This window comes from Peterkaempfera bronchialis (assembly GCF_003258605.2).
Taxonomy (GTDB): Bacteria; Actinomycetota; Actinomycetes; order Streptomycetales; family Streptomycetaceae; genus Peterkaempfera; species Peterkaempfera bronchialis.
In genome coordinates, this window is record NZ_CP031264.1 from 2,448,361 (window position 1) to 2,562,206 (window position 113,846).

102 protein-coding genes and 1 pseudogene (2 of these 103 only partly in view) are annotated in these 113,846 nt (G+C 72.0%); 52 read left to right on the plus strand and 51 right to left on the minus strand.

Annotated features, from left to right (window positions below):
- A protein-coding gene (locus C7M71_RS10660; RefSeq protein ID WP_111492159.1) for an LCP family protein crosses the window boundary here: on the plus strand, window positions 1-1,059 show its 3' portion. It extends 312 nt beyond the left edge of the window; the window shows 1,059 of its 1,371 coding nt (coding positions 313-1,371); its start codon lies beyond the left edge, outside the window; it ends in the stop codon at window positions 1,057-1,059.
- A gap of 338 nt (window positions 1,060-1,397) precedes the next feature.
- Here C7M71_RS10660 and C7M71_RS31615 read toward each other — a convergent pair whose 3' ends face one another.
- On the minus strand, window positions 1,398-1,685 hold the full coding sequence (locus C7M71_RS31615; RefSeq protein WP_229758651.1) for a hypothetical protein: 288 nt from the start codon (window positions 1,683-1,685) through the stop codon (window positions 1,398-1,400).
- Between the two features lie 102 nt (window positions 1,686-1,787).
- Between C7M71_RS31615 and C7M71_RS10665 the strand changes: the two genes are divergently transcribed.
- Both C7M71_RS10665 and C7M71_RS10670 read left to right on the plus strand, forming a co-directional pair.
- Window positions 1,788-3,161 carry an LCP family protein gene (locus C7M71_RS10665; RefSeq protein WP_229758652.1) on the plus strand — a complete coding sequence of 458 codons (1,374 nt, stop codon included), beginning with the start codon at window positions 1,788-1,790 and terminating at the stop codon, window positions 3,159-3,161.
- Window positions 3,162-3,387: 226 nt separating this feature from the next.
- Window positions 3,388-5,022, plus strand: coding sequence for an LCP family protein (locus C7M71_RS10670; RefSeq protein WP_111492157.1), 1,635 nt, complete (start codon window positions 3,388-3,390; stop codon window positions 5,020-5,022).
- A gap of 10 nt (window positions 5,023-5,032) precedes the next feature.
- Here C7M71_RS10670 and C7M71_RS10675 read toward each other — a convergent pair whose 3' ends face one another.
- Together C7M71_RS10675 and C7M71_RS10680 are read right to left on the minus strand one after the other, a co-directional pair.
- The gene (locus tag C7M71_RS10675) at window positions 5,033-5,671 is read right to left on the minus strand and encodes an acyltransferase (protein WP_111492156.1); all 639 of its coding nucleotides are present in this window, start codon (window positions 5,669-5,671) and stop codon (window positions 5,033-5,035) included.
- Window positions 5,672-5,748: 77 nt separating this feature from the next.
- Window positions 5,749-6,795: a glycosyltransferase family 2 protein gene (locus tag C7M71_RS10680; protein WP_111492155.1), complete on the minus strand. Its 1,047-nt coding sequence runs from the start codon at window positions 6,793-6,795 to the stop codon at window positions 5,749-5,751.
- A 356-nt stretch (window positions 6,796-7,151) separates the two neighbouring features.
- Here C7M71_RS10680 and C7M71_RS10685 point away from each other — a divergent pair, with 356 nt between their 5' ends.
- Entirely contained in the window at window positions 7,152-8,192 is a 1,041-nt protein-coding gene (locus tag C7M71_RS10685) for a hypothetical protein (RefSeq protein WP_111492162.1), read from the plus strand.
- Between the two features lie 162 nt (window positions 8,193-8,354).
- Here the strand turns inward: C7M71_RS10685 and C7M71_RS10690 are convergent, their stop codons facing one another.
- Both C7M71_RS10690 and C7M71_RS10695 read right to left on the minus strand, forming a co-directional pair.
- Complete coding sequence (locus C7M71_RS10690) at window positions 8,355-10,925, minus strand: ABC transporter permease (RefSeq protein ID WP_111492154.1); 2,571 nt, start codon at window positions 10,923-10,925, stop codon at window positions 8,355-8,357.
- 18 nt (window positions 10,926-10,943) lie between these two features.
- Window positions 10,944-11,777 (minus strand): ABC transporter ATP-binding protein, encoded by an 834-nt coding sequence (locus C7M71_RS10695; protein ID WP_407675885.1) that lies wholly within the window; start codon window positions 11,775-11,777, stop codon window positions 10,944-10,946.
- 380 nt (window positions 11,778-12,157) lie between these two features.
- Between C7M71_RS10695 and C7M71_RS10700 the strand changes: the two genes are divergently transcribed.
- Window positions 12,158-13,546, plus strand: a complete 1,389-nt coding sequence (locus C7M71_RS10700; RefSeq protein ID WP_114914314.1) for an LCP family protein — start codon at window positions 12,158-12,160, stop codon at window positions 13,544-13,546.
- Window positions 13,547-13,622: 76 nt separating this feature from the next.
- On the opposite strand, the gene C7M71_RS10705 is transcribed toward C7M71_RS10700, so the two are convergent.
- From C7M71_RS10705 to C7M71_RS10720, 4 genes are all read right to left on the minus strand, one after another.
- Window positions 13,623-15,878: a glycoside hydrolase family 3 N-terminal domain-containing protein gene (locus C7M71_RS10705; protein ID WP_265737650.1), complete on the minus strand. Its 2,256-nt coding sequence runs from the start codon at window positions 15,876-15,878 to the stop codon at window positions 13,623-13,625.
- 552 nt (window positions 15,879-16,430) lie between these two features.
- Window positions 16,431-17,138 carry a M24 family metallopeptidase gene (locus tag C7M71_RS10710; protein ID WP_111489576.1) on the minus strand — a complete coding sequence of 236 codons (708 nt, stop codon included), beginning with the start codon at window positions 17,136-17,138 and terminating at the stop codon, window positions 16,431-16,433.
- Between the two features lie 36 nt (window positions 17,139-17,174).
- Window positions 17,175-17,432 carry a pyridoxine 5'-phosphate oxidase C-terminal domain-containing protein gene (locus C7M71_RS10715; RefSeq protein WP_111489577.1) on the minus strand — a complete coding sequence of 86 codons (258 nt, stop codon included), beginning with the start codon at window positions 17,430-17,432 and terminating at the stop codon, window positions 17,175-17,177.
- A 64-nt stretch (window positions 17,433-17,496) separates the two neighbouring features.
- A complete protein-coding gene (locus tag C7M71_RS10720; protein WP_111489578.1) occupies window positions 17,497-18,654 on the minus strand; it encodes an acyl-CoA dehydrogenase family protein in 1,158 nt (385 codons plus the stop codon).
- Between the two features lie 143 nt (window positions 18,655-18,797).
- On the opposite strand from C7M71_RS10720, the gene C7M71_RS10725 reads away from it, so the two are divergent.
- Both C7M71_RS10725 and C7M71_RS10730 read left to right on the plus strand, forming a co-directional pair.
- Window positions 18,798-20,135: a UDP-glucose dehydrogenase family protein gene (locus C7M71_RS10725; RefSeq protein ID WP_111489611.1), complete on the plus strand. Its 1,338-nt coding sequence runs from the start codon at window positions 18,798-18,800 to the stop codon at window positions 20,133-20,135.
- Between the two features lie 35 nt (window positions 20,136-20,170).
- Window positions 20,171-20,590, plus strand: a complete 420-nt coding sequence (locus C7M71_RS10730) for a CoA-binding protein (RefSeq protein WP_111489579.1) — start codon at window positions 20,171-20,173, stop codon at window positions 20,588-20,590.
- Window positions 20,591-20,701: 111 nt separating this feature from the next.
- Here the strand turns inward: C7M71_RS10730 and C7M71_RS10735 are convergent, their stop codons facing one another.
- Window positions 20,702-22,465 (minus strand): glycosyl hydrolase family 18 protein, encoded by a 1,764-nt coding sequence (locus tag C7M71_RS10735; RefSeq protein ID WP_111489580.1) that lies wholly within the window; start codon window positions 22,463-22,465, stop codon window positions 20,702-20,704.
- A gap of 100 nt (window positions 22,466-22,565) precedes the next feature.
- Between C7M71_RS10735 and C7M71_RS10740 the strand changes: the two genes are divergently transcribed.
- From C7M71_RS10740 to C7M71_RS10750, 3 genes are all read left to right on the plus strand, one after another.
- Window positions 22,566-23,141 (plus strand): Uma2 family endonuclease, encoded by a 576-nt coding sequence (locus C7M71_RS10740; protein ID WP_265737651.1) that lies wholly within the window; start codon window positions 22,566-22,568, stop codon window positions 23,139-23,141.
- A gap of 52 nt (window positions 23,142-23,193) precedes the next feature.
- Entirely contained in the window at window positions 23,194-23,637 is a 444-nt protein-coding gene (locus C7M71_RS10745) for an RrF2 family transcriptional regulator (RefSeq protein WP_111489582.1), read from the plus strand.
- Between the two features lie 87 nt (window positions 23,638-23,724).
- Window positions 23,725-24,921, plus strand: a complete 1,197-nt coding sequence (locus C7M71_RS10750; protein ID WP_111489583.1) for a globin domain-containing protein — start codon at window positions 23,725-23,727, stop codon at window positions 24,919-24,921.
- Between the two features lie 89 nt (window positions 24,922-25,010).
- Here the strand turns inward: C7M71_RS10750 and C7M71_RS10755 are convergent, their stop codons facing one another.
- The 3 genes from C7M71_RS10755 to C7M71_RS10765 all read right to left on the minus strand — a co-directional run bounded on the left by C7M71_RS10755 (window position 25,011) and on the right by C7M71_RS10765 (window position 27,979).
- The gene (locus C7M71_RS10755; RefSeq protein ID WP_111489584.1) at window positions 25,011-26,216 is read right to left on the minus strand and encodes a dipeptidase; all 1,206 of its coding nucleotides are present in this window, start codon (window positions 26,214-26,216) and stop codon (window positions 25,011-25,013) included.
- Between the two features lie 5 nt (window positions 26,217-26,221).
- Entirely contained in the window at window positions 26,222-26,749 is a 528-nt protein-coding gene (purE, locus tag C7M71_RS10760) for a 5-(carboxyamino)imidazole ribonucleotide mutase (protein ID WP_111489585.1), read from the minus strand.
- Window positions 26,750-26,839: 90 nt separating this feature from the next.
- Entirely contained in the window at window positions 26,840-27,979 is a 1,140-nt protein-coding gene (locus tag C7M71_RS10765) for a 5-(carboxyamino)imidazole ribonucleotide synthase (protein WP_162824209.1), read from the minus strand.
- A gap of 147 nt (window positions 27,980-28,126) precedes the next feature.
- On the opposite strand from C7M71_RS10765, the gene C7M71_RS10770 reads away from it, so the two are divergent.
- Window positions 28,127-28,642 (plus strand): GtrA family protein, encoded by a 516-nt coding sequence (locus C7M71_RS10770; protein ID WP_229758653.1) that lies wholly within the window; start codon window positions 28,127-28,129, stop codon window positions 28,640-28,642.
- Between the two features lie 111 nt (window positions 28,643-28,753).
- On the opposite strand, the gene C7M71_RS10775 is transcribed toward C7M71_RS10770, so the two are convergent.
- Both C7M71_RS10775 and C7M71_RS10780 read right to left on the minus strand, forming a co-directional pair.
- Window positions 28,754-29,998, minus strand: a complete 1,245-nt coding sequence (locus C7M71_RS10775) for an ATP-binding protein (RefSeq protein WP_111489586.1) — start codon at window positions 29,996-29,998, stop codon at window positions 28,754-28,756.
- Window positions 29,999-30,006: 8 nt separating this feature from the next.
- Window positions 30,007-30,678 (minus strand): response regulator transcription factor, encoded by a 672-nt coding sequence (locus C7M71_RS10780; protein WP_111489587.1) that lies wholly within the window; start codon window positions 30,676-30,678, stop codon window positions 30,007-30,009.
- Between the two features lie 198 nt (window positions 30,679-30,876).
- Between C7M71_RS10780 and C7M71_RS10785 the strand changes: the two genes are divergently transcribed.
- Entirely contained in the window at window positions 30,877-32,379 is a 1,503-nt protein-coding gene (locus C7M71_RS10785; protein ID WP_111489588.1) for a peptide MFS transporter, read from the plus strand.
- A gap of 107 nt (window positions 32,380-32,486) precedes the next feature.
- Here the strand turns inward: C7M71_RS10785 and C7M71_RS10790 are convergent, their stop codons facing one another.
- Together C7M71_RS10790 and C7M71_RS10795 are read right to left on the minus strand one after the other, a co-directional pair.
- Entirely contained in the window at window positions 32,487-33,005 is a 519-nt protein-coding gene (locus C7M71_RS10790) for an ATP-binding protein (RefSeq protein WP_111489589.1), read from the minus strand.
- A 143-nt stretch (window positions 33,006-33,148) separates the two neighbouring features.
- The gene (locus C7M71_RS10795) at window positions 33,149-33,520 is read right to left on the minus strand and encodes an STAS domain-containing protein (protein ID WP_407675979.1); all 372 of its coding nucleotides are present in this window, start codon (window positions 33,518-33,520) and stop codon (window positions 33,149-33,151) included.
- A 219-nt stretch (window positions 33,521-33,739) separates the two neighbouring features.
- On the opposite strand from C7M71_RS10795, the gene C7M71_RS10800 reads away from it, so the two are divergent.
- A complete protein-coding gene (locus C7M71_RS10800) occupies window positions 33,740-34,669 on the plus strand; it encodes an RNA polymerase sigma factor SigF (RefSeq protein ID WP_111489591.1) in 930 nt (309 codons plus the stop codon).
- Between the two features lie 23 nt (window positions 34,670-34,692).
- Here the strand turns inward: C7M71_RS10800 and hutI are convergent, their stop codons facing one another.
- From hutI to hutU, 4 genes are read right to left on the minus strand one after another with little or no spacing between them, the layout of a single operon-like run.
- On the minus strand, window positions 34,693-35,862 hold the full coding sequence (hutI, locus tag C7M71_RS10805; RefSeq protein ID WP_111489592.1) for an imidazolonepropionase: 1,170 nt from the start codon (window positions 35,860-35,862) through the stop codon (window positions 34,693-34,695).
- 9 nt (window positions 35,863-35,871) lie between these two features.
- Entirely contained in the window at window positions 35,872-37,275 is a 1,404-nt protein-coding gene (locus tag C7M71_RS10810) for a formimidoylglutamate deiminase (protein ID WP_111489593.1), read from the minus strand.
- On the minus strand, window positions 37,266-38,462 hold the full coding sequence (locus C7M71_RS10815; RefSeq protein ID WP_111489614.1) for an allantoate amidohydrolase: 1,197 nt from the start codon (window positions 38,460-38,462) through the stop codon (window positions 37,266-37,268). Before C7M71_RS10815 ends, C7M71_RS10810 begins: the two co-directional genes overlap by 10 nt.
- Before the next feature lie 51 nt (window positions 38,463-38,513).
- The gene (gene hutU / locus C7M71_RS10820; RefSeq protein ID WP_111489594.1) at window positions 38,514-40,190 is read right to left on the minus strand and encodes a urocanate hydratase; all 1,677 of its coding nucleotides are present in this window, start codon (window positions 40,188-40,190) and stop codon (window positions 38,514-38,516) included.
- Between the two features lie 224 nt (window positions 40,191-40,414).
- On the opposite strand from hutU, the gene C7M71_RS10825 reads away from it, so the two are divergent.
- Window positions 40,415-41,626 (plus strand): beta-ketoacyl-[acyl-carrier-protein] synthase family protein, encoded by a 1,212-nt coding sequence (locus tag C7M71_RS10825; protein ID WP_111489595.1) that lies wholly within the window; start codon window positions 40,415-40,417, stop codon window positions 41,624-41,626.
- 171 nt (window positions 41,627-41,797) lie between these two features.
- On the opposite strand, the gene C7M71_RS32880 is transcribed toward C7M71_RS10825, so the two are convergent.
- The 3 genes from C7M71_RS32880 to C7M71_RS10840 form a co-directional block, all read right to left on the minus strand.
- Window positions 41,798-43,774: an amidohydrolase gene (locus C7M71_RS32880; protein ID WP_322975160.1), complete on the minus strand. Its 1,977-nt coding sequence runs from the start codon at window positions 43,772-43,774 to the stop codon at window positions 41,798-41,800.
- A gap of 147 nt (window positions 43,775-43,921) precedes the next feature.
- On the minus strand, window positions 43,922-44,143 hold the full coding sequence (locus C7M71_RS10835; protein WP_111489598.1) for a DUF397 domain-containing protein: 222 nt from the start codon (window positions 44,141-44,143) through the stop codon (window positions 43,922-43,924).
- A complete protein-coding gene (locus tag C7M71_RS10840) occupies window positions 44,140-45,006 on the minus strand; it encodes a helix-turn-helix domain-containing protein (protein WP_111489599.1) in 867 nt (288 codons plus the stop codon). The genes C7M71_RS10835 and C7M71_RS10840 overlap by 4 nt, the downstream gene beginning before the upstream one ends.
- A 284-nt stretch (window positions 45,007-45,290) precedes the next feature.
- Here C7M71_RS10840 and C7M71_RS10845 point away from each other — a divergent pair, with 284 nt between their 5' ends.
- From C7M71_RS10845 to C7M71_RS10860, 4 genes are all read left to right on the plus strand, one after another.
- Window positions 45,291-45,809 (plus strand): ATP-binding protein, encoded by a 519-nt coding sequence (locus C7M71_RS10845; protein WP_229758655.1) that lies wholly within the window; start codon window positions 45,291-45,293, stop codon window positions 45,807-45,809.
- A gap of 12 nt (window positions 45,810-45,821) precedes the next feature.
- On the plus strand, window positions 45,822-46,745 hold the full coding sequence (locus C7M71_RS10850) for a radical SAM/SPASM domain-containing protein (protein ID WP_111489601.1): 924 nt from the start codon (window positions 45,822-45,824) through the stop codon (window positions 46,743-46,745).
- On the plus strand, window positions 46,742-47,791 hold the full coding sequence (locus C7M71_RS10855) for a mevalonate kinase family protein (protein ID WP_111489602.1): 1,050 nt from the start codon (window positions 46,742-46,744) through the stop codon (window positions 47,789-47,791). Before C7M71_RS10850 ends, C7M71_RS10855 begins: the two co-directional genes overlap by 4 nt.
- Before the next feature lie 101 nt (window positions 47,792-47,892).
- Complete coding sequence (locus C7M71_RS10860; RefSeq protein WP_111489603.1) at window positions 47,893-49,242, plus strand: phosphomannomutase/phosphoglucomutase; 1,350 nt, start codon at window positions 47,893-47,895, stop codon at window positions 49,240-49,242.
- Between the two features lie 28 nt (window positions 49,243-49,270).
- Here the strand turns inward: C7M71_RS10860 and C7M71_RS10865 are convergent, their stop codons facing one another.
- Window positions 49,271-50,149 (minus strand): MurR/RpiR family transcriptional regulator, encoded by an 879-nt coding sequence (locus C7M71_RS10865; protein WP_111489604.1) that lies wholly within the window; start codon window positions 50,147-50,149, stop codon window positions 49,271-49,273.
- A 216-nt stretch (window positions 50,150-50,365) separates the two neighbouring features.
- Between C7M71_RS10865 and C7M71_RS10870 the strand changes: the two genes are divergently transcribed.
- Complete coding sequence (locus C7M71_RS10870; RefSeq protein ID WP_111489605.1) at window positions 50,366-50,767, plus strand: hypothetical protein; 402 nt, start codon at window positions 50,366-50,368, stop codon at window positions 50,765-50,767.
- Between the two features lie 53 nt (window positions 50,768-50,820).
- Here C7M71_RS10870 and hutH read toward each other — a convergent pair whose 3' ends face one another.
- Window positions 50,821-52,389 carry a histidine ammonia-lyase gene (hutH, locus tag C7M71_RS10875; RefSeq protein ID WP_111489606.1) on the minus strand — a complete coding sequence of 523 codons (1,569 nt, stop codon included), beginning with the start codon at window positions 52,387-52,389 and terminating at the stop codon, window positions 50,821-50,823.
- Window positions 52,390-52,481: 92 nt separating this feature from the next.
- On the opposite strand from hutH, the gene fdhD reads away from it, so the two are divergent.
- Window positions 52,482-53,318 (plus strand): formate dehydrogenase accessory sulfurtransferase FdhD, encoded by an 837-nt coding sequence (gene fdhD, locus C7M71_RS10880; protein WP_111489607.1) that lies wholly within the window; start codon window positions 52,482-52,484, stop codon window positions 53,316-53,318.
- A gap of 624 nt (window positions 53,319-53,942) precedes the next feature.
- On the opposite strand, the pseudogene C7M71_RS31630 reads toward fdhD, so the two are convergent.
- From C7M71_RS31630 to C7M71_RS10895, 3 genes and pseudogenes are all read right to left on the minus strand, one after another.
- A pseudogene (locus tag C7M71_RS31630) lies at window positions 53,943-55,070 on the minus strand (diguanylate cyclase domain-containing protein); the annotation flags it as partial.
- A 213-nt stretch (window positions 55,071-55,283) separates the two neighbouring features.
- Window positions 55,284-56,450 carry an adenylate/guanylate cyclase domain-containing protein gene (locus tag C7M71_RS10890; RefSeq protein WP_111489608.1) on the minus strand — a complete coding sequence of 389 codons (1,167 nt, stop codon included), beginning with the start codon at window positions 56,448-56,450 and terminating at the stop codon, window positions 55,284-55,286.
- Between the two features lie 219 nt (window positions 56,451-56,669).
- On the minus strand, window positions 56,670-57,539 hold the full coding sequence (locus C7M71_RS10895) for a biotin--[acetyl-CoA-carboxylase] ligase (protein ID WP_111489616.1): 870 nt from the start codon (window positions 57,537-57,539) through the stop codon (window positions 56,670-56,672).
- 272 nt (window positions 57,540-57,811) lie between these two features.
- On the opposite strand from C7M71_RS10895, the gene C7M71_RS10900 reads away from it, so the two are divergent.
- Complete coding sequence (locus tag C7M71_RS10900; RefSeq protein ID WP_111489609.1) at window positions 57,812-59,407, plus strand: acyl-CoA carboxylase subunit beta; 1,596 nt, start codon at window positions 57,812-57,814, stop codon at window positions 59,405-59,407.
- Between the two features lie 68 nt (window positions 59,408-59,475).
- A complete protein-coding gene (locus tag C7M71_RS10905) occupies window positions 59,476-59,697 on the plus strand; it encodes an acyl-CoA carboxylase epsilon subunit (protein ID WP_114914315.1) in 222 nt (73 codons plus the stop codon).
- Window positions 59,698-59,716: 19 nt separating this feature from the next.
- On the opposite strand, the gene C7M71_RS10910 is transcribed toward C7M71_RS10905, so the two are convergent.
- On the minus strand, window positions 59,717-60,136 hold the full coding sequence (locus tag C7M71_RS10910) for a PIN domain-containing protein (RefSeq protein ID WP_111494727.1): 420 nt from the start codon (window positions 60,134-60,136) through the stop codon (window positions 59,717-59,719).
- Window positions 60,133-60,351: a type II toxin-antitoxin system VapB family antitoxin gene (locus tag C7M71_RS10915; RefSeq protein WP_111494729.1), complete on the minus strand. Its 219-nt coding sequence runs from the start codon at window positions 60,349-60,351 to the stop codon at window positions 60,133-60,135. Before C7M71_RS10915 ends, C7M71_RS10910 begins: the two co-directional genes overlap by 4 nt.
- Before the next feature lie 108 nt (window positions 60,352-60,459).
- Here C7M71_RS10915 and mmpB point away from each other — a divergent pair, with 108 nt between their 5' ends.
- The 5 genes from mmpB (at window position 60,460) to C7M71_RS10935 (ending at window position 72,297) form a co-directional block, all read left to right on the plus strand.
- Complete coding sequence (mmpB, locus tag C7M71_RS32580) at window positions 60,460-60,585, plus strand: morphogenic membrane protein MmpB (RefSeq protein ID WP_265737652.1); 126 nt, start codon at window positions 60,460-60,462, stop codon at window positions 60,583-60,585.
- A gap of 26 nt (window positions 60,586-60,611) precedes the next feature.
- Window positions 60,612-61,229, plus strand: a complete 618-nt coding sequence (locus C7M71_RS10920) for a Maf family protein (protein ID WP_111494731.1) — start codon at window positions 60,612-60,614, stop codon at window positions 61,227-61,229.
- Window positions 61,230-61,558: 329 nt separating this feature from the next.
- Window positions 61,559-63,331, plus strand: coding sequence for an acetyl/propionyl/methylcrotonyl-CoA carboxylase subunit alpha (locus tag C7M71_RS10925; protein ID WP_111494733.1), 1,773 nt, complete (start codon window positions 61,559-61,561; stop codon window positions 63,329-63,331).
- Between the two features lie 490 nt (window positions 63,332-63,821).
- Entirely contained in the window at window positions 63,822-71,696 is a 7,875-nt protein-coding gene (locus C7M71_RS10930) for a DNRLRE domain-containing protein (protein ID WP_162824210.1), read from the plus strand.
- A gap of 142 nt (window positions 71,697-71,838) precedes the next feature.
- Window positions 71,839-72,297 (plus strand): hypothetical protein, encoded by a 459-nt coding sequence (locus C7M71_RS10935; protein WP_111492354.1) that lies wholly within the window; start codon window positions 71,839-71,841, stop codon window positions 72,295-72,297.
- Between the two features lie 6 nt (window positions 72,298-72,303).
- Here the strand turns inward: C7M71_RS10935 and C7M71_RS10940 are convergent, their stop codons facing one another.
- The 8 genes from C7M71_RS10940 to C7M71_RS10975 form a co-directional block, all read right to left on the minus strand.
- Window positions 72,304-73,155 (minus strand): ABC transporter ATP-binding protein, encoded by an 852-nt coding sequence (locus C7M71_RS10940; RefSeq protein ID WP_111492353.1) that lies wholly within the window; start codon window positions 73,153-73,155, stop codon window positions 72,304-72,306.
- Complete coding sequence (locus C7M71_RS10945) at window positions 73,152-73,988, minus strand: ATP-binding cassette domain-containing protein (RefSeq protein WP_111492352.1); 837 nt, start codon at window positions 73,986-73,988, stop codon at window positions 73,152-73,154. Before C7M71_RS10945 ends, C7M71_RS10940 begins: the two co-directional genes overlap by 4 nt.
- A complete protein-coding gene (locus C7M71_RS10950) occupies window positions 73,985-74,827 on the minus strand; it encodes an ABC transporter permease (RefSeq protein WP_111492351.1) in 843 nt (280 codons plus the stop codon). The genes C7M71_RS10945 and C7M71_RS10950 overlap by 4 nt, the downstream gene beginning before the upstream one ends.
- Window positions 74,824-75,789, minus strand: coding sequence for an ABC transporter permease (locus C7M71_RS10955; RefSeq protein ID WP_111492350.1), 966 nt, complete (start codon window positions 75,787-75,789; stop codon window positions 74,824-74,826). The genes C7M71_RS10950 and C7M71_RS10955 overlap by 4 nt, the downstream gene beginning before the upstream one ends.
- A gap of 79 nt (window positions 75,790-75,868) precedes the next feature.
- The gene (locus tag C7M71_RS10960) at window positions 75,869-77,389 is read right to left on the minus strand and encodes an ABC transporter substrate-binding protein (RefSeq protein WP_111492349.1); all 1,521 of its coding nucleotides are present in this window, start codon (window positions 77,387-77,389) and stop codon (window positions 75,869-75,871) included.
- 75 nt (window positions 77,390-77,464) lie between these two features.
- Window positions 77,465-78,196, minus strand: a complete 732-nt coding sequence (locus C7M71_RS10965; RefSeq protein WP_111492348.1) for a DUF1684 domain-containing protein — start codon at window positions 78,194-78,196, stop codon at window positions 77,465-77,467.
- Window positions 78,197-78,757: 561 nt separating this feature from the next.
- A complete protein-coding gene (locus tag C7M71_RS10970; protein ID WP_229759101.1) occupies window positions 78,758-79,744 on the minus strand; it encodes a DeoR/GlpR family DNA-binding transcription regulator in 987 nt (328 codons plus the stop codon).
- 179 nt (window positions 79,745-79,923) lie between these two features.
- Window positions 79,924-81,372, minus strand: a complete 1,449-nt coding sequence (locus C7M71_RS10975) for an NAD(P)H-quinone dehydrogenase (protein WP_229758656.1) — start codon at window positions 81,370-81,372, stop codon at window positions 79,924-79,926.
- Window positions 81,373-81,463: 91 nt separating this feature from the next.
- Between C7M71_RS10975 and C7M71_RS10980 the strand changes: the two genes are divergently transcribed.
- The 3 genes from C7M71_RS10980 (at window position 81,464) to C7M71_RS10990 (ending at window position 84,702) form a co-directional block, all read left to right on the plus strand.
- Complete coding sequence (locus C7M71_RS10980; RefSeq protein WP_111491000.1) at window positions 81,464-81,901, plus strand: gamma-glutamylcyclotransferase; 438 nt, start codon at window positions 81,464-81,466, stop codon at window positions 81,899-81,901.
- A 136-nt stretch (window positions 81,902-82,037) separates the two neighbouring features.
- Window positions 82,038-82,856, plus strand: coding sequence for a purine-nucleoside phosphorylase (locus C7M71_RS10985; protein ID WP_111490999.1), 819 nt, complete (start codon window positions 82,038-82,040; stop codon window positions 82,854-82,856).
- A gap of 118 nt (window positions 82,857-82,974) precedes the next feature.
- Window positions 82,975-84,702, plus strand: a complete 1,728-nt coding sequence (locus C7M71_RS10990; RefSeq protein ID WP_111490998.1) for a phospho-sugar mutase — start codon at window positions 82,975-82,977, stop codon at window positions 84,700-84,702.
- 52 nt (window positions 84,703-84,754) lie between these two features.
- Here C7M71_RS10990 and C7M71_RS10995 read toward each other — a convergent pair whose 3' ends face one another.
- Window positions 84,755-85,579 (minus strand): MerR family transcriptional regulator, encoded by an 825-nt coding sequence (locus C7M71_RS10995; protein WP_111490997.1) that lies wholly within the window; start codon window positions 85,577-85,579, stop codon window positions 84,755-84,757.
- 61 nt (window positions 85,580-85,640) lie between these two features.
- Window positions 85,641-86,516 (minus strand): PH domain-containing protein, encoded by an 876-nt coding sequence (locus tag C7M71_RS11000; protein WP_322975161.1) that lies wholly within the window; start codon window positions 86,514-86,516, stop codon window positions 85,641-85,643.
- A 118-nt stretch (window positions 86,517-86,634) separates the two neighbouring features.
- Here C7M71_RS11000 and deoC point away from each other — a divergent pair, with 118 nt between their 5' ends.
- From deoC to C7M71_RS11015, 3 genes are read left to right on the plus strand one after another with little or no spacing between them, the layout of a single operon-like run.
- Window positions 86,635-87,621, plus strand: a complete 987-nt coding sequence (deoC, locus tag C7M71_RS11005; RefSeq protein ID WP_111490996.1) for a deoxyribose-phosphate aldolase — start codon at window positions 86,635-86,637, stop codon at window positions 87,619-87,621.
- A 5-nt stretch (window positions 87,622-87,626) separates the two neighbouring features.
- Window positions 87,627-89,174, plus strand: a complete 1,548-nt coding sequence (locus tag C7M71_RS11010; RefSeq protein ID WP_111490995.1) for an aldehyde dehydrogenase family protein — start codon at window positions 87,627-87,629, stop codon at window positions 89,172-89,174.
- Window positions 89,167-90,084, plus strand: coding sequence for an aldehyde dehydrogenase family protein (locus C7M71_RS11015; protein ID WP_111490994.1), 918 nt, complete (start codon window positions 89,167-89,169; stop codon window positions 90,082-90,084). Before C7M71_RS11010 ends, C7M71_RS11015 begins: the two co-directional genes overlap by 8 nt.
- Window positions 90,085-90,167: 83 nt before the next feature.
- On the opposite strand, the gene C7M71_RS11020 is transcribed toward C7M71_RS11015, so the two are convergent.
- Window positions 90,168-90,341, minus strand: a complete 174-nt coding sequence (locus tag C7M71_RS11020; RefSeq protein ID WP_111490993.1) for a CsbD family protein — start codon at window positions 90,339-90,341, stop codon at window positions 90,168-90,170.
- Window positions 90,342-90,594: 253 nt separating this feature from the next.
- Between C7M71_RS11020 and C7M71_RS31030 the strand changes: the two genes are divergently transcribed.
- The 11 genes from C7M71_RS31030 (at window position 90,595) to C7M71_RS11070 (ending at window position 96,672) form a co-directional block, all read left to right on the plus strand.
- Complete coding sequence (locus tag C7M71_RS31030; RefSeq protein WP_175607666.1) at window positions 90,595-91,185, plus strand: hypothetical protein; 591 nt, start codon at window positions 90,595-90,597, stop codon at window positions 91,183-91,185.
- A gap of 3 nt (window positions 91,186-91,188) precedes the next feature.
- On the plus strand, window positions 91,189-92,247 hold the full coding sequence (locus tag C7M71_RS31035; protein ID WP_175607667.1) for an SRPBCC family protein: 1,059 nt from the start codon (window positions 91,189-91,191) through the stop codon (window positions 92,245-92,247).
- A gap of 5 nt (window positions 92,248-92,252) precedes the next feature.
- Window positions 92,253-92,705: a gas vesicle protein GvpJ gene (gene gvpJ, locus C7M71_RS11030; RefSeq protein WP_111490992.1), complete on the plus strand. Its 453-nt coding sequence runs from the start codon at window positions 92,253-92,255 to the stop codon at window positions 92,703-92,705.
- Window positions 92,702-93,535 (plus strand): GvpL/GvpF family gas vesicle protein, encoded by an 834-nt coding sequence (locus tag C7M71_RS11035; RefSeq protein WP_111490991.1) that lies wholly within the window; start codon window positions 92,702-92,704, stop codon window positions 93,533-93,535. The genes gvpJ and C7M71_RS11035 overlap by 4 nt, the downstream gene beginning before the upstream one ends.
- Before the next feature lie 2 nt (window positions 93,536-93,537).
- Window positions 93,538-93,810, plus strand: a complete 273-nt coding sequence (locus C7M71_RS11040) for a gas vesicle protein GvpG (RefSeq protein WP_111490990.1) — start codon at window positions 93,538-93,540, stop codon at window positions 93,808-93,810.
- A complete protein-coding gene (locus C7M71_RS11045) occupies window positions 93,791-94,165 on the plus strand; it encodes a gas vesicle protein GvpO (RefSeq protein WP_229758657.1) in 375 nt (124 codons plus the stop codon). Before C7M71_RS11040 ends, C7M71_RS11045 begins: the two co-directional genes overlap by 20 nt.
- A gap of 1 nt (window position 94,166) precedes the next feature.
- Window positions 94,167-94,628 (plus strand): gas vesicle protein, encoded by a 462-nt coding sequence (locus C7M71_RS11050; protein WP_111490989.1) that lies wholly within the window; start codon window positions 94,167-94,169, stop codon window positions 94,626-94,628.
- Window positions 94,625-95,413 carry a GvpL/GvpF family gas vesicle protein gene (locus C7M71_RS11055; RefSeq protein WP_111490988.1) on the plus strand — a complete coding sequence of 263 codons (789 nt, stop codon included), beginning with the start codon at window positions 94,625-94,627 and terminating at the stop codon, window positions 95,411-95,413. The genes C7M71_RS11050 and C7M71_RS11055 overlap by 4 nt, the downstream gene beginning before the upstream one ends.
- A complete protein-coding gene (locus C7M71_RS11060) occupies window positions 95,410-95,646 on the plus strand; it encodes a gas vesicle protein (RefSeq protein WP_111490987.1) in 237 nt (78 codons plus the stop codon). Before C7M71_RS11055 ends, C7M71_RS11060 begins: the two co-directional genes overlap by 4 nt.
- Window positions 95,643-95,951, plus strand: a complete 309-nt coding sequence (locus tag C7M71_RS11065; RefSeq protein ID WP_111490986.1) for a gas vesicle protein K — start codon at window positions 95,643-95,645, stop codon at window positions 95,949-95,951. The genes C7M71_RS11060 and C7M71_RS11065 overlap by 4 nt, the downstream gene beginning before the upstream one ends.
- A gap of 79 nt (window positions 95,952-96,030) precedes the next feature.
- Complete coding sequence (locus tag C7M71_RS11070; RefSeq protein ID WP_111490985.1) at window positions 96,031-96,672, plus strand: ATP-binding protein; 642 nt, start codon at window positions 96,031-96,033, stop codon at window positions 96,670-96,672.
- A gap of 196 nt (window positions 96,673-96,868) precedes the next feature.
- On the opposite strand, the gene C7M71_RS11075 is transcribed toward C7M71_RS11070, so the two are convergent.
- On the minus strand, window positions 96,869-97,786 hold the full coding sequence (locus C7M71_RS11075; RefSeq protein WP_111490984.1) for a SigE family RNA polymerase sigma factor: 918 nt from the start codon (window positions 97,784-97,786) through the stop codon (window positions 96,869-96,871).
- Between the two features lie 388 nt (window positions 97,787-98,174).
- Here C7M71_RS11075 and C7M71_RS11080 point away from each other — a divergent pair, with 388 nt between their 5' ends.
- The 5 genes from C7M71_RS11080 (at window position 98,175) to C7M71_RS11105 (ending at window position 102,675) form a co-directional block, all read left to right on the plus strand.
- On the plus strand, window positions 98,175-98,852 hold the full coding sequence (locus C7M71_RS11080; protein ID WP_111491002.1) for a response regulator transcription factor: 678 nt from the start codon (window positions 98,175-98,177) through the stop codon (window positions 98,850-98,852).
- Between the two features lie 52 nt (window positions 98,853-98,904).
- Window positions 98,905-100,614: an ATP-binding protein gene (locus C7M71_RS11085; RefSeq protein WP_407675886.1), complete on the plus strand. Its 1,710-nt coding sequence runs from the start codon at window positions 98,905-98,907 to the stop codon at window positions 100,612-100,614.
- Complete coding sequence (locus C7M71_RS11090) at window positions 100,611-100,925, plus strand: hypothetical protein (RefSeq protein ID WP_111490983.1); 315 nt, start codon at window positions 100,611-100,613, stop codon at window positions 100,923-100,925. The genes C7M71_RS11085 and C7M71_RS11090 overlap by 4 nt, the downstream gene beginning before the upstream one ends.
- A gap of 157 nt (window positions 100,926-101,082) precedes the next feature.
- Window positions 101,083-101,667, plus strand: a complete 585-nt coding sequence (locus C7M71_RS11095; protein WP_162824212.1) for a VanZ family protein — start codon at window positions 101,083-101,085, stop codon at window positions 101,665-101,667.
- Between the two features lie 825 nt (window positions 101,668-102,492).
- Window positions 102,493-102,675, plus strand: coding sequence for a PspC domain-containing protein (locus C7M71_RS11105; RefSeq protein WP_111493471.1), 183 nt, complete (start codon window positions 102,493-102,495; stop codon window positions 102,673-102,675).
- A gap of 73 nt (window positions 102,676-102,748) precedes the next feature.
- On the opposite strand, the gene C7M71_RS11110 is transcribed toward C7M71_RS11105, so the two are convergent.
- The 5 genes from C7M71_RS11110 to C7M71_RS11125 form a co-directional block, all read right to left on the minus strand.
- A complete protein-coding gene (locus C7M71_RS11110; protein WP_111493469.1) occupies window positions 102,749-103,210 on the minus strand; it encodes a hypothetical protein in 462 nt (153 codons plus the stop codon).
- Between the two features lie 161 nt (window positions 103,211-103,371).
- The gene (locus C7M71_RS11115; protein WP_111493467.1) at window positions 103,372-104,520 is read right to left on the minus strand and encodes an adenosine deaminase; all 1,149 of its coding nucleotides are present in this window, start codon (window positions 104,518-104,520) and stop codon (window positions 103,372-103,374) included.
- A 105-nt stretch (window positions 104,521-104,625) separates the two neighbouring features.
- Window positions 104,626-104,844 (minus strand): hypothetical protein, encoded by a 219-nt coding sequence (locus C7M71_RS31640; protein ID WP_229758658.1) that lies wholly within the window; start codon window positions 104,842-104,844, stop codon window positions 104,626-104,628.
- Entirely contained in the window at window positions 104,802-105,416 is a 615-nt protein-coding gene (locus tag C7M71_RS11120; protein WP_229758659.1) for a metallophosphoesterase, read from the minus strand. The genes C7M71_RS31640 and C7M71_RS11120 overlap by 43 nt, the downstream gene beginning before the upstream one ends.
- A gap of 85 nt (window positions 105,417-105,501) precedes the next feature.
- Window positions 105,502-106,470 (minus strand): LysR family transcriptional regulator, encoded by a 969-nt coding sequence (locus C7M71_RS11125; RefSeq protein ID WP_111493465.1) that lies wholly within the window; start codon window positions 106,468-106,470, stop codon window positions 105,502-105,504.
- Between the two features lie 63 nt (window positions 106,471-106,533).
- Here C7M71_RS11125 and C7M71_RS11130 point away from each other — a divergent pair, with 63 nt between their 5' ends.
- The 3 genes from C7M71_RS11130 (at window position 106,534) to C7M71_RS11140 (ending at window position 110,721) form a co-directional block, all read left to right on the plus strand.
- Entirely contained in the window at window positions 106,534-107,823 is a 1,290-nt protein-coding gene (locus tag C7M71_RS11130) for an MFS transporter (protein WP_111493463.1), read from the plus strand.
- A gap of 247 nt (window positions 107,824-108,070) precedes the next feature.
- On the plus strand, window positions 108,071-109,258 hold the full coding sequence (locus C7M71_RS11135; protein ID WP_111493461.1) for a GH12 family glycosyl hydrolase domain-containing protein: 1,188 nt from the start codon (window positions 108,071-108,073) through the stop codon (window positions 109,256-109,258).
- A gap of 959 nt (window positions 109,259-110,217) precedes the next feature.
- Window positions 110,218-110,721 carry a hypothetical protein gene (locus tag C7M71_RS11140; RefSeq protein ID WP_111493459.1) on the plus strand — a complete coding sequence of 168 codons (504 nt, stop codon included), beginning with the start codon at window positions 110,218-110,220 and terminating at the stop codon, window positions 110,719-110,721.
- 89 nt (window positions 110,722-110,810) lie between these two features.
- On the opposite strand, the gene C7M71_RS11145 is transcribed toward C7M71_RS11140, so the two are convergent.
- The 3 genes from C7M71_RS11145 to C7M71_RS11155 all read right to left on the minus strand — a co-directional run.
- Window positions 110,811-112,088, minus strand: coding sequence for a thymidine phosphorylase (locus tag C7M71_RS11145; RefSeq protein ID WP_114914319.1), 1,278 nt, complete (start codon window positions 112,086-112,088; stop codon window positions 110,811-110,813).
- A gap of 172 nt (window positions 112,089-112,260) precedes the next feature.
- Complete coding sequence (locus tag C7M71_RS11150; RefSeq protein WP_111491478.1) at window positions 112,261-112,665, minus strand: cytidine deaminase; 405 nt, start codon at window positions 112,663-112,665, stop codon at window positions 112,261-112,263.
- Window positions 112,662-113,846, minus strand: partial view of an ABC transporter permease gene (locus C7M71_RS11155; protein WP_229758660.1) — the 3' portion only. It continues 114 nt past the right edge of the window; 1,185 of the gene's 1,299 nt are visible here — the last part of the coding sequence; its start codon lies beyond the right edge, outside the window; the stop codon is at window positions 112,662-112,664. The genes C7M71_RS11150 and C7M71_RS11155 overlap by 4 nt, the downstream gene beginning before the upstream one ends.

The window sequence follows — 113,846 nt, forward strand, 5'->3', positions numbered from 1 at the left end:
TGGGCGTACCACCGGCTGGACGGCAATATCCACACCGACGCCGCCACCGGCCGGATCCTCCAGCAGGAGGAGTCCGCCCGACCGCAGCGCAACCCCGACCCCAAGACCTACAACGCCGAGAACATCCTGCTCATCGGCAGCGACGACCGCAGCGGCAGCAACGCCCAGTACGGCCCGGCGGGCGGGCAGCGCTCGGACACCACGATCCTGCTGCACCTCTCGGCCGACCGGCAGCGCGCCGTCGCGGTCTCCATCCCGCGCGACGCCATGGTCCAGGTGCCCGCCTGCGAGCGGGCCGACGGCTCACACACCCGTCCGCAGCTCGTCCAGTTCAACTGGGCCTTCGAGTTCGGCGGCGCCGCCTGCACCATCCGCACCGTGGAGGACCTGACCGGCATCCGCGTGGACCACCATCTGATCGTCGACTTCTCCGGCTTCAAGAAGATGGTGGACGCGGTCGGCGGCGTGGATGTCTGCCTGGACCAGGATGTGCACGACAAGGACGCCAGGCTGGACCTGACCGCCGGCCCGCACCGGCTGAGCGGTGAGCAGGCGCTGGGCTTCGTCCGGGTGCGGGAGACGCTCGGCGACGGCAGCGACACCGAGCGGATGGGACGGCAGCAGGAGTTCCTCGGGTCGCTGGTCAAGAAGGTGCAGTCGGACGGGGTGCTGCTCAACCCGGCCAAGCTGTGGCCGCTGCTGGACTCGGCGACCTCGGCGATCACCGCCGACCCCGGGCTCAGCTCGCTGAGCGACCTCTACGGCCTGGCGGAGAGCCTGCGCTCGATGCCGACCGAGAATGTGGCCTTTCTGACCGCGCCCCGCGAGCCCTACCCGGCGGACCACAACCGGGACCAGCTGGTGCAGCCGCAGGCCGGCCTGCTCTTCAAGGCGCTGGAGGAGGACCGGCCGGTACAGGTGCTGTCCGACTCCGTCACCACCGCGGGGGACGGTGGGGGCACGGCTTCCCCCTCGCCCTTTGCGACCGGCTCCGCCTCCGATGAGGCACCGATCTTCCATGGTCGAACAGCCGACCAGGAAATCTGTGGCAAGAGATGACCACGGTCTCTTAAAATCACCGACGCTCTGCACCGATATGCCCGATCTGTCGGACGCGGAATTTGTCACGCGGCTGCCGACCGGTTCAACTAGGCAGCTAGTGTGTGCCCGGTCAACCCGGCGGCAGTACACCCGGCAGTACACCCGGCAGTACACCCGGCACTACACGAAGACCACAGGACTGACTCGCGCAGGGGGAGCGCGGACCGGCATGGCGGAGGGGTTAGAACCGTGAACGCTGGAGACGGCCGTACGCACGGCGCCTCAGGCAGCGGCCCCGGTTGGCCGGAAGGCGAGGACCCGGCGGACCAGTGGGTCCTCGACCCTGCCACCGGCAGCTACCGGCTGAACCTGGACGGCGGCGCCGGTGCGCCCAAGGCCGCCGTGCCCGCCCAGGGGCGCCCCGCCGACGGCCGCCCGGCCTCCCGCACCAGCCAGTCGGCCGCCACCGGCCAGACCTCCCAGACCTCCCAGATCTCCCAGATCTCCCAGACCGGCCAGACCGGACGGACCGCCCGGGTCGGCGACACCCAGACCACCGCCGCCATCCCCGCGCAGAGCCGGGGCCGGGCGGCCAACCGCCGGGCGCGCGACGGGCAGCCCGGTGCCGCCGAGACCCCCGACACCCCGAGACCGGCGGCCGGGCCGCCCGCCGCAAGGCGAGCCGGACCCCCACCCGGGGCCGCCGCGCGCTCAAGTGGACGGCCGGCGTCGGCGGCTTCGTCCTGGTGGCCGGCTGCGCCGGCGGCATCTACGCGTACCAGCACCTCAACGGCAACATCACCGGGGTCGACGTCAACCTCGGCGACGAGGCCCACCGCCCCAAGGCCGCCACCAAGGCCGTCAACATCCTGATCATCGGCACCGACAGCCGTGAGGGCCTGGGCAAGAAGTACGGGGACGAGGGCAGCGTCGGCCATGCCGACACCACCTTCCTCTTCCATGTCTCGGCGGACCGCACCAATGCCACCGCCGTCTCCATCCCCCGCGACCTGTTGGTGGACATCCCCGAGTGCAAGACCGGGGACAAGGTGATCCCGGGCACGGACAGGGCGATGTTCAACACCAGCCTCGGCCAGGACGGCCGCGACCCGGGCTGCACCTGGAAGACCGTCGAGAAGCTGACCGGCGTCCGAGTCGACCACTTCGTGGAGGTCAACTTCGAAGCGGTGAAGACCCTCTCCACCGCCGTCGGCGGTGTCGAGGTCTGCGCCGCCAAAGACCTGGTCGACCCCAAGTCGCATCTGAACATGAAGGCCGGGCACCATGTGATCAAGGGCGATGAGGCGCTCGCCTTCGTCCGGACCCGGCATGCGGTCGGCTTCGGCGGCGACCTCACCCGCATCCCGCTCCAGCAGCAGTTCATCAGCGGCCTGATCCGCAAGGTGAAGAGCGACGGCACGCTCACCGACCCCACCAAGGTGTGGAACCTCGCCGACGCCGCCACCAAGGCGCTCACCGTCGACCAGTCCATCGCCGGCGTACTGAAGCTGAAGGACCTGGCGCAGGACCTCAGCGCGGTGGACACCAAGCACATCACCTTCACCACGGTCCCGGTGATCGACGACACGGAGGACAAGAACCGCCTGGCGCTGAAGCAGCCCGACGCCTCCCAGCTCTTCCAGATGGTCGCCGCCGACAGGTCGCTGACCAAGGTCAAGAAGAAGGGCACCGCCTCCGCCTCCGCGTCGGCCGCCGCCTCCCCCGCCGCCACGACCAAGGCCGCGCCGGCCGACGTCCGGGTCACGGTGAAGAACGGCAGCGGCGTCACCGGCCAGGCCCAGGCGACCGTGGAGTGGATGCAGAACACCAAGGGCTACCTCCGCAGCAGCAACGGCTTCAACGCCCCCTCGACCGAGAAGACCACGCTGTACTACGCGCCCGACCACGCCGACCAGGCCCGCACCCTGGCCGAGGCCATGGGCCTGCCCGCCACACAGATGAAGGCCACCACCGAGTACGGCACCGGGGAGAAGGACCCGATGCTGCTGATCCTGGGCAAGGACTTCACCGCGCCCGGCATCTCGCTCACCGCCCCCACCGTCGCGCCGTCCGACCTCCAGCGCGTCCAGGCCGACGACACCAATCTCTGCGCGAAGTGACGCACAGTCAGTGATGGTTCGAATGCATTCCGCATTCGATTGCGATGGCGTCCGCGAAATTATCCGGCGAAAAGGTTGTACAGAGCCGACTGTGATCTGAATCACGGTCGGCTATTTCCCGATTCACCACCCGGAACCTGTGCGCGAATGGCCTTCGAAAGGTAGGTTACGGAATGATAGCGGCTCCGGCCGCCCGTTTCCTCCCCGGAGAAGGTGAACCGTCCCCATGGCCACCCACGACCGCCCCGCCCCGGCGGGCGGCACACCCACCGACTCCGGTGCGGCCCCGCCGGCGCAGGACGCCGCCGCCATCCCCGGCCAGCGTTCCCACCGGGCCGCCGGGAGCAGCCGGAGCAGCCGCCGCAAGCCCAAGTCCGGGATCAAGCGCTATCTGAAGCCGATATCCATAGGCGCCGGCGCCTGCGTACTTCTCACCGCCGTCTCCGGCTGGCTTTACTACGAACACCTCAACAGCAATATCGAGACATCGAAGAAAAATCTCAGTGACGCCAAGGGGAAGCGCACCGCTCCCAATGCGTTCGGGCAGGTCCCGCTGAACATCCTGCTGCTGGGCTCGGACAGCCGGGCCACCGAGCGGGCCCGGAAACTCGGCGGCGGAAAGAACCTCAAGGACAGTCCGCCGCTGGCCGATGTGCAGATGCTGCTCCATGTGTCGGCCGACCGCAGCAATGCCTCGCTGATCAGCATCCCCCGCGACACCATGGTGGACATTCCCGAGTGCCGCGACGAGTCGGGCAAGGACTATCCGGCCATCCCCTACCGGCGCATCAACGAGTCGCTGGCGCACGGCGGACCGGGCTGCACCCTGGGGACCTGGACCGAGGTCACCAAGCTCGACATCGACCACTTCATGGTGATCGACTTCGGCGGAGTGGTGGACATGGCCCAGGCCGTGGGCGGGGTCACGGTCTGCGTCAACATGAACATGTACGACCGCAAGACCAAGATCGGCGGCACCGGGCTCAAGCTTCCCAAGGGGGAGAGCAAGCTCAACGCCGAGCAGTCGCTGCTCTGGCTGCGTACCCGCGATGCCTGGGGCAGCGACCTCAACCGCACCAAGGCGCAGCGGATGTACCTCAACTCGCTGATCCGGAAGCTGAAGGACGAGGGGACCCTCACCAACCCGGGCAGGCTGATGGACCTTGCGGAGGCGGCCACCAATGCGCTCAAGGTGGACGACGGCCTCAACACGGTGAAGAAGCTCTACGACCTGGGCACCGAGCTGCGCAAGGTCCCCGCGAACCGCATCACCACGCTGACCGTCCCGTTCCTTCAGGACCCGCAGAACAAGAACACCGTGGTCATCAACAAGCCCGATGCCGACAAGATCTGGCAGATGCTGCTCGCCGATGTGCCGCTGGACAAGAACGGCGGCAAGAAGAAGGCCGCACCCTCCGCATCGGCGACCGCCCCCGCGAGCACCCCGGCGGTCGACAGGTCCACGGTCGCGGTGACCGTGCGGAACGGCACCACGGTGCAGAAGCGCGCCGCAACGCTCGCCACCGAACTGGTGGGCCTCGGGTTCACCCAGGCTGCCGTGGGGACGCCCGGAAACGCTGACGCCCAGTCGGAGACGACGCTGACCTTCGGCGCCTCCCACCAGGCGGAGGCCCAGGCGGTCGCCGCCGCCCTGAAGCTGCCCGCCAGTGCTCTCAAGGAGTCCCCCTCGGGGGGCGCGCCGGCGCTGGTGATCGGCGACGACTGGACGGACGGCAGCACCTTCCCGGTGCGGGAGACGCCCAAGGCCGGCGACCTGCCCTCCAGCGTCGAGGTCAAGCACGCCTCCGACAAGAGCGACTGCATGCAGGTGGTCCCGCAGGGGACCACCTACACCTGGTGACGGGTCGGCGTCAGACCTGAGTGAGCACGCCGTCCCGCTCGACATACTCCTCGGCCGTGCGGGGGCAGCGCCACCGCACGGCACCGTCCCCGCCGTGCCCGTCCCCGCCGTGCCCGTCCTCGGGCTGCCGCTCCAGGGGCTCTCCGGCCCGGCCGACCCATTTGAGGCGGCGGGCCGGCACCCCGGCGACCAGGGCGAAGTCGGGTACATCGCGGTGGACCACGGCCCCGGCGGCGACCAGCGCCCAGCGGCCGACCGTCACCCCGGCGACCAGCACCGCGCGGGCACCCACCGAGCAACCCTGACGGAGCGTCACCCCGCGTGCGTCCCAGTCGTCGCCGCGCTTCAGCTTCCCGTCCGGGTCGACCGCGCGGGGGTAGAGGTCATTGGTGAGCACCGCCGCCGGGCCGACGAAGACCCCGTCCTCCAGGACGGCGGGCTCGTACACCAGGGCGTGGTTCTGGAGCTTGACGCGGTCGCCGAGGCGCACGCCCGGCCCGACATAGGCGCCCCGGCCGATGATGCAGTCCCGGCCCACCACGGCCGCCTCGCGCACCTGGGCCAGGTGCCAGACCACGGTGCCCTCGCCCACCTCGGCGCGCTCGTCGACATCCGCGCTCGGCTGGATACGCGCTCCGCTGTGCGCCATCGGCCGCCCCTTCCGATACCCGTGCCCACCTGTGGTGGCGCGAGCGTACCGAGCGGGGGCGGCCGATGCGGGGAGGTTCAGCGTCCGGCGAGGTTCCCGCCGACAGCGCCCGGCTCCGGGGCCTTGCTAGCGATCACCCGGCGGGCCAGCGAGCGCGGCGAGGTCAGGAAGCCCCAGCCCCAGGACATGTGCATGGTGGCCAGCGCCACCGGCAGCTGCGCCCGGGCCTTCAGCGACAGCCCCCGGCCCTCCTTGAGCGAGCCCAGCAGGATCGCCGCGGCGTAGCCGCCGGGAACCGCCAGGAACGCCGGGTGCAGCGCCGCGCCCAGCACCAGGCCGCCGACCACGCCCAGCAGCGCGGCGGGCGGGGCGAGGTAGCGCAGATTGACCGAGCCCCGGTGGTAGCGGGTGACCACCCGCCGCCAGCGGCCGTAGTCCTTGTACTGCTTGGCGAGCGCCCGTATGGACGGCCTCGGCCGGTACGAGACCCGCAGCTCGGGGGTGAACCAGATCAGCCCGCCGCTCTGCCGGATGCGGTAGTTGAGCTCCCAGTCCTGGGCGCGGATGAACTCCTCGTTGTAGCCGCCCAGCTTCTCCAGCACCTCGCGGCGGAAGACGCCCAGGTAGACGGTGTCGGCCGGGGCCGCCTCGCCGCCGGTGTGGAAGGCCGCGTTGCCGACCCCTATCCGGGAGGTCATGGCCGCGGCGACGGCCTCCTCCCACGCGGTCTCGCCCTCGGCGTGCATGATCCCGCCGACGTTGGCCGCGTCCCGCTCGGCCAGCAGCCGTACCGCTGTGGCGATGTAACCGGGGGTCAGCATCCCGTGGCCGTCGACCCGCACCACGACGGGGTTGCGGGAACCCCGGATGGCGGCGTTCAGGGCGGCCGGGGTGCGGCCGGTCGGATTGGGGACCGTGTGCACCCGGGGGTCCTCGGCGACCAGTTCGGCGGCGATCTCGTCGGTCCGGTCGGTGGACGGGCCGAGCGCGATCACCACCTCCAGCCCCCCGGCGTACTCCTGCTCCAGGATGTGCCGGACGGCAGTCCGCAGGTGTCGTTCCTCGTTGAGCACCGGCATGATCACGGAGACCGCCGGCAGCTCCTCGGCAGTGTTGGCGCTCATCGCGCCCACCGTACAGGTGCGGAGCGACCCCCCGCTCCGCCGGATGCCGGAGCCGCCCATCCAATGTCAAGCAAAACCGGAACCATTCACCCGAAAGGGCGCAAGGGCGCCAAGGAGGGCGGGTACTGCCCGCCGGCACCGGCGCCCCGGCAACCACCTGCCCCTGACGCGGCATGCGGATCCACCCGACCCGGGCCGTGGCAGCCCGGTGGGTCACCCAGCACGCCGCCGGTGACCCGCACTTCGCCGGGGCGTTCATCAGCGGCTCGGCCGCCTGGCTCCCCGGCGACGCCGAACTGCCCGCCCCCAGCCACCGACTGCGACCATGGACACTCCGGCGACCGGGGAGGCATCCCATGCAGATCCACGAAGCCCGAGCCACGGCAGCCCGGTGGGTCGCCCAGCACGCCGCCCGCGACCCGCACTTCGCCGGGGCGTTCATCAGCGGCTCGGCCGCCTGGCTCCCCGGCGACGCCGAACTGCCCGCCACCTCCGACGTGGATGTGCTGCTCGTCACCACCGCCCCGCAGCCGCCGCCCAAACCGGGCAAGGTGCGGTACGGCGGCATCCTGATCGAGGCCAGCCCGCTGCCCTGGGCGGAGGTCTGCTCGCCGGAAGCGGTGCTCTCCTCCTACTACCTGGCCGGGAGCTTCCGCACGGACACCGTGCTGGCCGACCCCACCGGCCACCTGGCCCGACTGCACACAGCGGCGGCCGGGGAGTACGCGAGAAGGCCCTGGGTCCGCCGCCGCTGCCGGCACGCCGAACGCCGGATCACCGACGGGCTCGCCGCCCTGGACGAGGCGCGACCACTGCCCGGCCAGGTGATGGCATGGATCTTCCCGACCGGAGTCACCACCCATGTGCTGCTGACCGCAGGGCTGCGCAACCCCACCGTCCGCCTGCGCTACGCGGCGGCCCGCACCCTGCTGCTGGAGTACGACCGCCCGGACATCCATGAGGAACTGCTGCGCCTGCTCGGCTGCGAGCACCTCTCCGCCGAGCGGGTCGCAGACCATCTGCGGGCCATGGCCGAGGTCTTCGACACCGCCGCCGCCCTGGCCCGGACACCCTTCCCCTTCTCCTCCGACCTCACCCCCGAGGCACGCCCGATCGCCGTGGACGGCAGCCGGGAGCTGATCGGCCGGGGCCTCCACCGCGAGGCCGTCTTCTGGATCGCCGTGACCTACGCCCGCTGCCTGACCGTCCTCGAAGCCGACGCCCCGCCGGAGGTGCGGGCCGCCCACACCCCGGGCTTCACCGGGCTCCTCGCCGACCTCGGGATCGCCTCCCCCGCCGATCTGCGCCGCCGCGCCCAAGAGGTGCGCGGCTATCTGCCGCGCCTGCGCGAGACCGCCGAGCACATCCTGACGGCCAACCCCGCCGCCATGGACTGACGCCCCGTCAATCGAGCCACAGGGCGGCGGAGAACGGGCGCGGCCCCGGCGCACCTGCTGTGCGCCGGGGCCGTCCCCGTTCCCCCGTTCCCCCGTTCCCTCCCCCGTCACCCGTCCCCGTGCCCGCCGGGTCGGGCCGTCCCCCGGCCCGGCGGGTGCGGGTCAGTCGGTGGCGATGGCCGCCAGGATGTTCATCCGCGAGGCGCGGAAGGCCGGGCCGAGCGCCGCCAGCAGGCCGACGATCGCGGCGCCGACGAAGACGGCCACGATGGTGCCGGTGGGGATGGTGAGCTCGTTGAGGCCCTGGGACTTCAGGACCTGCTGGGCCGCCGTGCCCCAGGCCAGGCCCAGGCCGGTACCCAGCAGCGCGCCGAAGACCGCGATCACCACCGACTCCAGCCGGATCATGCGCCGCAGCTGACGCCGGGAGAGGCCGATGGCCCGCAGCAGGCCGATCTCCCGGGTGCGCTCCACCACCGACAGGGCCAGGGTGTTGATCACGCCCAGCACCGCGACGACGATGGCCAGGCCCAGCAGGCCGTAGACCATGTAGAGCAGCTGGTCCACCTGCTTCTGGATCAGCGCCTTGTAGTCCGCCTGGTTCTTCACCTGCACCTGCGGGTAGTCGGCGAGCGACTTCTGGAGGGCCGCGTACGCCTGGTCGGCGTCCGTGCCGGAGGCCGCGCCGGCGAACACCAGGACATCCAGCGGCAGCCGGTCGGCGGGCAGCGCCCGCTCGGCGGTGGCCAGTCCGACGTACTTGGCGCCCTGGTAGAGCTGGCTGTCGTCGGCGGTGATCGCGGCGACCGCCAGAGTCTCCGTGGAGCCGTTGTCAAAGGCGACCTTGAGCGGGTCGCCGACCTTGAGGTGGTGGGTGTCGGCGAACCCCTTGTCGACCGAGATGCCCTGCTTCAGCGCCGCGTCGAAGTCACCGGAGACGGCCGGGACCCGCACATCCTGGGCGTAGCCGGGGCTGACGGCGTTGACCGCGCTGTCCTCCGTCTTGGCGTCCGGGGTGGTGATCCGGACGCCGATCTGCTTCTGCCGGGTGACATGGTCCAGGCCGGGGGTGCCGCTGATCGCCTTGGTGATCTGCGGGGTGAGCCCGCCGTTGTTGGACATCACGATGTAGTCGGCGCCCACGGACTTGTCGATCTGGCTGCTCGCCGAGGAGACCATCGAGGAGGTCACCACCGCAGCGCCGGTCACCAGCGCCAGGCCGATCATCAGCGCGGCAGCGGTGGCCCCGGTACGGCGCGGGTTGCGCAGCGCATTGCGCTGGGCGAGCCGCCCGGACGGGCCGAAGAGCGACGGCAGCGCCGCGCCCAGCACCCGTACCACCACACCGGCCAGCAACGGGCCGATCACCACAAAGCCGATCAGGGTGAGCAGCACGCCGAGGCCCAGCAGTGAGCCGCCGGTGCTCCCGCTGCTCGACGCCGCTCCGCCGAGCAGGGCCGCCGCGCCGATGCCGGTGAGCAGCAGGCCGACGGTGGCGCGAAGGCGGTTGGTGGCGCCCTCGCTGGGGGTGCCGTGGTCGCGCAGTGCGGCCATCGGCGAGACCCTGCCGGCCCGGCGGGCCGGCAGCCAGGCGGCGAGCACGGTGATCACGATGCCGACCGCGTACGAGGCGATCGGCACGGACGCCTTGACGGTCAGGTCGGAGGAGTCGAGGTGCATCCCCACCGCGCCCATCAGCTTGATCAGGCCCACCGCGAGCCCGAACCCGGCGGCCAGGCCCAGGGTGGAGCCGAGCACGCCGAGGATCAGCGCCTCCACCAGCACCGAGTTGTTGACCTGGGAGCGGCTGCCGCCGATGGCCCGCAGCAGGCCGATCTCCCGGGTGCGCTGGGCGACCAGCATGGAGAAGGTGTTGATGATCAGGAAGCCGCCGACCAGCAGCGAGATCCCGGCGAAGCCGAGCATGGCGTACTTCATGAAGTCCATGAAGCCGCCCATCTCCGACTCGGAGTCGGCGGCCGACTCGGCGGCCGTCTTCACGTCGTAGTCGCCGCTGAGCTTGGCCGCCACGGCCGCCTTGAGCTGGTCGTTGGTGCGGCTGCCGTCGCCGTAGGCCACCACGGAGGTGAAGACGCCGGTGCGGCCAAGCAGTTCGCGCTGCGCGGTCGGGGTGTCGAAGAAGACCAGGGCCGCGCCGGGGTTGGTGGCGGTGAAGGTGGCGATCCCGGAGATGGTGGCGCGGTAGTCGCCGACGGCGGTGATGATCCGCAGCTGGTCGCCGGTCTTCAGCTTGGCCTTGTCGGCGGTGTCCGCGTCCAGCAGCACCTGGTCGGGGCCCTGCGGCGCCTTGCCGTCGGTGATCTTCAGGGCGCTGTTGGGCGTCTCGTACCAGTTGTTGGCGATGGTCGGGGCGCCGCTGGTCGGGCCGACGGCCTTGTTGGTGGTCGGGTCGACGATGGTGGCGTTCTGCACCGACACCTCGCCGGTGGCGGTCTTCACGCCGGACTCGGCGGCGACCTGCTGGACCAGCGAGGCCGGCAGGGTGAGTGCCTGGGCGCCGCCGCGCTGCTGGTTGTCGCCGTGCTGCTGCTTGGGGCTGACGGTGACATCGGCCGCGGTGGAGGCGAAGAGCTTGTCGAAGGTGGCGGTGGCGGTGTCGGTGAAGACCAGGGTGCCGGAGACAAAGGCCACCGAGAGCACCACCGCGACCAGCGAGAGTGCCATCCGGCCCTTGTGGGCGAAGAAGCTGCGGAGAGAGGTCTTGAGCATCATGGCTGCGGTCCGTCCCGGTCAGCCGGCGCGGCGGCTGTCGAGGCCGGCGCTCCGGGAGTCGCCGGAGAAGCGCAGCATGCGCTCCAGCACGGCGTCGGCGGTCGGGGTGGACATGTCGTCCACGATCCGGCCGTCGGCCAGGAAGAGCACGCGGTCGGCATAGCCGGCGGCGACCGGGTCGTGGGTGACCATGACGATGGTCTGGCCCAGCTCGTCCACGCTGCGGCGCAGGAAGTTGAGCACCTCGGCACCGGAGCGGGAGTCCAGGTTGCCGGTGGGCTCGTCACCGAAGATGATCTCCGGCTTGGCGGCCAGGGCGCGGGCCACCGCCACCCGCTGCTGCTGACCGCCGGAGAGCTGGGTGGGCCGGTGCTTCAGCCGGTCGGCGAGGCCGACGGTCTCCACCACCTGGTCCAGCCACGCCTGGTCGGGCTTGCGCCCGGCGATGTCCATCGGCAGCGTGATGTTCTCCAGCGCGTTGAGCGTCGGCAGCAGGTTGAACGCCTGGAAGATGAAGCCGATCTTGTCCCGGCGCAACCTGGTGAGCTGCTTGTCCTTGAGGCCGGTGATCTCCGTGTCGCCGATCCATATCTGCCCGGAGGTGACCGAGTCCAGGCCGGCGAGGCAGTGCATCAAGGTGGACTTGCCCGAGCCCGAGGGGCCCATGATGGCGGTGAACCGCCCCCGGGCGATGTCCACGTCGACCTGGTCAAGCGCCATCACCCGGGTCTCACCGGTGCCGTACGCCTTGGTCACCTGCCGCGCGCCGGCCGCGGTCGCCGACGCGCCGCCGGCCTCTCCCCCGGCCGTGGCTGCCACGGGGGACCCGAAGGGGGCTGCTGCCGTCGTCACTGGTCTCTCCTTGATTCTGGGCCTGCTCGGAACGCCACCAGCCTGCGGGAGACGCAGCGCGCGCGACATGGTGCGCAGGGGCCTCTTCGACCGGGGGCTTTCCCCACCTGCTCCGGTGGGGCGGCGAGGTACTACGACGGTACGGGCGCGCGGCGGCGGGCGAGTCCTCCGGCGGGAGTATTCCGACCATCGGCGCTTGTCCGGGGTCCGCGGCCGCATCCCCTAGGGGCCCGGGCCCGGGGTCTCGGGGTCGCCGCGGCCACCCTGCGGAAGCCGGCCGCCGACGGCCGGGGCACCGCGCCGTCCCGCGCCTGCATCAACTCTGCTACAGCAGGGATCCCGGCTGCTGCGCACGCCCCCGGATGGGGCATCCTTCCCGCATGAACTCGTGGCAGGACGGCCGCTACGGCGGCGGCGCGCAGCAGGGCCAGGGCGGCGGCGGATACGGGGGCGGAGGCGGTGACGCCGAACCGACCCGGTCGATGCCGCACGTCCAGCGGCCCGGCCGCTCCGGCGCCCCGTACGGCGGCCGGCGCCCCGGCCCGCCGCCGCAGGCGCCCGCCACCACCTCGCGCGGCGGGTACGGCCCCGCCGCCACCCCCGCCGAGCCGCCGCTGCCGCCGGGCCTCAGCCCGCGCGGCCCCGGGGCCGGTCGGCCCGGCGGCTACGGGGCGACCGTGCCGCAGCAGTCGTCCGGCCCGGGCGGTCCCGGTGGGCCCGGCGGCCCGGGCGGCCCCGGTTACGGCGGACCGCCGCCGGGCCCGGCCCGGCCCTCCCGCTGGCCGCGCCGCCGCAAGGTCAAGGTGACCCTGCTGTCGCTGCTCTGCGCGCTGCTGGTGGTCACCGTCGGCACCTACTTCTGGGCGGACTCCAAGCTGCGCCGGGAGAACGTGCTCCAGGACTACCCGGGCCGACCCGCCGAGGGCAAGGGCACCAACTGGCTGATCGTCGGCTCCGACAGCCGCGAGGGCATGACCAAGCAGGACGCCAAGGACCTGCACACCGGGCTGGGCGCACCCGGCAAGCGCACCGACTCGATGATGGTGCTGCACATCGGGGACCACGGGAACACCATGATGAGCATCCCGCGCGACTCCTGGGTGACCGTCCCCGCGCACCCGGACAGCGACAAGCCGAGCAGCACCATCCCGGCCCGCAAGCACAAGATCAACGCGGCCTTCGCCTTCGGCGGCGCCCCGCTGCTCGTGAAGACGGTGGAGTCGGCGACCGGACTGCGCATCGACCACTACGCGGAGATCGGCTTCGCCGGCTTCCGCGACCTGGTCGACTCACTGGGCGGCGTCGACATGTGCCTGGACAAGGCCATGAAGGACAGCAAGTCCGGGGCCGACTTCAAGGCCGGGTGCCAGCACTTCAACGGCACCGACTCGCTGAAGTATGTGCGGTCCCGCTATGTGGACGGCACCGGCGACCTCGGCCGGATGAAGCGGCAGCGGCAGTTCCTGGCCGCCATCGCCGACGAGGCCGCCTCCCCCGGCACCATCGCCAACCCGTTCACCCTCTACCCGACGATCAGTTCGGGACTGGGCACCCTGGTCGTCGACGACGACTGCGGGCTGACCGACCTGACCTCGATGTTCTTTGCCATGAAGGGCGTGAGCGGCGGCAGCGGCAAGACCATCACGGTGCCGATCTCCAACCCCGGCCTGCCCACCTCCGAGGGTTCCTCGGTGGCCTGGGACGACGCCAAGGCCAAGGAGGTCTTCGACGCGCTGCGCAATGACACGGCCGTGCCGGATGTGAAGTGACCGGCTCCGCCGTCCGCCCGGGGCGTTCCCGGGCGGACGGCGGGGCGGGTTTCATTTCAGGGACGGGGGACGGGGGTCAGGAGCCGGTGCAGGTGACGGCGGGCGGGGTGGCCGAGCCGTTGGCGGTGAAGCCGAACGAGGTGGTGGCGCCGGGGGCCAGCGCGCCGTTGTAGGCGGTGTTGGCCACGGAGACCGTGCCGCCGCTCTGGGTGAGGGTGCCGTTCCACAGGTTGGTGACCGTCTGGCCTGCGGCGGTCCACCGCACCGTCCAGCCCTTGAGAGCGGTGGTGCCGGTGTTCTTCACGGTGACCTCGGCCTGGAAGCCGTCGGACCAGGAGCTGGTCACGGTGTACTGCGCGGTGCAGGCCACCCCTGTGGACGGGGAGGTCGGGGTGGGCGTGGGCGTGGGGGTCGAGGTGGTCGGGGTCGGCGTGGGGGTCGGGGTCGAGGTGGAGTAGCTGAGCCCGTACCCGTAGGCGAAGAGCGGAGTCTTGCCGTCACCCTGGTTGATCGGCTGCTGGGAGGCGCTCTGCATCCAGCTCATCGGCAGCTTGCCGGTCGGGTTGTAGTCGCCGTAGAGCACATCGGCGACGCCCTGCCCCTCGGTCCCCGGCAGCCAGGCCGCCACCAGCGCCTTCCAGTCGGGCAGTTGGGCGGCGATGTCCAGCGGACGCCCGGAGACCAGCACCACGACCACCGGGACACCGCTGGCCTTCAGCTTGGCAAGGGTGTTGAGGTCCGCCTGGTCCAGCCCCAGCGAGCCGGGCCGGTCGCCCTGGCCCTCGGCGTACGGGGTCTCGCCGATCACCGCGACGGCCGCGCTGTAGCTGCTGTCGATGCCGCTGCCGTCGCGGCTGTAGGTGACCTTGGAGGGGTCGGAGGCGGTCGCGCGGATGCCCTGGAGGATCGTGGTGCCAGGGGTGATGTTGCCGCTCGCGCCCTGCCAGCTGATGGTCCAGCCGCCGCTCTGGTTGCCGATGTCGTCGGCCGACTTGCCGGCCACGAACACCTTGCCGGACTTCGCCAGCGGCAGCACCCGGCCGTCGTTCTTGAGCAGCACCTGGGACTCCCGCACGGCCTGGCGGCCCAGCGCCCGGTGGGCGGCGGAGCCGACGGTGGAGGTGTAGGAGCGGTCGGTCAGCGGGCGCTCGAAGAGGCCGAGTTCGAACTTCTTGGTGAGGATGCGGCGGTTGGCGTCGTCGATCCGGGACATCGGGATGTGCCCGTTCTGCACCTCGCCACGGAGCAGGCTGATGAACGTCTTGTAGTCATTGGGGACCATCACCATGTCGATGCCCGCATTGACGGACGTGGTGATCTCGTCGGCGGTGAAGCCGGTGCGCCCGTCGAGCTGGTCGATGGCCGCCCAGTCGGAGACCACAAAGCCCTTGAAGCCCAGTTCACCCTTGAGGACATCGGTGAGCAGGTACTTGTTGCCGTGCATCTTGACGCCGTTCCAACTGCTGAAGGACGCCATCACCGAGCCCACGCCCCGGTCCACCGCCGCCTTGAAGGGCGGCAGGTGGATGGCGCGCAGTTCGGCCTCCGACAGCTCGGTGTTGCCCTGGTCGGTGCCGTTGGTGGTGCCGCCGTCGCCCATGTAGTGCTTGGCGGTCGCCAGGACCGAGGCGGGTCCGCCCAGGGTCGCGCCCTGGAGGCCGGTGATCTCCGTCGTCATGGCGGAGGGGATCTCCGGGGTCTCGCCGAAGGACTCATAGGTACGGCCCCAGCGGTCGTTGCGGGCGACGCAGAGACAGGGCGCGAAGTCCCAGTCCACGCCCGTACCGGAGACCTCCTCGGCGACCGCGCGCCCGATCTGCTGCACCAGAGCGGGATCGCGGGTCGCGCCGAGGCCGATGTTGTGGGGGTAGATGGTCGCGCCGTAGACGTTGTTGTCCCCGTGGACGGCATCGATGCCGTAGATCATCGGGATGGCCAGCGGAGTGGTCAGCGCGGTGCGCTGGAAGCTGTCGTACATGTCCGCCCAGGACTGCGCGGTGTTGGGGCTCGGGGCGGAGCCTCCGCCGGAGAGCACCGATCCGATCCGGTAGGTCGCCAGATCGGACTGCGGGGTGAGCGCGGCCCGCTCGGCCTGGGTCATCTGGCCGATCTTGTCGTCCAGGGTCATCCGGGACATCAGGTCGTTGACCCGGGTCGCGACCGGCAGTGACGCGTCCTGGTACGGCAGTGCCGCCGCTGCGGCCTGGATCGGCGCGGCGGCGGGGGCAAGAGCGGGGGCGGGGGCGGCCTGGGTGGCGTTGCCGACCGAGGAGAGGATGGCGAGGGCGGCGCCGACCACGGCTGCCGTCCGGTAGAGCGAGGTTCGCTGCACTGCGGGACCTCCGATGACTGCCCCGAGGCGGTCGGGGCGGACGGGGCGCGTCGGCCGGGGGCAGCCGCCGCGATGGCGCGCGCCCTTCCCGGGCGCGCGAGTACATGTCCAGCCCTCCGGGAGGGCTGGGAAGTGCTGCGGGGTGAGCGGCCGAGCGGATTGGTGGGAGCGCTTCCACGAAGAGGCACTGCCGTCTTCGCGACGAGACCGCACAGACCGGGCAGTCCTCCAGGCGGCGGAAAGAGACACAGCAATCGACGCCGGGACATATCAAGCCAGCACATCTCCCAGGCGTCAAGGCTTCCTGTCAAGTTGGCCGAACCGCCACCCGGGCGCCACCGAGGCCGCGTACCACCCCCTTGACAGCGGGTGAAGCCGTGCCCTTTTTGGGAGCGCTCCCATAAATTGCCCGCGCTGCGCCCCGCCGCTCGTCTACGCTGGCGGGCCTGAGCACGGCGGGAAGCGGTGCTCACCGTGCGGCAGGAGATCACCCACCTGCCAGGGCGCACAGGGCGCACAGGGCGCACAGGGCGAACCCCGGTACGGCTGCGGTCACGCAAGGTCAAGCAGCTGCTCGTAGAAGCCGCCGAAGCCGCGTTCCCGGTCGACCAGGTGCAGTTCCAGGATCCAGTGGCAGACCCGGCCGGCGCGGTCGGTGCGGCGCAGCGGGGTGTGGTTCTCGGGGGTGATGTAGGACTCGGCCTTGGCGCCGTCGTTGGTCTCGTGGGGGAACTCGCCGACGAGGTGGCCGGTGTGCCAGATGCCGATGGTCCAGCCGGCTTCGGTGGCGAGCCGTTCGACCTCGGCGTAGAGCTGGGCGCCGGTGATGTCGGGGTCGGCGGCGAAGAAGGCGCGGCCGGCGTCGAAGATGCGCGGGAGGTCGTGCTGGAGGCGGTGCTTGCCGGGGTCGTCGCCGAAGACATAGGTGCGGCCGAAGTCGGCTTCGTACTCCTCGAAGATGGGGCCGAAGTCGGCGAAGGCGATGTCGTCGGGGGCGATGACGCGGTCGGGCGGGTTCTCCTTGTACGGCGCGAGGGTGTTGGGGCCGGAGCGGATGATGCGCTTGTGCCAGTGCTTGGTGGTGCCGAACATCTCGTTGGCCAGGTCGCGGATCCGGTCGCTGACCTCCCGCTCGCCGGCGCCGGGGGCGACCAGGCCGCGCGCCTCGACCTCGGCGAACAGGGCTACCGCTTTCTCCTGTGCCGCCACCAGGCCCTCGGCCCGCTGGGTTTCACGCTCGTGGGATGCCTCGACTGCCATGTCGGACGACCTCTCCTTCGGGTGATGATGCCGGGGTCAGGACCAGAGCGAGTGGCGCTGCCATGCCTCGCCCTCGCGCTCATACCGTAGGCGGGTGTGCACCCGGCTCTTCGCGGCCTGGAAGAACTCGACCGGCTCCGACAGCCAGGCGACAGACAACTCCACGGGCTCGGTCGGCGTGGCAGCCGGGTCGAACTCCGCCGGCGGCCCGGAGAACACGTCCAGCCCGCGCAGCCACGTCCGTACCCCGGATCCGCTCCTGACGCCGGCCACCGCCCGTCCCCTCTCCGCCATGAGAGCAATATACGGATGGCGATACGGATCGCGGGCCGCCCTGTCCCGGCGGGGTGTGCACCGCCTAGGGGAGGTTCCTGGCCATGACGATGCGCTGGACCTGGTTGGTGCCCTCGTAGATCTGCGTAATTTTGGCGTCGCGCATCATGCGCTCCAGCGGGTAGTCGCGGGTGTAGCCGTAGCCGCCGAGGAGTTGGACCGCGTCGGTGGTGATCTCCATGGCGGCGTCGGAGGCGAAGCACTTGGCGGCGGCGCCGAAGAAGGTGAGGTCGGCGTCGAGGCGCTGGGACTTGGCGGCGGCGGCATAGGTGAGCTGGCGGGCCGCCTCCAGCTTCATGGCCATGTCGGCCAGCATGAACTGGATGCCCTGGAACTCGGCGATGGCCTTGCCGAACTGCTTGCGCTCCTTGACGTAGCCCTTGGCGTAGTCCAGGGCGCCCTGGGCGATGCCGAGGGCCTGGGCGGCGATGGTGATGCGGGTGTGGTCGAGGGTCTTCATCGCGGTGGCGAAGCCGGTGCCCTCGGCGCCGATCATGCGGTCGGCGGGGATGCGGACGTTGTCCAGGTAGACCTCGCGGGTCGGGGAGCCCTTGATGCCGAGCTTCTTCTCCGGGGCGCCGAAGGAGACGCCCTGGTCGTCCTTCTCCACCACGAAGGCGGAGATGCCCTTGGAGCGCAGCGTGGGGTCGGTGACGGCCATCACCGTGTAGTACTCGGAGACGCCGGCGTTGGTGATCCAGCGCTTGACGCCGTTCAGCACCCAGAAGTCGCCGTCCCGCACCGCGCGGGTCTTCATCCCGGCCGCGTCGGAGCCCGCCTCCGGCTCGGAGAGGCAGTAGGAGAACATGCCCTTGCCCCGGGCGAGCGCGCCCAGGTACGTGGCCTTGAGCTGCTCGGAGCCGGCCAGCTGCACCGGCAGCGAGCCCAGCTTGTTGACCGCCGGGATGAGCGACGAGGAGGCGCACACCCGGGCGATCTCCTCGATGACGATCACGGTTGCCAGCGCGTCCGCGCCGGAGCCGCCGTATGCCTCCGGGACGTGCACCGCGTGCAGGTCGTTGGCGAGCAGGGCGTCCAGTGCCTCCTGGGGGAAGCGGGCCTCCTCGTCCACCTCGGCCGCGTACGGGGCGATCTTAGCCTCGGCGAGCGACCGCACGGCGTCGCGGAGCATCTGGTGCTCCTCGGAGATGCGGAAAAGGTCGAAGTCTTCGCTGCCGGCCACGGGTCCCCTCCGGTTAACTACCGTTAAGTACGCACTGATTCTACGGCTCCGGGCGGCCTTTGCAGGACGTGACGTGCACGACAGGTGGAACGGGCGGATACCATCGCCGGGTCGCAGTCGGGGACGACGGAGGGATGGAGCCCGTGGCACTGAGGATCACAGTGATCGGCACCGGCTACCTGGGCGCCACCCACGCCGCCTGCATGGCGGAGCTCGGCTTCGAGGTGCTGGGGCTGGACATCGACCCGGACAAGATCGCCATGCTGACCGCCGGCCGGGTCCCGATGTATGAGCCGGGGTTGGCGGAACTGCTGGTCAAGCATGTCCCCGGGCATGAGGGCTCGTCCGGGCGGCTGCGCTTCACCACGTCCTGGGAGGAGGTCGCCGAGTTCGGCGACGTCCACTTCATCTGTGTGAACACCCCGCAGAAGGCCGGCGAGTTCGCCGCCGACATGAGCCATGTGGACGCCGCGCTGACTGCGCTGGCCCCGCATCTGTCCCGTCCGGCGCTGGTGGTCGGCAAGTCCACGGTGCCGGTGGGCAGCGCGGCCCGGCTGGCGGAGCGGCTGGCGGCGCTGGCCCCGGCCGGCGAGCAGGTGGAGCTGGCGTGGAACCCGGAGTTCCTGCGCGAGGGGTTCGCCGTCGGGGACACCCTGCACCCGGACCGGCTGGTGGTGGGGGTGCGCAGCGAGCGGGCCGAGGAGCTGCTGCGCGAGGTGTATGCGACGCCGGTGGCGCAGGGCGTGCCGTTCGTGGTGACCGACTTCGCCACCGCCGAGCTGGTGAAGGCGGCGGCCAACTCCTTCCTGGCGACCAAGATCTCCTTCATCAACGCCATGGCGGAGGTCTGCGAGACCGCCGGTGCCGATGTGGTGCAGCTCAGCAAGGCGCTCTCGTACGACGAGCGGATCGGCGGCAAGTTCCTCAACGCCGGGCTGGGCTTCGGCGGCGGCTGCCTGCCCAAGGACATCCGGGCCTTTATGGCGCGGGCCGGGGAGCTGGGCGCCGACCAGGCGCTGACCTTTCTGCGCGAGGTGGACTCGATCAATATGCGGCGCCGCTCCCGGATGGTGGAGCTGGCCCGCGAGCAGTGCGGCGGCGGGTTCCTGGGACGGCGGGTGGCGGTGCTCGGTGCGGCGTTCAAGCCGAACTCGGACGACATCCGCGACTCGCCCGCGCTCAATGTCGCCGGGCAGATCCAGCTCCAGGGCGCGCAGGTGACGGTGTACGACCCCAAGGCCATGGACAACGCCCGCAAGATGTTCCCGGCGCTGGCCTATGCCGACTCGGCGCTGGAGGCGGCGCAGGGTGCCCATGTGGTGCTGCATCTGACGGAGTGGCAGGAGTTCCGGGAGATGGACCCGGAGGCGCTGGGTTCGGTGGTCAGCGAGCGGCGCATCCTGGACGGCCGCAATGTGCTGGACCCGGTGGCCTGGCGGGCGGCGGGCTGGACCTACCGGGCGCTGGGCCGCCCGAGCTGAGGAATCACGCCGGGGGCCGGGTGGTTGGACGGTCCATGGCGAACTTCGGCGACGACGCGACCGTACGCGAGATCCTCACCGGCACCGGCGATGTCTGGGCGGTGGTGGGCCTCTCCGGCAACACCGGGCGGGCCGCCTACGGGGTGGCCCGGGTGCTCCAGCGGTTCGGCAAGAAGGTGGTGCCGGTGCACCCCAAGGCCGAGACCGTGCACGGCGAGCGGGGCTACCGCTCGCTGGCGGAGGTGCCGTTCCCGGTGGATGTGGTGGATGTCTTCGTCAACTCCGAGCTGGCCGGGGCGGTCGCCGACGAGGCGGTGGCGGTGGGCGCCCGGGCGGTCTGGTTCCAGCTGGGCGTGGTGGACGAGGCGGCGTACGCACGGGTGCGGGGGGCCGGGCTGCCGATGGTGATGGACCGCTGCCCGGCGATCGAGATCCCCCGGCTGGGCCTGGGCTGACCCCGCGCCGGACATAGCTCTGCCCCCGACATGACTCTGCCCCGGACATGGCTCCGCGCCGTCCGGGGGTCGGTGCCCGCCGGACGGCGCGGAGGATCGGTGGGGGCGGGGTCAGCAGGCGCCGAGGTCCTGCCAGACACCCCACTCCCCGGTGGTGCCGGGCTCCTCGCCCTGCGTCCACCACTTGGCGTTCCACTTGTGGCCCTTGTAGGAGACCGTGTTACCGCCGACGTAGATCGCGGACCTGTCCCAGGCCGGAGCGGTGCAGGTGCCGCCGGTCGGGCCGGAGGTGGGCGTCGGGGTACCCGGGCCGGTGGGGCTGACGGTGGGGGTGGCCGTCGGCGTGGGCGTACCCGGGGTGGTCGGGGTCGCGGTGGGCGTCGGCACCGAGCAGCCGGCGGCGGAGCCGTTGGTGGCGTTCACGATCTTGTTGAAGAGCGTGGCCTTGGTGTCCAGGTCGAGCAGCGAGTACATCATCGCGCCGCCGAGCCCGTGGCAGTGCGCATAGTCGGCCTTGGCCTGGATGGACTGGTCGCCGAGGCCGGTCCAGAACTCGGTGCCGTTGTAGAAGTAGTTGGACTGGGTGGCGGCGTCGTAGAAGGTGGTCGACGCGTTGTCGACGATGCCGGTCAGCTCCTTGTAGTAGGCGATGCCGGCGGTGGCGCTGAGGCTGCGGGCGGCGGCGGCGCCGGTCGCCTTCTGGTAGAGGCCGTGGCTGCTGCCGGCCTGGACGCCGGTCCAGCCCCGGTAGTACAGCGGGTAGCCCATGGTGATCTTGGAGGCGGGGAAGCCGCCGGCGATGCCATAGGCGGAGTTGCCCTGGGTCCACGCCTTGATGGCGTTGTCGGTGCTGTACTTCTCGGTGCCCGGGGCGATCGGCGTGGACGGGTCGCTCGGCGACTGGTACGTCGGGTCCTGGTGGTTGGTCGGGCCGGTGGAGTCCCAGGCGCCGTGCATGTCGTACGTCATGATGTTCGCGTAGTCGAGGTACTGGCCGACCTTGTCGGTCTCGATCTGCGCGATCTTGTCCTGACCGGCCGGGAGGGCGGCGGTCAGCAGCATTTTGCGGTTGTTGGCGGTGCCGAACGCGTCCAGCTGGGAGCGGAACTCGGCGAGCAGCGCGGTGAAGTTCTTCTTGTCGTTGGTGCTGTAGTGGTTGCCCGTGTGGCCGTTGGGCGAGCCGGGGTACTCCCAGTCGAGGTCGAAGCCGTCGAAGATGCCGGCCCCGGTGCCGGCGCCGCCGTAGCCGCCGTCGACCGGCAGGTTGCCCTTGATGAACATGTCGATGCAGGACGAGACCAGCTTCTTCCGGCTGGCGTCGGTGGCCGCCGCGTCGGAGAAGTACTTGGAGTACGTCCAGCCGCCGATCGAGGCGACGATCCGCAGCTTGGGGTACTTGGCCTTGAGCTTCTTCAGCTGGTTGAAGTTGCCCACGATCGGCTGGTTCCAGGTGTCGCCGACGCCGTCCACGCTGATGTCGGCGCCGAAGGACTTCTGGTAGTCGGCGAAGGCGTCGCCCGCGCCGTCGCCGGCGTTGGGGTTGGACTCATTGCTGGAGTCGGACGCCTTGGTCGCCTCGAAACAGGTGAGGTTGGTGGGGTGGATGTTCTCGAAGGAGTAGTTGAGGATGTCGAGCTTGCCGGCGATGCCCCGGGTGTCCAGGTCCTTCGGGTAGAAGGCGTTGCCGTAGACGCTCCACTGGTCGTAGTAGGCGATCTTCACACCGCCGCTGCTCGCGGCGGGCGCGGCGGCGAGGGCGGTGGACGCTGCGTCGGCCTGGCCGGCGCCCACGAACGCGGTGAGCGCTCCGGCGGCGAGGGCCAGCACGGAGAGCGCCGCGGCAAGCGGTCTTCCGGTCTTGCGGGTGGCGTGCACGGTGGATGAACCTCCGGTGGGGGATCGGGAGCCGTGCCCGTCGGCACCCGGAACGCGGTTGGATATGGGATACCGAAGATGTAGGTGCGCGGTCAATGGTATGGACCAATTGCGGAGTAGACCACTGGTCGATGGAGAGCGCTCCCACCGCGCCCACACCAGCGATGCGACCCACTGGACCACTTCGACGCCGAGCGCTCCCGCGCCCGGTTGGGCCCATCAGGCGTTCTCCCGCGCCTTGGCCAACCAGCTGGACGAGGCCGTCTGCGCCGCGAAGGCGCCCTTCCAGGTGGCCGAAGCGGTCAATGTCCGCAGCGAGGGCAGGCTCTTCGTACCGGACATCGTGATCGCCGACGACTCGGCTGTCGACTGGAGCACCACGGTCGTACCGGTGGAGGCGGTGCTGCTCCTGGTGGAGATCGTCTGCCCGTTCAACAAGCCGCAGGACCGCGTGTTCAAGCCGGCCTTGTACGCGCAGGCGAACGTCCCTGCCTATTGGCGCGTCGAGCTGGAGCCGAGTCCGCATGTGATCGTTCACGAGCTCTCGGGTAACGCCTACCAGGAGGTCGGGATCCTCAAGGGACAGCAGACCGCGACGGTGGCCGGAGCATTCACCGCCGAGTTGGACCTCGACCGGGTGCGGGCGCGATTTCGGCCGACCGATGCCTGTGACTGAGGGCACAAGCCTTGAATGCGCACGGGAGATGCGTATTTGCTAGCCTCATGGCGTGCGGTTGACGAAGTTCACCGACCTGGCGCTGCGTACCGTGATGCGCCTGGCGGTCGCGGAGCAGGGCGAGCCCCTGACCACCAAGGAGGTGGCCGAGGCGGTGGCCGCGCCGTATACGCATACGGCCAAGGCCGTGGCCCGGTTGCAGCACCTGGGGGTGCTGGAGGCGAGGCGGGGCCGGGGTGGCGGGCTGGAGCTGACCGGCTTCGGGCAGCGGGCCTCGGTGGGCTGGCTGGTACGCGCCCTGGAGGGTGACGAGGAGGTCGTCGCCTGCGAGGGCGAGACCCCCTGCCCGCTGCGTGGTGCCTGCCGGCTCCGGGGTGCCCTGCGCACCGCCCAGCAGTCCTTCTATGCCGCACTGGACGAGCTCACCGTGCAGGACCTGGTCGCCTCGCCGACCGGGCCGGTGCTCGTCGGCCTCACCGCCAGACCCTCCGGCTGATCCGCTCCACCCTCGCGCCGACCGCACCCGTCGGCCGATCCGTCCTGCCCTAAAACTAGTAGATCATCTACCAGTAAAGGAGTCCCTGTGCTCTCCACCGAGTCCGCCCCCGTCGTCCGCGCCACCCTCCCCGCGGTCGGCGCCGCCATCGACGAGATCGCCGCGCTCTTCTACCGCAGGCTCTTCGCCGCCCACCCCGAGCTGCTGCGCGACCTCTTCAACCGCGGCAACCAGGCCAACGGCGAGCAGCGCAAGGCCCTGGCGGGCTCCATAGCCGCCTTCGCCGGCCTGCTGCTGGAACGCCCCGACGAGCGCCCGGACGCGCTGCTCTCCCGGATCGCCCACAAGCACGCCTCGCTGGGCATCACCTCGGAGCAGTACAAGGTCGTCCACACCCACCTCTTCGCCGCCATCGCCGAGGTGCTCGGCGACGCCGTGACGCCCGAGGTGGCCGCCGCCTGGGACGAGGTCTACTGGCTGATGGCCAATGCGCTGATCGCCCTGGAAGCCGCCCTCTACCAGCAGGCCGGCACTCCCGAGGGCGAGGTCTGGCGGCGGATGCGGGTGGCCGAGCGCCGCCAGGAGACGCCCGACACCATCTCCCTGCTGCTGCGCCCCGAGGACGGCTCGCCCGCCGGGTCGTTCCGCCCCGGCCAGTACGTCAGCGTCCGGGTGGAACTGCCGGACGGCGCGCGGCAGATCCGCCAGTACAGCCTCTCCGCCGCGCCCGGCCGCCCCGACTGGCGGATCACGGTGAAGCGGGTGCGGGACGCGGACAGGCCCGAGGGCGAGGTCTCCGGCCGGCTGCATGAGCAGGTGCGGGCCGGTGATCCGCTGCTGGTGTCGGCGCCCTTCGGCGACCTGGTGCTGCCCGACGGCGACGGACCGCTGCTGCTGGCCTCCGCCGGGATCGGCTCCACCCCCATGCTGGCGATGCTGGGCCACCTCGCCGCCACCGGCTCGACCCGCCGGGTGGCCGTGGTGCACGCCGACCGCTCCCCCGCCGACCACGCCCACCTGGCGGAGCTGCTCCAGCTGGTCGCGGCACTGCCCGGCGCCACCCTGCGGCGCTGGTACGAGGAGCCGGGCGAGGCCGCGCCGGAGGCCGAGGCCGGGCTGGTGGACGTGGACGCGCTGGAGCTGCCCGAGGGTGTGACGGCCTATCTGTGCGGGCCGCTGCCGTATCTGCGGGCGATGCGCGGCGGCCTGCTGCGGCGCGGGGTGCCCGCCTCGGCGGTGCACTACGAGGTGTTCGGCCCGGACCTCTGGCTGGGCCAGGAGTAGCCGGTCCAGGAGTAGCCGGTCCAGAAGTAGGCAGAGCGCGGTCGGCCGGGGCCGGTGTCAGTGGCTCCGGCCCCGGCCGACCGCCGGGCTCAGCCGTCGAGCTGGTCGATGGTGGCGATGGACGGGCCGCGCAGCGCCTGCTCGGCCCGGGCGGCCTCCTCGGCGGCGCGGAGCACCCGGACCGCGTTCTGCCAGGTCAGCTTGGACAGGTCGGCCTCGGACCAGCCGCGCCGCAGCAGTTCGGCCAGCAGGTTGGGGTAGCCGGAGACATCCTCCAGGCCGACCGGGGTGAAGGCGGTGCCGTCGTAGTCGCCGCCGATGCCGATGTGGTCGACCCCGGCGATCTCGCGCATCCGGTCCAGGTGGTCGGCGACCGTGGCGGGGGTGGCGACGGGACGCGGGTCGGCCGCCTCGAAGGCGCGCTGGCACTCCATCGCGGCCGGGGTGGTGTCCAGCGGGTGGAAGCCGTGCTCGGCCATGTTGGCGTCGGCGCGCTGCGTCCAGGCGATGGCCTCGGGCAGGATGAACTTCGGTACGAAGGTCACCATGGCGAGGCCGCCGTTGGCGGGCAGCTGCGCCAGCACGTCGTCGGGGATGTTGCGCGGGTGGTCGCAGACGCCCCGGGACGAGGAGTGCGAGAAGACCACCGGGGCCCGGCTGACCCGCAGCGCATGCCGCATGGTGTCGGCGGAGACATGGGAGAGGTCGACCAGCATGCCGAGCCGGTTCATCTCCCGGACGACCTCCTCGCCGAAGGCGGTGAGGCCGCCGGCGGCGGGGGTGTCGGTGGCGGAGTCGGCCCACGGCACATTGTCGTTGTGAGTGAGCGTCATATACCGCACGCCGAGGGCGTACAGGGCGCGCAGGGTGGCCAGCGAGCAGTCGATGCTGTGGCCGCCCTCGGCGCCCATCAGGGAGGCGATCCGGCCTTCGGCGCGGGCGGTCTCCATGTCGTCGGCGGTGAGTGCGAGCCGCAGGTCGCCGGGGTGGCGGTCGACCAGCCGGTGCACCACGTCGATCTGCTCCAGGGTGGCGCTGACCGCGTGCTCCCCGGCGAGGTCGCTGCGTACGTACACCGACCAGAACTGGGCGCCCACCCCGCCGGCCCGCAGCCGGGCCAGGTCGGTGTGCAGCCGGTGGCTCTGGTCCTCGGCGATGTCGCAGGCGTCCAGGTCGTAGCGGACCTGCTCGCGCAGCGCCCACGGCAGGTCGTTGTGGCCGTCGACCACCGGGGCGTCGGCGAGCACGGCACGGGCGCGGGCCAGCAGCTCGGGCGTCGGGGCCTGGTACGCCACGGCGGTCAGCCCGCGAAGCCGAAGGAGGACGAGCCGGCGACCTTGGCGCGCAGCTTCTTGCCCTTCTCGGTGGCCTGGCTGTTCAGCTCCGCCTGGAAGTCGGTCATCCGCTCGGCCAGCTCGGTGTCGAAGGCGGCGAGCATCCGGACGGCGAGCAGCCCGGCGTTGCGGGCCCCGGCGACGGAGACGGTGGCCACCGGCACCCCGGCCGGCATCTGGACGATGGAGAGCAGGCTGTCCATGCCGTCGAGGTACTTCAGCGGCACGGGCACGCCGATGACCGGCAGCGGGGTGACCGAGGCGAGCATGCCGGGCAGGTGGGCGGCGCCGCCGGCCCCGGCGATGATGGCCTTGAGGCCGCGCCGGTGGGCGTTCTCGCCGTAGGCGACCATCTCGCGCGGCATGCGGTGGGCGGAGACCACGTCGACCTCGTAGGGGACCTCGAACTCGTCGAGGGCCTTGGCGGCGGCCTCCATCACCGGCCAGTCGGAGTCCGATCCCATGACGATGCCGACGACGGGCTGGTCGCTCATTCGGTGCCTCTCACTGTGGTCCACTCGCTGTCGTTCACTCGGGGTCGGTCACTCGGGGCCGGTCACTCGGGGTCGGTCACTCGGTGATGGTCACTCGGTGATGGTTCCGCGCAGATAGCCGGCGGCGTGGCGGGCGCGCTCGCGCACCTCGTCCAGGTCGTCGCCGAAGACGGTGACGTGGCCCACCTTACGGCCGGGCTTCACGTCCTTGCCGTACATGTGGATGCGCAGGCCGGGGTCCCGGGCCATGCAGTGCAGGAAGGCGCCGTACATGTCCGGGTAGTCGCCGCCGAGGACATTGACCATCACGGTCCACCGGGCGCGCGGGCGGGGGTCGCCCAGCGGGAGGTCGAGCACGGCCCGCAGGTGGTTCTCGAACTGCGAGGTGACGGCGCCGTCGATGGACCAGTGGCCGGAGTTGTGCGGGCGCATGGCCAGCTCATTGACCAGGATGCGGCCGTCGCGGGTCTGGAAGAGCTCCACGGCGAGGTGGCCGGTGATGTCCAGCTCGCCCGCGATGCGCAGGGCGAGGGCCTGGGCCTCGGCGGCGAGGTCACCGGGCAGGTCGGGGGCGGGTGCGGTCACCTCATGGCAGACGCCGTGCTGCTGGACGGACTCCACCACCGGGTAGGCGACGGCCTGGCCGCTGGGCGAGCGGACCACATTGGCGGCCAGTTCGCGGACGAAGTCGACCTTCTCCTCGGCCAGCACCGCCACCCCGGCGCGGAACGGCTCGGCGGCCTCCTCGGCGGAGGAGACCACCCAGACGCCCTTGCCGTCGTAGCCGCCGCGCACGGTCTTCAGGACGACCGGGAATCCCGCGCCCTCGGCGGCGAAGGCGGCCACGTCGGCGGGGTCGGCGACCAGGCGGTGGCGGGGGCAGGGCACCCCGATGGAGTCCAGGGTCGACCGCATCACGCCCTTGTCCTGGGCGTTCACCAGGGCGTCGGGGCCGGGCCGGACGGCGATGCCCTCGGCCTGGAGGGCGCGCAGATGCTCGGTGGGGACGTGCTCATGGTCGAAGGTGACCACGTCGCAGCCTCGGGCGAAGTCCCGCAGCGTCTCCAGATCGCGGTAGTCGCCGACGACGACGTCGCCCACCACCTGGGACGCGGAGTCCTGCGGGGTGTCCGCGAGGAGTTTGAACCTGAGGCCCAGCGGGATACCCGCCTGGTGGGCCATTCTGGCGAGCTGGCCGCCACCGATCATGCCGACTACCGGGAAAGTCACCCCTCCAGGATATCCGCGCCGGTGGGCGGGGGGATGCGGCGGTCCCCCGCTTGTCATCGGTTCGTCCGCGATCCGGGTGGAGCCCCGGAGATGGGGGCACGCGGATACCATGACGTCATCGACGACCCCACTGGAGACGGTTCCGGTATGACGACTGCGACTCCCGCGCGGCGCGACCTGCGCGCCCGCCTGCGCGGCCTTATGCACGAGGTCATGAAGTTCGGCACGGTCGGCGTGTTCGGCGTCGTGGTGAACTTCGCCGTGTTCAACCTGTGCCGCCACGGGTTCCACTGGGCCCCGGTGCGGTCAGGGGTGCTCTCGACGCTGGTGGCGATCGGCATCAACTACATCGGCTACCGGTTCTGGGTGTACCGGGACCGCGACGCGGCCACCCGGTCCCGGGAGATCACCCTCTTCCTGATCTTCAGCGGCGTCGGCATGGTGATCGAGAACGGCACCCTGTGGATCTCCCACTACACCCTGGGCTTCGAGTCCGGGCTGGCCGACAACCTCGCCAAGAACGTGATCGGTCTGGGCCTGGGGACGCTCTTCCGCTTTGTCTCGTTCCGCACCTGGGTCTTCAAGGCGATGCCGGAGATGGCGGGGCAGCAGTCGCGCGATGCGATAGGACAGCCGGAGATGGCGCTGGCGGAGAAGAGCTGAGCGGAGCCGCTACCGCTCCTCGACCGGCCGGCCGAGGCACCTTCTATCGCTCCTCGACCGGCCGGCCGAGGCACCTCCTATCGCTCCTCGACCGGCCGGCCGAGGCACCTTCTATCGCTCCTCGACCGGCCGGCCGAGGAAGAGCGCGAAGACCGGCGGTCGCTGTGACAGCAGTTCCAGCCGGCCGCCGTCCGCCTCCGCGAGGTCGCGGGCGACGGCCAGGCCGATCCCGGTGGAGTTGCGGCCGCTGACCGTGCGCTCGAAGACCCGGGCGCCCAGCTCCGGCGGCACGCCGGGGCCCTGGTCCTCCACCTCGACCACCGCCGAGGAGCCCCTGATCCGGGTGGAGACCACCACGGTGCCGTCCCCGTGCATCAGCGAGTTCTCGATCAGGGTGGCCAGCACCTGGGCGACCGCGCCGGGCGTGCCCACCGCCTCCAGGCCGTGCAGCCCCTCGATCACCAGGTGCCGTCCGGCGCCGCGCAGGGCCGGGCGCCACTCCTCGGCCTGCTGCTTGACCACCTCGTCCAGGTCGAAGATCACAGCCGAGCCGGTGCGCGGGTCGCGCTGGTTGGTGAGCAGCCGCTGCACCACGTCGGTGAGCCGCTCCACCTGCCCCAGGGCGATGGCCGCCTCCTCCTTGACGGTCTCCGGGTCCTCGGTGGCGATGATCTCCTCCAGCCGCATGGAGAGCGCGGTGAGCGGGGTGCGCAGCTGGTGGGAGGCGTCGGCGGCGAGGCGGCGTTCGGCGGTGAGCATCCGGGCGATCCGCTCGGCGCTGGAGTCCAGCACCTCGGCGACCCGGTCGAGTTCGGGGGCGCCGTAGCGGCGGTCGCGGGGGCGGGGGTCGCCGGAGCCCAGCCGCTCGGCGGTCTCGGCGAGGTCGTTGAGCGGGCGGGCGAGCCGGTTGGCCTGCCAGACGGCGAGCGCCACCGCCGCCTGGACGGCGAGCAGGGCCACCACGCCCAGCATCAGCAGCATGGTGCCGATCTCATGGTCGACGTCCTGCCGGGAGTGGTCGACCAACACGCTCTCGCCCCGGCCGCCGGTCTCGACGGCCCGCAGCGGGCTGCCGCCGGTGGGCGGGGTGCCGATCCGGATGACCTCCCGGCCGGGGAGGCGCACCTCGGCGTACAGGCCGTCGGTGACCTGGCCCCGGAGCACCGAGCCGTTGACGGGCTCACCGGCGGCGATGCGGTTCTCGACGATGCCGAGCAGCCGTACCGCCTCGGCGCCGGCCTGGTCCTGGGCCGCGCTCTCGATGGTGCGCTTCTCGAAGAGCGCCAGCGGGACGCAGAACACCACCACCATCACCAGGACGACGCCCAGCAGGGAGTTGATCATCCGGCGCTTCACGCTGCCGGTCAGCCCTTCTCGAAGCGGAAGCCCACGCCTCGCACGGTGGTGATGTAGCGGGGGTTGCCCGCGTCGTCGCCGAGCTTCTTGCGCAGCCAGGAGATGTGCATGTCCAGGGTCTTGGTGGAGGTCCACCAGGTGGTGTCCCAGACCTGCCGCATGATCTGCTCGCGGGTGACCACCCGGCCGGCGTCGCGCACCAGGACCCGCAGCAGCTCGAACTCCTTGGCGGAGAGCTGGAGTTCCTCCTCGCCCAGCCAGGCGCGGTGCGACTCCACGTCGATCTTCACACCATGGGCGCCGGTGGTGAGGTCCACGGTGCCGCGCCGCAGCAGGGCGCGGACCCGGGCCAGCAGCTCGGCCAGCCGGAAGGGCTTGGTGACGTAGTCGTCGGCGCCGGCGTCGAGGCCGACGACGGTGTCCACCTCGTCGGCGCGGGCGGTGAGGACGAGTACGGGGAAGCCCTTGCCGTCGGCGCGCAGCCGGCGGCACACCTCCAGGCCGTCCATCTCGGGCAGGCCGAGGTCGAGCACGAGGAGGTCGACGTCCTCTTCGAGCCCGGTCTCCAGCGCGGACGGGCCGTCCTCACGCACCAGTACCTCGTAGCCCTCACGGCGGAGCGCTCGGGCCAGCGGCTCCGAGATGGCGGTGTCGTCCTCGGCGAGCAGAACTCGGGTCATGGAGCGATCGTAGTCCGAGGGAGGGTCGCCGCTCAGGAGTGTCGGCAGGTGCCCGCCGCTGCGGGGCTGCTGTGAAGCGAGACACAGGGTTTACGTCCGTTATCGCCCGATAAGGCGCCGTACAGTGGGGATGTCCCCGATGTCATGTACTGCGGCACCCGCGTGCCCGGCGCAGCCACCCAAGGAACGACTTCACCTATGGCGTCCATCCAGACGCAACCGGCCACTCCGCCGGTCCCGGGCCGCAGCACGACCTTCCTGGGCCATCCGCGCGGCCTGGCCACCCTGTTCATGACGGAGCTGTGGGAGCGTTTCAGCTTCTACGGCATGCGGGCCCTGCTGGTGCTCTACCTGGTGGCGCCGACCGCCAAGGGCGGGCTGGGCTTCGACCTGGCCACCGCGACCGCCGTCTACAGCGTCTACAACGCCATGGTCTATCTGCTGGCGCTGCCCGGCGGCTGGGCCGCCGACCGGCTCTGGGGGGCGCGTCGCGCGGTGGCCATCGCCGGGGCGGTCATCATGACGGGCCACTTCCTGCTGGCGGTACCGGCGACCGCGTCGTTCTTCGCGGGCCTGGTCCTGATCGCCGCCGGTTCCGGGCTGCTGAAGTCCAATATCTCGACCATGGTCGGCCACCTCTACGACGGCCCGGAGGACCCGCGCCGCGACGGCGGCTTCACGATCTTCTACATGGGCATCAACCTGGGCGCCTTTGTGGCGCCGCTGGCCATCGGCACGGTCGGCGAGAAGGTCGACTGGCACCTGGGCTTCGCGATGGCCGGGGTCGGCATGGCGCTCGGCCTGACCCAGTACCTGCTGGGCAGCCGCCATCTGAGCGCGCGCAGCAGCGTGGTGCCCGCGCCGCTGACCGCCCCGGAGCGGACCGTGCTGCTGCGCAAGGCCGGCTTCTGGGCGCTGCTCGCGGTGGTCTTCTACGGGGTGGTGGCGCTGTCCGGCCGCTTCACCCTCGCCTGGGCGATGTGGCCGCTGACCGTGGCCGGTCTGGCGATCCCGGCGTACTACCTGCTGCGCATCAAGCGGGACCGGGACCTGAGCGCGGCCGAGCAGTCCAGGATGACCGGCTACATCTGGTTCTTCCTGGCGGCGGCGGCCTTCTGGATGATCTACGACCAGTCGGGCTCCACGCTCAACCTCTTCGCCGAGAACAACACCTCGTCGACGGTCTTCGGCCTCGGCTTCCCGGCCAGCTGGTTCCAGTCGCTCAACCCGCTGCTGATCATGGCGCTGGCGCCGCTCTTCGCCTGGCTCTGGGTGGCGCTGGCCCGCCGGGCGAAGGAGCCCGGCACCACGGTGAAGTTCTCCTACGGCCTGCTGCTGATCGGGGCCTCGTTCCTGGTGATGATGCTGGCGCAGGCGGCCGCCTCGGACGGCACCAGGGTGAGCCCGCTCTGGCTGGCCGTGGTCTATCTGATCCAGACGGTCGGCGAACTCTGCCTCTCCCCGGTGGGCCTCTCGGTGACCACCAAGCTGGCGCCGCGCAAGTACGCCAGCCAGATGATGGGCGTCTGGTTCCTCGCCGTCACCGCCGGTGACTGCGTCACCGCGCTGGTGCAGCTGGCCGGTGCCGACATCGAGAGCCGGTCGTACTTCGCCTTCCAGGGCGGGCTGGCGCTGCTGGCCGGGGTGGCGGTGGCGCTCTACCGGCGCCGGGTGGCCGGGCTGATGGACGGCGTGCACTAGGACGGCGTCTACTGAGGCTGCGTGTACTGAGGCTGCGTGCGACTGAGGCGGGGCACGGCAGGGGCCGGTACGGGCGTCCGTACCGGCCCCTGCCGCAGCCAGCTGCCTCAGGAGCGGGCCCAGGGGGCGTCCAGCTCCACCCAGACGGTCTTGCCGTGCCCGGCGGAGCCGTCGCGGTCGGCGGGCGGGCGGCCCGCCACCCCCCAGTCGCGGCTCAGCCGGCCCACGATGTGCAGGCCATGGCCGCCGGGCTTGCCGCGCTCATGGGGTTTGCGGGGCTCGGGGGGGACCGGGTTGGCGTCGGCCACCTCGATCCGCAGGGTGTCGTCGGTGCAGTGCAGCAGCAGCTCCTGCGGGCCGCCGGCGTGCAGGCAGGCATTGGTCACCAGTTCCGAGACCACCAGCAGCACATCCTCGGCGACCGCCAGCTCCTCGTCGTCCTCGGCGGGCAGCCACCGCCAGTCCTCCAGCGCCCCCCGGGTGAAGTCGCGGCTCCGGGCGACCACGCCCCTGGTCCCGGCCAGGGCCAGCCGCCGCACCTGCCCGCCCGGTGGCAGGACCACCCGCCTGCCACGGTCGCCGGGGGTGCGGGGATCCTCCGGCACCCGAGGCCGGATGGTGCTCATGCCGCCCCTCCGTTCCCATGCGTCCCGCACCGTGCGGGCGGCCGTGCGACCGTGCCCGCCACTGATGCCGCACACGCCCGCCCGACCCCCACCGGTCGGGTTCTGCTGGCACTCCTGCCCGCACTTTGCCGACGGATGCACATCTACCGATCCGCCAGCGCCTCGTCGAGGGAGCCATGCACCTGGAAGACCGTCTCGGCCCCTGTGATCTCGAACACTCGCGCCACGGCCGGGCGCATGGCCGCCAGATGGACGGCACCGCCCGTCTGCTGGGCCCGCAGCCGGGCCGCCAGCAGCACATTGAGACCGGTCGAGTCGCAGAACAGCAGCTCCGAGCAGTCGACCACCAGCCGGTCTACCCCCCGGTCGAGAGCGCTCTCCAGCGGCTCCCGGAGCAGAGCGGCGGTGTCGTGGTCCAGCTCCCCCGCCGGGGCGACGACCACACTGCCGCCGACGGAGCGCACCGCCACGCTGAGCCGCTCGCCGGCCGCGCCGGCCGCATCTCCCGACGTCAGGCCCACAGCATCGCCTCCCGGACCTTGCGAACCGGACATACCGGCTGATCCACGGTCCATCAATGACCTCCCGGCGCCATCATCCCCCATCTCCCCGGGCGATGAACTCGGCTTGCATCCTTGCAGAGAGTCGGGGTAGGCAGGAATGAGAGGTGTCCGTACACGGAGGTGGCATGGCAGCCAACCATGCGCATCCCACCCGAGGGAGGAGCATCACTCATGGCAGCCCAGCTCGACGCCACGCGGCAGATCGACGCGTCGTCGGAGACGGCGCGTACCGCAGTCCTGGAGCGGCTGGAGGCGACCGCTGAGGTCCTGGAAGCGCCGGGCCGCCGCCCGGCATCGCTGGAGGACCTACCGGAGATCCCGCCCACGGACCAGGTCGGCCCGCTGGATGCCCGAGCGCTCTCCAAGGTCCTCTTCCGCCGGCTGGAGACCCTGGAGGAGGGCACGGCGGAGCACGCCTATGTGCGGAACACCCTCATTGAGCTCAACCTGGCGCTGGTGAAGTTCGCGGCCTCCCGGTTCCGCTCCCGCAGCGAGCCGATGGAGGACATCGTCCAGGTCGGCACGATCGGCCTGATCAAGGCGATCGACCGGTTCGAGATGGACCGGGGCGTGGAGTTCCCGACCTTCGCGATGCCCACCATCATCGGCGAGATCAAGCGGTTCTTCCGCGACACCAGCTGGGCGGTGCGGGTGCCGCGCCGCCTCCAGGAGCTGCGGCTGGACCTCGCCAAGGCCACCGACGAGCTGGCCCAGCAGCTGGACCGCGCCCCCACCGTCGCCGAGCTGGCCCGCAAGCTGGACATCCCCGAGGACGAGGTCATCGAGGGCATGGCGGTGAGCAACGCCTACACCGCCAGCTCGCTGGACGCCCAGCCCGAGGAGGACGAGACCGAGGGCGCGCTGGCCGACCGGATCGGCTACGAGGACCACGGCATGGAGGGCATCGAGTACCGGGAGTCCCTCAAGCCGCTGATCGCCGAGCTGCCGGAGCGCGACCGGAAGATCCTCTCGCTGCGCTTCGTCGGCAATATGACCCAGTCGGAGATCGGCGCCGAGCTGGGCATATCCCAGATGCATGTCTCGCGGCTGCTGTCCCGGACGCTGACCCGGCTGCGGGCCGGGCTGCTCGTGGAGGAGTGACCCCGCCCGCCCGAGGCGACCGGTCAGACCTCGCGCACACCGCCGCGCCAGACGGCGGACACCAGCGGCACCCCGGGCCGGTAGGCGAGGTGGACGTGCGAGGGCGCGTCCAGCAGCACCAGGTCGGCGCGGGCACCGGGGGCGATCCGCCCGACATCGGTACGGCGCAGCGCGCGGGCGCCGCCGGCGGTGGCGGCGTGCACGGCCTCGTCCGGGGTCATGCCCATCTCGCGGACCGCGACGGCGATGCAGAACGGCATCGAGGTGGTGAAGCTCGACCCCGGGTTGCAGTCGGTGGAGAGGGCGACGGTCGCACCGGCGTCCAGCAGCCGCCGGGCGTCCGGGTAGGCGGCGCGGGTGGAGAACTCGGCGCCGGGCAGCAGGGTCGCGACCGTGGCGGAGGAGGCCAGGGCGGCCACGTCGGCGTCGTCCAGGTGGGTGCAGTGGTCGGCGGAGGCGGCGCCCAGCTCCACGGCGAGCCGCACGCCGGGGCCGTGGCCCAGCTGGTTGGCGTGCAGCCTGGGGGTGAGGCCGCGGGCGGCTCCGGCGGTGAGCACGGCGCGCGCCTGGTCGGCGTCGAAGGCGCCGCGCTCGCAGAAGGCGTCCACCCAGCGGGCGTGCGGGGCGCAGGCGTCCAGCATGGGGCCGGTGACCAGGTCCACATAGCCGGCCGGGTCGTCGGCGTACTCGGGGGCGACCACATGGGCGCCGAGGTAGGTGGTCTCGGGGGTGTGCCGGGCCGCGATCCGCAGGGCGCGGGCCTCGTCCTCGACGGTGAGGCCGTAGCCGGACTTGCACTCCAGCACGGTGGTGCCCTGGAGCAGGGCCTCGCGGACCAGCCGGGCGACGTTGGCGTCCAGGGCGGCGTCGGTGGCGGCGCGGGTGGCGGCCACGGTGGTGCGGATGCCGCCCGCGCGGTACGGCTGTCCTGACATCCGGGCGTTGAACTCGGCGGTGCGGTCGCCGGCGAAGACCAGATGGGCGTGGGAGTCCACAAAGCCGGGCAGCGCCGCCCGGCCGCCCGCGTCGTGGGCGGTGTCGGCGGCGGGGGCCCGCGAGGCGGGGCCGACCCAGGCGATCCGGTCGCCGTCCAGGACGACGGCCGCTTCGGCGAGCAGCCCGAGCGGGCCGCTGCCCTGCGCCTCGTCATTGGTGACCAGGCTGGAGATGCCGGTGATCAGGGTGGTGGTCATGGCTCGCTCTCAGTCGCGCAGGGCGGCGATGGACGTCCGCAGCGCCTCGGGGACGTCGGGGATCAGCTGGTGGACGCCGTCGCGGACGATATGCCGCCCGCCGACCACCACTTGGCGGACGTCGGCGGCGGTCGCGGCGTAGACGGCGGTCTCGGCGCCGAGGCGGGGTTCGGGTCCTGCGGTGCGGACCGTGTCCAGGGCGACGGCGGTGAAGTCGGCGAGCGCGCCGGGCTCCAGCCGTCCGGCGGTGTCCCAGCCGAGGGAGGCATGGCCGTCCTCGGTGGCCGCGCGGAGCAGCACGGCGGCGGTCCAGTGGCCGCGTCGGCGGGTGCGCAGCCGCTCGTCCAGCTCCAGGGCGCGGGCCTCCTCGAAGGGGTCGATCACGGCGTGGCTATCGCTGCCCAGGGTGATGCGGCTGCCCTCGGCGGCCAGTCGGCGGGCCGGGCCGATGCCGTCGGCGAGGTCGCGTTCGGTGGTGGGGCACATGCAGACGGCGGTGGCGGAGCGGCCGATCAGCCGGATGTCCTCGGGGTCGAGGTGGGTGGCGTGCACGGCGCTGGTACGCGGTCCGAGCACGCCGTGGTCGGCGAGCAGCCGGGTGGGGGTGACCCCGTGGGCGGCCTGGCAGGCGTCGTTCTCGGCGGTCTGCTCGGAGAGGTGGACATGCAGCGGGGTACGGCGCTGCTCGGCCCAGGCGGCGACGGTGGCCAGCTGGTCGGCGGGGACGGCGCGGACGGAGTGGACGGCGGCGCCGATCCGGGCGTGCGGGCGGTCCCCCAACAGGGCGGCGCGGGCCGCCCAGGTGTCGGCGTCGCCGTCGCTGAAGCGGCGCTGGTGGGGTTCGGGGGCGGTGCCGAACCCGGCGGAGAGGTAGCAGGTGTCCAGCAGGGTGATCCGGATGCCGGCCCGGGCGGCGGCCTCGATCAGCGCCTCGCCCATGGCGTTGGGGTCGGTGTAGGGGGTGCCGTCCGGGTTGTGGTGGACATAGTGGAACTCGCCGACGCAGGTGATCCCGGCGAGGGCCATCTCGCCGTAGACGGCGGTGGCCAGGGCCAGGTAGAGGTCCGGGTCGAGCTTGGCGGCGTAGTCGTACATGACGTCCCGCCAGGTCCAGAAGGAGCCCGTGCCGGGGGCTGATCCGCTGCCGCCGCCTTGGCCGGTGGTGCCGCCGCCCTGGCCGGTGGCGCGCAGCGCGCGGTGGAAGGCGTGCGAGTGGGCGTTGGCCAGGCCGGGCAGCAGCAGCCCGCCGAGGCGGACGGCGTCGGCCGGGCAGGGGCCGCTGTCGGGGGTGACGGCGGTGATCCGGCCGTCACCGCCGACCCGCAGCAGCACCTGCCGTTCGACGGCGGGTGCGGGCCCGCCCGGTCGGCGCAGCCAGGCGTACTCGGCCCAGTAGGCGGTGGTCACCGGCACGCCAGCTCCTCCAGGACGTCGGCCAGGGCGGCTGCCCCGGCGAGGCAGTCGGACTCCTCGGCGGCCTCGTGGGGGGAGTGCGAGACGCCGGTGGGGTTCCGTACGAAGAGCATGGCGGTGGGCACGGCGGCGGAGAGGATGCCCGCGTCGTGTCCGGCGCCGGTGGGCAGTACGGGCACCCGGCGGCCGGTGGTCGCGCCGATCACCTCGGCGAGGCGGTCGCGCAGCGGGCCGTCGAAGTCGACCACGGGCGTGTACGACTCCCGGGCCACCGCGACCCGTACCCCGTCGCGGGCGGCGTGCTCCTCGGCGGCGCGGCGGATCTCGGCCACGGTGGCCCCGAGGGTGGGTTCGTCGGCGGCGCGGGAGTCCAGCCAGCCTCGGACCAGGGAGGCGATGGCGTTGGTGCCGTTGGGCTCCACGGCGACCCTGCCGAAGGTGGCCAGCGAGCCGTGCAGCCGGGCCTGTTCGCGGGCGGCGAGCACGGTGGCGGCGTAGGTCAGCATGGGGTCGCGGCGGTCGGCCAGCCGGGTGGTGCCGGCGTGGTTGGCCTCGCCGTGGAAGTCGAACCGCCAGCGGCCGTGCGGCCAGATCGCGGAGGCGACGCCGACCGGTTCGCCGCCGAGGGCGCGGCCCTGCTCGACATGGAGTTCGACGAAGGCGCCGATCCGGGCCAGCCGGTCGGCGTCATGGCCGAGGGCGTGCGGGTCATGGCCGGCGCGTTCCATGGCGTCGCCGAGCCGTACCCCGTCGGCGTCGGTGAGCGCGCGGGCCTGGTCGGGTGCCAGTACGCCGGCGGTCAGCCGGGAGCCGACGCAGGCGACGCCGAACCGGGCGCCCTCCTCGTCGCCGAAGTTGACCACGGCGAGCGGCTTCACCGGGCGGGCGCCGCGCTCCCGCAGGGCGTCCACGGCGGCGAAGGAGGAGACCACGCCCAGCGGGCCGTCGTAGGCGCCGCCGTCGGGCACCGAGTCCAGGTGGGAGCCGGTGACCACGGCGTCCCCGGCCTCGGGGTCGCCCCACCAGGCCCACTGGTTGCCGTTGCGGTCCACCTCGCAGGCCAGGCCCCGGGAGCGGGCCTGCTCCGCGAACCAGGCGCGGCACTCGGCGTCGGCGCTGTTCCAGGCGTGGCGGCGGTAGCCGCCGGTGGCGCCGTACCGGCCGACGGGCAGCAGCTCGCGCCACATCCGCCGGTAGCCGTCACCGCCGTCCCCGAGCCGCTCTTCGACGGACGGCACTCAGCTCTCCCCGCCCTCGCGCATGGGGATGCGCACCCCGCGCTCGTCGGCGACCTCGGCGGCGCGGTCGTAACCGGCGTCGACATGGCGGATGACGCCCATGCCCGGGTCGTTGGTGAGGACGCGGCGGATCTTCTCCCCGGCCAGCGGGGTGCCGTCGGCGACGGTGACCTGCCCGGCGTGCAGCGAGCGGCCGATGCCGACGCCGCCGCCGTGGTGGATCGACACCCAGGAGGCGCCGGAGGCCACATTGACCATGGCGTTGAGCAGCGGCCAGTCGGCGATGGCGTCGGAGCCGTCCAGCATGGCCTCGGTCTCCCGGTAGGGGGAGGCGACGGAGCCGCAGTCCAGGTGGTCGCGGCCGATGACGATGGGCGCGGAGAGCTCGCCGCTCGCCACCATGTCGTTGAACCGCTCGCCTGCCCGGTCGCGCTCGCCGTAGCCGAGCCAGCAGATCCGGGCGGGCAGGCCCTGGAAGTGGACCCGCTCCCCGGCCAGCCGGATCCAGCGGGCCAGCGACTCGTTCTCCGGGAAGAGGTCCAGGACGGCCCTGTCGGTCTTGGCGATGTCGGCGGGGTCGCCGGAGAGCGCGGCCCAGCGGAACGGGCCCTTGCCCTCGCAGAAGAGCGGCCGGATGTAGGCGGGGACGAAGCCGGGGAAGTCGAAGGCGCGGCCGTATCCGGCGAGTCGGGCCTCGCCCCGGATGGAGTTGCCGTAGTCGAAGACCTCGGCGCCCTTGTCCTGGAAGCCGACCATGGCCTCGACGTGCCTGGCCATCGACTCCCGGGCCCGCTGGGTGAACTCGGCGGGCTTGGCCGCCGCGTACGCGGCCATGTCGGCGAAGTCCACGCCGGTGGGCAGATAGGCCAGCGGGTCGTGGGCGCTGGTCTGGTCGGTGACGATGTCGATGGGGGCGTCCATCGCCAGCAGCTGCGGGACCAGGTCGGCGGCGTTGCCGAGCAGGCCGATGGAGAGCGGTCGCCGCTGGTCGCGGGCGTCCACGGCCAGTTCCAGGGCGTGCTTGAGGCTGGTCGCCTCCACGTCCAGGTAGCGGTGCTCGATGCGGCGGGCGATGCGGCTGGGGTCGCAGTCGATACAGATCGCGACGCCGCCGTTCATGGTGACGGCGAGCGGCTGGGCGCCGCCCATGCCGCCGAGGCCGGCGGTGAGGGTGACCGTGCCGGCGAGGGTGCCGCCGAACCGCTTCTCGGCGACGGCGGCGAAGGTCTCATAGGTGCCCTGGAGGATGCCCTGGGTGCCGATGTAGATCCACGACCCGGCGGTCATCTGCCCGTACATGGTGAGGCCCAGCTGCTCCAGCCGCCGGAACTCCTCCCAGTTGGCCCAGTCGCCGACCAGGTTGGAGTTGGCGATCAGCACCCTGGGCGCCCACTCGTGGGTCTGCATCACACCGACCGGGCGGCCGGACTGCACCAGCAGGGTCTCGTCCTGCCTGAGGGTCTGCAGGGTGCGCACGATGGCGTCGTACGAGCGCCAGTCGCGGGCCGCCTTGCCGGTGCCGCCGTAGACGACCAGCTTGTCCGGGTGCTCGGCCACCTCGGGGTCGAGGTTGTTCATGAGCATCCGCAGCGCGGCCTCCTGCTGCCAGCCCTGCGTGCTGAGCGCGGTGCCGCGCGCCGCCCTGACCTCGCGCGGACCGCTCTGCTGCTGCGTCATGCGCCTCGGCCTCCCTGGTCGTGATGGATGGAGTCATTCAGCTGTATGCAAGGTGAATATATCCAAACACCGGAGCCCCGGCCAGAGCATCCGCCGACACCCGAGCCCCATAGGAGGACTCGCACAAAGCTGCACCGGGGAAGTCCGTCGGATACCCCGAATGAAAAGGGCACCTTGATCTGACACCGTGAGATCAGTTGTAGGACTGACACAAAGGAGTCGGGATGGCAGCGGATGTGGTGGTGACCGGTCTCGGGGCCACGACCCCCCTGGGCGGCGATGTGGCCTCGACCTGGTCCGCCCTGCTGGCCGGGGAGTCCGGGGTCACCGCGATCGAGGAGGAGTGGGCCCGGGAGCTGCCGGTCCGGATCGCTGCCCGGCTGCGGGTGGAGCCGAGCGCGGTACTGGACCGGGTGCAGGCCCGCCGGATGGACCGCTGCGAGCAGATCGCCCTGGTCGCCGCCCGCGAGGCATGGGCCGACGCGGGGCGGCCGGAGGTGGAGCCGGAGCGGCTGGCCGTGGTGGTCGGCACCGGCACCGGCGGCGCGCTGAGCCTGCTGGCCCAGGACGACATCCTGGAGTCCTCCGGCGTACGCCGGGTCTCCCCGCACACCGTGCCCATGCTGATGGCCAACGGCCCCGCCGCCTGGGTCTCCATCGAACTCGGCGCGCGGGGCGGTGCGCACACCCCCGTGAGCGCCTGCGCCTCCGGCGCCGAGGCCATCGCCATGGGCCTGGACCTGATCCGGCTCGGCCGCGCCGACGTGGTCGTGGCGGGCGGGGCGGAGGCATGCATCCACCCGCTGCCGATCGCCGGGTTCGCCCAGGCCAAGGCGCACTCCACCCGCAATGACGCGCCGCAGCGGGCGTCCCGCCCGTTCGACACCGGCCGGGACGGCTTTGTGATCGGCGAGGGCGCCGCGCTGCTGGTCCTGGAGCGGGCCGAGTTCGCCGCCGCCCGCGCGGCCCGGGTGCACGCGGTACTGGCCGGAGCGGGCGTCACCTCCGACGCCCACCACATCACCGCCGCCCACCAGGACGGCCAGGTCCGCGCCATGCGGCTGGCCCTGGCCGCCGCCGGGCTCGGCCCGCTGGACATCCAGCACATCCATGCGCACGCCACCTCCACCCCGCTGGGCGACCTGGTCGAGGCCCACTCGATCACCGAGGCGGTGGGCAGCCACCCGGTGGTCACCGCCACCAAGTCGATGACCGGCCACCTCTTCGGCGCGGCCGGTGCGGTCGGCGCCCTGGCGGCGCTGCTCGCCGTCCGCGACGGCACCGTCCCGCCCACCGCCAACCTCACCGACCCGGACCCCGGGATCAAGCTGGACATCGTCAGCGGCGGCCCCCGCACGGCCCGGCCACGGGCCGCGCTCAGCAACGCCTTCGGCTTCGGCGGCCACAACGCCTCCCTGGTCTTCACCGCCGCCTGACCCTGTCGCCCCCGCCCCCGGCCGGGGAATCCGGCTGCACCCGGCGTGGACGGACCCTGCTCCGCCACGATGCGGCCCACCGGGCCGGCGGAGCCGTGGCTGAGCAGCACGGCCTGACCGAGGACCGGCCTCGATGTCCTCCGGCCACGCCGACCACGGGGGCGGCCGGGCTCAGGCGAGCCAGGCGAGGGCGGCCACCGCCATGGCCTGGGTACCGGTGGCCAGGGTCGGCCCCGGGACGGGCGAGAAGTGCGGGGAGTGGTTGACCGGGATGTCCTGGTCGATCCGGTCGGCCCGCTGGGCGGCGTGCCAGGTCTCCGGGTCGGTGCAGCCGACGCCCCAGTAGACGGCCGGGGCGCCGACCGAGGTGGCCAGGACGCTGAAGTCCTCGCTGGCGGCCTGCGGGGGCAGCGGGACGAGCGCATCGCCGAAGTGGTCGCGGAAGGCCGGCTCCAGCCGAGCGGTGGCCGCCGAGTCGTTGACGGTGAGCGGGAAGGAGCCAAGGGACTCGAACTCCGGGTCCTTCGGGGAACCCGAGGCGGCGCACTCGGCGCGCACGATCCGCTCCACGGCGGCCAGCACCCGGGCGCGGGTCGCGGCGCTGTATGTACGCAGGCTGAGCCCGAGCACGGCGCGGTCCGGGATGACGTTCTCCCGGGTGCCCGCCTGGAGCGAGCCGACGGTGAGCACCGCCGTCTCCGCCGGGTCCACCTCCCGGGCGACCACGCCCTGCAACCGGACCACGGTCATCGCCGCCAGCACCACCGGATCGACGGTGCTCTGCGGCCGGGAGCCGTGGCCGCCCCGCCCGTGCAGGGTGATCCGCAGGCTGTCGGCGGCCGACAGCACCGGCCCGCTGCGGAGCGCCACCGTACCGGCCGGCATCGGCAGCACATGCTGGCCGAGCACCACGTCCGGCACCGGCACCCGGTCGTAGAGGCCGCCGTCGACCATCGCCTGCGCCCCGGTGCCGGTCTCCTCGGCGGGCTGGAAGGCGACCGTCAGCGTGCCGCGCCACCGGTCGGGCCGGGCGGCGAGCAGCCGGGCCGCGCCGAGCAGGCAGGCGACATGGGCGTCATGCCCGCAGGCGTGCATCACCGGCGGGTCGGTGACGGTGGAGGCGTACGGCAGCCCGGTCTCCTCGCGGACCGGCAGGGCGTCCATGTCGGCCCGCAGCAGCACACTCGGCCCGTCACCGCCGGTGAGCACCCCGGCGACACCGGTGCCGCCGAGGTGCTCGTAGACGGTGAAGCCCCACTGCCGCAGCCGCCCGGCGACCAGCGCGGCGGTGCGGGTCTCCCGGCCGGAGAGTTCCGGGTGGGCGTGCAGGTCGCGGTAGACGTCCTCCAGGTCGGGGAGGTGCCCCGGCACATCGGCGAGGACGGCGGCTGCGGCCTTCGAGGTGCTGGCGGTCATCGGATGCGGTCCCTCCGGCGGGTACGGCCCCCTTCGGCACCCGTACCCGGGCAGGTGCCGCTGCACCCTCCGCCGCGCCCGGACCTCATCGCAGCGGGCCGTCAGCGCCAAACCAGCAGTGCCAAACCAGCAGCGCCAGACCGTCAGCGCCGACCCGTCAGCGCCGGACCGCCGCGCGGCCGGGTCGCACCACCGGCCGGACCGCCCCCGCCGCCGGACCGGTGCTGGACCACGGCCCGGCCCCCGGCGGCGCCCCAGCAGCCAGCCGGCGTCGGTACGGGCCCAGAGCAGCGTCTCGTGCGCCCGTTCCCAGCGGGCGAGGCGCCATACGGAGAGCAGCAGCCCCACCCCGAGCCCGGCGGCGGCCAGCCCGGCCGCCGGCCCGGCGGCGAAGCCCGTACCGGCCAGCAGCACCATGCCGCCCAGCGTCCAGAGCCCCTTGCCGAACAGATACCGCCGCCGGGTCAGCCGGGCCGGCTCCACCGTCACCGAGAAGGGCGCCCGCTGCGCGGCGGCGGCCTGCTGCCGCCACCAGCCTCGCCGATGCACCACCCCGTACACCGCCCCGGCGAGGAAGAGCCCCACCCCCACCAGTGCGGAGGTCGTCCGGGACACCGGCTGCCCGGGCAGCAGCACCCCGACCCCCGCTCCCACCGCCCCGGCCCAGACCAGCGACCACCCGGTCGCCGCCCGCACCACCGTCACCCTGGCCAGCGCATACGTCCCGCGCACAACCGCCTCCCGCACACCGATCGGCAGCATCGACGTCGGCCGTGAGGTTACCCCTGCTTGATGAGAATGTGCAGGGTCCCCGTAACAAGACGAGCGGCTGGCTTCCCCGTGCCCGGGCGAGAGGAAGCCAGCCGCTCTCGGCTCTGGTCAGAACTCTCCGGCTACCACGCCCTGGCGGAACGCTGTCCATTCCGCAGCGTCGAACCGCAGGGGCTCGCGGTCAGGGTTCTTGGAGTCGCGCACCGCCACCCCGCCGCCAGGGAGGTCGGTGACCTCAACGCAGTTGTTCTCCGCACCGCTGGCCGAGGACTTGCGCCAGGTGGCGGCGGAGAGGTCGTGGGAGTACAGCTCCGCCTTGGCTTCGTTCACTTGCGGTGGCCTTCTTCCGTATCCGTGATGCGTACGAGTGAGTCCTCCACCGACAGGGCCGTAGCACGGATGCGCTCGACCGCGCCCGCGAAGGGTGACGCGCCATCGCCCTCAACGTAGGTGGCTCCGCTGAGGTTCTCCAGAAGCACGACGTCCGGGGTGGGGCCGGGGAAGCTGACGAGGCTGAAGCCGCCCAGAAGGCCGGGATGTGCGGTGGAGTCCAGCGGCATGATCTGGATGGTGATGTTGGGCATCTCGGCCACATCCAGCAGACGCCGCAGTTGGTCGCGCATGGTGGTCGGCCGGACAGCAAACCGCTGGTGGAGGGCGGCTTCGTGGATGATCGCCCAATACTCCAGGGGCTGGCCGACCCGGGTCAGCACTGCCTGACGGGCCTGCCGCACCTCGGCCAGAGCTGCAACCTCGTCAGGGGTTCGGGACAGGGTCACGCCAGCGATGGTCTCACGCGCATAAGCGGCGGTCTGCAACAGCCCTGGGATGACCAACGGCGACCACTCGCAGATCCGCTCGGCGTCGGACTCCAGCGAGATGTAGTCCGCGTAAGCCGGTGCCACGACACCGCTGTAGGTCTGCCACCAGCCCTTCTTGCCCGCGTCCTTGGCGAGGTTCTCAATCGCGGCGAACACCTCGGGGTCAGAGACGCCGTATGCCTTGAGCAGCGCAGTGACCTCGGACGGGCGGATCTGCTGGGTGGCGTTCTCGATCTTCGACAGCTTGGGGGCCTTCCATCTCATCGTCGCGGCGGCGTCATCAAGCGTCATACCAGCCTCGTTCCGCAACTTCCTGAGGACGCTGCCCAAGCGTCGGCGCCGGATCGTCGGAACCAAGGGTGAGTTCGGCATATGCGAAGTCTGGCACCCCCCAAGGGTGGAAGTGGAGCCCGCATCTCGACTCGATTCACTAGATCGGGTCGAAACCTTGCGCCCAGACATGGAAAAGGTCCACCATCGGGGGCAACTCGCTAACTGCCAGTCAGAATATTGCTGCTTGGCGTGACACGAAGCCGTGCTGCCCGGGACCGCCGGGCAGCAGAGGGGAGGAAGCCATGCTCGTTGCGGCAAGAGAGACCACCGCGATCAGACCTGGTCTCTACTTGGTTCGCAGGCCCGGAGGGTTCGCCGCCCATATGACAGCCTCCGCACTCCACCTGCGGTTCGTCCGGGACCTGGCGGGCAAGACGCTGCGCACGCTCGGGGTGGAGACCGAGACGATCGAGGACGTGCGGTTGGTCGCCTCTGAACTGGTCGGCAATTCGGTCAGGGCCTGCGGGGATCACGTGCCCTTGGTCATCGAGGTGGATGCCGGGCCGTCCGGAGTGACGGTGAGGGTCCACGATCCGGACGCGAAGCCCCTCCCCCGACGTCCCGGAACGTCCCTGGACGACGACCAGGCCGAATCCGGTCGCGGCCTCGGGTTGGTGGACCTTCTGGCGCCCGGCTGGGAGGTCATCCACACCCCGGTCGGCAAGCAGATCTCCTGCCGCCTGACAACAGAGAAGCAGTCTGCGATCACTCAGCCGGTCCCGGACGGGTCGCCGATTCGAAGTGAATCCGAACGGAAGAGCCGGAACCACGCGGCTGGTCGGCTCCGCCAACCGCCGACGCCGGCCTCACCTCCGATCAACTCGATCAACCCGACTTCCTGAGAGAGGACCGCTGTGACCGAACCGACCCTTCCCGCAAAGGCATTACTGCCTCTCGTACCTTCACAGGGATCACCGGCACAACCTGCGGACGGCAGCCCGCTGGCGGGGATCCGGTATGTCGAGGTCGAGACCTCCCGTTACTGCAACCGCACGTGTTCCTGGTGCCCCAACGGTCACACAGACGCCCGCAGGATCCAGCAGTTGATGGACTGGCAGGTGTTCACGAAGATCACCGCAGAACTCGGGGCAGCCCACTTCGAGGGGTTCTTCGCCTTCCACAACTACAACGAGCCACTGGCCAACCCCCGCCTGCGGGAGGAGATCGCCCAGGTCCACCTGGACGCCCCCGGCGCCAAGCCTGCGATCTACACCAACGGTGACCTGTTCAACCGCGACATCCTGGAGCAGATGCGCGAGGACGGGGTGAAGTACCTGCGGATCACCCGCTATCCGCACCGCTCGGCTGTGCTGCCCACCTATGAGGCCCTGCGTCGGTGGCTGGCGAGGACAAAGCTGGACACCCCGGACCTCCTCTGGAAGTTCACCGAAGTTCGCCAGGGCTTGGCCGCGACGTGGACCGACCAGGCAGGCGGACTGAAGGTCGAGGTCATCCGCCCCTCGATCGAGACCTACAACGACCGAGGCGGAACCGCTGCGGTGTTGCAGGTCGCTCCGGCACGCACGGCGCCGTGCCAGATGACAGCCACCTCGCTGAGCGTCGACTACCGGGGCCAGGTGAAGATGTGCTGCAACGTGGTGCCCGAAGGCGCTCAGCACCACGAGTACGTCGTCGGAACGGTCGCCGAGCACTCCCTCGCCGAGCTGTGGCACCACCCGGTGATGGCCGACTGGCGTGGGCGCCATGCCCGCTCCGACTGGTCGCGCTCGCCCGCCTGCAAGACCTGCGTGCAGGCCCTCCCGGAGACCCGCCGATGAGTACGGCCACCGTCTCCCGTGCGGTGACCGCCTCGGCGCCCGGCCGCCTGTGTCTGGCCGGGGAATCACTGGACTGGATGACCGGCGGCTCTTCGGTCGTCGCCGCCATGCCGCTGCGGACCCGGGTGACCGCCTGGCGGGCACACGGTTCCACCGCGCTGACGCTGACCTCCGGCTCACCGCTGTTCCGCACGCGCCTGATCCCCGCAGCCCTCGCGGCAAACGGCTGCTACGCGGGCGACGCGCTGGATCACATGCAGGCCGCCGCCCGAGTCGCCCTGCGGCAACGGGATCTGATCGCCGGGACGGTACTGACCGCCGCGAGCGACCTGCCTGCGGGGGCCGGGCTGTCCTCCAGCGCCGCCCTCACTCTGGCGGTGGTCATGGCCCTGGACGGCCTCAACGGCTTCCCCCTGGACCTTGAGGCGGTCTGCGAACGGGCCCGCCAAGCAGAGGCCGGGGAGCTCAGCTCCGGTGCGGGCTGGATGGACTTCCTGGCCTGCGCGCACGGCGGCGTCAACCGGGTGAACGCCGGAGCGGTTCCCTCTGTCGAGCGGATCGCACCGACCCTGGGCATCCCGGTGGTGGTCATCGATACCTTGCAACGACGTACCACTGCGGCGGTCCTGGCCTCCAAACGCGAACGCTTCCAGGCTCAGGAACCCGGAATGGTCGTCTACTCCCGCGAAGCGGGAGCACTGGTCGACGCCATCACCGCCGTCCTGTCAAGCCAAGCGGTGGATCACTGGGAGGTGGGCCGCCTGCTCAACGCCGGTCAAGAGCTGCTGCGGGACAAGGTCCGCTGTTCAACCGATCTGATCGACACCTGTGTCCAGCGGGTGCTCTCTGCCGGGGCGCTCGGCGCCAAACTGTCCGGCTCCGGCCACGGCGGTTGCCTGTTCGCGCTGGTTCCCGACGACGCGCTGACAGCTGTTCTGAAGTCCGTCGCAAACCTGCCGGTCCATGCACTGGCTCTGCCTGCTTCCGAACCGCATGGGCTCCTCTCGACACTCCCGCTGCCCCGCTCCCGCACGACCCCCGCATGACCGGTGGTGGCCGCCTCGGCGCCGGGCCGACCTCCGGTGGCGAGGCGGCCACCACCGGTAACCTCTCCCTGCATGTCCCGTGAACTCCTGGAAGGCACCAGATGCCCGACTACTCCCGCCTGGTCAAGGCATACGACATCCGCGGAGAAGTGCCTGCGCAGTTGAACACCGACCTCGCGGCCAAGGCCGGTGCGCTGTTCATCCGGCTCACCGGCGCGACACGGATCCTCATCGCCCGTGACATGCGCTCCACCTCGCCCGCACTCGCCGAGGCGTTCGCAGCGGGAGCCAACCGTGCCGGAGCAGACGTCATCGACGCGGGGCTCGGCTCCACCGACTACCTGTATTTCGCCAGCGGCAAGCTGGACCTCCCCGGGGCGATGATCACGGCCAGCCACAACCCGGCGAAGGACAACGGCATCAAGCTCTGCCAGGCCGGGGCTGCTCCCATCGGCGAGGACACCGGCCTGGGCCGGATCCGGGCCTGGCTGGAGGCCGACGACATCCCCGCGCCGGCGGTCGAGCCCGGCACCACCGCCCCGCAGGATCTGCTGTCGGACTATGCAGCCCATCTGAACTCGCTGGTCGACCTCACCGGCAACCGGCTCCTCAATGTCGTCGCGGACGCCGGCAACGGCATGGCGGGACACACCGTCCCCGCCGTCTTCGCCGACCTGCCCATCGACCTGGTGCCGATGTACTTCGAGCTGGACGGCACCTTCCCCAACCACGAGGCCAACCCCCTGGAGCCCAAGAACCTCCTGGCTCTTCAGGCCAAGGTCCGTGAGACCGGCGCCGACATCGGACTCGCCTTCGACGGGGATGCCGACCGGTGCTTCTTCATCGACGAGCGCGGTGAGGCCGTCTCCCCCTCGGCGATCGTCGGTCTGGTGGCCGCCCGTGAGCTGGCCAAGGCGCCCGGTTCGGCGATCGTCCACAACGTCATCACCTCTGCCGCCGCAGCCGAGATCGTCCGCGAGCACGGCGGTACCCCCATCCGGTCCCGCGTCGGCCATTCGTTCATGAAGGCGCTCATGGCCGAGCACAACGCGGTCTTCGGCGGCGAGCACTCGGGCCACTACTACTTCCGCGACTTCTGGCGGGCGGACACCGGCATGCTCACTGCTCTGCATGTCCTCGCCGCCCTCGGTGAACAGGACCGACCGCTGTCCCAACTCGTCGCCGACTATTCCCGCTACGCCGCCTCCGGGGAGATCAACTCCGAGGTTGCCGACGTACCCGGCAAGCTGGACGAGGTGGCCGACGCCTACGGGAGTCTCGACGGAGTGACCTGCGACCGGCTCGACGGCCTCACCGTCGACCTCGGCAACGGCTGCTGGTTCAACCTCCGTCCTTCCAACACCGAGCCTCTTCTCCGGCTCAACGTCGAAGCCCCTGACCAGGCCGCCGTGGACGCGCTGCGCGACGAAGTCCTCGCCCTGGTCCGCTGACGGCAGGAGCGCTTCGGCGCGGAGGTGATCAGTCGAGGAAGAGGCCGCGGGCGGTGGCGGTCTGTTCGAAGGCCTCCAGGCGGGATTCGGCGTCGGGGAGTTCGTCGCACATGGCCTGGAGCAGCACCCGGCCGAGCATCATCGGGGCGCAGGCGGTGTCGAAGACCAGGCTGCTGCCGACGGCGGCGGGGAGGAGCAGGTCGGACATGCGGGCGACCGGGGCGAAGGCGCTGTCGGCGACGGTGACCACGGTGAGGGCGCAGTCGCGGGCGACCGCGAGGGCGTCCATCAGCTCGCGGGGGTAGCGGGGCAGCGCAAAGCACATCAGCACCGAGGCGCCCGCCGCCGCGACCTGCTCGATCCGGTCGGCGAGCATGGAGCCGCCCTCGTCGAAGAGGCGTACGTCGGGGTGGACCTTGGCGGCGAAGTAGGCGAAGCCCCGGGCCTGGGCGGAGGCGGCGCGCAGGCCGAGCACCGGGAGCGGGCGGGAGGCGGCGAGCAGCCGGGCGGCGCGGGCGACCGGTTCGGGGTCGGCGAGCAGGTCGGCAAGGTGGTGGAGGTTCTCGATCTCGGCGAGTACGGCGCGCTGCTGCTCATTGCGGACCGCGTCGCCGGGCGACTCGGCGGCCGTGGAGCCGCCGGGGGCGGGCTCGGCCAGGCCGAGGTCGCGCAGTTGCTTGCGCAGCCCGGGGTAGCCGTCGTAGCCCAGGGCGACCGCGAAGCGGGTGACGGAGGGCTGGCTGACCCCGGCGAGTTCGGCGACCTCCACGCTGGAGAGGAACGGTGCCTCGGCGGCGTGCTGGACCAGGGCGTGGGCGATGCGGCGCTGGGTGGGGGTGAGCCGGTTGCCCTCGAAGAGGCGCAGCAGACGGGCGGAGGGGCCGAGCGCCTCGTCAGCGGTGGTCATGGGTCTCCTCGGTGCGGGCTCTGATTCAGCCACAGTTGACTGTGCATGACGCCATTCAGCGGGGCAAGCCGTTTCTCATCTTCCGGACCGCCGCCCGCGCCGCGCCGCCGGACGGCGGGATGCGGCTCCGCCGGACCCGGAGTTCTCCCTGAGACACCCCCCAATCGCCCCCGAAGGGGGTCGACGGGCCGTCGGAGATGGTCCACCCTGGCGGCTATGGAGCCATCCCGCACCGATCTACACAAGGATCTCGAAGCCGCCGTGCAGACCCGCAAGGAACTGGGGCCGGAGTACGAGGCGGAGATCGTCGACTCGTTCCTGGCCCGGATCGACGCCCAGCTGGACGCCCGGGTGGAGCGCCGGGTCGCGGAGCGGCTGACCGAGTCGGGGCGGGCGCCGCGCCGCCCGGAGCGGTCGTTCGCGCCACGGCTGCCGATCATCTCGCTGGCCCTCGCCATCCCGCTCTCCGGGGTCGGCGCGGGCGTGTCGGGGCTGCCGGGCCTGCTGGTGGTGTGGACCGGGATCGTGGGCGTCAACATCGCGGCCTCCCTGGGGGAGTGGCGGGAACGGCGCGAGGAGCGGGAGGCGCGGCGGCGGCGCCGGGACGGCTGGGACTGAGCTTCCCGAGCCGGGGCCCGGCGCCGGCCGCCGCCGCCGAGTCAGGAGAGCAGTCAGGAGAGCGGTCCGGTGACGGCTTCGACGGCCTCGATCAGCCCGCCGCTCGCCACCAGGGCGGCTGCGGCGTCCAGGTCGGGGGCGAGGAAGCGGTCCGGGCCGACACCGCCGACGCCTGCGGCGCGGACGGCGGCCAGCGCCGCAGCGGTGGCGGGGGCCAGCGGGTCGGTGTCGCGGGAGGTGTAGGAGTCGCGGCGGATCTCCAGGGCGCGGGCGGCGGCGGTGAGCTCCACGGCGAGGACGCGGCTCAGGTTCTGTACGGCGGAGCGCAGCTTGCGGGCGGCGGACCAGCCCATGGAGACATGGTCCTCCTGCATGGCCGAGGAGGGGATGGAGTCCACCGAGGCGGGCACCGCGAGCCGCTTGTTCTCGCTGACCAGGGCGGCCTGGGTGTACTGGGCGATCATCAGCCCGGAGTCCACGCCGGGGTCGTCGGCGAGGAACGGCGGCAGCCCGTGGGAGCGGTTCTTGTCCAGCAGCCGGTCGGTGCGGCGCTCGGCGATGGAGCCGAGGTCGGCGGCGGCGATGGCCAGGAAGTCCAGCACGTAGCCGACCGGGGCGCCGTGGAAGTTGCCGTTGGACTCCACCCGGCCGTCGGGCAGCACCACGGGGTTGTCGACGGCGGCGGCCAGTTCGCGGTCGGCGACCAGCCGGGCGTGGGCGAGGGTGTCGCGGCCGGCGCCGGCGACCTGCGGGGCGCAGCGGAGCGAGTAGGCGTCCTGGACGCGGGGGGCGTCGTCCTGGTGGTGGCCGGTGAGGCCGGACCCGGCGAGTACGGCGAGCATATTGGCGGCGCTGGCGGTCTGGCCGGGGTGCGGGCGGATGGCGTGCAGCTCGGGGGCGAGGACCTTCTCGGTGCCGAGCAGCGCCTCCAGGGACATGGCGGCGGTGATGTCGGCGGTGGTGTAGAGGCGGGCCAGGTCGGCGCAGGCCATCACCAGCATGCCGAGCATGCCGTCGGTGCCGTTGATGAGGGCCAGGCCCTCCTTCTCGTGCAGCTCGACGGGGGTGATGCCGGCCTCGGCGAGGAGTTCGGTGGCGGGGCGTACGGTGCCGTCCGGGCCGTAGGCCTCGCCCTCGCCCATCAGGACCAGGGCGCAGTGGGAGAGCGGTGCCAGGTCGCCGGAGCAGCCGAGCGAGCCGTACTCGCGGACGACGGGGGTGATGTCGGCGTTGAGCAGGGCGGCCATGGTCCGGGCGATCAGCGGGCGGACGCCGGTGCGGCCGGAGGCCAGCGTCTTCAGCCGCAGGAACATCAGCGCGCGGACCACCTCGCGCTCCACCTGGGGGCCCATGCCGGCGGCGTGCGAGCGGACCAGCGAGCGCTGGAGCTGGGCGCGGAGCTCGGGGCTGATGTGGCGGACGGCGAGGGCGCCGAAGCCGGTGGAGACGCCGTAGACGGGGCGGGGTTCGGCGGCGAGGGCGTCGATGCGGGCGCGGGAGGCGGCCATCTCCGCCAGGGCGTCGGCGGAGAGTTCGACGCGGGCGCCGCCTCGGGCTACCGCGAGGACGTCTGCCGCGCTGACATTAGCCTTGCCGAGCGAGACCACACTGTGCTCATCCATAACGGCGTGCATATCCATATGCACATTCTCAACAGGTGAATGGCAGTATGACAACCCGGATGGAACGCCGGGATCAGGGAAGGGTCTGCGGCATGGGACGGGCGACCGAGCGGCGGCGGGTGGTACGGCTGCGGGACGGGCTGAGCACGGTACGGCCGGACTCACTGGCGGCCGAGGAGCCGCTGGAGATCCGGGTGGGCGGGCAGCCGCTCACCGTGACCATGCGCACCCCCGGGCATGACTTCGACCTGGTCGCGGGCTTCCTGGTGGCGGAGGGGCTGGTGCACTCCGGCGAGCAGCTGGCCGCCCTGCGGTACTGCGCGGGGACGGACGCGGACGGCGTCAACACCTACAACGTGGTGGACGCGACGGTGCGCGGCGCGGTCGAGCTGCCGGTCTCGATGCACCGCACTCTGCTCACCTCCAGCGCCTGCGGCATCTGCGGCCGGGACACCGTGGACGCCGTACGCACCCGCTCCCGCTGGGACGTGGCCGGTGACCCGGTACGGCTGGACCCGGAGGTGCTCTACGCCCTGCCGGACCGGCTGCGGGCGGCCCAGAAGGCGTTCGACACCACGGGCGGCCTGCACGCCGCCGGGCTCTTCACCGCCGACGGCGAGCTGCTCTGCGCCCGGGAGGACGTCGGGCGGCACAACGCCGTGGACAAGGTGGTGGGCTGGGCGCTGCGGGAGGGGCGGGTGCCGCTGGCCGGGCAGGTGCTGATGGTCAGCGGACGGGCCTCCTTCGAGCTGACCCAGAAGGCCGCCATGGCGGGCATACCGGCGCTGGCCGCCGTCTCCGCCCCGTCCGGCCTGGCCGTGGACCTGGCCGCCGAACTCGGCCTCACCCTGGTCGGCTTCCTGCGGGGCCGCTCGGCCAATCTGTACAGCGGCGCCCACCGGATCACCGGCGTCCCCGCGCTCTCCTGACGCCCCGCCACCCGGCCGACCGCCACCCGGCCGTGGCGGCGCCGCTCACTCCGGCGGCGAGGCCGGCCCCGACGCCGCCACCGCCACCAGCGCCCGCAGCACCGGCGCCAGGCCGGTCAGCGGCAGCGTGGACTCATCGGCGAAGATCTCGACCAGCCACCCCCCGGCCGGGTTGGTGGCCCCCGCCGCGACCATCCCCCGGTAGCCGCCGACCACCAGCATGGCCTCCTCGGCCGGCTCATTGCCCGGGTTCCCGGTACGCAGCACAAAGGCGTCGCCCCGCACCGCGCGCTCGGTCAGCGGATAGGACCGCAGGTCGAAGACGGCGTCCGGGGCCTCGTTCATGGCGCGCTGCGCCTGCGCCCCGGCGGTGGCCGGGCCCCGGGTCATCCGGTGCACCGAGTAGCGCACGGTGCGCATCCGCCGGGAGCCCGGCGGCACATAGGAGACCCACCAGGCGACGGCGTCCAGCATCCGGGAGGTGGTCTCGGCGACCGCGACCAGCCTGCCGGTGGTGTCGGCGGGGTGGGCGACCCGCATCGGCCGCCCGTCGGCGGCGTGGCCGGCGTCCAGGGTGGAGAGGACGGCGGCGAGCAGCTGGCCCGGGTCGGCGCTGTGCAGGGCGCCCCGGAAGCGGCGGCGGTCGCCCCGGCGTCCGCCGCGCCCGCCCCGGGCGCGGCCCATGGGCTCGGCCGAGTCGGCGAGCTGCACCACGGCGTCGGGGGACCGTCCGCGTCCGGCCACCACGGGTTTGGCGGCGCGGGCGGCCTTGGCCCGGTACTGGGCGGCGTCGGCCAGCCGGAAGAGCCGGTCGGAGGTGGTGACCGGGCCGATGGGGTCGCCGGTGGAGGCGATGCCGCAGGCGACGCCCTCGCCGTCGCCCAGCTCCAGGGCCCGTACGCAGAGGTCCTCCGCGATATGCACCACCTCGTCGGCGCTCTGACCCTCCGCCAGCAGGCAGAACTCATCGCCGCCGAGCCGGGCCGCCATGCTGCCGGGCAGCATGGCGCCGCAGAGCGACAGCAGCCCGGCGAAACGTTCCAGCAGGCGGTCTCCCACCTCATGGCCGTGTACGTCGTTGATCCGCTTCAGCCCATTGACATCGCAGACCACCAGGGAGACCACCGCCCCGGTGCGGCGGTGCGCCTCCAGCGCCGCATCCAACCGCCCGTCCACGGCCCGCCGGTTGGCCAGCCCGGTGAGCGGGTCGGTGAAGGCCAGCCGCCGCAGGTCCTCCAGCCGCTCGGTCTGGGCGAGCCCCGCCGAGATCTGCGCCGCCACCACGGTCGCGAAGTCGGTGTCGGCCGCGCTGAAGACCGGGCTGTCGTCGGCGCGGGCCAGATACAGCTCGCCCCACGCCCGGCCGTGCAGCACAATCGGCGCCACCAGGCAGCAGGCCCGGCCCCGCCGCCGCAGCCCGGCAACCCGCTCCCGGCAGAAGGTGGCGCTCTGCGCGGGCACGCCCGCCGACGCCTCGGCGGCATCGTCCTCGGCGGTCTGCACCCACGCCCGGGGCAGTCGGCGCTGCGCGTCCAGAAAGCTGACGATCTCGGGGAAGTCGGCGATCGGATACGACTCGTCCTCGGGCAGCTGCTCCTCCCCCGGGGCCAGCACGCCATGGTTGACCAGCACCCGCAGCCGACCCGACTCGCGGTCCCAGACCGAGACGGCCGCCATCGCGGCGCCCAGCGCCCGGCAGGCCCGGCCGGCCGCAGCCTGCACCGCCTCCAGCGGGGACTGGGCCGCAGCCATCGCCTGGGCGAGCTCGACCACGGCGCGCAGCCTCGCGTCCGGATCCGTCACCGCCGGGGCGTCCTCCGCCCGCTGCGCCTTGCCGCCCACGATCTCCCTCTCCTCCCGCCAGTGAGATCAACATTATGGTGGCTTTGCCACCATATGCCCGATCGGTGGCGCTGAGTACGGCCGTACGGCGCCGCGCTTCCGGGCTCCGGGGCGGCGGCCGGTTCAGCCGTGTTCGAGGCGGCGGGCGAGCAGCCAGGGCTCGACCAGGCCGAGGCCCCGGACCGGGCGGCGCCACATGGGCTGGAGATGGAAGCGGTACTCCGGCGCGGCCTCCGCCTGGCCGGACCCGCCGGGGGCGGTCGGGGCCGCAGCGGCCTCGGCGCCGCCCTCGCCGGGCGGCGCGGTCGGCGGCACCACCCGCTCCCGCTCCAGCGCCGCCGCGAACTCGCCGTCGATCAGCACCGCGTCCTTGGGCGCGATGGAGGTGAGGCGGCTGGCCAGATTGACCGTGGTGCCGAAGACGTCGCCCATCCGGGAGGTGACGGTGCCGAAGGCCATGCCGACCCGCAGCGCGGGCATGGAGTCGTCCTTGGTCAGGGTCTCCACCAGGGCCAGGCCGATCTCGGCGGCGACGGCGGGGTCGTCGGAGACATACAGGATCTCGTCGCCCAGCGTCTTGATCAGCCGGCCGCCGTGCCCGGCGACCAGATCGGCGCAGGTGGACTCGAAGGTCTCGACCAGCTCGCCCAGCTCCTCCTCCTCCAGCCGCCGGGAGAGCCGGGTGAAGCCGACCAGGTCGGCGAAGCCGACCGCGAGCCGGCCGCTGGTGATCTCGGCGTCGTCGGCGGCCTGGACGACCCGGCCGGTGACGGCGGCGAGCTGCCGCCGCCACACATAGACCAGGAACTCCTCCAGCTCCGGGAGGAGCAGCTGCACCAGCGGATAGGCCACATCGGCCCGGGACAGGCCCGGTTCGAGCGACTGGGTCAGGTTCTCCAGGAAGGTGTCCATCTGCCACTCGGCGAGCCGGGCGGTGGTCTGCCCGGTGGAGCGGGCCACCTGGATCGCCATCGACTCGCTGAGCAGCCCGGCCTCCACCATGCCCGCCAGCCGCCGCAGCGCGATCACATCGGCGTCGGTGAGGGCGCGGGACTGCCCGATGTCCGGGAAGCCCATGGCCCGCCAGAAGCGGCTGGCCAGCTCCATGGGGACGCCTGCGGTACGCGCCGCCTGGTACGGGGTGTACTTGCGCGGGGCGTCGAGGATCAGCTGCTCCAGCTTGAGCGAGACCGTGGACTCGTCGTCCTGCTGCTGGTGCTGGAGACCCGCCGGGTCGGCGGGGTCATGGTCGGGCAGCCGCTCCTGCGAGATGCCGTCGTCGTCTGTCACCGTTCCATCCCCGTGCGGTCGCCGCACTTCTCCGCCGTCGAACCGGACGTCGACGAGCCCGACGCCGGCGAACCCGACGGCATCGAACCGAATCCCGGGCCGTGGCCTGCCGCAGTGGCTTGCCTCACACCGCCGTCCTGTGGAATGTTCGCACGGAATCGACCGGTCCGGGACATCCGGTCGGGATGCGGACCTCGGCTTCCATGGATCGGACGCCGCTCACCGCTCATCCGCTTGCGGTCGTACGTGCACGACATCCCCGGCGCCCACCGGATGATCGGCCCCGTCGGCGGTGCGGACGACCAGCCGGCCGTCGCCGTCCACCGCCACCGCGCGGCCCAGCAGCTCGCGGTCGCCGGGCAGCAGCACCCGGACCGGTCGGCCCACGGTGGTGCAGCGGGCCGTGTACGCGGGCAGCAGCCCGCTGGCGTCCGGGTCGCCGCCGACCCGCCGCCACTCCCCGTACAGCTCGGCGATCTCGCGCAGCAGCGCCCGCAGCAGGGTGTCGCGGTCGGTGACGGCCGCCCCGGCCAGCGCGAGCGAGGCGGCGGTGGGCACCGGAAGCTCCTCCTGGCGCAGCGAGACATTGAGGCCCATGCCGCAGACCACGGCCGCACCGGCCAGTTCGGTGAGGATGCCGCCGAGCTTGCGCTCGCTGCCGTCGACGGTGACCAGCAGGTCGTTGGGCCATTTGAGACCCACCTCGACCTCGGCGATCCGGCTGAGCGCCGCCGCAGCGGCGACGCCGACCAGCAGCGGCAGCCAGCCGTACCGGGCGGGCGGCACCTCGGGGCCGGGGCGCAGCAGCAGGGAGACGAAGAGGCCGGAGCGGGCGGGGGCGGACCAGCGGCGGTCCAGTCGGCCGCGCGCGGCGCTCTGCACCTCGGCGACCAGGACCGCGCCCTCGGCGTCCCCGGCCCGGGCGCGGGCGGCCAGGTCGCTGTTGGTGGAGCCGGTCTCGGCGACCACCTCCAGCGAGGTCCAGACCCCGCCGGGCACCACCAGGGCGCGGCGCAGCCGGGCCGCGTCCAGCGGGGGCCGTTCGAGGTCGGTCCAGGGGGAGGGGCCGTCCCCCGTGAACCCTCGCAGTCCGCTGATGCGGCGGCGCCCGCCGCCCGGTTCCTCGGTCACCCCGCCAGCCTATGCGGGCGGGCGGGGTGCTGCTTGATCGCGTCCCCTGGGGGCACATATCGAGCGTCGGCGCACTGTGGTGCTCGCCATAATGACAACGCCTCGGTGATGACTACGCTACGCAGTGGTAATCCTCCGGGTCGTCCCGGTCGGCACGGCAGCGGCCAGGGGCCGGCCCCAGAGCACCCACCCTCACCAGCTCACGGCGACTACCAAGGGAGAAGCGCGGGATGGCCGAAGCGGAGACCGCCGGAACCACGGCAGACATCCACACCACCGCCGGAAAGATCGCGGACCTGAGGCGGCGGGTCGACGAGGCGGTGCACTCCGGCTCGGCCCGCGCCGTGGAGAAGCAGCACGCCAAGGGCAAGACCACCGCCCGCGAGCGGGTGGCGCAGCTGCTGGACGAGGACTCCTTCGTGGAGTTCGACGAGTTCGCCCGGCACCGCTCGACCAACTTCGGCCAGCAGCGGAACCGCCCGTACGGCGACGGCGTGGTGACCGGCTACGGCACGGTCGACGGCCGTCCGGTGGCGGTCTTCGCGCAGGACTTCACCGTCTTCGGCGGCTCGCTGGGCGAGGTCTTCGGCGAGAAGATCGTCAAGGTGATGGACTTCGCGCTGAAGACCGGCTGCCCGGTCATCGGCATCAATGACTCGGGCGGCGCGCGGATCCAGGAGGGCGTGGCGTCGCTGGGCCTGTACGGCGAGATCTTCCGCCGCAATGTGCATGCCTCCGGCGTGGTCCCGCAGATCTCGCTGATCATGGGCCCCTGCGCGGGCGGCGCGGTCTACTCCCCCGCGATCACCGACTTCGTGGTGATGGCCGACCAGACCTCGCACATGTTCATCACCGGCCCGGACGTCATCAAGACGGTCACCGGCGAGGACGTGGGCTTCGAGGAGCTGGGCGGCGCCCGCACCCACAACACCAAGTCGGGCGTGGCGCACCACATGGCGGCGGACGAGAAGGAGGCCATCGAGTACGTCAAGGCGCTGCTCTCCTACCTGCCGTCGAACAACCTGGAGGACCCGCCGGTCTACCCGGAGGAGGCCGACCTGGCCACCTCGGCGGCGGACCTGGAGCTGGACGCGATCGTCCCGGACTCCGCCAACCAGCCGTACGACATGCACAAGGTCATCGAGCATGTGCTGGACGACGGCGAGTTCCTGGAGACCCAGGGGCTCTTCGCGCCCAACATCGTCACCGGCTTCGGCCGGGTCGAGGGGCGCGCGGTGGGCGTGGTCGCCAACCAGCCGATGCAGTACGCGGGCTGCCTGGACATCGACGCCAGCGAGAAGGCGGCGCGCTTCGTCCGCACCTGCGACGCCTTCAACATCCCGGTGCTGACCTTTGTCGACGTCCCCGGGTTCCTGCCCGGCACCGGCCAGGAGTGGGACGGCATCATCCGGCGCGGCGCCAAGCTGATCTACGCCTACGCCGAGGCCACGGTGCCGCTGGTCACGCTGATCACCCGCAAGGCGTTCGGCGGCGCGTACGACGTCATGGGGTCCAAGCACCTGGGCGCCGACATCAACCTGGCGTGGCCGACCGCGCAGATCGCCGTGATGGGCGCGCAGGGCGCGGTCAACATCCTGCACCGCCGGGAGATCTCCGAGGCGGAGGACCAGGAGGCCAAGCGGGCCGAGCTGATCGCCGACTACGAGGACACCCTGCTCAACCCGTATGTCGCCGCCGAGCGCGGCTACATCGACGCGGTGATCCTGCCGTCGGAGACCCGGCAGCACCTGGTCCGGGCGCTGCGGGCGCTGCGCAACAAGCGCGAGACGCTGCCGCCCAAGAAGCACGGCAACATCCCGCTCTGAGCCGTCCGGCGTCGCCCGCCGGGCCTCCCGGCGGGCGACGCGCCCTCCACCCCACCCAGGAGCGCACCATGCCCCCCATCAAGGTGCTGCACGGGCAGCCCACCCCCGAGGAGCTGGCCGCCGTCATGGCGGTGGTCTCGGCCCGGGCCGCTGCGGCGACCGCGGCAGCGGCCGCAGCGGCCCGGACCGCCGGCGGCCCGGTCTCCACCTGGGCCGACCACGCCTCCGCCCTGCGCCGCATGCCCCGCCCCGGCCCCCACACCTGGCGCACCTCCACCTGGGCCCACTGACCCGCCCCCAGCACCCCGATCACCCCCCGGGCACCCGCCGCACGGACCGCTCGGCCAGATCATCCAGCGAGCGCGCCGCCGTCACGAGGTCATTGTGGTCATGCAGCACGGTGAGCCCCGCGTGCGCCGCGGTGGCGCTGATCAGCAGGTCCACCACGGAGAGCGCGCGGTGTCCGCCGGAGCGGGTCAACCGGTACTGCGCCGCCTCGATCCAACGCCAGGCGCTCTTGGGCACCGGCACGTCGTCATAGAGCGCTTCGAACATGCGGGTCATGTCCTCGTACTCCGCGCTGGTGCGGGCGGAGGCCCTGAACTCCGTGCGCTGCGGATGGCAGGAGCCGACGACCCCCTCGCTGATCACCTCCGCCCAGGCCGCACGGATGTCCTTGTCCCGCTGGATCCGCCACAGGGCCGAGGAGTCGATGAGGTAGCGGATCACATGGGGCCCTTCGCCGCGCCGTGGGCCCGCTCCCACGCCTCGTAGTCCCAGTCCTGCGCGAGTTCGGCATAGCGCTCCAGGGCGTCTATCCGCTGGTGCCGAGCGGCGTACTCGCGAAGCGCCAGGTTGACGGTCTCCTTCTTGGTCCTGGCGCCCGACAGCCGCATGGCCGCCGCCAGCGCGTCGTCGTCCAGGTCGAGCGTCGTCATACTCATCACGAACTCCTCTGTTGACGGACAACAAGGACCGCCAACATCATATGGGGACCGATCTGAGTACGCGTACTCAGGCGCGGGGGGCGCGGCGGGCGCACCATCGGGAGGGTGCTCTGGTCAGACCCCCGAGACGAGCCGTCGCCCGAAGGGCGGCGGGCGCTGGAGATGCTGCGCCGGGCCGGCGTCTTCATCGCCGGCTTCGCGCTGCTGGCCCTGGTCCTGCTGATGAGGTGACGGCGGGCTCTTCTACGCTGGTCGCCATGAGCGACCGCCGCACCCTTGTCCTGGCCTCCGCCTCCCCCGCCCGCCTGGGCCTGCTCCGCCAGGCCGGGCTCGACCCGCAGGTGATCGTCAGCGGGGTGGACGAGGACGCCCTGACCGCCGCCACCCCCGGGGGGCTGGCGCTGCTGCTGGCCGAGGCCAAGGCCGCCGCCGTCGCCGACCGGCTGGCCGCCGAGCCCGGCGGGTACGAGAACCCGCTGATCGTCGGCTGCGACTCGGTGCTGGACCTGGACGGCGTGGCGCTCGGCAAGCCCGCCGACGCGGCCGAGGCCACCGCCCGCTGGCGGGCCATGCGCGGGCGGGAGGGCGTGCTCCGTACGGGGCACTGCGTGATCGACACCGCCAGCGGCGCCCGCTCGGCCGCCACCGCCTCCACCTCGGTCCGCTTCGGCACCCCGGACGACGCGGAGATCGCCGCGTATGTCGCCTCCGGCGAGCCGCTGCACGTCGCCGGGGCGTTCACCCTGGACGGGCGCTCGGCGCCGTTCCTGGACGGCATCGAGGGCGACCACGGCAATGTGATCGGGCTGTCGCTGCCGCTGCTGCGCCGGCTGCTGGCCGACGTGGGCGTGCGGATCACCGACCTCTGGGTCTAGGCGGTCCGCCATCTGGCCGACCGTCAGGGCGGCGGGCTTCCCTCCGGTGTGTCGCGGGGCACGTTACTGACCGGTCGTCCAACGGCTCAGGAGCCCTGCACACTTGCTCCGCTCCGTCCACGTGGCGAAGACCACTGCGCCGCTCCAGCAGGGTCCCAGCGACGCGCAGGGTGGCGGCGTACCGTGGTGATCAGGGCATTGTCACGGACATCGCAGCTCCGGTGACCGCTCGGGATGACTCTCCGTGTGGGAAAGCTCACCACCGGGGGTGACTCGATAGTACGGACCGCCGGTCCATAAACTCACCTAGGTTCAAGAAGGGAGCCATCGTGCGCAAGGTGCTCATCGCCAACCGCGGAGAAATCGCAGTCCGCGTCGCCCGGGCATGCTCTGACGCCGGGATCGCCAGCGTCGCCGTCTACGCCGACCCGGACCGGGATGCGCTGCACGTCCGCGCGGCCGACGAGGCCTATGCGCTGGGCGGCGACACCCCCGCCACCAGCTACCTGGACATCGCCAAGGTCCTCAAGGCAGCCGCCGACTCCGGCGCCGACGCCATCCACCCTGGCTACGGCTTTCTCTCCGAGAACGCCGAGTTCGCCCAGGCCGTCCTCGACGCCGGGCTGATCTGGATCGGCCCGCCCCCGCAGGCCATCCGCGACCTGGGCGACAAGGTCGCCGCCCGGCATATCGCCCAGCGGGCCGGCGCCCCCCTGGTGGCCGGCACCGCCGACCCGGTCTCCGGCGCCGAGGAGGTCGTCGCCTTCGCCAAGGAGCACGGGCTGCCGATCGCCATCAAGGCCGCCTTCGGCGGCGGCGGACGCGGCCTGAAGGTCGCCCGCACCCTGGAGGAGATCCCCGAGCTGTACGACTCCGCCGTCCGCGAGGCGGTCGCCGCCTTCGGCCGCGGCGAGTGCTTCGTGGAGCGCTACCTCGACCGGCCCCGCCACGTCGAGACCCAGTGCCTGGCCGACCAGCACGGCAACGTCGTGGTGGTCTCCACCCGCGACTGCTCGCTCCAGCGCCGCCACCAGAAGCTGGTCGAGGAGGCCCCCGCGCCGTTCCTCTCGCACGACCAGAACGCCGAGCTGTACCGCGCCTCCAAGGCCATCCTCAAGGAGGCCGGCTACCAGGGCGCCGGTACCTGTGAGTTCCTGGTCGGCCAGGACGGCACCATCTCCTTCCTTGAGGTCAACACCCGCCTCCAGGTGGAGCACCCGGTGACCGAGGAGGTCTCCGGCATCGACCTGGTCCGCGAGATGTTCCGGATCGCCGACGGCGAGGAGCTCGGCTACAGCGACCCCGAGCTGCGCGGCCACTCCTTCGAGTTCCGCATCAACGGCGAGGACCCCGGCCGGGGCTTCCTCCCCGCCCCCGGCACCGTCACCGCCTGGGCCCCGCCCACCGGCCCCGGCGTCCGGCTGGACTCCGGCGTCGAGGCCGGCTCGGTCATCGGCCCCGCCTGGGACTCGCTGCTCGCCAAACTGGTCGTCACCGGCGCCACCCGCAGGCAGGCCCTGGAGCGGGCCCGCCGCGCCCTGGCGGAGTTCCAGGTCGAGGGCATGGCCACCGCCATCCCGTTCCACCGCGCGGCCGTCACCGACCCGGCCTTCGCCCCCGAGGTGCACGGCCACACCGGCCCGTTCTCCGTCCACACCCGCTGGATCGAGACCGAGTTCGACAACACCATCCCGCCGTTCGGTGGCGCCGCCGCCGACGGTGAGGAGCCCGAGGGCCGCGAGACCGTGGTGGTCGAGGTCGGCGGCAAGCGCATCGAGGTGTCGCTGCCGTCCTCGCTGGGCGTCTCCGCCGCCGCTCCGGCCGCCGCCGGCACCGCCAAGGCCAAGCGCCGCGCCGGTGCCAAGAAGGCCGGCTCGGCCGTCTCCGGCGACTCCCTCGCCTCCCCGATGCAGGGAACCATCGTCAAGGTCGCCGTGGAGGACGGCCAGGAGGTCCAGGAGGGCGATCTGATCGTCGTCCTGGAGGCCATGAAGATGGAGCAGCCGCTCAACGCCCACAAGGCCGGCACCATCACCGCCCTCGCCGCCGAGGTCGGCGCCAGCATCACCAGCGGCGCCGTCATCTGCGAGATCAAGGACTGACCGACCCGCCTCCAGAATCCCGCCACTGCGCCCCGCCGGTCCTCCGGCGGGGCGCAGTGCCGTCCCGTTCCTGCGGGATCGCCTTGCCGCGCCATCGTCCGCCTTCTCCCGGCCCGGTCTTCGGGAAGCCGAGGCACCCTGATCGACGCTCACGGCCGCTGCCACTGCGACCGGATCCGGTTCCCGGGGTCGCTGGCAGGCGTGGTGCGACTGCGGTATAGGGCGAGTGCCGCGTGCCCCTGGACGACGAGGACCAATCCGGGACTCTTCCCCCCGCCCCGATTGGCTCGTCATGGGGATTCCCCAGGTCAGAAGGGGAGCCAGGCCGTCTGTGCCGGTGCACAGCCACCAGAAACGCAGCGAGTTCCGGCCAGTTTGATCGTGTCCATGCCGTGATCGACTTTGTCTTTCGACGGTTGGTAGAACAGGTGACCTGTGCCGGGCCTTTGCCAAGGCCATACACGGCCTACACCTCAGCGGGGGAATCACCTTGACGAAGCATCGGTTTCTGTCGTCAGCCGTCGGCGGGCTGGCCGCACCACGTCGTCTCGCGAGCGTGGCGGTGGTCACCTCGCTGGCGCTCCTGATCGGGCTCGGCGAGCCGATCGAACCGTCGTCGGCGAAGGCGACCGCCGCCCCGTCCGAATCCGCCCCCGCCAAGACGGCACCTGCCGAGGCTCCGGATGCGGCATCGGCGCTGCTGGCGGCGCGGTTGCAGGACCGACGCATCGAGATCACGGGTGAGCGGACGGATTCGACCACGAGTTGGGCGAATCCGGACGGGACCACCACGGTGGAGTCGTACACCGGGCCGATCCGGGTACTGGACGAGCACGGCACCTGGCGGCCGGTGGACACCACCCTGGTGGAGGCCGACGGGACGGTGCAGCCCGCGATGGCCGCGGCCGACATGTCCTTCTCCGGCGGCGGCGGCAAGGACGGGACCCTCGCCCAACTGACCCGTGGCAAGCACACCCTGGGACTGGGCTGGGAGGGCAGGCTTCCCCAGCCGACCCTGGACGGACCCACCGCGACCTACCCGAACGCGGTCCCCGGCGGGGACCTGGTCGTCACCGCCCTCAAGGAGGGCTTCTCCCACTCCGTCGTCCTCCGCAAGCGCCCCGACGGCCCCGTCGAGTACCGCCTGCCCGTCACCGCCACCGGCCTGCGTCTGAGGGAGACCTCGGACAAGCGCCTGAGCTGGGAGGACAGCAACGGCAAGGCCACGGCCACGGCACCGGCCCCGATGATGTGGGACTCCTCCACCGACAAGGTGTCGGGTGACCCCAAGCACCTGGCGCCCATCGACGTCACCATCGAAGCGAGCAAGGACGGCAAGGGCCAGGTCCTGGTCCTCAAGCCCGACCCGACGTTCCTCGCCGACCCCGACCTCACCTACCCGGTCACCATCGACCCCACCGACTCCCTCATGGGCGCCGCCACCGACACCTGGCTCCAGTACGACGACTACCAGACCTCACAACGCGCCTCCACCGAACTCAAAGCCGGCACCTACGACGGCACCCACAAGGCCCGCTCCTTCCTGAAGTTCACCGTCACCAAGTACACGGGCAAGCACGTCCTCGACGCCAAGCTGCGCCTGTACTCGTACTACTCCTCGACCTGCGACACCAAGAACTCGGGCGTCGAGGTGCGGCGGATCACCGCCGACTGGGACCCCGCCGCGATCACCTGGTCCAAGCAGCCCGCCACCACCGCCACCGGTGCCACGGTCATCAAGGACGCCAAGGGCTACAACGCCAGCTCCTGCCCCGGCGGCTTCAACACCTGGGACCTGACCGCCATCACCCAGGCCTGGGCCGACGGCCAGCCCAACTACGGCGTGCGCCTGGCCGCCGTCAGCGAGACCGACGTCCTCACCTGGCGCCGCTACCACTCCGCCAACTACGTCGACGGCTCCCACGACCCCAACTCCGAACCGTCCCTGACCGTCACCTACAACACCAAGCCCGGCGTGGTCACCCCGCTGAGCCCGCTGGACGGGACGTTCACCAACGCCACCAAGCCGACGATCAGCGGCAAGTCGGTGGATGCCGACGGCAACACCGTCCAGCTCACCTTCGAGATCTGGAAGTCCGACGGCACGGCCGCGCTGATGTCCGGCAAGTCGGCGTTCGTGGCGTCAGGTGCGACTGCCTCCTGGGTGCCCTCGACCGCCCTGACCGAAGGCGCGTACAAGTGGCGTGCCACGGTGACCGACGGAACCGACGCCAACGGCACCTGGTCGGCCTGGCAGAACTTCACCGTCGACATCACCAAGCCGGGGGCACCGTTCGTCACCTCGGCCGACTACCCCTCGGACGGGCTGTGGCACGGAGGCTCCGGCCAGGCCGGCAAGTTCTCCTTCACCCCGGCGTCGGGGACCTCGGATCTGGCGGCCTATGTCTACTCCCTGGATGCCGCAGCACCGGAGACGGTCTCCGCGACCGGTGGCGCCACGGTGTCGATCACCCCGTCTGCGGACGGCCACCGCTCGCTGAAGGTGCAGGCCAAGGACAAGGCCGGCAACCTGTCCAACGCCACCGTCTACGAGTTCCTGGTGGGGCGGGGCGCCATCTCCTCGCCGCAGGACGGAGCATCCAGCGCCCGCCGGGTCAAGCTCCAGGTGGATGCGCAGGCGCAGTACACCCGGGTGACCTACCAGTGGCGGCGCGGCCCGGGCGCGGCCCAGTACGACGTGCCGCTGGCGAACCTCACCAAGGCCGACAACACCCCGGTGACCGACGTCAAGGCGCGGTTGTCGGATCTGGGCGGCCACGCCAACTGGTCGGTGCTGGAGACCCTGGGCCAGATCGGCGGCATCGTCGAGGTCCGTGCGGTGCTCTACACCAACAGCGACGCCGACCCGTCCTACGCCACCGAGTGGCGCAGGTTCACGGTGGACCCGAACGCCGACGGCGCGGCCTCGGACGACATGGGCCCCGGTTCGGTGAACCTGCTCACCGGCGACTACTCGGTCAGCGTGGCCGACGCTGACGAGTTCGGCCTGGCCAGCACCCGGGTGGCGTCCTCCCGGGGCACCGACCGAGGCTGGCAGGCACAGGGCGAGCGACTCACCGCCAACCAGCAGCAGGTCTCCACCAACACGGCCGGCTTTGTGGCCAGCAATGCGACGATCTCCCGGGACACCACGCTCGGGCAGGACGGTTCGACCGATTCCCTGAAGGTCGTCCCTGCGGCCAGTGGCACCACCAGCGCCACCAGCGCACGGTTGGACAGCAATCCCGACAGCTGCCTGGAGAGCCTGTGCCAGGGCATGAAGCCCGGTCACACCTACCGGGCCAGCGCCTGGGCGTATGTCCCGGCGGCCACCGGTCTCAGCCCGGACGACAGCCGTGGCCTGCGGATCGTCGCCTCCGCCGGTACGTCCGGAGCCCTCAAGGAGACGAAGTCGCGGGCGGTTCCCTACACCGACGCGTGGGCCGAGCTGACCGTTGACTTCACTCTCCCCGCCGATGCGACGATCGCCCATGTCCGGCTGTGGAACGGCTTCGCCGCAGGTTCGGGCAAGGCGGTCTACTTCGACCATCTCTCGCTGCGGGAGCTGGTCGCGCCGTTCGGCAAGGAGTGGGCCGGCGGTGCCGAGGGCGGCCCGACGGACAACGACTATGTGGCGTTGGCCTTCCCCGGCAAGGACGTCGCGGTCATCGTCGCGGACGACGACACCACGCTGAGCTTCGCCAAGGGCTCCGGCAACACCTTCACGCCCGAGCCCGGGGCCGAAGGCCTGACGCTGGCCCTGAAGACGGATGCCACGCCCAACTACTACGCCCTGTCGGACATCGACGGCACCGTCACCACCTTCAAGCAGCAGTCCGGCTCGGACCTCTACATGGTCAGCACCGTCTCCGGGACGGACGCCGACTCCACGGTCCAGTACACCTACGACGTCTCCGACGGCCGCACCCTCGTCAAGCGGGTGATCGGACAGGTCGAGGCAGGGGTGGACGACGCGGGGCAGTGCAAGGGGGCCACCCCGGCACGCGGCTGCGAGGTGCTGGAGTACCTGTACGCCACCACGACCACCGCGACCGCCACCACCCCGGGTGACTACACCGACCGGGTCAAGACCGTCCGCGTCTGGTCCTGGGACCCGGACGCGACGGCCGAGACGGCCGTCGAGGTCGCCTCCTACCGCTACGACGGCTCCGGCCGTCTGGTGGAGGTGTGGGATCCGCGCAAGGCCGGCGCCTCCGACAGCACCGCCCCGCTGAAGACCACCTACGGCTACGACAGCGCGGGCCGCCTCACCGGTGTCAACCTCGCGGGCGAGCTGCCCTGGAGCTTCGACTACGGCAAGGCCGGCGCCGACCAGGACCCGGGCCGCCTGCTGAAGGTCCGCCGCGCCGCCCTGGTGCCCGGTACCAGGGACCAGGTCAGCGGTGAGACCGCGTCCACCGTCGTCTACGAGGTGCCGCTGACCCGCGCGGCCGGCGGCCCGTACGACCTGGGCGGCGCCACCGTCGGCACCTGGGCGCAGACCGACGCACCCACCGACGCCACCGCGGTCTTCGACGTGGAGGACGACCCGGGGACCAGCACCGCGACCTCGGTAAAGCCCGGCAGGGACGGCTACAAGCCCGCCACGGTCCACTACCTCGACGCCTCCGGGCAGGAGGTCAACACCGCCACCTGGTCCCCGACCGGGCTCGGCGACATCAGCACCACCGAGTACGACCAGTTCGGCAACGCGGTCCGGTCGCTCGACGCCTCCGGTCGTCTGCTGGCCCTCGGTGCCGGGCCGGACGCCGAGGCGTACGCCGCAGAGCTGGGCCTGCCGGAGGATTCGGCCGCGCGCGCCGCGCTGCTGGACTCCCGCACCGTCTACAGCAGCGATGGCGTGGACGTCCTGGAGGAGCTGGGCCCGTCCTTCCGGGCCAACCTCTCGGAGGCGGTGGCCGGGCAGAGCAGCCCGACCAAGGTCACCGCCGAAGGCGAGGGCCTCGTCCAGCTCGGCTCCACCGCCCCCCTGAAGGTGGAGAACAACGGCTGCTGCGCGGTCACCTGGTCCGGCACCGGGCAGATCCTGCTCCAGGGGACGAAGTCCGGTGACAACGCCACTTTCCGGATCAGCGTGCCGGAGGAGGGCGACTACCGGCTCACCTCCACCCTGACCAAGGCCAAGGACTACGGCATCGCCCAGCTGTCCATCGACGGCCAGAACATCGGTGGCACCTTCGACGGCTACAGCGCGACCACCGCGACCGCCGCCTTCAACCCCGCCACGCCGATCAGCCTCCAGCGCGGCGACCACGAGCTGACGGTCACCGTCGTCGGCAGGAACGCAGCGGCGGTCTCGCCGTACTACCAGGCCGGGATCGATGTCGTCGCCCTGACCAAGACCACCGCCAACCCGGCCCTTCCTGCCGGTACCTCGGTGGTGGTCCGTGACCACACCGTTCACGCGTACGACGAGGGCAAGCCGGACGGCGCGGCCTACCACCTGGAGACCACCACCTACGACGGTGCCCGCCTCGCGGGCTACCCGACGGATGTGGAGGTGCGGGTCACCAAGACCGGCTACGGCACCCCCATCGGCGGTACCTCCGGCTGGGTGCTGCGGACCGCGACCTCGGTGACCACCGACGCGGCCAGCGGCGGGGCGAACCTGACCGCCAGCCTGAAGTACGACGCGGCGGGCCGGGTGGTCGAGTCCCGCAGGCCGGGCTCCAACGGCGCGGACACCGGCACGGTCAAGACCGTCTTCTACACCGCCGGCAGCAACCCGGACGACGCCGCCTGCGGAAACCGCCCCGAATGGGCGGGCAACCCCTGCGCCACCCTGCCCGGCGGCGCGGTCACCGGGGCGGACTCCGCCCGCATGCCCACCACACTGCCCGTCAAGCGGATCACCCGGTACTCGCGCCACGGCGACGTGGAGGAGACCACCGAGACCAACGCGGGCAAGACCCGCAAGACGGTCACCGCCTACGACGCGACCGACCGGGTGCTCTCCACCCAGATCACCTCCGACCAGGGCCAGGCCCTGCCCCCGGTGACCACCGAGTACGACCCGGCCACCGGCAACGCCGTGAAGACCACCGCGGGCGGCAAGACCATCAGCCGGGTCTTCGACGCGCTGGACCGGCTGCTGTCCTACACCGACGCCGACGGCTCCACCACCACCACGCAGTTCGACAAGTTCGGCAAGCCGGTCAAGGTCACCGACAACACCGGATCCACCACCTACACCTACGACCGCGCCGCCGAGCCCCGGGGCTTCGTCACCTCGGTCACCGACAGCGTCGCGGGCACCTTCGGCGCCCACTACGGCGCCGACGGCCAGCTCACCGAGCTGACCTACCCGGGCGGCATCAAGCGCACCGACACCTTCAACGCGGCCGGTGCGGCCACCGACCGCACCTACATCCGCACCTCCGACGACGCCGTGGTCTTCGGCGAGCACCTGGAGCTGACCACCCAGGGCGCCATCGGCTCCGACAGTTCGTCGGTCTCGGACAAGGAGTTCACCTACGACCGGCTCGGCCGGCTGACCCAGGCCCGGCAGACCACGGCCGCCGACGGCTGCACCACCCGCAGGTACGGCTACGACGAGGCCGGGCGCAGCATCGCCGGCCGGATGGACCGCACCTCCAAGATCACCTACCCGGCCACGGCGGACGGCGCCTGCGCCACCGCGAACGGCGTCACCGAGAACCACTCCTACGACAGCGCGGACCGGCTGCTGGACGCCGGCTACACCTACGACGCCTTCGGCCGCACCACCGCCACCGGCACCGGCTCGGCCAACACCTACTGGGCCAACGACCTGGTCGCCACCCAGACCGTCGGGAGCACCCGGCAGTCCTGGACCGTCGACCCCGCCCACCGCTTCGCCGCCTTCACCACCGAGGCCAAGCAGGCGGACGGCTCCTGGGCGAACGCCTCCAGCAAGCTCAACCACTACGGCGACGACTCCGACGAGCCCCGCTGGATCATCGAGGACACCACCCAGGGCACCCTCACCCGCAACGTCACCGGCCCCGACGGCGACCTGACCGCCACCACCTCGGCCACCGGCGACATCCAGCTCCAGTTCACCGACCTGCACGGCGACGTCGTCATCACCGCCGACCCCGCCCTGGAGACCCCGCAGGTCCTCACCTTCGACGAGTTCGGCATCCCCACGGCGGGCCAGGGCACCACCCGCTACGGCTGGCTCGGCGGCAAGCAGCGCTCCGCCGAAGCCCTCGACGGCGTCATCCTGATGGGCGTCCGGCTCTACAGCCCGGCCCTGGGCCGCTTCCTCCAGACCGACCCGGAGCCGGGCGGCAACGCCAACGCGTACGACTACTGCACCGGCGACCCGGTCAACTGCACCGACCTGGACGGCAACTGGGGCTTCCACTTCAAGAAGGTCTTCTCCCGGGTCGCCAAGGTCGCCGAGTACGCCTCCTACATCCCGGGCCCGATCGGCAACGTCGCCTCCGCCGTCTCCGCGGTCTCCTACGCGGCCACCGGCAACTGGCGCAAGGCCGCGGAGATGAGTGTCGGCATCGCCCTCGGCGCCGCCGGCAAGGTCGCCGTCAAGGCGTTCAAGGCCGCCAACACCATCCGCAAGGCCAGCCGGGTCCAACGCTTCGCCTCCCGGGCCAGGACCGTCGTCCGGCGGAGCGGCTGCAACTCCTTCGCGCCCGACACGCCTGTCCTGATGGCCGACGGCAGCTATCTGTCCATCGCCGACGTCCAGGTCGGCGACTACGTGACCGCCACCGACCCGGTGACCGGCGCCACCTACGCCGAACCCGTCCTCGACGTCATCACCGGTTACGGCACCAAGCACCTCATCGAGATCGACACCGACCTCGACCCCACCACCCCGCCGCTTGAGGCCACCGCCAACCACCCCATCTGGGTCACCGGCCGGGGCTGGACCGACGCCGTCGATGTCCGGCCCGGGGACCGGTTGCTCTCACCCCTGAGCGGCGCCGTGGTGGTCACCGGGGTCCGCGACCGGGGAATGGTCTCCGACCAGCTCGTCGTCAACCTCAACGTCGGTGATGTCCACACCTACGTCGTCGCCGTCGGCGACGAGGACATCCTCGTCCACAATCGCAACGCTCAGTGCCGGATCGACCTCAAGCATGTCCTGGCGGGACATGGCTCGACGAGTCGGGTGGCAGGCAAGAGCCGTTTCCGCTCGCGGAATATCGCCGAGGTCCGCCACCTGATACGGACGACGATCAAGAAGGGGAAGAGCCGCCCCAACACCGACGGGCGTGAGGGGCGCATCTACGAGCACGAATTCGGCCGACGGGTCGGGAGGAACACGAAGGGGAAGCCGACCAAGCGCGTCCGGGTGGTGGTGACCAACGGCCGCGTCAGGACGGCGCATCCGTACTGATGATCCGCTGGCCCGTGCGGCGTCTGGGCTCTCCAGGCGCCGCACGGGCCAGCTGCGGTACGGAAGGCGGCCTGGATCCCGATCGCTCTAGGATTGGATTGCCTCGGCAGAGCGCGCGGAACGGCGAGAAAGGGGACCTGACGTGATAGAGCTTGGCTATCGGGTCGAGCGGATCGGTGAGGGTGCCGACACGCCGGCCCTTTGCGAGAGTCTGGCGACTGCCAGTCTCTACGAGTTGACGTGTGAGATGTTCTGGGGAGACCTCGAATGGAGGGTCGAGGGGGCTGATTTCAGCGGGCCCGGACCTGTGCTCGATGCAGCCTGGGCGATGTTCAATATGCCGCAGCATCTCAAGAGCCATAACAAGAGAAGGTATTCGGCGGCGGAGGGCGCCGGGGAATACTTCTTCACCAGGTCCGGAGACGTCGTCCGCATCCGCGAGGAAGACGGCCCCGTCGGAACGGTCTCCTATCAGGAGTTCTCCGATGCGACGGCGAAGTTTCTGAACGAACTCCTCGTCGACCTCTGCGGGCGGTACCCGGATCTGGCGCGGAACCCCGTGGTCATCGACATCCGCAGCCGAGTCGCCGCCCGGCTCTGACCCGGGTCAGTCCTCCGGTGCGGCCGGGAGGCGGGGCACGCTGGCGATGAGCCGCTGGGTGTAGGGGTGGCCGGGGGCGCCCAGGACGGCGGCGGTGTCGCCCTGTTCCACGACGCGGCCGTGCTCCAGCACCACCGTGTGCTCACAGAGCGCCGCCACCACCGACAGGTCGTGCGAGACCATGGCGATGGTCAGGCCCATGGTCTCCTTGAGCTCGGTCAGCAGGTCGACGATCCGGACCCGGGTGGTCACATCCAGGGCGCTGACCGGCTCGTCCGCCAGCAGCAGCCGGGGGCGGCAGACGGTGGCCCGGGCGATGGCGATGCGCTGCCGCTGGCCGCCGGAGAACTCATGCGGGTAGCGGCTCACGGCATCCGCCGGGAGGCCGACGGCCTCCAGGGCCTCGGCGACCCGGGGGTCGCCGGCGCCGGAGGCGGTGAGGCCGAGGGAGCGCAGCGGCTCGGAGACGATGGCGCCGACCCGCTGCCGGGGGTCCAGCGAGGAGTACGGGTCCTGGAAGACGCACTGCACGCTGCGCCGCAGCCGCCGCAGCTGCTCGCGGTCACGGAGCTTCAGTTCGTCCCCGTCGAAGCGGATCCGGCCGCTGGTGGGCCGGGTGAGGCCGAGCAGCAGGCGGAGCAGGGTGGTCTTGCCCGCGCCCGACTCGCCGACCAGGGCGACGCTGCGGCCGGCCGTGATGTCGACGGTGACGCCGTGCAGCACGGGGGTGGCGGCTCCTCGGTAGGCGAAGCCGACGCCGTCCGCCGCCAGGATGGGGCCCGCCGCCAGGATGGGGCCCGCTGCCGGGGTGGCGCCTGCTGCCGGGGTGGGGCCCGCTGCCGGGATGGGGGAGGTCATCGGATGGTCCGCTCCAGCGCGCTTTCGAGATGGCGGGCGCTTGCCACCAGGTTCCGGGTGTACGGGTGCCGGGGGGCGTGCAGGATCTGGTCCACGCCCCCGGACTCCACCGCCTCGCCGTCCTTGAGCACCACCACGCGGTCGGTCACGCCCGAGACCACGGCCAGGTCGTGGCTGACGAAGAGCAGCGCCATGCCGCGCTCCGAGACCAGTCCGTCCAGCAGGGCGAGCACCTCCGACTGGACCGTCACATCCAGCGCGGTAGTGGGCTCGTCGGCGATCAGCAGCGCCGGTTCGCAGGCCAGCGCCATGGCGATGGCGACCCGCTGACGCTGGCCGCCGGAGATCTCATGCGGGTGCGCGCGGGCCACCCGCTCCGGCAGCCGTACCTGGTCGAGGGCGTCGCCGACCGCGCGGCGCAGCGCCGCTCCGCGCAGCCCCTGCCGGCGGCGCAGCGGTTCGGCGATCTGGCGGCCGACCCGCATCAGCGGGTCCAGCGCGGTGAGGGGTTCCTGGAAGACCACGGCGGCGGCCCGACCGCGCAGCCCGACCAGCTGCTTCTCGGTCGCGCCGACGACCTCGGTACGGGGCAGCCCCGGCACGTCCAGCACCACGGAGCCGGAGGCCGTCATCCCGGGCGGCAGCAGGCCCATGACGGCGAGTGCGGTGAGCGACTTGCCGGAGCCGGACTCGCCGATCAGGCCGAGCCTGGTCCCGGGGTCGATGGAGAACGAGAGATCCGAGACCAGGGTGCGGCCGTCGTGGGTACGGCCGTCGCGGGTGCGGCCGTCGTGGGTGCTGATGGTCAGGCCGGTGACGTCGAGCAGGCTCATGAGCTTCTCCGCCGGGTGGGGTCCATCGTGTCGCGCAGCCCGTCGGCGACCAGGTTGACGCCGATGACCAGCACGACCAGCAGTACGCCGGGGGCGATGGCTCCGAGCGGAGCCGTGAGCACGGTCGCCTGGGCCTCCTGGAGCATCCGCCCCCAGGACGCGTTCGGCGGCGGGGCGCCGAGGCCCAGGTAGGACAGGGATGCCTCGGCGAGGACGGCCAGGCCGAACTGGAGGGCGAGGTTGACCGAGAGGGTGGCCCAGATGTTGGGCAGCACATGTCCGGTGACGACCCGTGGCCAGGAGGTGCCGGAGGTGCGGGCCGCCGTGATGTAGTCCTGGGCCAGGACCTGCTTGACCAGCACCCGGGTCAGCCGGGCCACGACGGCGGTCATGGCCAGCCCGATGGCGATCACGGCCGAGCCCAGCGACGCGGACCGGGCGGCCACCACCAGCATCGCCAGCAGCAGCGTGGGGAAGGCGATCAGGATGTCCAGCAGGGCCGCGACGACATCGTCCAGCCACCGGGTGGCGAACCCTGCGGCCAGGCCCAGCGAGATGCCGAGCAGCGCGCCGATGGCGACCGCGCCGACGCCGGACGTCAGCGCGATCCGGGCGCCGATCATCAGCTGGGTCAGCAGGTCGCGGCCGAGTTTGTCGGTGCCGAGCAGATGGGACAGCCCCGGCTGGGCCAGCCGGCCGCCCGAGGTGTCGTCCGGGGAGAAGGGCACCCAGACCAGGGAGAGCAGCCCCACGGCGACGATCAGCCCGACGAGTACACAGCCGATGGTCAGCGGCACGGAGCGGCGGCGCCGCGCGCCCTGGGCGGTGGTCGGCGTCATCGCGCACCGCCGGAGAGCCGGCCGCGCAGCCGGGGGTCGATGAGCCGCTGGGCCAGGTCGGCGAGGAAGCCGATGATCAGCACGGCGAAGGTGGAGACGAAGAGCACGCCCTGGAGGGTGGGGTAGTCGTGCTGGGCCACCGCCTGGGAGAGCATGCTGCCGAGCCCCGGCAGGGCGAAGACGGTCTCCACCACGACCGCGCCCAGCAGGGTGGAGGCCAGCTCGATGCCGAGGATGGAGATCACCGGGACGGCGCCGTTGCGCAGCCCGTGCCGCCACATCGCCCCGGTGAAGGTGGCGCCGAGGGCGCGGGCGGTGCGCAGGTAGTCGCTGCCGAGGACGTCCAGGGTCGCGGACCGGACGTACCGGATCAGCGAGGCGGACATCACCAGGGCCACCGTGATCACGGGCAGCGCCAGTGAGGAGAGCGCTTCGCCGGGGTCCGACCAGTTGTCCTGCGGGAAGCCGCCGGCCGGCAGCCACCCCATACGGAGCGAGAAGACCGTGATCAGGATCATGCCGACCCAGAAGACCGGGACCGCGATGCCCAGCTGGGAGACCCCGTTGAGGAGCGAGCCGTACCAGGTGTGCGAGCGGTGCGCCGCCAGGAAGCCGACCGGGAGGGCGACCACCAGGGCCAGCAGAAAGGAGAGCAGGGTCAGCGGCACCGTGACATTGAGCCGGGTGACGATCTCCGGGCCGACCGGGAGCGAGGAGACAAAGGAGTTGCCGAGCCGGAAGGTGGCCAGCTGGTGCAGCCAGCCGATGAACTGCTCCGGCAGCGGGCGGTCCGAACCGATCTGGTGCCGGGCGGCGGCTATCTGCTCCGGGCTTGCCCCGACCGACAGCAGTGCGTTGGCGGGGTCACCGGGGAGCAGTCGCAGCAGCAGGAAGAGCACCACGCTGGCCATCAGCAGGGAGAGGACGAGGAAGGCCAGTCGCCGTAGGACATACGTAGTCATCAGGGAACCGATCAGTGGGGACGGCAGTGCCGCTGCGGCAGCCCGGCAGTCAGGCGGGGCTGCCGCAGCGGGACGGGCATCAGCTCTTCTTGATGCCGTAGGCGTAGAACTGCGAGTTCAGGCCGTTGAGCGGGTAGCCCGACAGCTTGGAGTTCGCCACCACGATCTGCGGGTAGAGGTAGAGCCAGTCGCTGGCCGCGTCCTGCGCGATCTGCTGGTTGACCTTCTTCAGCAGCGCGGTCTGCTGCTCGGCGGTGTCCGACTGCTCGGCCTGCTTGACCCAGTCGGTGACCTGCTTGTTGTCGTAGCCCCAGTAGAAGTCCGGGTTGCCGTACCAGACGATGTCGCGGTCGTTGACGTGCTCCTGGAGCGTCGCGCTGAAGTCGCGGTTCTTGTAGATCTTGGTGTACCACTCGTCCGGCGTGATCACGTGGATGTTCACCGTGATGCCGACCTTGGCCAGCTCCGACTTGATGAAGGAGGCGGCGGTGGGGTGCGGGTCGTAGTTGGGGGTCTCCAGGGTGAAGCTGAACCCCTTGGCGTAGCCGGCCTCGGCCAGCTCCTTCTTGGCCAGCGCCACGTCATACGGGTTGACCTTGGTCAGGTCCTCGTACCAGGGGTCGGTCGGCGGGGTCATCGACCCGATCAGGGTGCCGTAGTCGCCCCAGACCGACTGGAGCAGCTTCTTGTTGTCGATCGCGGAGGTGACGGCCTTGCGCACCAGGGCGTTGTCGAACGGCTTGACCCGGTCGTTGAAGGCCAGCAGCAGCTTGGTGGTCGAGTGGCCGTCGTTGACCTTGTAGTTGCGGTTGTTCTTGAACTGGTCGAGCGCGTCGGGGCTCTGCTCGCTGGTCACCACGTCCACCGCGTTGGTGAGCAGCGCGTTGTTGAGGGCGGTGGCGTCCTTGAAGTACTTGAAGACGACCTTCTGGTTGGTCGCGGCGGTGCCCCAGTAGCCGTCGTACCGGACCAGGCTGAGCGCCGAGCCGCGCGTCCACTTGTCGAGCTTGTACGGGCCGGTGCCGTCCTCCGAGGTCTTGAGGTCCTTGGCCTCGGAGTTGACGATCCACACATAGCTGAGGTTGTAGACGAACGAGATCGACTTGTGGGACAGGGTCACCTTGACGGTGTCCGCGTCGGGGGTCTCGATGCTCTTGACCATGTCGAAGCTGCTCTTGCGGGCCGCCTGCGACGCCTCGCCGGTGATCTTCTCGATGCTGTACTTCACATCGGCGGAGGTGAGGGCCTTGCCGGAGTGGAAGGTCACCCCGCTGCGCAGCTTGAAGGTGTAGGTGAGGCCGTCGGGGCTGACCGTGTAGCCGGTGGCGAGCCGGTTCTCGACCTTGCCGTCGTCGGTGAGCTGGAACAGCCCCTCGTAGACATTGCCGTTGAGCGCCTCGGTCACGCCCTGGCCGCCGCCGGCGGTCATGTCCAGGTTCTGCGGCTCATAGAGCGAGCCGATCGAGACGGTGGCGTTGCGGTCGTACGAACCGGACGGGGAACTGCTCTTGGTGTCCGTCCCGGAGCCGCAGCCGGTGAGGGCGAGGGCGAGCGTGACAGCCAGGGCGCCGCCGAAGAGCGGTGCCGTCTTCCTTCTCACTTCATTACTCCTGATCGACGGCCGGACCGCCGGGGGCGGGGTCCGGCCGGGGGTGCCGGGGATGGGTGCGTGGGCTCAGTGCGCTGCGAAGCCGTCGCGGAAGACCGGAAGCTTCTCGCCGGCCTCGACGGGCAGGTGGAAGCGGTTCTGCCGCGGCGGCAGTGGACAGTTGTACTGAGCGGAGAAACCGCACGGAGGCACAAAGGAGCGGTTGAAGTCGAGCATGACTGTCTCGCTGTCCGGATCGCGGGAGACGAAGAGGAACCGGCCGGCGCCGTAGGTGGTGGTGCCGTTGGTGGGGTCGCCGAAGACCAGGAGCAGCGTCCCGTCGTCGTCGAAGGCGTGCAGGGTGTAGTCGGTTCCGTCCAGGGTGAAGCGGATGTCACCGGGGACGAGCAGTTCACGGGTGTCGCCGTGGTCGCGGATGTGCTCGAACGGTACGCGGCGGCCCTCGGGGACGGGGGTGAAGGTGGCCTCGATCACCCAGTCCGGATCGAACGGGAAGGTGTCGATCCCCGCGAAGTGCCGGATGGCCGGGGCGTCGGCGTCCCAGAAGCGCAGCGCGTGCTCCGGCTCTCCGCTGCGGATGGCGGTCCGCTGGACGGCGGTGACCGTCACCCCGTCCGGCAGCCCGGCGCGGGCCTCCGCCAGGTCGGGCTGCTCCCCGTCCGGCAGCCATCGGGTCTCGACCAGGGCCAGATTGCCGGTGGGCGCCGCCACGGCGGCCAGCCGCGAGGCATGCCAGTCGTCCCACCCGGCCTGGGCGGCGTCGATGGTCTGCGCGGAGGCGCGGGGGGTTACGGACATGCGTGGCTCGCTTGGTCTTCGCGGGCGGGGCGCATGAGGATTGCCCCTCCCGAGGTGGGTGACTGCGGCCAAATCCTACATATGAGGAATGCTTATAGGTCCTGTATGACCAATACACGAGATGAACGTCTCATCGCCCGTATCGCCGACGCCACCTGGGATCTTCCCCCGCACCGGCCCGCCGGCCGCCAATCCGATCGGCCGGTCAACCCCCGCTTAAGCCCGCCCTAAAAGAGCCGACGAACCGTCAATTCCCTTAATCCGCACGGCTATGGTGAATGCACGCCGGAGTGAGCGCGGCGGCGGCAGACCAGTACCCGGACCGGCCCCGGAGCTGCGCTGCCGCCCCCGGGTTTCCGCTCCTCCGGCCCTGCGGGCACCCGTCTCCTCCGTCGGGGCGCCCGTAGGGCGCCACCGGCGCCCGCGGGCCCCGCCCTCCACCCCTGGGGCCCGCCGCGCACGCGGACGGCGCCCTCGCGGTGAGGTCCCCGGCAGCTTCCGCCGGGGGCCTCACCCGTCTCACCGCGCTGGCCTCACCGCGCTGGTCTCACCGCGCTGGCCTCACCGCTTGCGGCGGCTGCCCAGCTCGGCCAGCCTCGCCTGCCCCGGCAGGCCGGGGGCGGCACCGCCCGGGGCGGCCGACGGCGGGCCGCCATGGGTCCCCGGTCGGCGCTGGCCGGGCAGCGGGGCGCTCTGCTGGGCACGCCTCGGGTCCCCGGCTCCGGGGCCGCCGGGGTGCGGCGGGGGCACCGGCCCATGGCCGTGCCCGTACGGCTGGTGCTGCGGCTGGTCGCCGGGCAGGCCGAGGGAGGCCACGCTGACCTGTACGCCCCGGTCGGCCAGCGCGTCCAACTCCCGGGCGGTCCGGTCGTCGGCGGTGGCCTGCTCGTCGGTCACCAGGTGGGTGATGGCGTCGGTGGGCACGGTCTGGAACATGGTGTCGGTGCCGAGCTTGGTGTGGTCGGCGAGGACGATCACCTCGGTGGCGGCTTGCACCAGGGCCCGGTCCACACTCGCGGAGAGCATGTTGGCGGTGGAGAGGCCGCGCTCGGCGGTGAGGCCGCTGCCGGAGACAAAGGCCCGCGTCACCCGCAGCCCCTGGAGGGACTGCTCGGCTCCACTGCCCACCAGGGCGTAGTTGGAGCCGCGCAGGGTGCCGCCGGTCATCACCACCTCGACCCGGTTGGCGTGCGCCAGGGCCTGGGCCACCAGCAGGGAGTTGGTGACCACGGTCAGGCCGGGCACCCGGGCCAGCCGGCGGGCCAGCTCCTGGGTGGTGGTCCCGGCGCCGACGACGACCGCGTCGCCCTCCTCCACCAGACCGGCGGCGAGGTCCGCGACGGCGCTCTTCTCGGCGGCGGCGAGGTGGGTCTTCTGCGGGTAGCCAGGCTCCCTGCTGAAGCCTCCGGGCAGCACCGCACCGCCGTGGCGGCGGTCGAGCAGCCCTTCGGCCTCCAGAGCCCGTACGTCCCGGCGCACGGTCACTTCGGAGGTCTGGACGACACGTGCGAGCTCCCGGAGCGAAACCGCTCCATTGGCGCGCACCATTTCGAGGATCAACTGGCGACGTTCTGCTGCGAACACGGAACAGACCGTAACCCGCATGACCGTCTGCTTTCAGGCGTTTGCAGCTAGTAGCGGAAGTTGCTCACCAAAGGACGGCGCACACCCCTACAATGCGCGCCCTCAAACGCAGCGCCCGCCCCGCCGCGCGCCCCCCTGGGACATCAGGAGCCGGACTCGGCCTCATCCCGCTTGCGGACGTGCAGTCGGCGGGCCGCCTCGGCGGTGGAGCCGGAGAGCGACGGGTAGACGGTGAAGGCGCTGGCGACCTGCTCGACGGTCAGGTTGTTGTCCACCGCGAGCGAGATGGAGTGGATCAGCTCGCTGGCGCGCGGGGCGACCACCACGCCGCCGACCACGATGCCGGTGCCGGGCCGGCAGAAGAGCTTGACGAAGCCGTCGCGGATGCCCTGCATCTTGGCCCTCGGGTTGCCGCGCAGCGGCAGCTTGACGCAGACCGCGTCCATCTTTCCGCACTCCACATCGGCGGCGGTGTAGCCGACGGTGGCGATCTCCGGGTCGGTGAAGACATTGGAGGAGACGGTCTTGAGGTTCAGCGGGTGCACCGCGTCGCCCAGCGAGTGGTACATCGCGATCCGGCCCTGCATGGCGGCGACCGAGGCGAGCATCAGCACACCGGTGCAGTCGCCCGCCGCATAGACGCCGGGGGCGGAGGTGCGGGAGACCCGGTCCACCTTGACGTGGCCGGACTCGGTGAGCCGGACCCCGGCCTCCTCCAGGCCCATGTCGGCGGTGTTGGCGATGGAGCCGACCGCCATCAGGCAGTGGCTTCCGGTGATCACCCGGCCGTCGGAGAGGGTGACCTCCACCTGGTCGCCCACGCGCTTGACCGACTCCGCCCGGGAGCGGGACATCACATTCATGCCGCGGCGGCGGAAGACGTCCTCCAGCACCACGGCGGCGTCCGGGTCCTCGCCCGGCAGCACCCGGTCGCGGCTGGAGACCAGGGTGACCCGGGAGCCCAGCGCCTGGTACGCGCCGGCGAACTCGGCGCCGGTGACGCCGGAGCCGACCACGATCAGCTCGCCGGGCAGCTCGTCCAGGTCGTAGACCTGGGTCCAGGTGAGGATGCGCTCGCCGTCCGGCTGGGCGTCGGGCAGCTCGCGGGGGGTGGCGCCGGTGGAGATCAGCACCGCGTCGGCGCGGAGCGTCCGGGTCTCGCCGTCGGCGGTCTCCACCACCACGGCGCGCGAGCCGTCGAGGGCCTGACCGCCCTCCAGGCGGCCCTTGCCGCGCAGCACGGTGACTCCCGCGCGGGTGACCGACCTGGTGATGTCGTGCGACTGGGCGACGGCGAGCCGCTTCACCCGGCGGTTGACCTTGCCGAGGTCCACCCCGACCACCCGGGCGTTCTGCTTCTCCGGTGGGGTGTCATCGGCCACGATGATGCCCAACTCGTCATACGAGGAGTCAAAGCTGGTCATCACCTCGGCGGTGGCGATCAGCGTCTTGGACGGCACGCAGTCCGTCAGCACCGCCGAACCGCCCAACCCGTCGCGGTCGACGACGGTCACCTCCGCCCCGAGCTGTGCGGCGACCAGCGCCGCTTCATATCCGCCAGGTCCGCCACCGATGATCACGATCCGAGTCACGCCCCCATTGTCCCGCACCGGACGGCGGTCACGACGCCGGGTGTGCCTTCCGGCTGCGCGGGTGTGGGGAGCCTCACGTACGCTGGATGCCATGTCGCTCTACGCCGCGTATGCCACCAACCTCGATGCGCGGCAGATGAGCCGCCGCGCCCCGCACTCCCCACTGCGCGGCACCGGCTGGTTGGACGGCTGGCGCCTGACCTTCGGCGGCGAGCAGCTGGGCTGGGAGGGTTCGCTGGCCACGGTGGTGGAGGACGGCAAGGAGCAGGTCTTCGTGGCGCTGTACGACGTGGCGCCGATGGACGAGGAGGGTCTGGACCGCTGGGAGGGGGTGCAGCTCGGCCTCTACCGCAAGATCCGGCTGCGGGCGCAGACCCTGGACGGGGATGTGGCGGTCTGGACCTATGTCCTGGACGACTACGAGGGCGGCCTGCCCTCCGCCCGCTACCTGGGGCTGATCGCCGATGCCGCGGAGTCGGCCGGCGCACCGTACGACTATGTGATGGATCTGCGTAAGCGGCCCTGCTGAGGCTGCCGCCGAAGCTGCCACCGAGGCCCTTCCACTCCAGGTCAGAGACCCGGGACCACCATCCAGGGGTAACGATCCGGCATGGTTCGCCCGCTTCATCTACGCGCGTAGGGCTTTTCCGACTACCCTCTCGTGCGTGAACGCATCTCCTCAGTCGGTCGTCACCGACCCCTACGCCGCCGCCCAGGCCGCCGCCGCCCGCCTCCGGGAACTCACCGGGGTGGAGCGCCACGACGTCGCGCTGGTCATGGGCTCCGGCTGGGTGCCCGCAGCCGACGCTCTCGGCGCCCCCGAGCACGAATTCCCGATCACCGCACTGCCCGGCTTCCCGCCGCCGGCCGTCGAGGGCCACGCGGGCAAGGTCCGCTCCGTACGCATCGGCGACAAGCACGCCCTGGTCTTCCTCGGCCGCACCCACTACTACGAGGGCCATGGCGTCGCCTCCGTCGCCCACGGGGTGCGCACCGCCGCAGCGGCCGGCTGCTCCACCGTCGTCCTCACCAACGGCTGCGGCGGCCTGCGCCCCACCTTCGCCCCCGGCCAGCCGGTGCTGATCAGCGACCACATCAACCTGACGGCCACCTCCCCCATCGTCGGCGCCAACTTCGTCGACCTCACCGACCTCTACTCGCCGCGGCTGCGCGCCCTGTGCAAGGAGGTGGACCCCTCGCTGGAGGAGGGCGTCTACGTCCAGTTCACCGGCCCGCACTACGAGACCCCGGCCGAGATCGGCATGGTCCGGGCGATCGGCGGCGACCTGGTCGGCATGTCCACCACCCTGGAGGCCATCGCCGCCCGCGAGGCCGGTGCCGAGGTGCTGGGCATCTCCCTGGTCACCAACCTCGCCGCAGGCATGACCGGCGAGCCGCTCAACCACGAGGAGGTCCTGGAGGCCGGCCGGACCTCCGCCTCCCGGATGGGTTCCCTGCTCGCCAAGGTGCTGGAGCGGATCTGACCCCTCCGGCGCGGCCGATCGGCGCGACCCGGTGCTCGAAGGGGGCCCGTGGGGAAGGTGTTCCCCCGAGCCTCCTTCCGGCCGCCGTCCCACTTCCGTCACCACAGGAGTCGAAGCAATGGCGCTCGCCACCGAGAACGACCTGCTCAAGCGAGCCCGTACCTGGCTCGCCGAGGACCCCGACCCGGACACCCGGACCGAGCTGCGGGCCCTGCTCGCCGCCGCCGAGGGCGGCGAGCCCTCCGAGGACGAATGCCGCGCCTGGTCCGAGCTGGCCGCCCGCTTCTCCGGCACCCTCCAGTTCGGCACCGCCGGGCTCCGGGGCGAACTGGGCGCCGGGCCCATGCGGATGAACCGCGCCGTGGTCATCCGGGCGGCGGCCGGCCTGGCCGCGCACCTCAAGCGCGAGGGCCACACCGGCGGCCTGGTCGTCGTCGGCTACGACGCCCGCCACAAGTCGTACGACTTCGCCCGCGACACCGCCGCCGTGATGGTCGGCGCCGGGCTGCGCGCCGCGCTGCTCCCGCACCCGCTCCCCACCCCGGTGCTGGCCTTCGCCGTGCGCCACCTGGGCGCCGTCGCCGGGGTCACCGTCACCGCCAGCCACAACCCGCCGCGCGACAACGGCTACAAGGTCTACCTCGGCGACGGCTCGCAGATCGTGCCCCCGGCCGACGCCTCGATCGCCGCCGAGATCGACGCCATCGGCTCGCTGCACGAGGTGCCGCTGGCCGCCGAGGGCTGGGAGGTGCTGCCCGCCCACGGCGACGGCGGCATCGTCGACGCGTACCTGGACCGCGCCGTCGCCGTCACCGACCCGCACACCCCCCGCGACCTGGCCGTCGTCTACACCCCGCTGCACGGCGTGGGCCGCGATGTGCTGCTCGGCGCCTTCGCCCGGGCCGGCTTCCCCGCCCCCACCGTGGTCGCCGAGCAGGCCGAGCCCGACCCCGACTTCCCCACCGTGGCCTTCCCCAACCCGGAGGAGCCCGGGGCGATGGACCTGGCCTTCCGCACCGCCAACGCGACCGGCCCGGACATCGTCATCGCCAACGACCCCGACGCCGACCGCTGCGCCGTCGCCCTGCCCGACCCCGGCAGCCCGGCCGGCTGGCGGATGCTGCGCGGCGACGAGGTCGGCGCGCTGCTCGCCGCCCATCTGGTCGGCAAGCACGCCGACGGCACCTTCGCGACCACCATCGTCTCCTCCTCGCTGCTCTCCCGGATCGCCGCCGCCTCCGGCCTCGGCTACGCCGAGACCCTCACCGGCTTCAAGTGGATCTCCCGCGCCCCGGGCCTGCGCTACGGCTATGAGGAGGCGCTCGGCTACTGCGTGGACCCCGAGGGCGTCCGCGACAAGGACGGCATCACCGCCGCCCTCCTGATCGCCGAACTCGCCGCCACCCTCAAGTCCTCCGGCCGCACCGTCTCCGACCTGCTCGACGACCTGGCGCTGGAGTACGGCCTGCACGCCACCGACCAGCTCTCGGTGCGGGTCAGCGACCTCGCCCTGATCCCCGCCGCCATGGCGCGGCTCCGCCGGGAGCCGCCGACCTCGCTGGCCGGGCTGCTGGTGGAGTCCGCCGACGACCTGGAGCAGGGCTCCGCCGACCTGCCGCCCACCGACGGCCTGCGCTACCGGCTGAGCGGCGCCCCGGACTCCCCCGTCAAGGCCGCCCGGGTCGTCGTCCGCCCCTCCGGTACCGAGCCCAAGCTCAAGTGCTACCTGGAGGCCGTCGTCCCGGTCGCCTCCGCCGCCTCGCTGGCGACGGCCCGAGCCACGGCGGCCGGAGTCCTCAGCGCGCTCAAGAAGGACATCGCGGCCGCCGCCGGCATCGACGTCTAGGCCGCCGCCCAGCCCGCCCGGCCCGTTGCGGACCGGGCGGGCCGGCGGCCGGTCAGCCCCGGACCACCGGCTCCTGGAGCTCGGTCACCCACTGGTCGCGGTCCTCCGGGCACTCCAGGTACAGCTCCCGCGCATAGCCGGCGGAGCGGTAGCCGTTGGCGTCGATCCAGCGGGCCAACGCCTGCGCGGTGGGCATCACCTGGTCCATGGAGCCCCGGTGGACCACGGTGGCGGCGGTCTCGATCGCGGGCAGGTCCACCAGGGCGAACCCCAGGCCGTCGCGGGGCTCCGCCACGACCGTGAACCCGGCGTGCACGGTGATGGCGCCGTCGCCCTCCGGCGCGTCCTCGTACCAGGCGATGCCGGGCCCGCTGGGGGTGATCCCGGCCGTGGCCAGCCGGCAGCAGAGCTCGTCGTAGAGCGGCTGGATGACCGGGCTGATGTCCTCCGGGCCGTAACCGGCGGCGGTCCCCGACAGGGCGGCGACCCGCACCGGTGGGATGGTCTTGACCACGATCTCGACGGCGCTCATCTGTCCCTCACTCTCGATGGCTCGGAGCCTCGCCTCGACCTGGGCCAGCCGGGCGGCGGCGGCCTCGGCCGCCGCCGCCAGCTCGGCCCGGCGCAGCCGCAGCATCCCCTGCAACTGCTCGGTGGTGACCCGCTCGTCCAGGATGGTGCGCACCTGCCCCAGCGTGAAACCGAGGTCCTTCAGGGCGATGACGCGGTTGAGCCGGGCCAACTGGTGCGCCGCGTAGAAGCGGTAGCCGCTGGCCGGGTCGACCCGGGCGGGGCGCAGCAGGCCGACGGCGTCGTAGTGGCGCAGCATGCGGACCGACACCCGGCCGTGCTTGGCGAAGTCTCCGATGGTGAACATGGTGCGTCCCAGTGGAGGGCCTCACACGGTGTGAGGGTCAAGAAGAGGGGCGGGCGGCCGGTCAGCCGGTGGCGACCAGGACGATCAGGGCGACCAGGCCGACCACGGCGGGGGCGATGACCCACCAGCACCAGGCGGTGGTGACCTCACCGGCGGCCTGCGGGCGGGAGGCGTGCCGTTCGGCGGTCTCCCGCAGGGTGTCCACGACCTGGTCGGACCAGGCGCGGGTGGGGTCGGGGGCTCCGGCGACGGCGCCTCGGCGGGCGGCGGGGCGGCCACCGGGGCGGGTCGGGGTCCGGTCGCCGCGTCCGGCGTACGGGTCCTCGGCGGCGGCGCGGGCGGCCACTCGGCTGGCGCGCTTGCGCTGCCGCAGCGACACGGGGACGGCCCAGACCTGGTACTTCCGCCCGCCGGCGAGCAGTTCGACGGAGTAGCCCGACCGCAGGCTCTCGACGGTGGCCCAGGGGGCGACGATGGTGCGGAGCGGGTTGCGGACCTTGATGCGGTCCTCGTTGGCGTAGACCGCAGGGCGGAGGGTGTACGCGGCGATCAGCGGGACGAAGAGCAGTGCGGCGGCGAGGGCGGCCCAGGGGGTCCTGCCGGTGCCGTACACGGCGGCGTCGACGATCAGCCAGGCGCCCACGGCCAGCAGCAGCACACCGGAGAGCAGGCTGGGCATGGAGCGGAAGACGCGGTCGGCGTACTTCGGCCCGTCGCCGGGGCTGGGCTTCTCCGCGGACTGGGGCTCGTCCGTGGGCTGGACCTCGGCCGTGGGCTGGGCCTCGGCCGTGGGCTGGGCCTCGCCCTTCGGCTGGGCCTCGGTCGTGGGCTGGGGCTTCGCCGGCTGCTGGGGCTCGGCCGGCTGGTGGGACTGGTCGGAGTCCGGGTTGCCGGGGGTGTCCTGGCTGTGCCCGTTCTCGCCTGCGGGGTCGGTCATGATGTCAGATTGTGCCTCAGTGGCTCCCGGGGCGACGGAGGGCAGTGTTGCGGAACGGCATCGGTTGCCCTGCACCCTGTCGGGATGCTACGCGTGTAGATATGCTGGTGTGGTGACTATGTCCACTGTTGCAGCCAACGCCCCCGGCGCCGTGGGCGGCGGTCTCGCAGACGTCGCGGCGTCCGAGGCCTCCCTGCGCCGCTTCCTGCACGGCCTGCCCGGCGTCGACGCGGTCGGCCTGGAGGCCCGCGCCGCCTCCCTGGGCACCCGTTCGATCAAGACGTCGGCCAAGGCGTACGCCATCGACCTCGCGATCTCGATGATCGACCTGACCACCCTGGAGGGAGCGGACACCGCCGGAAAGGTGCGGTCGCTCTGCACCAAGGCCAAGCACCCGGACCCGACCGCCCCCGGCTGCCCGCCGGTCGCGGCGGTCTGCGTCTACCCGGACATGGTCGCCACCGCGCGGGCCGCCCTGGAGGGCACCGGTATCCATGTGGCCTCGGTCGCCACCGCCTTCCCCTCCGGCCGCGCCGCGCTGCCGGTGAAGCTGGCGGACACCGCCCAGGCGGTCGCCGCCGGGGCCGACGAGATCGACATGGTGATCGACCGGGGCGCCTTCCTCTCCGGCCGCTACCTCCAGGTCTTCGAGGAGATCGTGGCCGTCAAGGAGGCGTGCCGCCGCCCGGACGGCCAGGACGCCCATCTGAAGGTGATCTTCGAGACCGGCGAGTTGCAGACGTACGACAATGTGCGCCGCGCCTCCTGGCTGGCGATGCTGGCCGGGGCCGACTTCATCAAGACCTCCACCGGCAAGGTGGCCGTCAACGCCACCCCGCCGGTGACGCTGCTGATGCTGGAGGCGGTGCGCGACTTCCACGCCGCCACCGGCACCCGGATCGGCGTCAAGCCGGCCGGCGGCATCCGCACCACCAAGGACGCCATGAAGTACCTGGTCATGGTGAACGAGACGCTCGGCGACGGCTGGCTCTCCCCGGACTGGTTCCGCTTCGGCGCCTCCAGCCTCCTCAACGACCTGCTGATGCAGCGTCAGAAGCTGACCACCGGCCGGTACTCCGGTCCCGACTACGTGACGGTGGACTGAGCCCGATGGCAACCCCCAAGAACCCCACGAAGACCCCCGCCTCCGCTCCGGCCACTCCGGCCGGTCCGGCCGCTTCCACAGCGCCCGAGGCTCCGGTGGCCGCCAACGGCCTGCCCGGCAAGCTCTTCAGCTACGCCCCCGCCCCCGAGTCGCCCGCCGCAGCCGGTGACATCGCCTCGTCGTACGGCCACTTCATCGGCGGCGCGTTCACCGAGAGCGCCGGCAAGGAGGCGCTGAAGACGGTCAACCCGGCGACCGGCCAGGTGCTCGCCGAGTTCGCCCAGGGCACCGAGGAGGATGTGGACCGCGCGGTCAAGGCCGCCCGCGACGCCTTCCCCGCCTGGTCGGCGCTGCCCGGCTCGGAGCGGGCCAAGTACCTCTTCCGGATCGCCCGGATCGTCCAGGAGCGCAGCCGCGAACTGGCCGTGCTGGAGTCGATCGACAACGGCAAGCCGATCCGCGAGACCCGCGATGTGGACCTGCCGCTGGTCGCCGCGCACTTCTTCTACTACGCGGGCTGGGCCGACAAGCTGGAGTACGCCGGGTTCGGGCCGGCCCCCCGGCCGCTGGGCGTCGCCGCCCAGGTCATCCCGTGGAACTTCCCGCTGCTGATGCTGGCCTGGAAGATCGCCCCGGCGCTGGCCACCGGCAACACCGTGGTCCTCAAGCCCGCCGAGACCACCCCGCTGACCGCGCTGCGGTTCGCCGAGATCGTCCGCCAGGCCGGGCTGCCCAAGGGCGTCGTCAATATCGTCACCGGCGACGGCCGCACCGGCGCCGCCCTGACCACGCACCCGGACGTGGCCAAGGTCGCCTTCACCGGCTCCACCGAGGTCGGCCGCTCCATCGCCCGCTCCCTGGCCGGTACCCGCAAGAAGCTGTCGCTGGAGCTGGGCGGCAAGGCCGCCAACATCGTCTTCGACGACGCCCCGATCGACCAGGCCGTCGAGGGCATCGTCAACGGGATCTTCTTCAACCAGGGCCATGTCTGCTGCGCCGGCTCCCGGCTGCTGGTCCAGGAGTCGGTCCACGACGAGGTGCTGGACGCGCTCAAGCGCCGGATGTCCACCCTGCGGGTGGGCGACCCGCTGGACAAGAACACCGATGTGGGCGCCATCAACTCGGCCGCCCAGCTGGCCCGGATCAAGGAGCTGGCGGCGGCCGGCGAGGCCGAGGGCGCCGAGCGCTGGGCCCCCGCCTGCGAACTGCCCGAGAACGGCTTCTGGTTCGCCCCGACCGTCTTCACCGGCGTCGGCCAGGCGCACCGGATCGCCCGCGAGGAGATCTTCGGCCCGGTGCTGTCGGTGCTGACCTTCCGCACCCCGGCCGAGGCCGTGGAGAAGGCCAACAACACCCCGTACGGGCTGTCGGCCGGCGTCTGGACCGAGAAGGGCTCCCGCATCCTCTGGATGGCGAGCCGGCTGCGGGCCGGCATCGTCTGGTCCAACACCTTCAACAAGTTCGACCCGACCTCGCCGTTCGGCGGCTACAAGGAGTCGGGCTACGGCCGCGAGGGCGGCCGCCACGGTCTGGAGGCGTACCTCGATGTCTGAGCCGGTGACGCGTATCGACGCCCCTCGTCTGACAGTCAGCAAGACCTACAAGCTGTTCGTCGGCGGGAAGTTCCCCCGCTCCGAGAGCGGACGGGTGTACGAGGTGACCGACACCAAGGGCGACTGGCTGGCCAACGCACCGCTGGGCACCCGCAAGGACACCCGGGACGCGGTCGTGGCCGCCCGCAAGGCGTTCGCCGGCTGGTCCGGCGCCACCGCCTACAACCGGGGCCAGATCCTCTACCGGGTCGCCGAGATGCTCCAGGGCCGCCGCGAGCAGTTCGCCGCCGAGGTGGCCACCGCCGAGGGCCTGGGCGGCAAGAAGGCCGCAGCCCTGGTGGACGCGGCCATCGACCGCTGGGTCTGGTACGCGGGCTGGACCGACAAGATCGCCCAGATCGCCGGTGCCGCCAACCCGGTGGCCGGGCCGTACTTCAACCTCTCCACCCCCGAGCCCACCGGTGTGGTCGGCGTGGTCGCCCCGCAGCGCGGCACCGGCCACTCGCTGCTGGGCCTGGTCTCGGTGGTCGCCCCGGCCATCGCGGCCGGCAACACCGTGGTGGTCGCCGCCGCCGAGGGGGCGCCGCTGCCCGCGCTGTCGCTCGGCGAGGTGCTGGCCACCTCCGACCTGCCCGGCGGCGTGGTGAACCTCCTCTCCGGCCGTACCGGGGACATCGCCCCGACCCTCGCCTCGCACCAGGACGTCAACGCCCTGGACCTGGCGGGCGCGGTCGCGGACGACGGCCCGGCCTCGGCCAAGGCGCTGGAGGCCGCCGCTGCGGACACCCTCAAGCGGGTCCTCCGCCCGGCCGTCGACCCCGCCGCCGAGGACTGGACCGCAGCCCCCGGCACCGACCGCCTGCTGGCCTTCCTGGAGACCAAGACGGTCTGGCACCCGATGGGCGTCTGACCCCACCCGGGCAACCGGCAACGGGCGCGCACCGCCACCGGCGGTGCGCGCCCGTCCCATGCGGTACGGCTGCCTTGCGGCCGTCAGTCCTTGAAGACGTCCTTGACCTTCTCCGCCGCCTGCTTGGTGTCGGCCTTGGCCTGGTCGCCGTGCCCCTCCGCTTCCAGCTTCTTGTTGCCGACAGCCTTGCCGGCCGCCTCCTTGGCCTTGCCCTTGATCTTCTGGGCTGCGTTCTCGGCCTTGTCGCCAGTCGCCATGGCGGGACTCCTTCCACGTTCTCCACTGGGCAGTGAGCCGCCTACCCCCGTCTGCGCCGCTGATGCGGTACCGACCGTCGGCGACCCTGGCCGGAGCGCTTGGTGAGGCAGGCCGGAAGGAGCATAGTTGGGGGAGGAATGTCCTAATCGACCCTTTTGGGTGAACGACACATCCGAAGAACTCGCCCTGTCCCTGTGCCCTGGTGGCGGCTCCTCCCAGTGTCCTCGCGTCGGCGCAGGGGAGAGGAGCACCATGAACAACGGCCAGGTGGCTCTTGCGGTAGGGGCCAGTTACCTCCTTGGACGCCTCCACAAGGCCCGCTGGGCACTCGCCCTCGCCGGGGTGGCGGCGGGCAGGCGTCTTCGGTCCGGGAAGGGCGCCGGTGGACTGCTCAAGGCACCGGCCCAACTCGGCGAGTTGGCCGGGACCGTGCGCGGACAGTTGCTCTCCGCCGGGAAGAAGGCCGCCGTTGCTGCGGCGAGCAGCCAGATCGACAAGCTGAGCGACCGGCTGGAGGACCGCGCGGCCTCGCTGCGCTCCGGTCCCGGACGTCCCGAAGCGGACCAGGAGGCCGAGGACGAGGAACCCGAAGAGGCGGAACCCGAAGAGGCGGAACCTGCGGCGGAGGACGAGCAGCGCACCGAAGAGCGGCAGCAGACCCGGCCGCGCGACCGTGGCGGTCCCTCGGAGGGCCGTGGGGGCCGGGCGGCGGCAAGGAGGACGGGGGCGGCGCCGACCAGGAAGACGCCGGAACGAACCGGTGCGGCACAGAAGACCGCAGCCGGACGCACCGCGAAGAAGACCGCTGCGGGCCTGCCCGGGCGGCGGACTCGGGGATGGTGACCCATGGCGGAGCAATCCAAGGGCACACTCACGGACGGCCTCGGCGCTATCGCACACGAACTGCCGACCAGCCGCCTGAAGGAGCAGACCCAGAACGTCCTCGGCGCGCTCGGTGAGCGGGCGATGACCATGGTGACCGGCAAGGTGGGCGACGCCACCGAGCGGCTCACCCACTTCGCGGAGGAGGGCGGCGGCGGCGGGGGACTCGCGGCGGCGCTGACCGGCGCGAAGGGGCTGGCCGAGGGCAAGTCGCCGCTGAGCGCGGCCTTCGGGGCCGGTATGACCGGGGTGAAGGAGAAGGTCAAGGGCATCTTCGGCGGGGGCGGCAAGGACGGCGGTGGCAAGGGCGGCAAGAAGATCAAGGTCACCAACATCGTGGAGTCCATCGACCTGGGGGTCCCGGTCCGCACCGTCTACAACCAGTGGACGCAGTACGCCGACTTCCCCACCTTCATGAAGAAGGTCGAGAACGTCGACCAGGAGTCGGAGACGGAGACCAACTGGAAGGCCCAGGTCTTCTGGTCGCACCGGCAGTGGAAGGCGACCATCGTGGAGCAGGTCCCCGATGAGCGCATCATCTGGCGGGCCAAGGGCGACAAGGGCCATGTGGACGGCGCCATCACCTTCCATGAGCTCACGCCCGACCTGACCCGCATCCTGCTGGTCCTCGAATACCACCCCCAGGGCCTCTTCGAGCACACCGGCAACCTCTGGCGGGCGCAGGGCCGCCGCGTACGGCTGGAGCTCAAGCACTTCCGGCGCCAGGTCATGACGCAGACCCTGCTGCACCCCGAGGAGGTCGAGGGCTGGCGCGGCGAGATCCGCGACGGCGAGGTCGTGACGTCGCATGAGGACGCCCTGAAGGAGGAGGAACCCCCGGAGGACGAGTACGACGACGAGGAGGAGCGCCCCGAAGGGGAGTACGAGGACGCCTACGACGAGACGGACGAGGAGCCCCCGGACGAGGAGCCCCCAGACGAAGAACCTGAGGACGAAGAGCCCGAGGACGAAGAGCCCGAGGAGCCCGTGCGGCGCCGCCGGGCGTCGGCCGCCGCGAGGTGAGTGCCATGACCGTCGCAGGCCAGCGCAGTCAGCACCTGGACCGGCCGTCCTCCAGCGGTCTGGCCGACGTGGTCGACCTGATCCTGGACAAGGGCCTGGTCATCGACGTGTATGTACGGGTCTCCCTGGTCGGCATCGAGCTGCTGACGATCGACGCCCGCATCGTCGTCGCAAGCGTGGACACCTATCTGAGGTTCGCCGAGGCGGTCAACCGCCTGGACCTCACCGGCACCCAGACCCACGGCCTGCCAGAACTGATGCAGGACATGCGCCAGGGGGGCGCCCAGCAGAAGACCAAGGGCGCCCTGGAGGGGGTGAAGGAGCAGGTCGGTGAACTCCTGCACGGTGGCGAGGACGACGAGGAGCCGGAGGAGGAACCCGAGCGGGAGGAGCCGGAGTTCGAGGAGCGGCCCCGCCGCCGGACCAGGCCCGCCCAGCGCAGGGAGCGCGAGCCATGACCTCGACCTCCTCCCCCGCCACGGGCACCGCCACCGCCTGCTATGTCTACGGCATCGTGCTGGAGCGGACGGCCGCCGAGGCCCATCCGGACCGGCTGCGCGGCGTCGCGGACACCGGCGGGCAGGTGACCTCCGTACGGCACCGGGGCATCGCCGCCGTGGTCAGCGACATCCCCACCGACCGGCCGCTGGGCCGCCCCGACGACCTCAGGGCGCACGCCCGGGTGCTGGACACCCTCGCCGCCGGCTTCGACCCGGTGCTGCCCTTCCGCTTCGGCGCCGTGCTGCGCGACTCCCAGGCCGTGGTGGACGAGCTGCTGGAGCCCTACCACGACGACTTCCTGGGGGCGCTGGAGAGCCTGGCCGACCGCGCGCAGTACAGCCTTCGGGCCCGCTATGAACTGGACACGGTGCTGCCCGAGGTGCTGGAGGAGGTGCCCGAGGCCCGCCGGCTGCGCGAGGAGGTGCAGGGCCTCTCCGAGGAGGCCGGGTACGACCGGCGCATCCGCCTCGGCGAGATCGTGTCGGAGGCCGTGGCCCGCAAGCGTGAGCTGGACGCCCGGGAGATCGAGCGGGTTCTGGCACCGCTGGCCACCGCCGCCGCCTTCACGGAGACGACCACCGCCGAGGGCCTGGCGGATGCGGCGTTCCTGGTCGAACGGCGCCGCAGCGAGGCGTTCGAGGCCGCCGCGGAGGAGCTGGCCGGCCGCTGGTACGGGCGGGTGCGGCTGCGGCTGCTCGGACCGCTCGCCGCCTATGACTTCGCCCCCGAGCTGATGGGCGGCTCCGACGGCCCCGACGTCGCCGACGGCCCCGAGGGGGAGGGGTAGCCGTGGGACTGGTCACCGGACTGCTGACGCTGCCCCTGGCACCGGTACGCGGCGTGGTGTGGATCGCGGAGCAGGTGCACCAGGTGGCCTTGCAGGAGGTCGCCGACCCGGCCCGGCTGCGCAGCCGGCTGGACGAGATCGAGCAGGCCAGGGAGGCCGGTGAGATCGATGAGCAGGAGGCCGCGCGGCTGGAGGAGGAGCTGATCGGCCGTCTGCTGGACGTACGGCCCCCGCCGGTGGCCGGGAGGAGCGAAGGTGCGGACGGCGAGGCGTGACAGCGGGGCTGGCGCGGGCGACGGGCGGCACCGGCTGCACCGCGACCGGGAGGCCGTGCAGTCCGGGGCCGAGCCGGACCGGCGGCGGCCCCGCACGACCGTCACCACCCGGGAGGCGGCGGCCCATGCGGCACTCCATGTGCAGACCCTCACCGGCCGGGACCCCGAGGGGGTCACCTCGCTGGAGCGTACGGAGGGCGGCTGGCGGATCGGGATCGAGGTACTGGAAGCGCACCGCATCCCCGACTCGACCGACATCCTCGCCGAGTACCAGGTCGAGGTGGACGGCGACGGGGAGCTGATCACCTACCACCGCACCCGCCGCTACTACCGTGGCCGGGCAGAGGAGGGTTGAGATGGGCCAGCCTCCTGTGTGGAGCGGCCGGAGCCGGTATGCGCCCAGCGGCCGGGAAGGCGGTCGCCCCGAATCGGCGAACCTGGCGGACATCCTGGAGCGGGTGCTGGACAAGGGCATCGTCATCGCCGGGGACATCCGCGTGAACCTGCTGGACATCGAACTGCTCACCATCAAGATCCGGCTGATCGTCGCCTCGGTGGACCGCGCCCGGGAGATGGGCATCGACTGGTGGGAGCACGACCCCATGCTCACCTCCGGACAGCACGACCTCAGCGAGGAGAACCGGCGCCTGCGCCGCCGGATCGGCGACCTGGAGGCGGGCCGCACCGCATCCGTCACCGACCGCCCGGACGGGCTGGAACCAGAACGGGAACTTGAGCGGGAATTCGAGCAGGAGGCCCGACAGGACCGCGAGCAGCAGGCCGAGCAGCGGCGCCACGGCGAGGGGGCGGCACCGTGACCGAGGCGACCGCCACCTGGCTCTACGCCGTGGCCCGGGGCCTGCCGACCAGTGCCCTGGACGACGTGACCGGTGTCGCCGCGGAGCCCGTACGGCTGCTCTCCGGCCATGGGCTGCAGGCCGTCGTCGGCAGCGTCCCGCTGCGGGACTTCGCCGAGGACGCGCTCCATGACCACCTGGAGGACCTCAACTGGCTGGAGACGGCGGTCAGGGCGCACCACCGGGTCATCGACGCCGCAGCGGGCGCCACCCGCGTCCTGCCGCTCCGCTTCGCCACCCTCTACCGCGACGACCAGCGGGTCCACGCCCTGCTGGACCAGCAGCAGGCCGCGTTCGGCAGCGCCCTGGACCGCGTCGCCGGGCACACCGAATGGGGGGTCAAGGTCTATGCGGACCCGCGTGCCTTCGCCCCGGAGGCGCCCGAACCGGCGGGCGCGGCCAACCCCGGCACCGCCTATCTGCTGCGGCGGCGTGCCCAGCGCGACGAGCGGCAGAGCGCCCTGCTGCGCGCCCAGCGGTGCGCGGAGGAGATCGCCGGGGAGCTGGGCCCGCTGGCGGCCGAGACCGCCTCCCACCCGCCCCAGGACCCCCGGCTCGCCGAGTACCAGGGCTGGATGCTGCTCAATGACTCCTATCTCGTCCCCGACGCCCGCGCCCGGGAGTTCGCCGCCCGGGTGCACGCCCTCCAGCAGCGGTTCGAGGGCGTCCGGCTCCAGCTGAGCGGACCGTGGCCCGCCTACTCCTTCACCTCCGTGCCCGCCACCGAGACGGAAGCGGAACGATGACCCGGCTTCCCCAGCCGCTGCCGCCCCCGCAGCCACCGGCCGTCGGCGAGGGGCCGCAGGTCGCTCTGGTCGACCTGCTCGACCGGGTCCTGGCGGGCGGCGTGGTCATCAGCGGCGAGGTCACCCTCTGCATCGACGACATCGCCCTGGTCCGCATCTCGCTGCGCGCCCTGGTGGCCTCCATCCGGGCTGCGGAGGCCGACCCGTACCCCCTGGAGGAGGCGCGGCCATGAGCAGCGGCCCCGAACCCGGCCCGGTGGAGCGGCACCGGCGGCTGGCCGTGGACTCCGAGTCGGTGGAGCGCGGCCTGGCCGGTCTGGTCCTCACCATCGTGGAGCTGCTACGTCAGTTGATGGAGCGTCAGGCACTGCGCCGGATCGACCAGGGCGACCTCTCCGACGAGCAGATCGAACACCTCGGCCTGACCCTGATGGCCCTTGAGGACCGCATGGACGAACTCCGCGAGCACTTCGGGCTCTCCCCGGAGGACCTCAACATCGACCTCGGGCCGCTCGGACCCCTGCTGCCCCGCGAGTGACCGGGCACGGCCCGCCGTGGGGGAACTCACTGGCCAGGGGGTCTGGCCTACCCGGCGGAATGCGTCACACTGGTGTCCCGTGAGCGACTCCCCCGTGAACCCCGTGCCGATACCCCGCGCCCGCGTCGTGCTGCTGTCCGGGCCCTCCGGATCGGGGAAGTCGTCACTGGCCGAGCGGGCCGGACTGCCGGTGCTCCAGCTGGACGACTTCTACAAGGACGGCGACGACCCCACGCTGCCGCTGCTGAGCGCCGCCGGAGCGGTGGACTGGGACTCGCCCCGGTCCTGGCACGCCGACCAGGCGATGGCCGTGATCCGGCTGCTGGCCGAGACCGGGCGGGCCGAGGTGCCGGTGTACTCGATCCCCGACAACGCCCGGATCGCCACCCGCACCCTGGAGCTGGACGGTTCGGCGGCGTTTGTCGCCGAGGGGATCTTCGCGGCGGAGATCGCGGCCCGCTGCGCCGCCGAGGGGCTGCTGGGCGACGCGCTCTGCCTGCGCAACGGGCCGATGACCACCGCCTGGCGCCGCTTCCGCCGCGATGTCCGGGAGGGCCGCAAGTCGGTGCCGTTCCTGGTCCGGCGCGGCTGGCGGCTGATGCGGGCCGAGCGCGGGATCGTGGCGCACCAGGTGGAGCTGGGCGCGTACGCCTGCGCGGGCCCGGAGGCGCTGCGCCGGGTGCGCACGGTCGCCGACACCAGGGAACCCGCCGCCGCCTGACGGCCCGAGCAGAGCACCACGAACGCGCGAAAGGGCCCGGTGCCTCTCCCCGGCACCGGGCCCTTCCTGCGGTACTCCCCCGTGGCCCCGGTTCCCCCGAACCGGCACCGAGTCCCGCTGCTCCCCCTCCTTCACCCCCGGAGGTCCCCCCGGACCCCGGTCTCCCGTCCCACCCGACGGAAGGTCTGCGGGGGCCTCAGGCGACCAGCTCGCCGAAGGCCCGGCCGAGGTCGCCGCCCCGGTTGAGTGTGGCGTCGTCGCGCAGCCGGCGCAGCGCCCGCCAGATGCTGCTCTTCACGGTGCCGACGCTGATGCCCAGCACATCGGCGATCTCCGGGTCGGTACGCCCCTCGTAGTAGCGCAGCACCAGCATGGTGCGCTGCTGCTCGGGGAGCTTGGCGAGCGCCTGCCAGAGCACGGCGCGCAGCTCGGTGCCGCCCATGGCGTCGGTGTCGCCGACGGTCTCGGGCAGCTCCTCGGTCGGGTACTCGTTGACCTTGCGGCGGCGCCACGCGGAGATGTGCAGATTGGTCATGGTGCGGCGGAGGTAGCCGCCGACGGCCGCCTTGTCGGAGATCCGGCCCCAGGCGCGGTAGGTGGAGAAGAGCGCGCTCTGCAGCAGGTCCTCGGCCTCGTGGCGGTCTCCGGTCAGGTGGTACGCCGTGGCGTACAGGGAGGCGCGACGCTCGCGCACATAGGCGGTGAAGTCCTCGGTGTGATCCACCGGGGCCGCCTCTGCGGGCGCGGGCTCCCCCTGCGCGCCTCCCTGTACACCCCGCCCGGCGCGGTCCGGATACCTGACCGCCTTCCCGGCCTCGCGGACCGCCGGCTCCCCCGAACCGGCAGTCCGCAGGCCGTCCCCGTTACCCCCCGGGAGGCTGCGCACCACGGGGATGACCCCCCGCAGTGCCATGGTGCCCGCCCCGGCGCCCGGCTCGGGCGCGGCCTGCCTGCGGCCGATCCCGAACGTCTGGGGCTGGGGCGTACCGATGTGGTGAGCGCACCCCCGCACATTCACCGCACCGGTGGTCTCGTCGGCCCGTGCGGGCCGGCAGTTCGACGGGCGCACGGACCGGACGGGCGAAGCGGTCCTGGTCTGAAGCGTTGCGTTCATGGTGCGCCCCCATGTCGTGACGAGAGGATGTTCCGGTGTCCCGGGCCCGGGCCGTCCGTCCCGTCTCCCCTCGGGGCGTCCGGTGGTCCGTTTCCCTGACATCGAAAAGCTTGCCCGGGGCTCGTCATGGCGCTGTCCGCCGACTGTCACAGGGCTGTCACAGCGCCCGGAGGGCGGCGCGGCGTGCATGGATCACGGCCGTATGTCGGCTGCGCCCGGGGCGAGTTGGGCCCTGTGCCGGGTTCCACGCCGATGGGGTCCCCGGCGGTTCCGCAGGCCGGAACGACAGGTGAAGATATCCGGGCATACCGGGACAGTACGGCGCCGTCGCGGGCGCAACCGGGCAGGGCGGGTGAACCCGCGGCCCGGCGTGGGCCAGAATGAGGCCGTGCCGTTCCTACTGCTCATCGAGGACGACGACGCGATCCGCACCGGCCTCGAACTCGCCCTGACCCGCCAGGGCCATCGCGTGATGGCCGCCGCCTCGGGTGAAGACGGCCTGAAGCTGTTCAAGGAGCAGCGTCCGGACCTGATCGTCCTCGATGTGATGCTGCCCGGGATCGACGGCTTCGAGGTCTGCCGCCGGATCCGCCGCTCCGACCAGTTGCCGATCATCCTGCTCACCGCCCGCAGCGACGACATCGACGTGGTGGTCGGCCTGGAGTCGGGCGCCGACGACTATGTGGTCAAGCCGGTGCAGCCCCGGGTGCTGGACGCCCGCATCCGGGCCGTGCTGCGGCGCGGCGAGCGGGAGAGCTCCGACTCGGCGGCTTACGGGTCGGTGGTGATCGACCGGGCCGCCATGACGGTGACCAAGAACGGCGAGGACCTCCAGCTCACCCCCACCGAGCTGCGGCTGCTGCTGGAGCTCAGCCGCCGACCGGGCCAGGCGCTCTCCCGGCAGCAGTTGCTGCGGCTGGTGTGGGAGCACGACTACCTGGGCGATTCGCGGCTGGTGGACGCCTGTGTGCAGCGGCTGCGGGCCAAGGTGGAGGATGTACCGTCGTCGCCGACGCTGATCCGGACCGTGCGCGGGGTCGGCTACCGGCTCGACCCGCCCTCCTAGTGCCCCACTCCACGGCGGGGCGGACCGCGACAGACACCGACGGAATGCTGATGTGACGGACTACCAGGAGAGTTCCGCGCCGCCCGGCAGGGCGCGCGAAGGGCGGCTCGGCCGGCGGCTGCGGCTGACGTCGCTGCGGATACGCCTGATCGCGGTCTTCGCCGTGGTCGCACTGACCGCAGCGGTGTCGGCGTCCGGCATCGCCTACTGGCTCAACCGCGACGCGGTGCTGAAGCGGGCGCAGGACAGCGCGCTCAACGACTTCCGCGACTCGCTCACCCGCAATGTCACCGACATGCCGCTCAAGCCCAGCTGCGACGACCTGCGGGCGCTGGCCCGGGTGGTGGCCAGCCCGCAGCCGTGGCTCAACTACCAGGTCGTGGTGGTCGACCCGGCGCACCCCGACTGCACGGCCTCCTCCAACCCCGCCCGCTTTAGCGTGGACCGGGTCCCGGAGCGGCTGCGGACCACCGTGTCGACGCCGCGCCCGCTGGTGAACGGCAACGACTTCCGGTACCACCTCTACTGGCAGCGGACCATCCTGGACGGCGAGCCCTTTGTGGTGGGCGGCACCCGGATCGTGCCGACCGGGCCGACGGCGTACATGTTCAAGTCGCTCAGCGACGAGCGCACCGACCTCAACACCCTCGCCTGGTCGCTGGGCATCGCCACCCTGCTCGCCCTGGTCGGCTCGGCGCTGCTGGCCCAGGGCGCCTCCGCCACCGTGCTGCGGCCGGTGAAGCGGCTCGGCGAGGCCGCGCGCAGGCTCGGCCAGGGCCATCTCGACACCCGGCTGGAGGTCGGCGGCGCGGACGAGCTGGCCGACGTGGCACGTACCTTCAACAGCACGGCCGAGGCGCTGGCCGCGCAGGTGGAGGAGCTGTCCGCGCGGGAGTCGGCGAGCCGGCGGTTCGTCGCCGACATGTCGCATGAGCTGCGGACCCCGCTGACCGCGATGACCGCCGTCACGGACATCCTGGAGGACGAGGCGGACTCGCTGGACCCGATGATCGAACCGGCCGTACGGCTGGTCGTCAGCGAGACCCGGCGCCTCTCCGACCTGGTCGAGAACCTCATGGAGGTCACCCGGTTCGACGCCGGGACGGCCAAGCTGGTCGCCGACGACATGGACATCGCCGACCTGATCATGTCCTGCATCGACGGCCGGGCCTGGTACGACGCGGTCGAGCTGGACGCGCCGCGCGGCGTGGTGGCCCGGGTCGACCCGCGCCGACTGGACGTGGTCTTCGCCAACCTCATCGGCAACGCGCTCAAGCACGGCGGCTCGCCGGTCGTGGTGCGGGTGCGCGCCGAGCAGGCACCCGCCGACGCCTGGGCGGGCGGCCCGCACCCGAGCAGGCAGCTGGTGGTGGAGGTCCAGGACAGCGGTCCGGGCATCCGGGAGGATGTGCTGCCGCATGTCTTCGACCGGTTCTACAAGGCGGACAAGGGCCGGGCGCGCTCCGAGGGCAGCGGGCTGGGGCTCTCCATCGCCATGGAGAACGCCCGCATCCACGGCGGCACCATCACCGTCGCCAACGCCCCGGCGAAGCCCGACGGGACCCCCGGCGGAGCGGTCTTCACCCTGACCCTGCCGATGGCGCCCGACGACACCGAGCCACCGGACCCGGACGGCGAGGACCCGCCGGGCGGGCCGGAGGGGCCTTGCGGCCCGGACCGGCAGGACGGAAGCAGCACAGGCGGTGCGGAGCACGGCGGCGGGAACGCCGGCGCACCGGGCACGGAGAGGAGCGGGCCTTGAACGACGCCGTACGGCAGGTGTGCCGGAGGGCGGCGGCGGTGCTGCTGCTGGGCGCCGCCGCAGCCGGGTGCGGCATCCGGCCGACGTCGGTGCCGGTGGACGCGGGTGCCCCCGCGAGCCGTACGGCCTGCCCGCCGCCGACGCCCGTCATGTCCCCCAGCGGCTCCGCCCCGACCAGCCCGCTCAACGCGCCGTTCGCCGCCAAGCAGCCGGAGGCGGGCGTCTCCCCCACGGCCTTCGGCCCCACCGCCCCGCCGACGGCCAACCCCACCGCCACCCCCAGCTGCCTCCAGACCGGCCCCGGCCACTGACCGCCCGGCGCGGCGCCGCCCGTCAACCGGCGCCGCCGCGCCTCCCTCGTACGGTCGGTAGCCCTCGCCGCCCGGATGCGGAATCCTCCGATACAGGTAGGGAACCGACGGGACGAAGGTCTGCGTCCTTCCCGGCGTGCAGCGAGGAGGCACCGGCGTGCGGACCGGGGAAGGCCAGCTCCGGCAGGGGCAGTGGACGGGTGCACCGGCAACTTCGGCGCCCCCGACGGCGGGGGCCTCGCCCCTGCTGCGGACCGCCGGGCTGCTGCTGCTCGCCGCGCATCTGGTGCTGGTGGGCTGGTACGCGCTCCGCCCGGTGCCGGTGGACTGGGTCTACGACGCCAATCTGCGACCGTTCTCCTCGATCCACCGCGATCTCGCCGCCGGCACCGCCGAGGGATACCGGCAGATCGCCGTGCGCCTGCTGATGCTGGCCCCGCTCGGCGTACTGCTGCCGCTGGCCGGCGGCCGGGTCGCCGCCCGCTGGCTGCCGTCGCTGCTGCGCACCGCGGGCACGGCGGCGCTGCTCGGCACCGGGCTGGCGTTCCTCCAGACCGGCATCGCGGGCCATGTCCTGGACGTGGACGACGTACTGCTCAACCTGATCGGCGTGATCCTGGCACATGTCGCCGTGGTGCCGGGCGCCCGGGCCCTGCTGCGCCGCCACGGGTACCGGCCCACCAGCCCAGCCCCGCCGCCGCAACCCCGACCCCCCGCCCCCCGGGCACCCCCTACGACGTAGCCCCCGCCCCCGGCACCCACTGACCCCCAACCCCGGCCCCGGGCACCCCCAACGACGTGGCCTCGGCCCCTGGCACCCCCGGCGCCCGCCCTCCGCTTCCGCCTCGCGGCCCCGCCCTGGCCCCGCCCTCGGTTCTCACCTCCCACCTCCCGGCCCCGGCCCCGGTCTCGCCTCGCGGCCCCACCCTGGCCCCGCCCCCGGTTCTCACCTCCCACCCCCGGCCCCGGCCCCGGTCTCGCCTCGCGGCCCCACCCCTGACCCCGCCCCCGGTTCTCACCTCCCACCTCCCGGCCCCGGCCCCGGTCTCGCCTCGCGGCCCCACCCTGGCCCCGCCCCGGTTCTCACCTCCCACCCCCCGGCCCCGGCCCCGGTCTCGCCTCGCGGCCCCACCCCTGACCCGCCCCCGGTTCTCACCTCCCACCTCCCGGCCCCGCCCCCTTCCCGCCTCTCACATCCCACCCCCGCCTTGGCCTCTCGGTTGCCCGCCCTCCGCTTCCGCCTCCCCTCCCGGCGCCGCCCTTGGCCACCGGCATCCCACCCCCGGCCCGGCCTTGGCCTCCCGGCCCCGCCCTGGCCCCGCTGTCCCGCTTCCCACCCCCCGCCTTGGCCTCCCGCTTCCTCCCTCCCGCCCCCGCTTCCCACCTCCCCCGCCCGGTTCCCGGGGCCGACCCTGAGAGGTCCCTGACGGTCGGCGCGGTGTGGCCCCGGGAGATGCGGGGGTCGCGGATCGGCATCCGGGCCGATGTCCGGCGGGCCGATCGGGCGGAGGATCGAAGCAGCCGATCCGGGCCGGAGGGCCCGGCCGCACCGCCGGAGGAGATCCCGATGACCACACTCGCCCGCCCCCGCCACAACCGCGTCATCGCCGGAGTCTGCGCCGGACTCGCCGAACGCTTCGGCCTCACCCCGTGGACCATGCGGGTCATCTTCCTGCTGTCCTGCCTGCTGCCCGGCCCGCAGTTCCTGATCTACCTGGCGCTCTGGCTGCTGCTCCCCCAGGAGCCGTGACCGCCACCACGCCGAAGAGGACCACCCCCGGCGTACGGGTGCGGCCCTCTTCGCGAGCGCGGACGGACGGCGGTCAGCCGCCGAGCACGCTGCCTCCCCCACCGAGCGCACCGAGGACCTGCCCCAGCGGGCCACCGAAGCTGTTGCCGTGCGAACTGGGCGACACGCTGACGCCGCCGGGCCCACCACCCGCGCGGTTGCGCGGCGCCTGCTGCTGCGGCGCGGGGGCGGCGGGAGCAGGGGCGGCCAGGTGACCGGCCGCGTAGGCGACACCGGTGAGGGTCGGCTGCACCGTACGCACCCCCTCGGAGATGGCGCGAGTCCCGGTGCCGGGGTTCAGGGAGCCGAGTGCCTGGGCGACCGGCTCCGCCAGCGGTACGGTCCGACCGGCGTCGGCGAGGGTGCCACCGGCGGCGAGCGGCGCGAGGCCGCCCAGCGGGGCCGGGGCGGCGGCGGAAGCGGTACCGGCGGCCGCCGCCGCAAAGGCGACTCCGAGCGCTGCGGTGCCTGCGGTCCTGAGGACGGCCTTCTTCATGGGGGTTCCTCGTGTGCTCGTCGCGTGCGACGCATGCGGGCATCCGGCTACGCCGCGTGTGCTGTTGAGCACCCACCGTAGTGACGGGAGGTCCCGGCCCACAAACGGCATCCCCCGCTCGGCCCAATGACGACCGAACGGGGGACACCAACCTCGCACTCTCAGGAGGCGGCGCCACCGAAAAGCCACTCCGCCTTGAGCTCGGCATAGCCCGGCTTGATCACGTCGTTGATCATCGCCAGCCGCTCGTCGAACGGCAGGAACGCCGACTTCATCGCGTTGAGGGTGAACCACTGGAGGTCGTCCAGGGTGTAGCCGAACGCCTCCACCAAGTGCTCGAACTCCCGGCTCATGCTGGTGCCGCTCATCAGCCGGTTGTCGGTGTTGACGGTGACCCGGAAGTGCAGTCGGCGCAGCAGCCCGATGGGGTGCTCGGCATAGGAGTCGGCGGCGGCGGTCTGGAGGTTGGAGGTGGGGCACATCTCCAGCGGGACGCGCTTGTCGCGGACGTACGCGGCCAGCCGCCCGAGCCGCACCGAGCCGTCGGGGCGGGTCTCGATGTCGTCGATGATGCGGACGCCGTGGCCGAGCCGGTCGGCGCCGCACCACTGGAGCGCCTGCCAGATGGAGGGCAGGCCGAACGCCTCACCGGCGTGGATGGTGAAGTGGTTGTTCTCCCGCTTGAGGTACTCGAAGGCGTCGAGGTGGCGGGTGGGCGGGTAACCGGCCTCGGCGCCCGCGATGTCGAAGCCGGAGACGCCCCGGTCGCGGTAGCGGTTGGCCAGTTCGGCGATCTCCAGCGAGCGGGCGGCGTGCCGCATCGCGGTGAGCAGTGCGCCGACCCGGATGCGATTGCCGGCCTCGCGGGCCCGCCGCTCGCCCTCGCGGAACCCCTCGTTGACGGCCTCGACGACCTGTTCCAGGGTCAGCCCGGCCTCCAGGTGCTGCTCGGGGGCGTAGCGGACCTCGGCGTAGACGACCCCGTCGGCGGCCAGGTCCTCGGCGCAGTCGGCGGCGACCCGGATCAGGGCCTCGCGGGTCTGCATCACCGCGCAGGTGTGGGCGAAGGTCTCCAGGTAGCGCTCCAGCGAGCCGGAGTCGGCGGCCTCCCGGAACCACTCGCCCAGCTCGACCGGGTCGGTGGTGGGCAGCCCCTCGTAGCCGCAGGCGGCGGCGAGTTCCACGATCGTCTGCGGGCGCAGACCGCCGTCGAGGTGGTCGTGCAGCAGCACCTTGGGGGCGCGGCGGATCTGGTCCGCGGTGGGGGTGCGCGGGGCCGTGCCCGCGCGAGTGACGGTCTCGTTCTCCATTGGCCAACGATATCTCCTACGCGCGTAGAAACGGTGTTTCGAGTCGATATCACTCCCCCCAACACCCGGCAAACCGGCCGCGCCGCAGCATCGGCGCGCGTCTGTTCAGAAGCTCAGTAAGGAGGCGATCGGTGCCGCGGCGTGGCTGACGGGAACGGTGTGGGTAACCCAGGCAGGGCCGCTGAGCAGGTGGAGCAGGAAGGACGTCGGCTCCGGAACGTAGTTGGACGGGCCGCCGTCCAGGACCAGGCCGCTCTGGAGGTGGGTGCTGGGAGCGGTGGTCAGGGTGGTGCCCGCGAAGGCGGCGGTGACGGGACGGTGCACATGGCCCGCCAGGACGCGCGCGACATTGCCGTGCCGGGTGAGCACGGCGGCCAGGTCGTCGCCGTCGTCCAGGCGCATGCCGTCCAGGTACGGAATGCCGACCGCGTCGGGGGGTGGTGCAGGCAGACGACCACCGGGGTCTGCGGCCTGCGGGCGAGAACCGTGTCGAGCCATTCCAACTGCGAGGCCCCCAGGTGCCCTCCGGGCGAGCGGGGCACCGTCGAGTCCAGGACGACGAGGGTGAACGCGGGGTGGTCCACCGCATAGTGCGTCTGCGCCGCACCGCCCAGGAAGCGCGTGCCGCCGAACTCGTCCAGCAGCACGTCGGGATCGTCGTGGTTTCCGGCCACCAGGTGCAGCGGCAGTGGGAAGCCGTCGATCACCTCGCGCAGTGCCCGGTACTCCTCCGGGCTGCCCCGGTCGACCAGGTCGCCGGTGATCACCGCGCAGTCGGGCTGCGGGTCGAGCGTAAGGACACGGCCGAGCGCCCGGTACAACCCCTGCACAGGAGCAGCGGCAAGCGGGCCGGTCACAAGGTGCGGGTCACTGAGGTGCGCGATGGATACGGTCATGCCCGCACATTCCAACGCCGCTGCGGCCATGGCAATCGATCACGCTCAGGGCGAACCAAAATCACTGCTCGGCAGCGGGTCACCGTCAGTCGTGGTCCAGCAGTCGGCCGCGCCGGGAGAGTACGAAGTCGCGGAACGCCGCTACCGGCGGAGTCACCGGACGCCCCGACACCCAGGCCAGGCCGATGGCCCGGCGGGTGCGCGGCGCGGTCACATCCAGCTCCACCACCCCCGGCCGCGCCACCAGCGACGGCGGCAGCAGTGCCACCCCCAGCCCGGCCGCCACCAGGCCCCGCAGCGTCTCCGCCTCCTCCCCCTCGAACGCGACCTTGGGCGTGAACCCCGCCTCACCGCAGAACCGCTCCAGCAACCCGCGCAGCCCGTAACCCCGCCGCACCGCCACAAACGGCTCCTCCGCCACCTCCGCCAACCGGATCCGGCGACGCCCCGCCAGCCGGTGGTCGGCCGGAACGGCCAGATACAGCCGCTGCTCATCCAGCGGCCGAGCCACCAGATCCGGCGCATCCGGCAGCGGCGACACCAGGCAGAGGTCCAGCTCACCCGCGCGCAGCCGGTCCAGCATCGCGGTCACATAGTCCTGCACCAGCTGGAACCGCACCCGGGGATGCTCGGCCCGGAAGCCGCGCAGCAGCGCCGGCACCGTATCCGTCCCCATGGTGTGCAGAAAGCCGAACGCCACCCGTCCGGCCGCCGGGTCCGCCTCCGCCCTGGCCGCCTCCGCGCCGCGCTCCAACTCGGCCAGCGCCCGCTCCACCGACCCCAGCAGCACCCGCCCGGCCCTGGTCAGCCGCACCGTACGGCCCTGCCGGGCCAGCAGCGCCACCCCCAACTCCTCCTCCAACCGGGCCACCGCGCGGCTGAGCGTCGGCTGCGGCATCGCCAGCAGCTGAGCCGCCCGGGTCACATGCTCCAGCCGCGCCACCGCCGCGAACTGCGCCAGCCGGGGAGCCAGCAGCGCCGCCGCCACCTCCGGACCCAGCTCGGCGAGCAGCGCGGGCACCTCCTCCGGCCTTGACCTGCTCTCATACGCCATGGCATCAATCCTCCCCCATCCAGGCATTGGACGCATGAAGCACGGCGGTTCTACGTTCGGACCATGCCTGCCGCCAGTACCGGGGCGTCCCTGGCCCTGCCCTCGGACGCCCGTACCACCGCCGCCCCCGCAGCCGATCTCCGCCACCGCACCGGCGAGCCCGGCTTCCGCCGCGCCAACCTGGCCCTCTTCGCCGCCGGCGTCGCCACCTTCGTGCTGCTGTACTGCACCCAGGGCCTGCTGCCCGTGCTCTCCGCCGACCTCGGGCTCACCCCCGGCCAGGCCAGTTGGACCGCCTCCGCCGCCACCCTCGGCCTGGCCGCCGCGCTGCTCCCGGCCAGCGCGCTCTCCGACCGCTTCGGCCGCACCGCCGTGATGACCGCCTCCGTCTTCGGCGCCGCGCTGATCGGCCTGGCGCTGCCCTTGGCGCCCAACCTCACCACCCTGGTGATCCTGCGGGTGGTCCAGGGAGCGGCGCTGGCCGGACTGCCCGCCACCGCCATGGCCTACCTCGCGGAGGAGCTGCACCCCTCGGCGCTGGCCGGTGCCATGGGCCTGTATGTGGCCGGCAACAGCATCGGCGGCATGGGCGGCCGGCTCCTCTCCGGCTGGGTCGCCGCCTCCTGGGGCTGGCGCTGGGGCATCGCCTCCACCGCCGTCCTGGCGCTGGCCTGCGCCGTCGCGTTCCGGCTGCTGGTCCCCGCCGCCCGGCAGTTCCGCCGCACCCCGGTCGACGCCCGCGCCCTGGCCCGCACCGTCGGCGGCCATCTGGGCAACCCGCTGCTGGTCCGGCTGTACGCACTGGGTGCGGCCTTCATGGCCGTCTTCGGCGCCGTCTACAACACCGCCGGATACCGCCTGATCGCCGAACCGTTCAACCTGCCCGAGTCGCTGGCCGCCTCCATCTTCGTGGTCTACCTGGTCGGCACCGTCACCTCCGCCACCGCCGGCAGGCTGGCCGGACGGCTCGGCCGACGCGGCGCCCTGTACGCCGCCATCGGCACCACCACCGCCGGCCTGCTGCTCAGCCTCGCCGACAACCTGGTCTGCGCCCTGCTCGGCCTGGTCCTGATCACCGGCGGTTTCTTCGCCGGCCACGCCGTGGCCTCCTCGTCCGTCGGCCGCACCGCCACCACCGGCCGCGCCCAGGCGTCCGCGCTCTATCTGATCGCCTACTACGTCGGCAACAGCCTCGGCGGCACCCTCGGCGCCGACGCCTACCACTCCGCCGCCTGGTCCGGCACCACCGCCGTCGGCCTCGCCGCCATGGCCCTCGCCGCCGGAGTCACCCTCTACGCCACCCGCCGCGCCGTGGTCACCCGCCGCGCCCACGGCCTGTCGCACCCGGCATAACCGCAGGTCCCCCTGCCCGGACCGGCAACCCACCGGGGTGACTCGGCGGGTGCCGGAATCGGGCGGTTCCGGGCGGAGAAGCGGGGTTCCAGCCATCCCACCCGGCATGCCCACGGCAAAAAGTCCTGTCGTCAGCCTTGCCAAACCTGGGCGGTACCTCTGAAGCTTGGGAGCGCTCCCACACCACCCCCACCCTTTGGCACTGCGGAAGGAACCCCGCGTGAGATCTCCGCTTCGCGTCTTCGCCATGGCGGTACTGGCCGTCTTCGGCCTGATGGGCACCATGCTGGCGACAGCACTGCCTGCCCAGGCCGACACGCTCATCTGCGACCAGTACGGAACTGCCACCGTCCAGGGCCGCTATGTAGTCCAGAACAACCGCTGGGGCACCAGCGCCACCCAGTGCATCAATGTGACCAGCAACGGCTTCGACGTCACCCAGGCCGACGGCTCCGTCGCGACCAACGGTGCGCCCAAGTCGTACCCCTCGATCTACAACGGCTGCCACTACGGCAACTGCTCCCCCGGCACCAACCTGCCGGCGCAGGTCAGCTCGATCAGCAGCGCACCCAGCAGCATCTCGTACACCTACGTCAGCGGTGCGACCTATGACGCGGCGTACGACATCTGGCTGGACCCGACGGCCAAGAAGACCGGGGTCAACCAGACCGAGATCATGATCTGGTTCAACCGGGTGGGCTCCATCCAGCCCATCGGCTCCTCGGTCGGCTCGGCGTCGGTCGGCGGCCGGACCTGGGACGTCTGGACCGGCAGCAACGGGTCCAACAACGTGATCTCCTTTGTCGCGCCGTCCGCGATCAACAGCTGGAGCTTCGACGTCAAGGACTTCATCGCCGAGACCGTCAGGCGCGGCATGGCCCAGAACTCCTGGTACCTGACCAGCGTGCAGGCCGGCTTCGAGCCGTGGCAGAACGGCGCCGGGCTGAAGATCACCTCCTTCTCCTCCACCGTGAACACCGGCGGAAGCGGCACCGGCGGCACCACCACCGGGGGCACCACCACCGGCGGCACGACCACCGGGGGCAGCACCACTGGCGGCACCACCACTGGCGGCACGACCACCGGGGGCACGACCGGCGGCGGCACCACCGGCGGCTGCAAGATCGCCTACGTCGCCAACTCCTGGCCGGGCGGCTTCACCGCCGATGTGACCGTCACCAACTCCGGTTCCACCGCGGTCAACGGCTGGAAGGTGGGCTTCACCCTGCCCAGCGGCCAGACCATCACCAACGCCTGGAACGCGTCCATCACGCCGAGCAGCGGAGCCGTGACCGCCACCAACACCTCCTCCAACGGCCAGATCGCGGCCAACGGCGGAACCCAGTCGTTCGGCTTCCAGGGCACCTACACCGGCTCCACCTTCGCCAAGCCGGCCCAGTTCACCCTGAACGGCACAGCCTGCACCACCGCCTGACCCCCAACCCCCCCCACCCCAGGCCCGGACCGCGCCCCCGCGGTCCGGGCCTGCTCCATGTCCTGCTCCGTCCATGGCCACGAAGGTTCCGACCGGGCAGCACCGAAGCCTGCTGGCGGGACCCCTTCCCTGACGATCCCGACACCGGAGCGGCGTCGCACCACTGCACCCTGTGGCGGTGACGATCTGGGCCATTTGAGGACCCCGGCAACCGTCAGACCGCTACGATCCTGCCTTCAGCGAAGTCGCTGCCCCTTGGATGGATACCGCTACGTTCCGTAACCAGCAGCGGCATGGGTGAGCGTCGAGCGAGCCGGAGGGCGGCCTGGATGAGCCATCGGGGTGGACCGTGCGTAGGTATCGATGCATTGAGTACGAAGGGTGAGCTACAGGGGGGGTCACTCATATGGGTGTACCGCACCCAAAGCGACCCATCCGGCCTGCCGAGATGGAACATACTTCCTCGGCGTCACAGAGGGGGCAGTCTCGCAAGTACTGAACGGGGACGGGAACATCCGTGTCTCCACTCTGGGCCGCTACTTGCGCGCAATGGGGTACGAAGCCCGCCTGGAGTTGGTTCCGGTCGAGTCTTCCGCCCCTCCGGTGACATCAGCGCGTCGGCGGCCCCGTCAAGGTGCCGACGAGTCGAATGAACGCCATGCAGCCAACCGGTCGCGGGAGAGCCGTGCAACCGTCTCGGTCTCGCGATGCAACGTGACCGACGGGAACGTGGTGGCACAGGCACTGCTCCTCGTCCTGCCGCACGACCCGTCGGAGGGACAGTCGGAACCGCCCGTCCGCCAGGATGCCAACCGCTCGTGGTACATGCTCGACGCCAGTTTCTCGAGTGGTGCTTGCGGTCAGACGTGGCGCACGTCCTCCACCTCGACCAGTCGAAGTGCCGAGCGTGAAGGTCCCGGTCTCAACCCTCCGTCTCCTGCGATCGAGGTAACCAAGAAGTGAGCGGCGACCAGATGCAGGGCCGGCAACCGTCGATCAGCGACTCGGCGTCACTTCTCGAAGTGTTGCTCGGTGACGCGTCAGTCGTCCGAGGCCCCGCCACCAACTACAAGCCCGGCCCGGCTCGGATCTCCATCGATTCCGAGGGATCGTTCCATCGCTCGCCCGGCGAGCCCGCCACTGCCGGTGTCGTCGTCTGCAAGGACGAGTACGTGGCTCAGCTCCGCAACACCGACGGGGAGACCATCGCTGAAATCAAGGCATCCTTTGTGGCCGCATTCTCGGTGGAATGCGACGAGGAGCCTGACAAGGACGAGCTGGAGGAATTCGCCGGGTCTACGGGGAGGCTTGTGCTCCGCCCCTACGCTCGCGAGTTCATGCACCAGATGTCTACCCGCATGGGCATCCCCGCGTTGACCCTGGAAGTACTCCGCTTCAAAGGAACCGTCATCGACGAAGACGACCCTTCCAAGACGTTCCGGCAGGGCGAAGTCCGGACCTGAAGAACGGCTTCTTCGACCGACGGCGAACAGACGGGCGCCCGGCCAGCCCCGTGCGGGGTCGGCCGGGCGCCCGTCGGGGGTGTCAGGTGTCAGGCGATGCGGTCGAGGATGAGGGGGACGGGGGTGAAGGGGGTGGTGGGCGGGGCGATGGTGAGGGCGTCGGTGAGGGCTTCGAGGGCGTAGTCGAAGCGCTCGGGGGTGTCGGTGTGCAGGGTGAGCAGCGGCTGGCCCTGGGTGACGGTGGCGCCGGGCTTGGCGTGGATCTCCACGCCGGCGCCGGCCTGGACCGGGTCCTCCTTGCGGGCGCGGCCGGCGCCGAGGCGCCAGGCGCAGACGCCGACGGCGTAGGCGTCGAGGCCGGTCAGCACGCCCGAGGACGGGGCGGTGACCACCTGCTGCTCACCGGCGACCGGGAGGGCCGCGTCGGGGTCGCCGCCCTGGGCGGTGATCATGCGGCGCCAGTGGTCCATGGCGGAGCCGTCACGCAGCGCGTCCGCCGGGTCCTTGCCGTGCACCCCGGCGGCGGCGAGCATTTCGCGGGCCAGCGCGAGGGTGAGCTCCACGACGTCGGCGGGGCCGCCGCCGGCCAGCACCTCCACCGACTCGCGGACCTCCAGCGCGTTGCCCGCGGTGAGGCCCAGCGGGACGGACATGTCGGTGAGCAGGGCGCGGGTGTCGACCCCGGCGGCCTTGCCCAGGGCGACCATGGTGCTGGCCAGTTCGCGGGCGTCGGCCAGGTCCTTCATAAAGGCGCCGGAGCCGACCTTGACGTCCAGTACCAGGGCGCCGGTGCCCTCGGCGATCTTCTTGCTCATGATGGAGCTGGCGATCAGCGGGATGGCCTCGACGGTGCCGGTGACGTCCCGCAGCGCGTAGAGCTTCTTGTCGGCGGGGGCGAGCCCGTCGCCCGCCGCGCAGATGACGGCGCCGCAGTCGCGCAGCGTCTGCATCATCTCGTCGGTGGAGAGCAGCGCCCGCCAGCCGGGGATGGACTCCAGCTTGTCCAGGGTGCCGCCGGTGTGGCCGAGGCCGCGGCCGGAGAGCTGCGGGACGGCGGCGCCGCAGGCGGCGACCAGCGGGGCCAGCGGGAGGGTGATCTTGTCCCCGACGCCGCCGGTGGAGTGCTTGTCGGCGGTGGGCAGCGGCAGGGAGGAGAAGTCCATCCGCTCGCCGGAGCGGATCATGGCGTCGGTCCAGCGGCTGATCTCATGCGGGTTCATGCCGTTGAGCAGGATGGCCATGGCGAGCGCGGCCATCTGCTCGTCGGCCACGTCGCCTCGGGTGTAGGCGTCGATCACCCAGTCGATCTGCGCGTCGGTGAGTTCGCCGCGGTCCCGCTTGGTCCGGATGACGGAGATGGCGTCCATGGAGGGGTTCCTTGCTCTGGGGAAGCGCGGAGAGTGCCGCGCCACGGCGGTGCGTCCGGGGGGACGGCCGGGCGCGGCACTCTCCGGGGGTGCGTGCGTTCGGGTGGTTCAGCGGGCGGGTGGTTCAGGGGCCGGGAGGTTCAGGGGCCGGGTGGTTCAGCGGCCGGGAGGTTCAGCGGCCGCTGAGGTGCTCGGGCCCGAAGGCGTCGGGCAGTACCTCGCTCATCGGCCGGATGCCGGACGGCAGGTCGACCAGCAGCTCGGGGCCGCCGTGCTCGTACAGCAGCTGGCGGCAGCGGCCGCACGGCACCAGCCGGTCGCCCTTGCCGTCGCAGCAGCTGAAGGCGACCAGTCGACCGCCGCCGCTGAGCTGGAGGGCGGAGACCAGGCCGCACTCGGCGCAGAGGCCGAGCCCGTACGAGGCGTTCTCCACATTGCAGCCGGTGACCGTGCGGCCGTCGTCGACCAGGGCGGCGGCGCCGACCGGGTAGGAGCTGTAGGGGACGTAGGCATGGCCCATGGCGCCCCGCGCGGCGGCCCGCAGCGCCTCCCAGTCGATGTCCTGACGCGTCGTCACTTGCCCTGTCCTCTGCGGTAGATCGCGCCGTCGGCCTTGGGCATCCGCAGTCGCTGGGAGGCCAGCGAGAGCACCAGCAGGGTGGCGACATACGGGGTGGCGCCCACGAACTCGATCGGCACGGTGTCGGTCATGGCGTACCAGACGAAGAGGGCCACGGCGAAGAACGCGCTGACGGAAGCGGCGATCCACTGCCGCTTGTAGGCCCGCCAGGCGGCCATCAGCACCAGCAGCACGGCCAGCAGGAGCAGCAGGGCGTGCACCGAGGGGCCGCCGTTGCGGAGCTGGAGCGAGTCGGTGTAGCCGAAGAGGCCGGCGCCCATGGCGAGGCCGCCGGGCCGCCAGTTGCCGAAGATCATCGCGGCGAGGCCGATGTAGCCGCGCCCGCCGGTCTGGCCCTCGTTGTAGATGTGCGAGGGGACCATCGAGATGAAGACGCCGCCGAGACCGGCCAGCGCACCGGAGATGATCACCGCGATGTACTTGTAGCGGTAGACATTGACGCCGAGCGACTCGGCGGCCGTCGGGTTCTCGCCGCAGGAGCGCAGCCGCAGGCCGAACGGGGTCTTCCAGAGGATGAAGAAGGTGGCGATCAGCAGCGCCACCGCCAGCAGGGTCAGCAGCGACACATCGGTGGTCAGGCCGCCCAGGATGCCGGCGACGTCGGAGACCAGGAACCAGTGGTGTGCGGCGAGCTTGTCCAGCCAGTCGGAGAGCCCTGGAAGGCTGACGGTGGAGATGTCACCGATCGGCGGGGACTGCTTGGGGCTGCCGGCCGGCTTGTCGGCGAAGAACAGCTTGGCGAGGTACTGGGTGGCACCCAGCGCCAGGATGTTGATGGCGACACCGGAGACGATGTGGTCCACGCCGATGGTGATGGTGACGAAGGCGTGGATCAGGCCGCCCAGCGCACCGCCGGCCATACCGGCCGCGACGCCCACCCAGGGGCTGGTCTGCCAGCCCGCCCAGGCACCGAAGAAGGTGCCGAGGATCATCATGCCTTCGAGGCCGATGTTGACCACGCCGGCCCGCTCGGCCCAGAGGCCGCCGAGTCCGGCCAGGCCGATGGGGACGGCCATGGTCAGCGCACCGGCGACCTGGCCGGCGGAGGTGACGTCCTGGGCGCCGGTGATCGCCCGTACGGCGGAGACCGCGATCAGGGCGCCGGCGACGATCAGCAG

Coding starts and splice junctions, on each gene's coding strand:
- C7M71_RS11020 (WP_111490993.1), bottom strand. CDS start 90,341: ATGGCGACTGGCGACAAGGCCGAGAACGCAGCCCAGAAGATCAAGGGC.
- C7M71_RS10730 (WP_111489579.1), top strand. CDS start 20,171: ATGGCGAACTTCGGCGACGACGCGACCGTACGCGAGATCCTCACCGGC.
- C7M71_RS10840 (WP_111489599.1), bottom strand. CDS start 45,006: ATGCCGAACTCACCCTTGGTTCCGACGATCCGGCGCCGACGCTTGGGC.
- C7M71_RS10955 (WP_111492350.1), bottom strand. CDS start 75,789: ATGACTACGTATGTCCTACGGCGACTGGCCTTCCTCGTCCTCTCCCTG.
- C7M71_RS10690 (WP_111492154.1), bottom strand. CDS start 10,925: ATGATGCTCAAGACCTCTCTCCGCAGCTTCTTCGCCCACAAGGGCCGG.
- C7M71_RS10970 (WP_229759101.1), bottom strand. CDS start 79,744: ATGGTGCGCGCCAATGGAGCGGTTTCGCTCCGGGAGCTCGCACGTGTC.
- C7M71_RS11135 (WP_111493461.1), top strand. CDS start 108,071: ATGGCGGTACTGGCCGTCTTCGGCCTGATGGGCACCATGCTGGCGACA.
- C7M71_RS10715 (WP_111489577.1), bottom strand. CDS start 17,432: ATGGCGGAGAGGGGACGGGCGGTGGCCGGCGTCAGGAGCGGATCCGGG.
- C7M71_RS11065 (WP_111490986.1), top strand. CDS start 95,643: ATGAGCAGCGGCCCCGAACCCGGCCCGGTGGAGCGGCACCGGCGGCTG.
- C7M71_RS10870 (WP_111489605.1), top strand. CDS start 50,366: ATGGAGCCATCCCGCACCGATCTACACAAGGATCTCGAAGCCGCCGTG.
- C7M71_RS31030 (WP_175607666.1), top strand. CDS start 90,595: ATGAACAACGGCCAGGTGGCTCTTGCGGTAGGGGCCAGTTACCTCCTT.
- C7M71_RS10685 (WP_111492162.1), top strand. CDS start 7,152: ATGCAGATCCACGAAGCCCGAGCCACGGCAGCCCGGTGGGTCGCCCAG.
- C7M71_RS10915 (WP_111494729.1), bottom strand. CDS start 60,351: ATGAGTATGACGACGCTCGACCTGGACGACGACGCGCTGGCGGCGGCC.
- C7M71_RS10990 (WP_111490998.1), top strand. CDS start 82,975: ATGGCGCTCGCCACCGAGAACGACCTGCTCAAGCGAGCCCGTACCTGG.
- purE (WP_111489585.1), bottom strand. CDS start 26,749: ATGAGCGACCAGCCCGTCGTCGGCATCGTCATGGGATCGGACTCCGAC.
- C7M71_RS10700 (WP_114914314.1), top strand. CDS start 12,158: ATGAACTCGTGGCAGGACGGCCGCTACGGCGGCGGCGCGCAGCAGGGC.
- C7M71_RS10740 (WP_265737651.1), top strand. CDS start 22,566: ATGGACCAATTGCGGAGTAGACCACTGGTCGATGGAGAGCGCTCCCAC.
- C7M71_RS10770 (WP_229758653.1), top strand. CDS start 28,127: ATGACGACTGCGACTCCCGCGCGGCGCGACCTGCGCGCCCGCCTGCGC.
- C7M71_RS10945 (WP_111492352.1), bottom strand. CDS start 73,988: ATGAGCCTGCTCGACGTCACCGGCCTGACCATCAGCACCCACGACGGC.
- C7M71_RS11115 (WP_111493467.1), bottom strand. CDS start 104,520: ATGGAGAACGAGACCGTCACTCGCGCGGGCACGGCCCCGCGCACCCCC.
- C7M71_RS11110 (WP_111493469.1), bottom strand. CDS start 103,210: ATGAAGAAGGCCGTCCTCAGGACCGCAGGCACCGCAGCGCTCGGAGTC.
- C7M71_RS10950 (WP_111492351.1), bottom strand. CDS start 74,827: ATGACGCCGACCACCGCCCAGGGCGCGCGGCGCCGCCGCTCCGTGCCG.
- hutH (WP_111489606.1), bottom strand. CDS start 52,389: ATGGATGAGCACAGTGTGGTCTCGCTCGGCAAGGCTAATGTCAGCGCG.
- C7M71_RS11010 (WP_111490995.1), top strand. CDS start 87,627: ATGGCAACCCCCAAGAACCCCACGAAGACCCCCGCCTCCGCTCCGGCC.
- C7M71_RS10680 (WP_111492155.1), bottom strand. CDS start 6,795: ATGAGCGCCAACACTGCCGAGGAGCTGCCGGCGGTCTCCGTGATCATG.
- C7M71_RS11120 (WP_229758659.1), bottom strand. CDS start 105,416: ATGACCGTATCCATCGCGCACCTCAGTGACCCGCACCTTGTGACCGGC.
- C7M71_RS10920 (WP_111494731.1), top strand. CDS start 60,612: ATGAGCGACCGCCGCACCCTTGTCCTGGCCTCCGCCTCCCCCGCCCGC.
- hutU (WP_111489594.1), bottom strand. CDS start 40,190: ATGACGCAGCAGCAGAGCGGTCCGCGCGAGGTCAGGGCGGCGCGCGGC.
- C7M71_RS10825 (WP_111489595.1), top strand. CDS start 40,415: ATGGCAGCGGATGTGGTGGTGACCGGTCTCGGGGCCACGACCCCCCTG.
- C7M71_RS10855 (WP_111489602.1), top strand. CDS start 46,742: ATGAGTACGGCCACCGTCTCCCGTGCGGTGACCGCCTCGGCGCCCGGC.
- C7M71_RS11015 (WP_111490994.1), top strand. CDS start 89,167: ATGTCTGAGCCGGTGACGCGTATCGACGCCCCTCGTCTGACAGTCAGC.
- C7M71_RS11105 (WP_111493471.1), top strand. CDS start 102,493: ATGACCACACTCGCCCGCCCCCGCCACAACCGCGTCATCGCCGGAGTC.
- C7M71_RS10905 (WP_114914315.1), top strand. CDS start 59,476: ATGCCCCCCATCAAGGTGCTGCACGGGCAGCCCACCCCCGAGGAGCTG.
- C7M71_RS10995 (WP_111490997.1), bottom strand. CDS start 85,579: ATGTTCACCATCGGAGACTTCGCCAAGCACGGCCGGGTGTCGGTCCGC.
- C7M71_RS10790 (WP_111489589.1), bottom strand. CDS start 33,005: ATGAGCACCATCCGGCCTCGGGTGCCGGAGGATCCCCGCACCCCCGGC.
- C7M71_RS10815 (WP_111489614.1), bottom strand. CDS start 38,462: ATGTGGCGCGAGCTGCTGCCCGTCGGCCGGTACGGCGCCACCGGCGGC.
- C7M71_RS11050 (WP_111490989.1), top strand. CDS start 94,167: ATGGGCCAGCCTCCTGTGTGGAGCGGCCGGAGCCGGTATGCGCCCAGC.
- C7M71_RS10780 (WP_111489587.1), bottom strand. CDS start 30,678: ATGACCCGAGTTCTGCTCGCCGAGGACGACACCGCCATCTCGGAGCCG.
- C7M71_RS10860 (WP_111489603.1), top strand. CDS start 47,893: ATGCCCGACTACTCCCGCCTGGTCAAGGCATACGACATCCGCGGAGAA.
- C7M71_RS10670 (WP_111492157.1), top strand. CDS start 3,388: ATGGCCACCCACGACCGCCCCGCCCCGGCGGGCGGCACACCCACCGAC.
- C7M71_RS10845 (WP_229758655.1), top strand. CDS start 45,291: ATGACAGCCTCCGCACTCCACCTGCGGTTCGTCCGGGACCTGGCGGGC.
- deoC (WP_111490996.1), top strand. CDS start 86,635: ATGTCCACTGTTGCAGCCAACGCCCCCGGCGCCGTGGGCGGCGGTCTC.
- C7M71_RS10865 (WP_111489604.1), bottom strand. CDS start 50,149: ATGACCACCGCTGACGAGGCGCTCGGCCCCTCCGCCCGTCTGCTGCGC.
- gvpJ (WP_111490992.1), top strand. CDS start 92,253: ATGACCGTCGCAGGCCAGCGCAGTCAGCACCTGGACCGGCCGTCCTCC.
- C7M71_RS10940 (WP_111492353.1), bottom strand. CDS start 73,155: ATGACCTCCCCCATCCCGGCAGCGGGCCCCACCCCGGCAGCAGGCGCC.
- hutI (WP_111489592.1), bottom strand. CDS start 35,862: ATGACCACCACCCTGATCACCGGCATCTCCAGCCTGGTCACCAATGAC.
- C7M71_RS11130 (WP_111493463.1), top strand. CDS start 106,534: ATGCCTGCCGCCAGTACCGGGGCGTCCCTGGCCCTGCCCTCGGACGCC.
- C7M71_RS11145 (WP_114914319.1), bottom strand. CDS start 112,088: ATGGACGCCATCTCCGTCATCCGGACCAAGCGGGACCGCGGCGAACTC.
- fdhD (WP_111489607.1), top strand. CDS start 52,482: ATGGGACGGGCGACCGAGCGGCGGCGGGTGGTACGGCTGCGGGACGGG.
- C7M71_RS11035 (WP_111490991.1), top strand. CDS start 92,702: ATGACCTCGACCTCCTCCCCCGCCACGGGCACCGCCACCGCCTGCTAT.
- C7M71_RS10900 (WP_111489609.1), top strand. CDS start 57,812: ATGGCCGAAGCGGAGACCGCCGGAACCACGGCAGACATCCACACCACC.
- C7M71_RS10710 (WP_111489576.1), bottom strand. CDS start 17,138: ATGGCAGTCGAGGCATCCCACGAGCGTGAAACCCAGCGGGCCGAGGGC.
- C7M71_RS10785 (WP_111489588.1), top strand. CDS start 30,877: ATGGCGTCCATCCAGACGCAACCGGCCACTCCGCCGGTCCCGGGCCGC.
- C7M71_RS11075 (WP_111490984.1), bottom strand. CDS start 97,786: ATGAACGCAACGCTTCAGACCAGGACCGCTTCGCCCGTCCGGTCCGTG.
- C7M71_RS11000 (WP_322975161.1), bottom strand. CDS start 86,516: ATGACCGACCCCGCAGGCGAGAACGGGCACAGCCAGGACACCCCCGGC.
- C7M71_RS11125 (WP_111493465.1), bottom strand. CDS start 106,470: ATGGCGTATGAGAGCAGGTCAAGGCCGGAGGAGGTGCCCGCGCTGCTC.
- C7M71_RS10800 (WP_111489591.1), top strand. CDS start 33,740: ATGGCAGCCCAGCTCGACGCCACGCGGCAGATCGACGCGTCGTCGGAG.
- C7M71_RS11060 (WP_111490987.1), top strand. CDS start 95,410: ATGACCCGGCTTCCCCAGCCGCTGCCGCCCCCGCAGCCACCGGCCGTC.
- C7M71_RS10980 (WP_111491000.1), top strand. CDS start 81,464: ATGTCGCTCTACGCCGCGTATGCCACCAACCTCGATGCGCGGCAGATG.
- C7M71_RS10965 (WP_111492348.1), bottom strand. CDS start 78,196: ATGTCCGTAACCCCCCGCGCCTCCGCGCAGACCATCGACGCCGCCCAG.
- C7M71_RS10675 (WP_111492156.1), bottom strand. CDS start 5,671: ATGGCGCACAGCGGAGCGCGTATCCAGCCGAGCGCGGATGTCGACGAG.
- C7M71_RS31035 (WP_175607667.1), top strand. CDS start 91,189: ATGGCGGAGCAATCCAAGGGCACACTCACGGACGGCCTCGGCGCTATC.